117 protein-coding genes and 2 pseudogenes (2 of these 119 running past the window's edge) are annotated in these 115,343 nt (G+C 41.9%); 38 read left to right on the forward strand and 81 right to left on the reverse strand.

Annotation, left to right across the window (positions count from 1 at the left end; genetic code table 11):
* From GOP56_RS12665 to GOP56_RS12675, 4 genes are all read right to left on the reverse strand, one after another.
* Positions 1-519, reverse strand: partial view of a GNAT family N-acetyltransferase gene (locus GOP56_RS12665; RefSeq protein WP_163245764.1) — the 5' portion only. 378 nt of this gene lie to the left of the window's left edge; only the first 519 of its 897 coding nucleotides appear in the window; the start codon lies at positions 517-519; its stop codon lies off the left edge, out of view.
* A gap of 173 nt (positions 520-692) precedes the next feature.
* Positions 693-1,286, reverse strand: a complete 594-nt coding sequence (locus GOP56_RS12670) for a fatty acid metabolism transcriptional regulator FadR (RefSeq protein ID WP_003334729.1) — start codon at positions 1,284-1,286, stop codon at positions 693-695.
* Between the two features lie 265 nt (positions 1,287-1,551).
* On the reverse strand, positions 1,552-1,692 hold the full coding sequence (locus tag GOP56_RS23430; protein WP_003340726.1) for a hypothetical protein: 141 nt from the start codon (positions 1,690-1,692) through the stop codon (positions 1,552-1,554).
* An 83-nt stretch (positions 1,693-1,775) separates the two neighbouring features.
* Positions 1,776-3,398 carry a long-chain fatty acid--CoA ligase gene (locus tag GOP56_RS12675; RefSeq protein ID WP_068792681.1) on the reverse strand — a complete coding sequence of 541 codons (1,623 nt, stop codon included), beginning with the start codon at positions 3,396-3,398 and terminating at the stop codon, positions 1,776-1,778.
* Between the two features lie 191 nt (positions 3,399-3,589).
* Between GOP56_RS12675 and GOP56_RS12680 the strand changes: the two genes are divergently transcribed.
* From GOP56_RS12680 to GOP56_RS12695, 4 genes are all read left to right on the forward strand, one after another.
* Positions 3,590-3,937 carry a DUF952 domain-containing protein gene (locus tag GOP56_RS12680; protein WP_003334726.1) on the forward strand — a complete coding sequence of 116 codons (348 nt, stop codon included), beginning with the start codon at positions 3,590-3,592 and terminating at the stop codon, positions 3,935-3,937.
* Positions 3,938-3,970: 33 nt separating this feature from the next.
* Positions 3,971-4,432 carry a YiiD C-terminal domain-containing protein gene (locus GOP56_RS12685; RefSeq protein ID WP_163245765.1) on the forward strand — a complete coding sequence of 154 codons (462 nt, stop codon included), beginning with the start codon at positions 3,971-3,973 and terminating at the stop codon, positions 4,430-4,432.
* Positions 4,433-4,476: 44 nt separating this feature from the next.
* Positions 4,477-6,618 carry a PAS domain S-box protein gene (locus GOP56_RS12690; RefSeq protein WP_163245766.1) on the forward strand — a complete coding sequence of 714 codons (2,142 nt, stop codon included), beginning with the start codon at positions 4,477-4,479 and terminating at the stop codon, positions 6,616-6,618.
* Positions 6,619-6,887: 269 nt separating this feature from the next.
* Complete coding sequence (locus GOP56_RS12695) at positions 6,888-8,687, forward strand: PAS domain S-box protein (RefSeq protein ID WP_101669109.1); 1,800 nt, start codon at positions 6,888-6,890, stop codon at positions 8,685-8,687.
* Between the two features lie 137 nt (positions 8,688-8,824).
* Here the strand turns inward: GOP56_RS12695 and GOP56_RS12700 are convergent, their stop codons facing one another.
* From GOP56_RS12700 to GOP56_RS12730, 7 genes are all read right to left on the reverse strand, one after another.
* On the reverse strand, positions 8,825-9,454 hold the full coding sequence (locus tag GOP56_RS12700) for a SurA N-terminal domain-containing protein (protein ID WP_003334722.1): 630 nt from the start codon (positions 9,452-9,454) through the stop codon (positions 8,825-8,827).
* A 179-nt stretch (positions 9,455-9,633) separates the two neighbouring features.
* Positions 9,634-9,795, reverse strand: a complete 162-nt coding sequence (locus GOP56_RS12705) for an aspartyl-phosphate phosphatase Spo0E family protein (RefSeq protein WP_163245767.1) — start codon at positions 9,793-9,795, stop codon at positions 9,634-9,636.
* 253 nt (positions 9,796-10,048) lie between these two features.
* Positions 10,049-11,053, reverse strand: coding sequence for a phosphotransferase (locus tag GOP56_RS12710; RefSeq protein WP_254068723.1), 1,005 nt, complete (start codon positions 11,051-11,053; stop codon positions 10,049-10,051).
* 106 nt (positions 11,054-11,159) lie between these two features.
* Positions 11,160-11,936, reverse strand: coding sequence for a polysaccharide deacetylase family protein (locus GOP56_RS12715; RefSeq protein ID WP_121472899.1), 777 nt, complete (start codon positions 11,934-11,936; stop codon positions 11,160-11,162).
* 24 nt (positions 11,937-11,960) lie between these two features.
* Positions 11,961-12,980: an aromatic acid exporter family protein gene (locus GOP56_RS12720; RefSeq protein ID WP_003334718.1), complete on the reverse strand. Its 1,020-nt coding sequence runs from the start codon at positions 12,978-12,980 to the stop codon at positions 11,961-11,963.
* Between the two features lie 146 nt (positions 12,981-13,126).
* Positions 13,127-13,867: an SIMPL domain-containing protein gene (locus GOP56_RS12725; protein ID WP_022585748.1), complete on the reverse strand. Its 741-nt coding sequence runs from the start codon at positions 13,865-13,867 to the stop codon at positions 13,127-13,129.
* Between the two features lie 114 nt (positions 13,868-13,981).
* On the reverse strand, positions 13,982-14,980 hold the full coding sequence (locus tag GOP56_RS12730; protein ID WP_022585747.1) for a LacI family DNA-binding transcriptional regulator: 999 nt from the start codon (positions 14,978-14,980) through the stop codon (positions 13,982-13,984).
* 212 nt (positions 14,981-15,192) lie between these two features.
* Between GOP56_RS12730 and GOP56_RS12735 the strand changes: the two genes are divergently transcribed.
* A complete protein-coding gene (locus tag GOP56_RS12735) occupies positions 15,193-15,969 on the forward strand; it encodes a Cof-type HAD-IIB family hydrolase (RefSeq protein ID WP_163245768.1) in 777 nt (258 codons plus the stop codon).
* Positions 15,970-16,029: 60 nt separating this feature from the next.
* Here GOP56_RS12735 and GOP56_RS12740 read toward each other — a convergent pair whose 3' ends face one another.
* The gene (locus GOP56_RS12740) at positions 16,030-16,590 is read right to left on the reverse strand and encodes a hypothetical protein (RefSeq protein WP_163245769.1); all 561 of its coding nucleotides are present in this window, start codon (positions 16,588-16,590) and stop codon (positions 16,030-16,032) included.
* A gap of 80 nt (positions 16,591-16,670) precedes the next feature.
* Positions 16,671-17,462: a DeoR/GlpR family DNA-binding transcription regulator gene (locus GOP56_RS12745; RefSeq protein ID WP_163245770.1), complete on the reverse strand. Its 792-nt coding sequence runs from the start codon at positions 17,460-17,462 to the stop codon at positions 16,671-16,673.
* A 207-nt stretch (positions 17,463-17,669) separates the two neighbouring features.
* Here GOP56_RS12745 and GOP56_RS12750 point away from each other — a divergent pair, with 207 nt between their 5' ends.
* Positions 17,670-18,764: a carbohydrate kinase gene (locus GOP56_RS12750; protein ID WP_163245771.1), complete on the forward strand. Its 1,095-nt coding sequence runs from the start codon at positions 17,670-17,672 to the stop codon at positions 18,762-18,764.
* Complete coding sequence (locus GOP56_RS12755; RefSeq protein ID WP_003340739.1) at positions 18,761-19,681, forward strand: pseudouridine-5'-phosphate glycosidase; 921 nt, start codon at positions 18,761-18,763, stop codon at positions 19,679-19,681. The genes GOP56_RS12750 and GOP56_RS12755 overlap by 4 nt, the downstream gene beginning before the upstream one ends.
* Before the next feature lie 133 nt (positions 19,682-19,814).
* Here the strand turns inward: GOP56_RS12755 and GOP56_RS12760 are convergent, their stop codons facing one another.
* The 22 genes from GOP56_RS12760 to coaA all read right to left on the reverse strand — a co-directional run bounded on the left by GOP56_RS12760 (position 19,815) and on the right by coaA (position 43,781).
* Complete coding sequence (locus GOP56_RS12760) at positions 19,815-21,272, reverse strand: YfcC family protein (protein WP_163245772.1); 1,458 nt, start codon at positions 21,270-21,272, stop codon at positions 19,815-19,817.
* A gap of 100 nt (positions 21,273-21,372) precedes the next feature.
* On the reverse strand, positions 21,373-21,705 hold the full coding sequence (locus GOP56_RS12765; RefSeq protein WP_068792671.1) for a prenylated flavin chaperone LpdD: 333 nt from the start codon (positions 21,703-21,705) through the stop codon (positions 21,373-21,375).
* Positions 21,706-21,736: 31 nt separating this feature from the next.
* Entirely contained in the window at positions 21,737-22,423 is a 687-nt protein-coding gene (locus GOP56_RS12770; protein WP_163245773.1) for a copper homeostasis protein CutC, read from the reverse strand.
* 229 nt (positions 22,424-22,652) lie between these two features.
* Positions 22,653-24,098 (reverse strand): PTS transporter subunit EIIC, encoded by a 1,446-nt coding sequence (locus GOP56_RS12775; RefSeq protein ID WP_163245774.1) that lies wholly within the window; start codon positions 24,096-24,098, stop codon positions 22,653-22,655.
* Between the two features lie 86 nt (positions 24,099-24,184).
* Complete coding sequence (nagB, locus tag GOP56_RS12780; protein ID WP_163245775.1) at positions 24,185-24,949, reverse strand: glucosamine-6-phosphate deaminase; 765 nt, start codon at positions 24,947-24,949, stop codon at positions 24,185-24,187.
* Positions 24,950-24,994: 45 nt separating this feature from the next.
* Entirely contained in the window at positions 24,995-25,495 is a 501-nt protein-coding gene (locus GOP56_RS12785) for a PTS sugar transporter subunit IIA (protein ID WP_163245776.1), read from the reverse strand.
* Positions 25,496-25,648: 153 nt separating this feature from the next.
* Complete coding sequence (gene glcT / locus GOP56_RS12790; RefSeq protein WP_022585738.1) at positions 25,649-26,515, reverse strand: glucose PTS transporter transcription antiterminator GlcT; 867 nt, start codon at positions 26,513-26,515, stop codon at positions 25,649-25,651.
* A gap of 265 nt (positions 26,516-26,780) precedes the next feature.
* Complete coding sequence (locus tag GOP56_RS12795) at positions 26,781-27,275, reverse strand: DoxX family membrane protein (RefSeq protein WP_003334702.1); 495 nt, start codon at positions 27,273-27,275, stop codon at positions 26,781-26,783.
* A gap of 241 nt (positions 27,276-27,516) precedes the next feature.
* Entirely contained in the window at positions 27,517-28,074 is a 558-nt protein-coding gene (locus GOP56_RS12800) for a hypothetical protein (protein ID WP_163245777.1), read from the reverse strand.
* A gap of 169 nt (positions 28,075-28,243) precedes the next feature.
* A complete protein-coding gene (gene rbsB, locus GOP56_RS12805) occupies positions 28,244-29,179 on the reverse strand; it encodes a ribose ABC transporter substrate-binding protein RbsB (RefSeq protein WP_101669121.1) in 936 nt (311 codons plus the stop codon).
* 28 nt (positions 29,180-29,207) lie between these two features.
* A complete protein-coding gene (gene rbsC / locus GOP56_RS12810; RefSeq protein ID WP_174250722.1) occupies positions 29,208-30,104 on the reverse strand; it encodes an ABC transporter permease subunit in 897 nt (298 codons plus the stop codon).
* Positions 30,105-30,123: 19 nt separating this feature from the next.
* Positions 30,124-31,656, reverse strand: a complete 1,533-nt coding sequence (locus tag GOP56_RS12815) for a sugar ABC transporter ATP-binding protein (RefSeq protein WP_163245778.1) — start codon at positions 31,654-31,656, stop codon at positions 30,124-30,126.
* A 15-nt stretch (positions 31,657-31,671) separates the two neighbouring features.
* Positions 31,672-32,067, reverse strand: coding sequence for a D-ribose pyranase (rbsD, locus tag GOP56_RS12820; protein WP_022585733.1), 396 nt, complete (start codon positions 32,065-32,067; stop codon positions 31,672-31,674).
* A gap of 84 nt (positions 32,068-32,151) precedes the next feature.
* The gene (rbsK, locus tag GOP56_RS12825; protein ID WP_163245779.1) at positions 32,152-33,087 is read right to left on the reverse strand and encodes a ribokinase; all 936 of its coding nucleotides are present in this window, start codon (positions 33,085-33,087) and stop codon (positions 32,152-32,154) included.
* Complete coding sequence (locus tag GOP56_RS12830) at positions 33,084-34,088, reverse strand: LacI family DNA-binding transcriptional regulator (RefSeq protein ID WP_096888019.1); 1,005 nt, start codon at positions 34,086-34,088, stop codon at positions 33,084-33,086. The genes rbsK and GOP56_RS12830 overlap by 4 nt, the downstream gene beginning before the upstream one ends.
* A gap of 326 nt (positions 34,089-34,414) precedes the next feature.
* On the reverse strand, positions 34,415-35,260 hold the full coding sequence (locus GOP56_RS12835; protein WP_163245780.1) for a DegV family protein: 846 nt from the start codon (positions 35,258-35,260) through the stop codon (positions 34,415-34,417).
* Positions 35,261-35,651: 391 nt separating this feature from the next.
* Positions 35,652-36,932, reverse strand: coding sequence for an imidazolonepropionase (gene hutI / locus GOP56_RS12840; RefSeq protein WP_163245781.1), 1,281 nt, complete (start codon positions 36,930-36,932; stop codon positions 35,652-35,654).
* A gap of 37 nt (positions 36,933-36,969) precedes the next feature.
* Positions 36,970-38,634, reverse strand: a complete 1,665-nt coding sequence (hutU, locus tag GOP56_RS12845) for a urocanate hydratase (protein ID WP_163245782.1) — start codon at positions 38,632-38,634, stop codon at positions 36,970-36,972.
* 292 nt (positions 38,635-38,926) lie between these two features.
* Positions 38,927-40,144: an AraC family transcriptional regulator gene (locus GOP56_RS12850; protein ID WP_163245783.1), complete on the reverse strand. Its 1,218-nt coding sequence runs from the start codon at positions 40,142-40,144 to the stop codon at positions 38,927-38,929.
* Positions 40,145-40,271: 127 nt separating this feature from the next.
* Positions 40,272-41,699 (reverse strand): aspartate ammonia-lyase, encoded by a 1,428-nt coding sequence (gene aspA, locus GOP56_RS12855; protein ID WP_003340776.1) that lies wholly within the window; start codon positions 41,697-41,699, stop codon positions 40,272-40,274.
* Between the two features lie 187 nt (positions 41,700-41,886).
* The gene (gene hemQ, locus GOP56_RS12860) at positions 41,887-42,639 is read right to left on the reverse strand and encodes a hydrogen peroxide-dependent heme synthase (RefSeq protein WP_101669127.1); all 753 of its coding nucleotides are present in this window, start codon (positions 42,637-42,639) and stop codon (positions 41,887-41,889) included.
* Positions 42,640-42,821: 182 nt separating this feature from the next.
* Positions 42,822-43,781, reverse strand: a complete 960-nt coding sequence (gene coaA, locus GOP56_RS12865) for a type I pantothenate kinase (RefSeq protein ID WP_003334684.1) — start codon at positions 43,779-43,781, stop codon at positions 42,822-42,824.
* Positions 43,782-43,960: 179 nt separating this feature from the next.
* Here coaA and GOP56_RS12870 point away from each other — a divergent pair, with 179 nt between their 5' ends.
* The gene (locus GOP56_RS12870; RefSeq protein WP_003340785.1) at positions 43,961-44,308 is read left to right on the forward strand and encodes a hypothetical protein; all 348 of its coding nucleotides are present in this window, start codon (positions 43,961-43,963) and stop codon (positions 44,306-44,308) included.
* A 3-nt stretch (positions 44,309-44,311) separates the two neighbouring features.
* Here GOP56_RS12870 and GOP56_RS12875 read toward each other — a convergent pair whose 3' ends face one another.
* A complete protein-coding gene (locus GOP56_RS12875; RefSeq protein ID WP_163245784.1) occupies positions 44,312-46,150 on the reverse strand; it encodes an ABC transporter substrate-binding protein in 1,839 nt (612 codons plus the stop codon).
* Positions 46,151-46,333: 183 nt separating this feature from the next.
* Here GOP56_RS12875 and GOP56_RS12880 point away from each other — a divergent pair, with 183 nt between their 5' ends.
* The 3 genes from GOP56_RS12880 (at position 46,334) to GOP56_RS12890 (ending at position 49,460) form a co-directional block, all read left to right on the forward strand.
* Entirely contained in the window at positions 46,334-47,668 is a 1,335-nt protein-coding gene (locus tag GOP56_RS12880) for an MDR family MFS transporter (protein ID WP_163245785.1), read from the forward strand.
* Positions 47,669-47,747: 79 nt separating this feature from the next.
* On the forward strand, positions 47,748-48,038 hold the full coding sequence (locus GOP56_RS12885; protein WP_003340791.1) for a DUF3817 domain-containing protein: 291 nt from the start codon (positions 47,748-47,750) through the stop codon (positions 48,036-48,038).
* Between the two features lie 234 nt (positions 48,039-48,272).
* Positions 48,273-49,460: a CapA family protein gene (locus GOP56_RS12890; RefSeq protein ID WP_003340792.1), complete on the forward strand. Its 1,188-nt coding sequence runs from the start codon at positions 48,273-48,275 to the stop codon at positions 49,458-49,460.
* Between the two features lie 650 nt (positions 49,461-50,110).
* Here the strand turns inward: GOP56_RS12890 and GOP56_RS12895 are convergent.
* The 6 genes from GOP56_RS12895 to GOP56_RS12920 all read right to left on the reverse strand — a co-directional run bounded on the left by GOP56_RS12895 (position 50,111) and on the right by GOP56_RS12920 (position 57,506).
* Positions 50,111-51,691 carry a SagB family peptide dehydrogenase gene (locus tag GOP56_RS12895; RefSeq protein ID WP_163245786.1) on the reverse strand — a complete coding sequence of 527 codons (1,581 nt, stop codon included), beginning with the start codon at positions 51,689-51,691 and terminating at the stop codon, positions 50,111-50,113.
* Positions 51,692-51,713: 22 nt separating this feature from the next.
* Positions 51,714-53,657, reverse strand: a complete 1,944-nt coding sequence (locus tag GOP56_RS12900; RefSeq protein ID WP_163245787.1) for a TOMM precursor leader peptide-binding protein — start codon at positions 53,655-53,657, stop codon at positions 51,714-51,716.
* Positions 53,654-55,591, reverse strand: a complete 1,938-nt coding sequence (locus GOP56_RS12905) for a putative thiazole-containing bacteriocin maturation protein (RefSeq protein WP_163245788.1) — start codon at positions 55,589-55,591, stop codon at positions 53,654-53,656. Before GOP56_RS12905 ends, GOP56_RS12900 begins: the two co-directional genes overlap by 4 nt.
* 189 nt (positions 55,592-55,780) lie before the next feature.
* Positions 55,781-56,020: a heterocycloanthracin/sonorensin family bacteriocin gene (locus GOP56_RS24390; protein WP_163245789.1), complete on the reverse strand. Its 240-nt coding sequence runs from the start codon at positions 56,018-56,020 to the stop codon at positions 55,781-55,783.
* Between the two features lie 305 nt (positions 56,021-56,325).
* Positions 56,326-56,646, reverse strand: coding sequence for a site-specific integrase (locus GOP56_RS12915; protein WP_163245790.1), 321 nt, complete (start codon positions 56,644-56,646; stop codon positions 56,326-56,328).
* Between the two features lie 449 nt (positions 56,647-57,095).
* Complete coding sequence (locus tag GOP56_RS12920) at positions 57,096-57,506, reverse strand: NUDIX hydrolase (RefSeq protein ID WP_003334674.1); 411 nt, start codon at positions 57,504-57,506, stop codon at positions 57,096-57,098.
* 389 nt (positions 57,507-57,895) lie between these two features.
* Here GOP56_RS12920 and GOP56_RS12925 point away from each other — a divergent pair, with 389 nt between their 5' ends.
* Entirely contained in the window at positions 57,896-58,303 is a 408-nt protein-coding gene (locus tag GOP56_RS12925) for a helix-turn-helix domain-containing protein (RefSeq protein ID WP_003340806.1), read from the forward strand.
* 111 nt (positions 58,304-58,414) lie between these two features.
* Here GOP56_RS12925 and GOP56_RS24395 read toward each other — a convergent pair.
* Positions 58,415-58,693, reverse strand: a pseudogene (locus GOP56_RS24395) (YolD-like family protein).
* Between the two features lie 186 nt (positions 58,694-58,879).
* On the opposite strand from GOP56_RS24395, the gene GOP56_RS23970 reads away from it, so the two are divergent.
* From GOP56_RS23970 to GOP56_RS12935, 3 genes are all read left to right on the forward strand, one after another.
* Entirely contained in the window at positions 58,880-59,131 is a 252-nt protein-coding gene (locus GOP56_RS23970; protein WP_254068416.1) for a hypothetical protein, read from the forward strand.
* 312 nt (positions 59,132-59,443) lie between these two features.
* Entirely contained in the window at positions 59,444-59,692 is a 249-nt protein-coding gene (locus GOP56_RS23975; protein WP_254068418.1) for a hypothetical protein, read from the forward strand.
* A 20-nt stretch (positions 59,693-59,712) separates the two neighbouring features.
* Positions 59,713-60,036: a hypothetical protein gene (locus tag GOP56_RS12935; protein ID WP_163245791.1), complete on the forward strand. Its 324-nt coding sequence runs from the start codon at positions 59,713-59,715 to the stop codon at positions 60,034-60,036.
* A 7-nt stretch (positions 60,037-60,043) separates the two neighbouring features.
* On the opposite strand, the pseudogene GOP56_RS24400 reads toward GOP56_RS12935, so the two are convergent.
* Positions 60,044-60,312, reverse strand: a pseudogene (locus tag GOP56_RS24400) (YolD-like family protein).
* Between the two features lie 146 nt (positions 60,313-60,458).
* A complete protein-coding gene (locus tag GOP56_RS12945) occupies positions 60,459-61,505 on the reverse strand; it encodes a hypothetical protein (RefSeq protein WP_163245792.1) in 1,047 nt (348 codons plus the stop codon).
* 88 nt (positions 61,506-61,593) lie between these two features.
* Here GOP56_RS12945 and GOP56_RS12950 point away from each other — a divergent pair, with 88 nt between their 5' ends.
* Complete coding sequence (locus tag GOP56_RS12950; protein ID WP_163245793.1) at positions 61,594-61,800, forward strand: hypothetical protein; 207 nt, start codon at positions 61,594-61,596, stop codon at positions 61,798-61,800.
* A gap of 419 nt (positions 61,801-62,219) precedes the next feature.
* On the opposite strand, the gene GOP56_RS12955 is transcribed toward GOP56_RS12950, so the two are convergent.
* The 5 genes from GOP56_RS12955 to GOP56_RS12975 all read right to left on the reverse strand — a co-directional run bounded on the left by GOP56_RS12955 (position 62,220) and on the right by GOP56_RS12975 (position 65,572).
* On the reverse strand, positions 62,220-62,813 hold the full coding sequence (locus tag GOP56_RS12955) for a sulfite oxidase-like oxidoreductase (RefSeq protein ID WP_003334666.1): 594 nt from the start codon (positions 62,811-62,813) through the stop codon (positions 62,220-62,222).
* A gap of 14 nt (positions 62,814-62,827) precedes the next feature.
* The gene (locus GOP56_RS12960) at positions 62,828-63,259 is read right to left on the reverse strand and encodes a CoA-binding protein (RefSeq protein ID WP_003334665.1); all 432 of its coding nucleotides are present in this window, start codon (positions 63,257-63,259) and stop codon (positions 62,828-62,830) included.
* Positions 63,260-63,290: 31 nt separating this feature from the next.
* The gene (locus GOP56_RS12965) at positions 63,291-64,787 is read right to left on the reverse strand and encodes a leucyl aminopeptidase (RefSeq protein ID WP_068792650.1); all 1,497 of its coding nucleotides are present in this window, start codon (positions 64,785-64,787) and stop codon (positions 63,291-63,293) included.
* Between the two features lie 83 nt (positions 64,788-64,870).
* Entirely contained in the window at positions 64,871-65,269 is a 399-nt protein-coding gene (locus GOP56_RS12970; RefSeq protein ID WP_003340821.1) for a DUF309 domain-containing protein, read from the reverse strand.
* Positions 65,270-65,431: 162 nt separating this feature from the next.
* A complete protein-coding gene (locus GOP56_RS12975) occupies positions 65,432-65,572 on the reverse strand; it encodes a hypothetical protein (RefSeq protein ID WP_018673480.1) in 141 nt (46 codons plus the stop codon).
* Between GOP56_RS12975 and GOP56_RS12980 the strand changes: the two genes are divergently transcribed.
* Both GOP56_RS12980 and GOP56_RS12985 read left to right on the forward strand, forming a co-directional pair.
* Positions 65,508-65,981, forward strand: coding sequence for a divergent PAP2 family protein (locus GOP56_RS12980; RefSeq protein ID WP_031309465.1), 474 nt, complete (start codon positions 65,508-65,510; stop codon positions 65,979-65,981). The genes GOP56_RS12975 and GOP56_RS12980 overlap by 65 nt on opposite strands.
* A 27-nt stretch (positions 65,982-66,008) precedes the next feature.
* Positions 66,009-66,833 (forward strand): ABC transporter substrate-binding protein, encoded by an 825-nt coding sequence (locus GOP56_RS12985; RefSeq protein WP_068792649.1) that lies wholly within the window; start codon positions 66,009-66,011, stop codon positions 66,831-66,833.
* Between the two features lie 90 nt (positions 66,834-66,923).
* Here the strand turns inward: GOP56_RS12985 and GOP56_RS12990 are convergent, their stop codons facing one another.
* From GOP56_RS12990 to GOP56_RS13015, 6 genes are all read right to left on the reverse strand, one after another.
* A complete protein-coding gene (locus tag GOP56_RS12990; RefSeq protein ID WP_003334659.1) occupies positions 66,924-67,601 on the reverse strand; it encodes a 3D domain-containing protein in 678 nt (225 codons plus the stop codon).
* Positions 67,602-67,711: 110 nt separating this feature from the next.
* Positions 67,712-67,993 (reverse strand): YuiB family protein, encoded by a 282-nt coding sequence (locus GOP56_RS12995; protein ID WP_003334658.1) that lies wholly within the window; start codon positions 67,991-67,993, stop codon positions 67,712-67,714.
* A gap of 263 nt (positions 67,994-68,256) precedes the next feature.
* Positions 68,257-68,406: a YuiA family protein gene (locus GOP56_RS13000; protein WP_003340833.1), complete on the reverse strand. Its 150-nt coding sequence runs from the start codon at positions 68,404-68,406 to the stop codon at positions 68,257-68,259.
* A 193-nt stretch (positions 68,407-68,599) separates the two neighbouring features.
* Positions 68,600-69,076: an NUDIX domain-containing protein gene (locus GOP56_RS13005; protein WP_003334656.1), complete on the reverse strand. Its 477-nt coding sequence runs from the start codon at positions 69,074-69,076 to the stop codon at positions 68,600-68,602.
* A 124-nt stretch (positions 69,077-69,200) separates the two neighbouring features.
* Positions 69,201-69,455: a hypothetical protein gene (locus GOP56_RS13010; RefSeq protein ID WP_003334655.1), complete on the reverse strand. Its 255-nt coding sequence runs from the start codon at positions 69,453-69,455 to the stop codon at positions 69,201-69,203.
* Positions 69,456-69,466: 11 nt separating this feature from the next.
* The gene (locus GOP56_RS13015) at positions 69,467-70,666 is read right to left on the reverse strand and encodes an NAD(P)/FAD-dependent oxidoreductase (protein WP_003334654.1); all 1,200 of its coding nucleotides are present in this window, start codon (positions 70,664-70,666) and stop codon (positions 69,467-69,469) included.
* A gap of 369 nt (positions 70,667-71,035) precedes the next feature.
* Here GOP56_RS13015 and GOP56_RS13020 point away from each other — a divergent pair, with 369 nt between their 5' ends.
* From GOP56_RS13020 to GOP56_RS13045, 6 genes are all read left to right on the forward strand, one after another.
* Positions 71,036-72,058 (forward strand): NAD(P)/FAD-dependent oxidoreductase, encoded by a 1,023-nt coding sequence (locus GOP56_RS13020; RefSeq protein WP_174250723.1) that lies wholly within the window; start codon positions 71,036-71,038, stop codon positions 72,056-72,058.
* Between the two features lie 145 nt (positions 72,059-72,203).
* Positions 72,204-72,476 carry a hypothetical protein gene (locus GOP56_RS13025; protein ID WP_003334652.1) on the forward strand — a complete coding sequence of 91 codons (273 nt, stop codon included), beginning with the start codon at positions 72,204-72,206 and terminating at the stop codon, positions 72,474-72,476.
* A 260-nt stretch (positions 72,477-72,736) separates the two neighbouring features.
* Positions 72,737-73,402 carry a PspA/IM30 family protein gene (locus tag GOP56_RS13030; RefSeq protein ID WP_003334651.1) on the forward strand — a complete coding sequence of 222 codons (666 nt, stop codon included), beginning with the start codon at positions 72,737-72,739 and terminating at the stop codon, positions 73,400-73,402.
* 102 nt (positions 73,403-73,504) lie between these two features.
* Positions 73,505-73,915 carry a DUF350 domain-containing protein gene (locus GOP56_RS13035; protein WP_022585707.1) on the forward strand — a complete coding sequence of 137 codons (411 nt, stop codon included), beginning with the start codon at positions 73,505-73,507 and terminating at the stop codon, positions 73,913-73,915.
* 12 nt (positions 73,916-73,927) lie between these two features.
* Entirely contained in the window at positions 73,928-74,434 is a 507-nt protein-coding gene (locus GOP56_RS13040; protein ID WP_003340842.1) for a DUF4178 domain-containing protein, read from the forward strand.
* Positions 74,435-74,446: 12 nt separating this feature from the next.
* Complete coding sequence (locus GOP56_RS13045) at positions 74,447-75,241, forward strand: DUF4247 domain-containing protein (RefSeq protein ID WP_096888038.1); 795 nt, start codon at positions 74,447-74,449, stop codon at positions 75,239-75,241.
* Between the two features lie 72 nt (positions 75,242-75,313).
* Here GOP56_RS13045 and GOP56_RS13050 read toward each other — a convergent pair whose 3' ends face one another.
* The 3 genes from GOP56_RS13050 to GOP56_RS13060 all read right to left on the reverse strand — a co-directional run bounded on the left by GOP56_RS13050 (position 75,314) and on the right by GOP56_RS13060 (position 76,982).
* Positions 75,314-76,057: a metallophosphoesterase family protein gene (locus tag GOP56_RS13050; protein WP_174250674.1), complete on the reverse strand. Its 744-nt coding sequence runs from the start codon at positions 76,055-76,057 to the stop codon at positions 75,314-75,316.
* A 160-nt stretch (positions 76,058-76,217) separates the two neighbouring features.
* Complete coding sequence (locus GOP56_RS13055; protein ID WP_003334645.1) at positions 76,218-76,574, reverse strand: HesB/IscA family protein; 357 nt, start codon at positions 76,572-76,574, stop codon at positions 76,218-76,220.
* Positions 76,575-76,766: 192 nt separating this feature from the next.
* Positions 76,767-76,982, reverse strand: coding sequence for an aspartyl-phosphate phosphatase Spo0E family protein (locus tag GOP56_RS13060; protein ID WP_096888040.1), 216 nt, complete (start codon positions 76,980-76,982; stop codon positions 76,767-76,769).
* Between the two features lie 245 nt (positions 76,983-77,227).
* On the opposite strand from GOP56_RS13060, the gene mqnE reads away from it, so the two are divergent.
* Positions 77,228-78,331 (forward strand): aminofutalosine synthase MqnE, encoded by a 1,104-nt coding sequence (gene mqnE / locus GOP56_RS13065; protein ID WP_003334643.1) that lies wholly within the window; start codon positions 77,228-77,230, stop codon positions 78,329-78,331.
* Positions 78,332-78,416: 85 nt separating this feature from the next.
* Here the strand turns inward: mqnE and GOP56_RS13070 are convergent, their stop codons facing one another.
* Complete coding sequence (locus GOP56_RS13070; RefSeq protein WP_003334642.1) at positions 78,417-78,665, reverse strand: YuzB family protein; 249 nt, start codon at positions 78,663-78,665, stop codon at positions 78,417-78,419.
* A 193-nt stretch (positions 78,666-78,858) separates the two neighbouring features.
* On the opposite strand from GOP56_RS13070, the gene GOP56_RS13075 reads away from it, so the two are divergent.
* A complete protein-coding gene (locus GOP56_RS13075; protein WP_163245796.1) occupies positions 78,859-79,926 on the forward strand; it encodes an NAD(P)/FAD-dependent oxidoreductase in 1,068 nt (355 codons plus the stop codon).
* A gap of 205 nt (positions 79,927-80,131) precedes the next feature.
* Here GOP56_RS13075 and GOP56_RS13080 read toward each other — a convergent pair whose 3' ends face one another.
* The 6 genes from GOP56_RS13080 to cysK form a co-directional block, all read right to left on the reverse strand.
* On the reverse strand, positions 80,132-83,152 hold the full coding sequence (locus GOP56_RS13080; protein ID WP_163245797.1) for a sensor domain-containing protein: 3,021 nt from the start codon (positions 83,150-83,152) through the stop codon (positions 80,132-80,134).
* A 487-nt stretch (positions 83,153-83,639) separates the two neighbouring features.
* Positions 83,640-84,737: a YheC/YheD family endospore coat-associated protein gene (locus GOP56_RS13085; RefSeq protein ID WP_163245798.1), complete on the reverse strand. Its 1,098-nt coding sequence runs from the start codon at positions 84,735-84,737 to the stop codon at positions 83,640-83,642.
* Positions 84,738-84,919: 182 nt separating this feature from the next.
* The gene (locus tag GOP56_RS13090) at positions 84,920-85,561 is read right to left on the reverse strand and encodes a hypothetical protein (protein ID WP_163245799.1); all 642 of its coding nucleotides are present in this window, start codon (positions 85,559-85,561) and stop codon (positions 84,920-84,922) included.
* Between the two features lie 98 nt (positions 85,562-85,659).
* Positions 85,660-85,983 carry a YuzD family protein gene (locus GOP56_RS13095; RefSeq protein ID WP_163245800.1) on the reverse strand — a complete coding sequence of 108 codons (324 nt, stop codon included), beginning with the start codon at positions 85,981-85,983 and terminating at the stop codon, positions 85,660-85,662.
* Between the two features lie 300 nt (positions 85,984-86,283).
* Positions 86,284-87,417: a bifunctional cystathionine gamma-lyase/homocysteine desulfhydrase gene (locus GOP56_RS13100; protein WP_035318430.1), complete on the reverse strand. Its 1,134-nt coding sequence runs from the start codon at positions 87,415-87,417 to the stop codon at positions 86,284-86,286.
* A 1-nt stretch (position 87,418) separates the two neighbouring features.
* Positions 87,419-88,342: a cysteine synthase A gene (gene cysK, locus GOP56_RS13105; RefSeq protein ID WP_003340857.1), complete on the reverse strand. Its 924-nt coding sequence runs from the start codon at positions 88,340-88,342 to the stop codon at positions 87,419-87,421.
* 260 nt (positions 88,343-88,602) lie between these two features.
* On the opposite strand from cysK, the gene GOP56_RS13110 reads away from it, so the two are divergent.
* Complete coding sequence (locus tag GOP56_RS13110) at positions 88,603-88,824, forward strand: NifU family protein (RefSeq protein ID WP_003334633.1); 222 nt, start codon at positions 88,603-88,605, stop codon at positions 88,822-88,824.
* Between the two features lie 91 nt (positions 88,825-88,915).
* Here the strand turns inward: GOP56_RS13110 and GOP56_RS13115 are convergent, their stop codons facing one another.
* Genes GOP56_RS13115 through GOP56_RS13125 form a run of 3 tightly spaced genes read right to left on the reverse strand, consistent with a single transcriptional unit; the run spans position 88,916 to position 91,909 of the window.
* Positions 88,916-89,908: an alpha/beta hydrolase gene (locus tag GOP56_RS13115; protein WP_163245801.1), complete on the reverse strand. Its 993-nt coding sequence runs from the start codon at positions 89,906-89,908 to the stop codon at positions 88,916-88,918.
* On the reverse strand, positions 89,905-90,867 hold the full coding sequence (locus GOP56_RS13120) for a 2-hydroxyacid dehydrogenase (protein ID WP_035318434.1): 963 nt from the start codon (positions 90,865-90,867) through the stop codon (positions 89,905-89,907). Before GOP56_RS13120 ends, GOP56_RS13115 begins: the two co-directional genes overlap by 4 nt.
* A complete protein-coding gene (locus tag GOP56_RS13125; protein ID WP_163245802.1) occupies positions 90,785-91,909 on the reverse strand; it encodes a protein kinase family protein in 1,125 nt (374 codons plus the stop codon). The genes GOP56_RS13120 and GOP56_RS13125 overlap by 83 nt, the downstream gene beginning before the upstream one ends.
* Positions 91,910-92,033: 124 nt before the next feature.
* On the opposite strand from GOP56_RS13125, the gene GOP56_RS13130 reads away from it, so the two are divergent.
* On the forward strand, positions 92,034-92,582 hold the full coding sequence (locus GOP56_RS13130; RefSeq protein ID WP_022585695.1) for a phosphatidylglycerophosphatase A family protein: 549 nt from the start codon (positions 92,034-92,036) through the stop codon (positions 92,580-92,582).
* Here the strand turns inward: GOP56_RS13130 and GOP56_RS13135 are convergent.
* The 3 genes from GOP56_RS13135 to GOP56_RS13145 all read right to left on the reverse strand — a co-directional run bounded on the left by GOP56_RS13135 (position 92,554) and on the right by GOP56_RS13145 (position 94,631).
* Positions 92,554-93,333 (reverse strand): TIGR01457 family HAD-type hydrolase, encoded by a 780-nt coding sequence (locus tag GOP56_RS13135; RefSeq protein ID WP_163245803.1) that lies wholly within the window; start codon positions 93,331-93,333, stop codon positions 92,554-92,556. The two genes, GOP56_RS13130 and GOP56_RS13135, sit on opposite strands and share 29 nt — an antisense overlap.
* Before the next feature lie 117 nt (positions 93,334-93,450).
* The gene (locus GOP56_RS13140) at positions 93,451-94,083 is read right to left on the reverse strand and encodes a helix-turn-helix transcriptional regulator (RefSeq protein WP_003340871.1); all 633 of its coding nucleotides are present in this window, start codon (positions 94,081-94,083) and stop codon (positions 93,451-93,453) included.
* A gap of 116 nt (positions 94,084-94,199) precedes the next feature.
* On the reverse strand, positions 94,200-94,631 hold the full coding sequence (locus GOP56_RS13145; protein WP_003334626.1) for a DUF86 domain-containing protein: 432 nt from the start codon (positions 94,629-94,631) through the stop codon (positions 94,200-94,202).
* A 353-nt stretch (positions 94,632-94,984) separates the two neighbouring features.
* Between GOP56_RS13145 and glpX the strand changes: the two genes are divergently transcribed.
* The 3 genes from glpX to GOP56_RS13160 all read left to right on the forward strand — a co-directional run bounded on the left by glpX (position 94,985) and on the right by GOP56_RS13160 (position 96,773).
* The gene (gene glpX, locus GOP56_RS13150; RefSeq protein ID WP_003334623.1) at positions 94,985-95,962 is read left to right on the forward strand and encodes a class II fructose-bisphosphatase; all 978 of its coding nucleotides are present in this window, start codon (positions 94,985-94,987) and stop codon (positions 95,960-95,962) included.
* Between the two features lie 10 nt (positions 95,963-95,972).
* A complete protein-coding gene (locus GOP56_RS13155; RefSeq protein ID WP_003334622.1) occupies positions 95,973-96,245 on the forward strand; it encodes a DUF3055 domain-containing protein in 273 nt (90 codons plus the stop codon).
* Between the two features lie 147 nt (positions 96,246-96,392).
* Positions 96,393-96,773, forward strand: coding sequence for a hypothetical protein (locus tag GOP56_RS13160; protein WP_162988296.1), 381 nt, complete (start codon positions 96,393-96,395; stop codon positions 96,771-96,773).
* A gap of 58 nt (positions 96,774-96,831) precedes the next feature.
* Here the strand turns inward: GOP56_RS13160 and GOP56_RS13165 are convergent, their stop codons facing one another.
* Positions 96,832-97,485, reverse strand: a complete 654-nt coding sequence (locus tag GOP56_RS13165; protein ID WP_003334621.1) for a YutD family protein — start codon at positions 97,483-97,485, stop codon at positions 96,832-96,834.
* A gap of 83 nt (positions 97,486-97,568) precedes the next feature.
* On the opposite strand from GOP56_RS13165, the gene GOP56_RS13170 reads away from it, so the two are divergent.
* Positions 97,569-98,567, forward strand: coding sequence for a YhcN/YlaJ family sporulation lipoprotein (locus GOP56_RS13170; protein WP_163245804.1), 999 nt, complete (start codon positions 97,569-97,571; stop codon positions 98,565-98,567).
* 108 nt (positions 98,568-98,675) lie between these two features.
* Here the strand turns inward: GOP56_RS13170 and lipA are convergent, their stop codons facing one another.
* The 4 genes from lipA to larC all read right to left on the reverse strand — a co-directional run bounded on the left by lipA (position 98,676) and on the right by larC (position 104,641).
* Positions 98,676-99,566, reverse strand: coding sequence for a lipoyl synthase (gene lipA, locus GOP56_RS13175; protein WP_003340879.1), 891 nt, complete (start codon positions 99,564-99,566; stop codon positions 98,676-98,678).
* Between the two features lie 68 nt (positions 99,567-99,634).
* Positions 99,635-102,469: an AAA family ATPase gene (locus GOP56_RS13180; RefSeq protein ID WP_163245805.1), complete on the reverse strand. Its 2,835-nt coding sequence runs from the start codon at positions 102,467-102,469 to the stop codon at positions 99,635-99,637.
* Positions 102,466-103,590 (reverse strand): metallophosphoesterase family protein, encoded by a 1,125-nt coding sequence (locus GOP56_RS13185; RefSeq protein ID WP_163245806.1) that lies wholly within the window; start codon positions 103,588-103,590, stop codon positions 102,466-102,468. Before GOP56_RS13185 ends, GOP56_RS13180 begins: the two co-directional genes overlap by 4 nt.
* A gap of 106 nt (positions 103,591-103,696) precedes the next feature.
* Positions 103,697-104,641 carry a nickel pincer cofactor biosynthesis protein LarC2 gene (gene larC / locus GOP56_RS13190; RefSeq protein ID WP_163245807.1) on the reverse strand — a complete coding sequence of 315 codons (945 nt, stop codon included), beginning with the start codon at positions 104,639-104,641 and terminating at the stop codon, positions 103,697-103,699.
* Between the two features lie 132 nt (positions 104,642-104,773).
* Between larC and GOP56_RS13195 the strand changes: the two genes are divergently transcribed.
* The 4 genes from GOP56_RS13195 to GOP56_RS13210 all read left to right on the forward strand — a co-directional run bounded on the left by GOP56_RS13195 (position 104,774) and on the right by GOP56_RS13210 (position 110,165).
* Positions 104,774-105,808 carry a M23 family metallopeptidase gene (locus tag GOP56_RS13195; protein ID WP_163245808.1) on the forward strand — a complete coding sequence of 345 codons (1,035 nt, stop codon included), beginning with the start codon at positions 104,774-104,776 and terminating at the stop codon, positions 105,806-105,808.
* Positions 105,809-106,368: 560 nt separating this feature from the next.
* Positions 106,369-107,304 (forward strand): magnesium/cobalt transporter CorA, encoded by a 936-nt coding sequence (corA, locus tag GOP56_RS13200; protein WP_022585601.1) that lies wholly within the window; start codon positions 106,369-106,371, stop codon positions 107,302-107,304.
* 162 nt (positions 107,305-107,466) lie between these two features.
* Positions 107,467-108,666, forward strand: coding sequence for an FAD/NAD(P)-binding oxidoreductase (locus GOP56_RS13205; protein ID WP_163245809.1), 1,200 nt, complete (start codon positions 107,467-107,469; stop codon positions 108,664-108,666).
* A gap of 53 nt (positions 108,667-108,719) precedes the next feature.
* Positions 108,720-110,165 carry an MBL fold metallo-hydrolase gene (locus tag GOP56_RS13210; protein WP_163245810.1) on the forward strand — a complete coding sequence of 482 codons (1,446 nt, stop codon included), beginning with the start codon at positions 108,720-108,722 and terminating at the stop codon, positions 110,163-110,165.
* 26 nt (positions 110,166-110,191) lie between these two features.
* Here GOP56_RS13210 and GOP56_RS13215 read toward each other — a convergent pair whose 3' ends face one another.
* The 4 genes from GOP56_RS13215 to GOP56_RS13230 all read right to left on the reverse strand — a co-directional run bounded on the left by GOP56_RS13215 (position 110,192) and on the right by GOP56_RS13230 (position 113,576).
* The gene (locus GOP56_RS13215; RefSeq protein WP_022585598.1) at positions 110,192-111,283 is read right to left on the reverse strand and encodes an HD-GYP domain-containing protein; all 1,092 of its coding nucleotides are present in this window, start codon (positions 111,281-111,283) and stop codon (positions 110,192-110,194) included.
* Between the two features lie 174 nt (positions 111,284-111,457).
* Positions 111,458-111,778, reverse strand: a complete 321-nt coding sequence (locus GOP56_RS13220) for a YunC family protein (protein ID WP_003340905.1) — start codon at positions 111,776-111,778, stop codon at positions 111,458-111,460.
* 74 nt (positions 111,779-111,852) lie between these two features.
* Positions 111,853-112,680: a sulfite exporter TauE/SafE family protein gene (locus tag GOP56_RS13225; protein ID WP_003340906.1), complete on the reverse strand. Its 828-nt coding sequence runs from the start codon at positions 112,678-112,680 to the stop codon at positions 111,853-111,855.
* A gap of 38 nt (positions 112,681-112,718) precedes the next feature.
* A complete protein-coding gene (locus GOP56_RS13230; protein WP_163245811.1) occupies positions 112,719-113,576 on the reverse strand; it encodes a DUF72 domain-containing protein in 858 nt (285 codons plus the stop codon).
* Between the two features lie 45 nt (positions 113,577-113,621).
* On the opposite strand from GOP56_RS13230, the gene GOP56_RS13235 reads away from it, so the two are divergent.
* Together GOP56_RS13235 and GOP56_RS13240 are read left to right on the forward strand one after the other, a co-directional pair.
* Positions 113,622-114,062 carry a M67 family metallopeptidase gene (locus tag GOP56_RS13235; protein ID WP_068792626.1) on the forward strand — a complete coding sequence of 147 codons (441 nt, stop codon included), beginning with the start codon at positions 113,622-113,624 and terminating at the stop codon, positions 114,060-114,062.
* Positions 114,063-114,371: 309 nt separating this feature from the next.
* A protein-coding gene (locus GOP56_RS13240; protein ID WP_163245812.1) for a BMP family lipoprotein crosses the window boundary here: on the forward strand, positions 114,372-115,343 show its 5' portion. It continues 54 nt past the right edge of the window; the window shows 972 of its 1,026 coding nt (coding positions 1-972); the start codon lies at positions 114,372-114,374; its stop codon lies off the right edge, out of view.

A 115,343-nucleotide genomic window follows, 5' to 3' on the forward strand; every position in this document is an offset into this window, starting at 1 on the left:
CGTTAACGCCTCAGCAGCCATACCATGTTTCAAGATATATGAATGGGAAGGCTTATCTGGAATGATCCCCTTCTGTAGTGCGCCGCGTTGTTTCACCAAGACAATTCTGCCTGCAATCTGATACCCCATTTTTTCATAAAGAGATATCGCACTTCTATTCTCAGCAATCGCTTCTAAGGTAGCAATGTCTATATTTAGTTCCTCGTAGATGCTGAGCAATTCTTTCATCATCAGCTTCCCTATTCCACGTCCACGCCACTCTGGTTTGACTGCCGTTCCGCCATTCCAGGCCACCTTTTTCCCTTTGATCATACGCCAGCTGGTTAGAATAAACCCGATAGGCTCCTCGTCCTTACACGCTACAATAGATAAATCAGGAGAAAGCTCATCCTTACCTAAACGTTTCAAAAAAGAATCAGTATCAACCTGAATATCAACGAAATATTCAGAAAACCCTGCGTTCCAAAGCCGCACCGCTTCGTCAAAAGTCAGATGAGTCAGTCGTTTAAAAGTAATCATCTTCATCCCCCTTTAATCAATCATAAGCTACTTCAAAAGAAACGATGCTTCTAAATTTGTAACTCTTGCACAAAACAAGTTTATTCTCTCATTAGATTCTTCTTCATTCAATAAAAGCCGAATAAAGAAACTTATTTATCAAAAAAATCAAAATAAAATTCACCCGCTTCGCTTCATGCCTGCTGAACTACTCCACAGCCTCGGCTTACAAATTGATACACACTATCGGTAAGCTCCATAAGATCGTAATTTTGATCGTTCATGACCCAATTCGTCATCAAATCATCGACAACGCCAAAGACCATTCTACGAGTTACTTTAATATCCAAGAGTGGGTCGAATTCTCCATTCTCAATTCCCAGCTTTAATATCTTATCAATCATGGACAGATAATCCTTTAGAATCTTGTTGATTGTGCGCCGTACCTCTTTATCAGAATGCCTTAATTCTAATTGCGTTACCATCGCAAAATGAGGATTATTCGAGAATCGCGAAAAATGACCTTCTACAAATACTCGCAGCTTATCGGTCGCTTTGCTCGCCCGATCTATATCAGGAGACATTTCTTCTAAAAACTCTGTAATTTTATCTTCAAATAACGACAACAAAATGTCTTCCTTATTTTTAAAATATAAATAAACAGTACCGTCAGCAACACCAGCTCTTTTAGCAATCTTTGAAACATGAGCCTGTTGAAACCCGTTTTCGGCAATAACGACAGTGGCAGCTTCTATAATCTTTTTATATTTCGGTTTTAATTTCCGCACGTTAACCCCTCACCTATTGATCCTGCTATTTATCAATCTCCCATTATTTTAGCCTATCATAACAGGCCTATCCCAACAATGCTTATTACATGCAATGCCAAGGGACCAATATCCCCTAGAACCATCCTATCTTTATACCCCTATGCAGCAAATCCTTGAAAGCAGACAAAGCTCTATAAAGGTACGTTGCCCGATATGTAAGGAAAAGCCAGAAATACAATAAGTAAAAAGTCTTCTCCTGAATGCAGAGAAGACTTTTATACAACTATAGTAAAATGACATAAATAACCCCAAACAAACTGACTATACCTAATCCAAATAGTAGAGCTATTCCTTGAACGTCCAAATTCTGTTCCTTCCACCAAAGCTGCGCATATCGCTGACACTGACAGCGAATCCACTCCATAGACAGTCCCCCTTTCTCTCAACATATTCATTAGAGAAAAAGAAGGGCTAGACGTTTATCTGATAACGTACACCTATCTTTCCTTATGCTTGCGGTTCCTTCGCATAATGGTCAACTATTTGCTCACGTAATGCTCGTTTTAAGAATTTGCCTACAGATGTTTTTGGAATCTCTTTTACAAATAGGACATCATCTGGTAGCCACCACTTGGCAAATTTAGGTTTCAAATAGGCAAGCAGCTCTTCCTTTGAAACGCTTTGTCCTTCTTTTAATACAACGCACGCGATTGGTCGTTCTCCCCATTGCGGATGAGGTACACCCACGCAGGATGCCTCCGCTATAGCCTCATGACCCATCAGCGCATTTTCCACATCCACAGAAGAAATCCATTCTCCCCCACTCTTAATTAAATCCTTCGTGCGGTCAACTAGCTTCACAAATCCCTCTGCATCTACAGTCGCTACGTCTCCCGTATGTAGCCAGCCATCTTGGAATGTTTCTTCACTCCGCTCATCTTTATAATAGCTATCCGCAATCCATGGGCCACGAATTAACAGCTCGCCCATCTCTTTACCATCCGCCTTCACTTCTCCATTCGCCCCCACTATCTTCATCTGAAGGCCAGGAACCAATGTTCCCTGTTTGCAGAGGAAATCTAATTTTTCTTCCTCCGATAGATTTTCTTCCTGATAGCTTTTTAGCTTAGAGCAAGTAACTAACGGGCTGGTTTCCGTCATCCCATAGGCAACATAGAAGGGGATATTAAATTTTTTACGATACCGCTCTACTAAACTGCGAGGAGAGGCAGATCCACCGCAAACAACGGCTCGCAAACTAGAGGTTTCATATCGGCCATTCTCCAATTCCTGTAAAAGACCTAACCAAATCGTTGGCACTCCGGCTGTAATGCTGACTTTTTCTGTTTCAATCAAATCAGCTAAAATCTGAGGCGTAAAGCGCGGTCCTGGCATCACTTGCGTACAACCAAACCAGGTGGCTGCAAAAGGGAAGCCCCACGCATTTACGTGAAACATTGGAACTACTGGCATTGCGATATCTTTTTCAGCTAATCCTAGTGTATCTGCTAGCCCTATAGACATAGAGTGTAATACAATTCCGCGATGAGAATAGATAACGCCCTTTGGGTTCCCTGTAGTAGCGGACGTGTAACACATGCCTGCTGGATCTCTCTCTTGGATGTCAGTTGGATATTGATAGGAAGGGTCTGCTTCTTTTAATAGCTGTTCATAGGAATAAAGAGGTTGTAGATTTGAGGCAGGCAATTGATCGTGATCAGTCATCAGTACATATGCCTTTACAGTGTGTAAGTGATCTTTTATCTGCTCGATTAAGGGAAGAATGTCATCGTCTATCAACAGAACCTGATCTTCTGCGTGATTAATGATATAGATGATATGCTCAGGAGATAAGCGGATATTAATGGTATGCAATACCGCCCCCATACTAGGAATAGCGAAGTAGGCTTCTAAATGTCGGTGATGATTCCACGCTAGAGTTCCTACTCGTTCTCCGCGTTTAATACCAAGTGTTTCAAGCGCACTGGCCAAACGTCTTGTTCTTTCTCCAATCTCCGTGTAGGTAAATCGATAGATACCAGTAGATGTACGTGATATTACCTGTTTTTTGCCAAACATTTTTTCTGCTCTTTCCATCATAGGCGCAAGTGTTAATTGTGCATTCATCATCGCAAACTCCCCCTATTCTATTTACTTTTTGGGACCGGAGCTCTTCTAGTTGCACGAACCGCCTGCAAATGTTTGCTTCTGAATATTCATTCTTGCTCATTCTTGTTTTTCCTTTCCCAAGCCTTAAAGAAAGTTGTAGAATGGTACAGATAAACAATTGTATATTTCTACCACAAAGGAGAATGTCAGCTATGGATATGATCGTTAAAATCTCTACAGAACAGCAATGGAATACTGCCCAAGAGCAAGGTACATACCTACATCCATCCTTAGATACGGAAGGATTTATTCACTGCTCTACTCCGGAGCAATTCGAAGGTGTTGCTAATCGAATCTACAAAGGACAACAGCATCTGCTGCTCTTAGTGATTGATCCTACTCGGCTTAGCTCGGAATTAAAATATGATCTAGCGAAAGACGGACAATTGTATCCACATATTTACGGTCCTCTTAACCTAGATGCCGTCATTCGAGTAATATCGTTTTCATCTGACAAAAAAGGATATTTTTCCCTACCTGCCGAACTCTCTTCCTTGTAATGAAAGTAAAGTTATAAGAAGGGAAGTGTCAAGATGAACCGCGTTCAAAAATTTTTTGTCAAGCAAGTACCATTTGCCCAAACAATTGGAGTTACCATCACACAATCATCACCCGGTGAAGCATGTGCTAGGCTCCCCTTTTCACCTTCTAATGTAAATCATGTCGGCACCATACATGCTGGTGCCCTCTTTACATTAGCTGAATCAGCCGCTGCTGCTTCCATTTTGTCCACCTTTTCTGACTTAGTTCCTCATATTCTGCTACTGGTAACCAAAAGCTCTGTCGAATACTCTGCACCAGCTCAAGGTGATATTGTAGCGATAGCTTCTATTTCCAAGGAGACAGAACAACTGGTTCGTAACACACTTAATCAGCCCGGCGATCGGATACGTTTTACAGTACACACAGAAATCAAGCGAGAAGGAGCCGATGAAATAAGTGCATTGGCTCAATTTGAGATGTATATGAAACGTAACGAAGTCGATAGACAATAGGCTATCAACGTTACTAACACTGGATGAGACAGGTCGTGAATGATATGAATTTATTTTCTTCCGGTAACGATACGTTATTTCAGTCACTTATTGCCGAATCTCCGTTAGGCATCATTAGCGTAGCGGATACTGGTCACATCCTTAGCTGCAACCATGCAGCCAGTAGCACGTTTGGCTACCGGGAAGAAGAGATCATCGGCAAATCTTTTCCTATTTTATTTCCAACCATTCATGGATCTACCTTTCATTCTTTATTTCAGCAGGAAAACCAATCTATTCCCACGTACAATCAGGAATGGATTGGTCTACACAAGAATGGAGCTAGCTTTTCCATAGATGTACACACAACAATCATCACAAATAATACTCCACGAATTCTTGCTATCTATATTAAACAAAATCAGGCCCAGAAGTCTGACCTTTATCAATCTCTGTTTGAGCAGAATCCTTTCCTTGTATACTCTACAGATTTGCAAGGCAGAATTTTCAGTTTAAATCATGCGAGCGAACAGATTTTAGGCTACTCCGCACATGAATTAATCGGCCGTTCTTATCAGGATTTAATGATGTTTGAGGAAGATCGCACCGCTGAGAGTATCCGATTCCGGCGGGTTCTCCAAGGCGGACATTACAAACTAGAAATCCCCTTTTGCAATAAACAAGGACATCTTGTCTACATTTGCCTGATCAGTTTTCCTAAAGTATTTGAGTCACAGGTAGTAGGTGTCTATTTTATGGGATTCGATATTACCGCTAGAAAACAAACAGAACGCGCTCTCATGATGGCTCAGGAAGACTTAAAAAATACGCTTCAGATGCAAAAAGGCATGACCTTTAAATTCATTAAGTCTGGCAAGGAATTTATTTATACAATGGCAGATGGCGAATTGCTGTATCGTCTAGGTCTAACACCAGAATATGTAGTAGGTCGTCGTATGCAGGACGTCCTCCCTTATTTGCAAAGTAAGCGAAGCTACTACGAAAGGGCTTGGCAGGGAGAGAGTGTTACCTACGAAGAAAATGTAGTAGGTGTCTGCTATGTAGCCTCCTTGCGTCCAATTGTCCGCAATGATCGTGTAGTCGAGGTAATCGCTTCATGCATTGATATAACGGAACGAAAAAAAGCAGAGGAAGAGCTACGTTCAACTAAGGATTTACTGGAATCTCTGTTTACCAACTCAACGGATGCGATCTATGTCTTAGATTTAGATGGTACTGTGCTACGAATTAATCGAGCTTTTGAAAAAATGTATGGTTGGAGTAGTGAAGAGGTAATTGGTCGACCTTTGCATGAATTTTTGCCAAATGATTCTCAGCAAATGATCTTTGTTTGCCGTGATAAGGAAGAAAATAATTACATTACCAGTTATGAAACACATCAGGAGCGAAAAGATGGTAGTAAGCTCTATGTCAGCCTGAGCTTATCTCCTATCCATGATGTAACTGGAAAAATTGTGGGAACAGCAGCTATTTCCCGAGATATAACAGAACGAAAAGCAACCGAGCAACTCCTGCTTAACTCTGAAAAATTGTCTGCTATCGGTGAACTAGCTGCTGGGGTAGCCCATGAAATTCGCAACCCTTTGGCAGCGTTACGCGGTTTCGTACAATTGCTCCGTTCATCCGTAAAGGATTATCAGCCTTATTTTCAAATCATGCTGACGGAATTAGATCGTATTAATATGATTGTTAGCGAACTATTAGTTCTTTCAAAGCCACAGGTATTACGTTTACAACGGAAGAGCCTACAGCAACTGTTAACCAGCGTTGTTTTGCTGTTACAAACACAAGCCATTATTAGCAACGTCCAGGTGCTATTGGATTTTGGTGATGATGATCCTTATGTAGAATGTGAGGAAAATCAATTAAAACAAGTTTTTATCAATTTACTTAAAAACTCATTAGAAGCAATGGATAATGGTGGCATTATTCAAATTACGGTAAGTACAAAAGAAGAAAGTACTTATATTCAAGTAGTTGATCAAGGCTGTGGAATTCCCGACGAGCTTATCTCTCAGTTAGGTCAACCGTTCATCTCCACAAAAGAAAAAGGCACTGGGTTAGGATTAATGATTACACAAAAAATCATTAAAGAGCATCGTGGTAATTTGTCGATTAGTAGTGAAGTGGGCAAAGGTACAACCATTACAATCCGATTACCGCTCGCTCACTCCTCCAGCCTCTAAGAAAATAGCGGTCAAACTAACTCGCTTTTATGCCAGAATTACAAGCTTTTTTGGTGTTTCCTCTATGATCAATGAATTAGAGCCGATTTCGCCAATCTTGTAAGAGTAAGAGGAACGGCTCTTATTTTTAACATCCTTCTAATAATTAATCAAGAACAAGTATTGAACAAAAGGCTTCCATGACTTAAAGTAAAGATAACGTTTTCCTTTTTTATACTCAAATGGAAGAGTGTGCTCCAGTTTTTTAGAAGGTAGGGTGGTTTTTTTACATGAGTAACTTGAAAGCTCTCCCGTTCTTTTCCTCTGTATCGCATCAGGATATTCTTGATCATCTACCAACAGGAGTCATTCAGATCGATAGTAGAGGAATCATCGTTTATACGAACCATGTTTTACTCCAATGGATAGGGTATGCTGAAACCGAATTGATTGGTAGGCCGTTGCAAGAGTTTTTTCCTGACTTTACATTAAGAGACTGCGAAGAAGAGGCATCTCCTGTTGAACAGCATTATGAAATCAACACGATAGATAACGGCTCTCTTTATGTCAAAGCACTCATTCAATCCTACAGAAAGCAGGGCCAAACGACTCATCTCCTCCTAATTAGAAAGTTGGGCAAAAAAACGAAGTGGCGTGGAATTTTCGAAAAGTTCAAACAAAGCAACTCGCATCTTTCACCTGATGATGCTTACATGACCCTAGATATTACAGGAGCTTTTCGGGATGTCAACGAGAAATGCAGTGTAATAACCGGATACACGGAATCTGAATTATTACAAAAAAACGTCTATGACCTACTACATCCAGATTATTGGACTGAAGCAAATCATATCTATGAACACCTTCAAACAGGGACTCCGTTTGCAACTACTCTTTCCATCCGGCATAAAAAGGGACACCCCGTGTGGCTACAGGTTATGTTTCTTCCCTTGCTTGCCTTTGATCAAATCGTTGGGATGCACGGAATCGCAAAAGAGTTTTCACACGAGCATATGTTAGAAGAAGCGTTATGGGAAAGCCAGCTTAAGTATCAAATTCTAGCAGATTATACTTCTGATCTCATCACTTTTCTAGATTCACGCGGTAAAGTAGTCTTTGTTTCCCCCTCTCATGAAACGATATTCGGACATCCTCTGCAAGACTACTATCAACAACACCCATTTGACTATCTGCATCCTGATGATATCCCTCATTTGCGCAAATGGTTTCATCATATATATGAAACAAAGCAAGTAGATGCTGATCCTATAGAATTACGGGTCAGGAATCATGACGGACATTTTCTCTTCATTCGTAATTCCTGTATTCCTATGCTTAGTAAAGACGGAGACATTCTGGGCTTTGCCCTCATCGGAGAGAACATTCATCATCAAAAACAAACCGAGAACCTTTTACAACAATCAGAAAAGCTTTCTCTGATTGGCGAATTGGCTGCGGGCATAGCTCATGAAATTCGTAATCCGCTTACGGCACTGCGCGGATTCACTCAGCTTTTGCAGACCCATCCTGAAGACAGCAATAAATATACAGACATCATGCTAAAAGAATTAGATCGCATTCATTTTATTGCAAACGAATTATTACTGTTAGCTAAACCACAGGGATATCAATTAGCGCCAAATGATATCTGCTCCTTATTGCAGGATGTAATTACATTATTAGAATCCCAAGCTATATTAGCTAATGTCACGATCTCTACTCACTGGGAACCGGATATCCCCTCTCTTCTCTGTGAACCCCGTCAGTTAAAACAAGTATTTATCAATATCATCAAAAACAGTGTAGAAGCCATGCCCGCTGGAGGTTGTATTCATATTGAAGTAACAAAGCTAGAGCATCATGTAGTAATCCGCTTTTCTGATGAAGGCTGTGGTATACCTCTGTCTACATTAGAAAAAGTAGGCAAACCATTCTATACAACCAAAGAAACCGGAACTGGGCTTGGTCTCATGGTTAGTTCCAAAATTATACGTGAGCACAATGGTACTCTTCAGCTACGAAGTGAAATGAATCAAGGAACTACCATTGAAATTACTTTACCCTACATGCCAGAAGTAACAAAGGAATGATAGAAAACGTGGGTTCTCTCCTTTTCGAAGACAGGAGCCTGATCCTAGCCCTGCCCTTGTATCGTGTTATGATAAAAAAATCACTCCCTAGTCCATATAAATTAGGGGAGTGATTTTGCTTGCGTCGAAACGCCGTTTTACTTCTTCGCGTCTTCCTCGAAGACAGGTTGTTCAATTTTACTGATGTATTTAATATCTGCATTTTTCACTAAAGTATGAATCCATTGATCAAAAAACTCTTTTTTGTGCTCGCTCATTGCCTTCTCTTTTACTTTATCTTTTACATTCTCATAAACAGCGTTATCACCAAATTCGGATTTATGCTGTTCAAAATATTTTTTTATTTCTTCGTCTTTCAATGGAATAGATGTAGCAAAGGCCTTCTCAGAAAGCTCGCTCATCTCCAAATCCTTACGCATGTCTGCTTCTGTAATTTTCTTGCGTTTTAAGAACTCTTCAAATTCTTCTTTCGTTCCCCAGCTTTTCTTAATCTGTTCTACTTCAGCATCTATTGCTTTTTGGTCAACTTGTACCCCAAGCTTTTCCGCTTCTTGTCTTATAACAATTTCTTTGATTGCATTTTCCATAACCTTTTGCTGACCTTTAGGGGTAAAGCCATTAATGACACGATCTTTTGTTATTGCCTCTCCGTTAACAGTAGCTACTGCTGGTTCTTGTGTTTCCTGCTTACCTGTCACACCTAGTATAACTAAACCTACTACTAGAATTGCAATAGTAAGCATGGTTACGTCAAATTTTTTCATCATTCTACTCCTTTTGCCATTCTATACTTTCCTTCCTAGTCTTCACCTAGTGTAACATAAAAGAAATAAGAACTTGTGTAAAAAATATGGAATCCTTGTAAGAAACTCAAACAAAAAACAACCTAACCGTGTCAGGTTGCGTAAACTTCTCCTGTTATGTTTTCTTAGGAAATACCGTAATCCTACGAATGACGACGTAGCAGTTGAAGTTGAACAATGTAGGTATCTAGCTGCTGGCTGATATGTACTACCCGCGAATCGACAAAATTACCTTTTTCTTTATAAGCTTGAATCATATTCGATCTTAAAATTTCGATTGTTGACTCTAACGTTACTTCTTCCATAACACCCTCCACACTTATACTTTCCTTACTAAGTATAGGTATGTTTCCAATTCTTTACTAGTAAAACCTTTCGACTTTCCATGTAAAAACATGCGAGAGCTTGTCATAATTACTCGTATTTCACTAATCAAAAAAAGTTTATCGATTGTTCCTTACCTATTTTCGAGAGAAAGCGCCAGCATTTCCTAATAAACAGACACTTTCGACACTTTCCCTCTCGTTGCTTATATTATCCCAATATATTCTAAATAAATCAATCTATTAATTGTTTTAAATGCTCGCTTCGATCCCACTCTTTTTGTAAAAGTTCCTCTAGATCACTAACAGACCCCTTTTTATACAGATCGTGTTTAACCATTCTTCTGACTCCATGCGGAAAAGCTAAGTCATGATACATGATCCACTGATCCGCTTGGGATAAAGCATTATTAGATAAATATTGGTCTATTAAAGTAGTAAAAGCTTTTCTGCTCCATCTAGCCTGTTTTTTTACAAGCAAATTAACCAAACGTTCCAAATCCTTAGAAGGAAAATCATGACGTGTAAATTCCCAATCAATCACCCAAAATTGCCCTTGACGCTTAAAAACATTTCCCCGATGAAAGTCCCCGTGACAAATCCACTGTTCGGCAACAGATCGGTATTTCAAATTAGCATAATAACTAGACCTCTGTAATGCTTGGTAAATCTCATAACCGACCATTTGAAAATATGGGAGATACTCGCACATCACCTGTTTTCGTTCCGAGGAGCTGTTCTTGTTTTTTTCATACCAGCGTTTCAAATAATACAGACCTGATTGATAGTGTTCATTCCAAGTATCCAATCCCATGTATTTTGGGCTCATGGGAGTGCTAAAACCATATGATGCACGATGCAACTGCCCTAATAAAACACCGCGCTCCCATATATTTTCTACGCTGGTTTCTCCCATGTCCGGATCAGTAGATGGATCACCATAAATGTATTGTTGCATTAAATAATATTGATTGTTCCAGATAAAATAGCGTTTTCCATCAACTGTAGGTAAAACATTTGGAATAGAAATACCCGTACTCCGAATTTGATCCTCTACTGCCAAGATAAACTGCAATCGTTCCTCATCCAGAATGATCCTCTTCAGGACGTAGTCTCCCTTTGACGTTTTCAAATGGATTACGATCGTTCTTCCCGTATCATGCAAAATATCCGTTTCTAGGATTTGCATACAATACGTATGTTCCACGGCTTTCCTTAACTCCGTGTTCAAAAGAATCACATCCCATCTGTTCATTCTCCTTCATCATACGCCGAGGGAATAGGAACGGATGGTAAAATGGACGAAAATAAGCACCCATTTTTCTTTTTAAAAAACTCTCCATCACTTAACGTGACAGAGAGCTTAAAAATGTAAGATGTGTAGTTGGCATTGGCTTGGGTTGAAGCAGAGCTTGAAGGGAAGCTTTAGGATGGATCTCCATGCGACGAAGAGTATACATTCCTTGCTTTGGAGTTGTCTTACTCGGAACAGTGGTAAATGCCATCTTATATCCCACTTCACGTACCGTTGGCAGCATGGCACGATTAAATCCTCCGTATGGATAAGCAAGAATGTCTATATTTTTATGTAGTTTAGCCTCAAGCATGGCCTTGGACAGAGCTAATTCCTGATAAACAACATCAGGCGGTAGCTTATCTAGGTGAGCATGCGTCATTGTATGTGATTGAAAATCAATTAAACCACTGTTGTGCATTTCCTTTATGTGGTCCCAAGTCATAAAGGAAGGTCTTCCTACTGATCCAGCTGTAACAAAAATTGTCGCTTTTTGCTTATATGCCTGAAAAATAGGATACGCAATCAGATAATTGTCGTCATATCCATCGTCAATTGTGATCACTACAGACTTGTCTGGCACCTGCTTACCTTCATTATAGTATTGAAGTAATTCAGTTGCTGTCAGAGTCTGATATCCTTCATCATGCAACCATTTCATTTGTTCCTCAAACTCTCTAGGAGGTACACAATAGGGATTATCCGGCTTATCCGCAATAGAATGGTAGATCAATACAGGAATACCCTTCATTGAATATACAGCTCCCACAGAAGCTGGAAGCATGATTATTAATGCAATTACTTGCAAAAATAAAATTGTTTTCTTCATCAAAACCTCTCCCATGGTTAAAAATTACTCTTTCTGTTTGGCTTTCGCTTTTGCTTTCCCCACTTTTAACCGTGCATGCATTCGTTCCAGTTCTCTCTCTGAACGAATGTAATTATGTTTGAGCAATAGATATTGTTCAATTTCACTTAACAAATAAAAGAGCGAGGCCCTCACTTCAAATTCTTCACGTGTAACAGGCAAAGGCTCTTGGCGTACACGTTCTCTAATTTCTCGAATGCCATCTAAATATACATATGACGTATTGCCTGGATGTATTTTTACACTCAGCTCATCGAGAAAATCAGCAATCTGTTTTCCCTGAGGAACCTGTAAAGAGAGGCCTGAAACAATAGGCAGCATTCTCTCTAAAATATCGAATTGCTTCTCCCGTATACCAAAATAACGATAAATGGTTGATTCAGGTCGCAACAAATTATTTTCAACAATCAGTAAGGAAAGCTCTTTTGCTTTTTTTATCAAGACAGGTGTTTCCACCATTTCTGACCCTGGCCATCCATCTTCCCCATGGCGTAAATAGCCTGCCAATTCCTTTAAAATCACAGAGAAGTTTTTTTCTACTTTTTGCTGAAGCTCCCATAATTCCTTATCTTTGTTAGGCATATATAAATTCATCAGGAGCCCCATTCCTATACCGATCGTAACCAATTGTAATTCATTCCATAAGAAGCTCCAGCTTAAATCCTGCTTCAAATAGATATGTAACATAATAACGCAGCTGGAAATAAACCCCTCAATTACACGTAAGCGTACTAATGTCGGAATAAAGATCAACATCATCATCGTGATTGTGAAAGCATGAAATCCAACCCATTTAAAAAACAGAAGGCTGAAAACCATGGCGACTAAGCATGCGATAAATCGATCAATGGAAACGCTAAGCGAACGCTTTCGCGTAATTTGAATGCATAGGATCGTTAATGTACCCGCTGACGCATAGAACTCTAGTCCAAGTAATTGAGCAAGAAAAATTGATAATCCAGCACCAATTGCTGTTTTCAGTGTTCGGTAACCAATATACGGCATCTATTGCCCCCTTTCTTCCTCTTCTCCTCACTATACTATAAGCTTTTTCCTTTATTTGAAAAAGGACAGAAAAATCTTTTTCGAGGAAATAAAAAAACGGAGTGACAGGTAACGTCTCCTCCGTTTGGCATTTCGATTCGATAATCCTACTCAATTTCAAACTGTACCGAAACAGTTGTTTCTACTTTAATTTGTCCAGGAGCGATTGAACTACCCTTAGCTGCTGAGTCCTGCATCGATAATTCATTTTTCGCTAGGATATAGGGACGTTCTACAACATTGCTCTCTGAAATGGTCAGTACTTTTTTCACTGTCACTCCAGATGCCTTGGCTAGCGCTTCTGCTTTAGCCTTTGCATTTTGAACAGCTAATGTTAAGGCTTGCCCTTCATATTTGGCTTGTTTATCTGTACTTAACTGAACGGAATCAATTCGATTAGCTCCGGCTGCTGACAGCTTATCCAACAAATTACCAATCTTATTGAGATTTCGATATGTTACTTTTACAATATGCTGGCTTTGGTAGCCTGTCAGGACAGGACCCGCTTTATCCTCGTAATTGTATTGTGGGCTAGTTGCAAATTGAATGGTTTGAATTTCTTTTTCAGATAAACCCTCCTGATTCAGCACCTTTTCCACTGCAGCAAAAATTTTTGCATTCTTTTCCTGTGCTTCCTTTGCTGTTTTCGCATTCGTCTCTACTCCTACTTGGAGATAAGCCACATCCGGGTCAATAGAGATACTACCTACTCCTGTCACATTAATGTTTCGAATAACCTGTGCCTCTTGAGCATGTGCGGCAGGTACAGCAGCCAAAAAACTTCCACCTGTTAACAATCCAAGTGTCAGAAATGACGCTACTACTTTATTCATTGCTTTTTTTCTCATGATTATTGCCACCTTTCACTCATGCGCTCACTATTTCAGCATTCTGCCAATATACGCATTATCTGAATACCTGCTTTGACGAACCTATTGTTGAATTCGTTTCAACAGAAAAGATCACGCACTGCCACGTATGATAAACTTCAACGGTAGCTCTACTTTTTTAGTGACAATTTTTCTCTCCTTTAGCTTGTTTCTCCGCTCAAGAATCTGGTCGATAAATAATTGAAAAGCGACCTTGCCTGCTTCAAAACTAGGTACATTCATCGTGGTTAAATCAAGAATGCTTGCCAACGGTAAATTATCAAAGCCAATAATAGCCAAGTCCTCAGGAACACGCCATCCTAGTTTTTTTGCTTCTGTTATCATACCTGCTGCTGGCAAATCACCTGCAACCATAATTGCTTGTGGACGTTCCTTTAGCCGGGCTAATTGCTGCACAACCTGCGAACCATCCTCCATCTGATAGCAATTTTCAAAAATCCATTCTGGTCGAACAGGTTCTTTCAAGTCGGCAATCCCTTCTAAATACGCTTGCATACGTTTTTTTCCGTTATGAGTGCCGCTTGTCCCAAGAGAAAAGCCAATTTGTCGATAGCCTTTTTCCACTAAATAACGAAAGCATTCCTGCGTTCCCCTGTACCGATCAACATGTACATAAGAGATGACTTCACTGTCTACTTTTTCGCAAGCAACGATCGGTCCGTAGGAAGCATACGACTCTACCATCTCCCATTTGCCTTTTCTGGAAACAATGATCACTCCATCTATTTGCTTGGATTTCAGCATATCCAATACGCGCTTCTCTTCATTTTGATCATAATTGGTCTGGCATAAAATTAATCGGTAATTATTCAGCAATGCTTGTTCGGCAATTCCCTCCAGCACCATTCCAGCAAAGGGATGATTGACAAACGGCAATAGAACCGCCACCATTCCTGTCCGCCCTTTTACTAGATGAACAGCGTTACTATTTGGCGAGTAATTAAGCTTATGTACAGCATCCCAGACTGCCTGACGCTTAGCTTCCTGCACATAGGGATGATTGTTAAGAACGCGTGAAACAGTTGTAATCGAAACACCTGCTAGCTCGGCTATCTGTTTTATATTAGCCATGTGTCATCCCCCCTCTCTCCATTTTAAAATAAGCTGAGAATAGTTTCTATGTTCACATAGCTTGAAGAGAATCTGAAGAATTCTCTTGACCTGAAATGCTTTTCATACTGTAAGGTTTATCTTGTTAGTACCATCTGGTGTCGGCGTGACCGTTGGGCGTTACGACACAGTGGTATCCCTTAGATCAACTAGAAAAAGCGGAGGAAATTTACGTGGAGAGAAAAATCGTATTTTTTGATGTAGACGGAACCTTACTTACTGAAGATAAGCAATTACTGACAAGCACTCGCGATGCGGTACGTCGATTGCGTGAAAATGGAATCTATACTGCTATCGCTTCTGGTCGTATGCCTAAGCAATTAGAAGACATATGTAGAGAATTAGACATTCATTCTTATGTTTCCATAAATGGTCAATATGTTGTATTTGAAGGCGAAGAAATTTATAGTAATCCAATAGCGATAGAGCAGCTAACAGATTTAACTGATCTTGCCAACAAACACGGTCATGTCCTTACTTATGTAAATCATGAAATGCTATGCGCCAACCATCTTAACGATCCTCTTTTGGACGTAATTTATGGTGAACTACAATTGGCTAAGCCTACTCTTGACCCTGATTTTTACAAGCAAAATCCAATTTATCAAAGCATTATCTTCTGCGCACCTGAGCTTGCTAAGGAGTATATGGAACGCTTCCCTCAATTTGGCTTTATTCATTGGCATGATTATGCCTTAGATATTATTCCATTGGGCAGCTCCAAAGCAGTCGGCATCCAAAAAATGCTGGAACACGGTCATTTTTCCCTTGAGCACACCTATGCCTTTGGTGATGGCTTAAACGATCTAGAAATGCTGGAAACCGTTGGACATGGTGTAGCCATGGGCAATGCCGTTTTGGAAGCAAAACAAAAAGCTCGTTATGTAACAGCAAGCTGCAATGAGGATGGGATTTCCAAAGGTCTCTCTATGTTAGGATTACTAGACTAATTGATTAAAAAGCTTCCTAAAAAAGCCGTTTTCTCTTTATACAGAAAACGGCTTTTTCTCCTATTGTCTTGTTACCTGTTTTATTTTATCCATCATCTGATTCGGTGTAAGTCCGTTTAATTCAGAAATTCCAGATCCCTCTAGAGCCACCGTTTTGCCCGAAAAAACAGGGTAGATTCCTTGCCATTTTTCTACGGTTGTGAAGGTATTGGAATCCATTTTTTTTAAGAATAAAAAATATTCACCATCCCCAAGTGCCCCTGGATACTGTAAATTTAAAGGGTCTCCTGCCTCAGGCTTAGGTTCCAATCCATAAAATACAAGCCGGACTTGTCTCCCTACGCTCCCCTTCAATGTTGCTTTTACTTGAAAGGTTTGTGTATATTTGACAACTTTTCTTCCTTGTACAGTTTGATTCGTCGCTTGTTCATGAACAGCCTCCAATGCTGTGGCACGAATGATTGCCTGAGAAGCATTGGTTAGTTCCTTGACAGAACTAAATTTTATTTCATTTTGGATCACCTGTACGTGCTGTGCCTCCTGAATAGATCTCCCCGTATCTGGGCCCCATTCTGTGTATCCGATCATTAATACCGTAAGCATCCAACTGCTGTACCACATGTTGTGCCTCCTGAACTTCATGTTTGCTGTTATTATGTGTTAGGACAGTATGAATATATACGATAGTTCTGTGTAACCGGTTACACCCTAGAAGCATTTACCCATTGAACCTGCCATTCTTGACATTTATCTGCCCATTCCTCAGGTATTTCGCTATCACAAATAACTGTCTGAATGTCTTTTATATCTGCAATCTTATAAAAAGTCTGTAATTCCAATTTAGCCTGATCACACAGCACAATGCATTCCTTTGAATTCTCCATAAATTTGCGAACCAAAAAAGCTCGTTCGGCATCATGATGGCTCATTCCTTTTTGTAAGGATAATCCATCTACACACAGGAAAGCCTTATCTGCATGGAAATATTCCATCATTTTTTCTGTCATCAAGCCGCATACACGTGCATGCTTTTGATGGACCTTTCCACCTAAAAAGTAGATATCTCCTGTAAATTCGTCCTTTTTCTCCTGAAGAAAAAAGGCTTGCAGTAATCGCACAGAGCAAGTAATGATCGTCACGTCTTGTTTTTCTAATAAGTAGGGCAACATATATAGTGAAATGATCCCATCATCTAGAGCTACACTTTCACCATGCTGCACCAAATTTGCTGCTGTCTGTGCAATATCTTTTACGCTGCTATACCAAACTTCTGAGTCGTCTTTATAAGAAAGCAGCTCGATGTCTCCGCTTACTTTGACGGCTCCCCCATACACCCGCCTGAGCCTCTGCTCTTGTTCTAGCTCTTCTAAATACCGACGTACGGATTCTGAAGAGACTTGTAGCTTTTCTACTAGCTCAGTTGTTTTTACTTTTCCTTCTTGTTGTAGTAGTTCTAAGATGAGCTCCTTTCTTTCCTCTCCCACTAATGACACACGAACCGCCCCTTTTTCGCCTCTTTTTGCTATTGTAACCCAACTTTTGTTTTTCAGATAGACTTTTGCTTAGATCATGGAGAAACTCTTACTAAAAATAGCCGACAAGCACTTTTGTAAATGTTTTCTCCTATCATACTTGATAAACAAATACTTTACAAACTTTTGTTTAAGTGATAAACTTTTGTTTGAAAGGAGGAGTGTCACATGGATAAAGAACAACAAATCTTGCACTATATCCGTTTGAATCCCTTCATCAGTCAACAAGAATTAGCCAATAAAATGGGAATTTCCCGCTCAGCCGTAGCAGGGTATATTGCCACTATGATGAAACAAGGCCAAATCAAAGGAAGAGCCTACATTTTAAAAGAAGAAGCTTCCATCACTTGCCTTGGGGGAGCCAATCTGGATCGCAAAGCTCGCAGCAAACAACAAGTCAAACTGCACTCTTCCAATCCAGTTAGCATCTCTCAATCATGTGGAGGGGTAGCCCGAAACATTGCTGAAAATTTGGGACGCCTTGGTTGCGTTACCTCTCTTATTACTAGCGTAGGCAATGACAAAGAGGGTGAATGGGTTCTTGCAGAAACCAAACAGCATGGGGTAGATGTTAGTCAATCCTGGATGCTCTCCTCTGAACAAACGGGTACCTACACAGCGCTACTAGATGTAGATGGTGAAATGTTCGTTTCCCTAGCAAACATGGATATTTATGAAAAAGTAACAACTGAGATGATCGCAGAGAGATGGGCTCATATCGTCGCTTCCGACATTGTGCTTCTAGATACGAACCTCCCTGAGGACGTGTTGGCATACATGATCAAACGCTGTCACGATGAGAACATTACTTTGTATATTGATCCAGTCTCTTCAGCGAAAGCAAAAAAATTACCCGAATCTCTCATCGGCGTCACAAGTATTTTGCCTAACCAGGAAGAAGCTGAGATTCTTTCTGGCATGAAGATTAACAATGTAGAGGATGTAAAAACAGCTTGCCAGTTCATTCGCAAACGCGGCGCTCTCAATGTCATCGTAACCATGGGTGAACAAGGTATTTTTGTTTCTTCCCCTGAACACGAGGTTTTACTTCCACCATATCCAGTGGATGTTGTAGATGTCACCGGTGCTGGTGATGCCTTTGCCTCAGGTCTGTTGCATGGTGTTCTACACGGTGAAGAGCTTTTAGACGCTTGTCGGTTAGGTCTTGCTGCATCAGCTCTGACATTGGTCACAGAACAATCTGTCTCTCCCGAATTACAGCCGGAAAAACTATATCAGTTCGTAAAGGAGAATGCACAATGAAAAACTACTTAACTTTTACTGAAGAGGTTGCACATGCTCTAGAAAATAAATTACCGATCGTCGCTTTAGAAACAACCATTATCTCTCATGGCATGCCGTATCCGCAGAACATGGAGATGGCGAAAAAGGTTGAGCAAATCATTCGCGATAACGGTGCTGTGCCAGCTACGATTGGTATCATGGATGGTAAAATTAAAATTGGTCTTACTGATCAAGAACTAGAAGAATTCGCTACTAACAAATCCGTCGAGAAAGTAAGCCGCCGTGATTTCCCTTATATCCTTGCATCAGGTAAAATCGGAGCGACCACTGTTGCCGGCACGATGATTGCTGCTGAACTAGCTGGAATTGAAATGTTTGCTACAGGTGGTATTGGTGGGGTTCACCGCGAAGGAGAGGTTACGTGGGACGTATCTGCTGACCTAACGGAATTGGCGAATACTAGCGTAGCTGTAGTATGCGCAGGTTGCAAATCAATCCTTGATATCGGACGTACATTAGAATACTTAGAAACCCAAGGGGTACCGGTTGTTGGTTACAAAACAGACGAATTCCCTTCCTTCTACTCCCGTAAGAGCGGCTACGGCGTTGACTTTACATTGGACACGCCTGATACAGTAGCTTCCGTGATGGATACAAAATGGAAGCTAGGTATGCAGGGCGGAATGGTCATCTCCAACCCTGTACCAGAAGAATCTGCTCTTCCATACGATCAGATTGAAGCAGCGATCCAACAAGCACTTGCTGAAGCGAAGGAAAATAATATCGCTGGCAAAAAAGTAACACCATTCCTACTTTCAAAAGTAAAAGAACTAACTGCTGGCAAAAGCTTAGAAACGAACATCGCACTTGTATATCACAACGCAGAGGTAGCAGCTAAGATTGCCGTTGAATACAAAAAGAAACAAAAGCAATAAGTTATCCACATCTAGTTAAATTTGTTGTAAACCATCTTGTTATAAACTCCTGACTATTTTAAAAAGGCAGTTCCAAAGTGATTTCTCTTTTGGAACTGCCTTCTTTTTATGTTAATAGCCTACCTATAATTCATTAGTAAGGACCATATCCAATGAACTGTGCAACAATGATAGCGATTCCCCCAACGACTATCTGCAAGCCAATTAGAGGCATAATCCATTTAAACCAGCGAATCCATGGAATTTTGGCTAAGGCTAGTCCAGCCATAAAATATCCAGAGGTAGGCGTCACAATATTAGTAAAGCCGTCTCCCAATTGAAAGGCTAATACGGCGGTTTGACGAGTGATACCCACCAAGTCAGCTAAAGGAGTCATAATGGGCATTGTTAGTGCCGCTTGCCCACTCCCCGACGGGACAATCACGTTTAACAAGCATTGCAGAATAAACATGCCCGTAGCTGTTAAAGAGGAGGGTACTTGCTGAATCGCTTGAGCTGAATAGAACAGAATCGTATCCATTACCTGCCCCTCTGTCAGAACCAGCAAGATCGCCCGGGCCATCCCAATGATTAATGCCCCTTCTAATAAATCTGCTGCTCCTCTCATAAAGCAAGTAACAAATTCATTTCCACTCATACGACAAATCAAACCAGATACCAACGCTAAGCATAAAAAGATGGTGGCAATCTCCGAAATAAACCACCCTTGCTTGATGACACCAAAGGCAATTGTACCTAATGTCAGCATAAAGCTAAGCAGAACAAGCTTGTGCTTCAAGAGAAATATTTTAGGCCCCTCGCCCTTTTGATTTTTTGCAACCTGCAAAGTAGAAGTCGCAAAATGACTATGCATCATCTCTTTACCAAAGCTATTCTCCACAAAGAAGCCTTTAGACGGATCTCTCTTCACTTTCATCGCATAACGATATACAAAGGTAACACTAACGATGTATAGAACCACGAATAGCCCAATTCGAAAGGTCATGCCAGAAAACAGTGGAAGCTCTGCTATCTTTTGAGCAACACCTATAGTAAAAGGATTAATAAGAGCGGTACTAAAACCGATTTGGGCCCCTACTAGTACAATCGCGGCACCTGTAATGACATCAAAGCCTAATGCCAAAGCCACCGGAATAAGCAATGCTAGATAGGGCAGGGTCTCCTCAGCCATCGCCATTAAAGAACCGCAGACGCCAAAGAATAGCATCATCAGTGGAACGAGCCACTTTTCCTGATTCCCCAATCTACGTGCCATGACTACTACCAAAGCTTCCATTGCGCCAGAATATGTAATAATTCCATATGTTCCTCCGACTATAAGGACAAAGAATATAATGTCGGCAGTCTCTACCATTCCTTTATGAATACTAATCAGCGTATCAAATGGATGGACAGGCTCAGATGGCAGAAAGTGAAAGCTAGCGGGATTGACCACGTTGCGCCCATCAACTTCAACGCGGGCATATTCTCCAGCAGGTACTATATACGTAAGTACAGTTGCTAATAATAAAATGCCTAGCAACAAGACGAAGACGTTTAATTCTCTAGGATGCTTGCTTCCTCTTTTCATCTTGAAAAATCGTGCATTCATGTAAAACAAAATCCCCCTTTCGCATCCGTCTATTATAACGTGAAAAAAGGAACTAACTTTTTTCAGTTCTATGACAGTTGGAAAAAGGGGGGACTACTACCTATTTTGTTTCTCCAAAAAGCTCTTCATGCATCGCTTCACGAGCTGTCTTTACTGCCAGCATGATTTCTTCCTTGCTGGCTTGATCTATATGAATGCCTACAATAGCGGTAACTGTGCATTTTTGGTGTTCACAAGCTAGACTTGCACATTCAATCGCCAATTGATCTTCCTTATGACCAGGTAATGTGATAAGCTCCACTTTTACCTGCTCATCCTGCCAATAAGCGGTCGCAACTGCACCAATATGTACCACTCCCCCACCTATCAGGTAGACGATATCATCCCCCATCATCTGTCGACGCACTTCTATGTTAAACGGTCGTTTCTTCATTATGTAAACCCTCCCTCTGTCTTTATAGCTTTTATCCGTTTCGTTTATTCTTTACTAACGCTACTAATTGGGTATCGACTGGTTTCAACGCTTGTCCATCCTGCCTTACTCCCGTGCCAAAATGAACCTCCCTAACACCTGTTTCTTTTACAAAATCAGACACAGTCTCAATGGTTAAGCCGGCGCCCGCTAGTATAGTTACGTGTGTAGAAGCAGTTCGCTCTACCAACGCTTTCATCTGATCTACTGCTTGCAGGGCGCTTGACTTGCCACCAGATGTTAGAATGCGATCAATCTGTTTATAATGCAGCAATTGTTCAAGCGCTGCTACTTGATCCTCTACCTCGTCAAATGCCCGATGGAATGTCACATGCATGTGTCCTGTTTCCGTTAATAAAGTCTCTAATGCTCGAAAATCAATGTGATGATCTGGCGTTAAAGCTCCCAGAACCACACCTGCTGCACCAAGTTCCCTGATAGTTTGAATATCTTTGAGCATCACATCTATATCGTTTGTCGTATAAACAAAGGATTGACTATGAGGACGCACCATCACACGTACGGGAATTTTCACCTGATTAACTACATTTTTTATGAGACCGTAGCTAGGAGTAAGTCCTCCTTCCCTAATGCCTGTGATCAACTCCAATCGATCCGCTCCGCCTGCTTCTGCTCGCTTCGCATCATCTAGCGTAGTTGCAATTACTTCGAGTATCATGCTACCTTCACTCCCTTTTGGTACGCTTATTGGTTTATTCCTTCTACTTTAGCATGGTAATTGACTACTATGCATCAAAAACGGCAAGAGTTTAACGACTTACCTTTTATCATTATGTAGGAGATGGCTTCGTTCAAACCATACATGCACCAGTGTATAAAGAGATAAAAAGAGAAGGCAGGACCCTTGTCGGATCATGCCCTCTTTATCGTGCTATTTTTTATGATGGTTATAGTTTTTTAATCTCATCTTTTAAAATCTCGGATTGTGTACCAAAAACAATTTGTACACTACCTTGACCTAAGCGCATCACACCTGCTGCACCTAGCTGCTTCAAGGCTGTATCATTTACCTTTTGGTCATCGTTTACTACTAAACGCAGACGAGTAATACATGCATCAATGTTCTTGATATTTTCTTTTCCACCGATATTTGATAATACTTTTTCTGCTTTATCTCTCATAGCATCATTGGTTTTAGCCGTATTCCCATCGGCCGCTGCTGCGAAATCATCTTCGCGGCCAGGCGTTTTCAGGTTCAGCTTCTTAATCATGATACGGAACAAGAAGTAGTAAAGCACGAAGGTAGCAAGACCAATCGGCCAAAGCAGAAGTGGTTTTTGCGACCATTTAAAGTTAACAACGTAATCGATCAAACCAGCAGAGAATCCAAATCCTAGTCGTACGCCTAATTCAACAATAATAAAGGCAATGGCTCCTGTTAAAACGGCATGGATACCATATAGTAATGGAGCAGCAAACATGAATGCAAATTCTACTGGCTCCGTGATACCTGTCAAGAACGCCGCGATTGCTGTACTTAAGAAGATAGAAGCCACCGTTTTGCGGTTTTCAGGCTTCGCCGTGTGAACGATTGCAAGTGCGATCGCCGGCATCGCAAACATCATGATTGGGAAGAAGCCTGTCATAAATAGTCCGGCAGATGGATCTCCCGCAAAGAAGCGATTCAAGTCACCTTTTACGATTTCACCAGCCGCACCTGTAAACGTTCCAATTTCAAACCAAGCGATCGTATTAATAACATGGTGCAAACCAAATGGAATTAGTACACGGTTCGCGATACCAAAGATACCACTACCTACAGCCCCCATACTTACAACCGTATTACCAAATGAATTAAGCGCCTCTTGGACAGGACCCCATACAAGACCAAGCAGCAAACCTAACACTACCATGGTAGAGGATGTAATGATTGGAACAAACCGTTTACCACTAAAGAAGCCTAACCAATCGGGAAGCTTGATATTGTGGTACTTGTTGTAGAAGTAAGCAGCCAAACCACCGGACATAATACCGCCTAGTACGCCCATGTCCAATTTCATTGCATCGTCAATGAAAGCGAATGCAGGTGGAACCGCTTTCAATACATTAAGTAAAACCAATTGTGCAATTACTGCTGCTAAAGCTGCAACTGCGTCTCCTGCCAAACCAATGGCTACCCCGACAGCAAAGATTAAAGGTAAGTTATCAAAAATAGCAGAACCGCCTGCTTTCAGGAATGGAGCGATGTAATGATTCAAAAATTCACCAGTGGTGCCCATGTTAAAGTCTTTAACATAGTCGATTGCTCCAAAACGTAGCAATAGAGCGGCAGCTGGCAAGGTTGCGACCGGAAGCATCAAAGCTTTACCAATCTTTTGAAGAAAAGCCAACATATCATTTCCTCCTTTTGAAGTTATATATGAGTAGTGAAACCTCATGGCGTCCATAAGGTTTCACATCATATCGCTTGTTGTATGCGTTAGCCTTGAAGAATAGCCTCTCTGGATTCGTCTTGCAAAGGCAATAGCTCAGCCGTTGCACGATCTACCAATACGGTCAAATTAGGATGCAACTGTAAAATGGATACAGGCACTTGTGGATCAACTATGCCTGTGAATAAATGACGGACAGCTTCCGCCTTACTCTTGTCATTTACTAGTAACAAGACGTGGCGAGCCTTCATAATCCCACCAATCCCCATCGTCACAGCTTGCTTAGGTACCTCGGATATATCAGAGAAGAAGCGAGAATTTGCTTCAATGGTCTCAGACGCAAGTTCTACTACATGAGTAGATAATGTGAACGCTTGAGCCGGTTCATTAAAGCCAATGTGTCCATTATGACCAATACCCAAGATTTGGATATCAACACCACCTGCTTCTTCCATTGCCTTCTCGTATCGGGAGCACTCTGCCTTCGCATCGGTAAATATACCTGATGGAATATTCGTCTGTTCTTTTTTAATATTTACATGTGAGAACAAGTTATCCCACATGAAATAGCTGTAGCTTTGATCGTGGTCAGCAGTCAGCCCCACATATTCATCTAGGTTAAACGTGGTGATTTGACTAAAATCAACGTTTCCTGCCTGCTGCATGCTGATTAATTCTTTATACATCCCTATTGGCGTGCTTCCTGTAGCCAAGCCAAGCACAGATGTAGGTTTGTTTTCTATTTGTTCTGCCATGATTTCAGCAGCTTTTTTGCTTAGTTCCTGATAATTCTCTGATACAATTACCCTCATTACTTATCCCTCACTATCTACAAGATGTATAGTTGTTTGAAAGGATTAAGCTTTTAGCGTTACTTCAAGAACTTTTTCCTGACCACGAGTCACAGAAGCACCTACAAATTGTGTCATGCTTTCTACAGCATCGCTATTTGTAATAATAATTGGCGTGATTACAGGGTATCCTGCGTTTTTAATGATATCTAAATCAAATTCAATCAGGGTCTGACCCGCTTTTACATCTTGACCGGTCGTTACTTTTGCGGAGAAACCTTCGCCGTTTAAGTTAACAGTATCAATACCGATATGCATCAAGATTTCAGCACCATTAGCTGTCTGCAATCCGATTGCATGTCCGGTGTTAAACAAATGAACGACCTTCGCATCAACAGGTGCTACCAGAACACCTTCTCTTGGGTCGATAGCTAAGCCATCACCAGCAATTTTTTGAGAAAAAACAGGATCTGGTACTTCTTCTAAATGAACTGCCTTACCAGTAAGGGGAGCTAGCAGTTGAGTTGGCTGAACTTCTTTTTTACGAGAAAATAATTTGCTAAACATATAGGGCCTCCTTAGGTGTTCACTGACTTTATCAAATAGAAAAGGCATGAGCATAGAAAAATGGGTATGCCTAAACAAATTGATATCATTTAGGATACTCCATCCTCCACTGCTCATGCCTAGTCGAACTAGTAACACGCTGTGAAAAGACAATTATTCTTTTTTGTCCTTTACGAGTTGAAACAAGCGGAACAAATGCATAGCCATGTATCCCACTTCGTCCTCAGGGACTTTAACATCTAACTTTCGCGAAATGAGCTCTCCTAATTGCAAAGCAAGCTCATATGCCTCAGGAAGCATCGTTTTCACGCGATCCAATAAGGGATTTTCTATTGTTTTGCCTTCCATCAATCGTTCTAGAACGAAGCGGAAATGCGTAATCATTCGAGTATAATGCAAGCTTTCCTTTGTTACCTTCAATGTTAAACGCTCTTCCACCATCTGAATCATCTGTAGGATGAGGTTCGTATGCTTCACTGTCTGGGCTACTGGAATGTAGCTAACAGCTGAGTGAATATGCAGAGCCAAGAATCCGATTTCACTTTCTGGAACCGTAGTCGTGAAGGTGTCTTCGATTAAGGCCGCCGCTCGTTCAGCAAGGATGAATTCCTGCGGATACAGCGCCTGAATTTCGAATAGGAAAGGGTTTACAATTTCCATACCGCTTGACAAGCGATGCACAGCAAACTGGATATGGTCAGGTAAAGCAACGTGAATTAATTCATTGATCTCAGGCGTCATTTCATCACAAATCCATGAAATGATTTCTTCTGCAATTTCAATCACCGACTGATCAATTTGGGTCAGAAGCGATTGGAACTGATTTAAGTGAAGCTCATTTTCCATTCGAAAGCGCTTCTCAATACGTTCATCATTCTTCGCAATCGGGTTGCCTGCTTTTTGCCCAAATCCAAGACCCTTACCAAGCAAGACCATTTCTGTATTCACAGTTGGATCGCTTACCAAGACGACGTTATTGCTTAAAATTCGACTTATGTTATAATCTTGGCTTTTGTACACGCAGACACCACCATAGATCAGAATTACGAACTTGCATTGAGAATCCCTACGTATCCTGCAACAGTCATAAAGTCAAAAAAGAGCCAACATCAGATTTTCTCCATGAAGAAACAAGAAAGAAAAATCCTTTGTGTGGCTCATGCCTGTCTGTAACAGTAACACGCCTGTAAACGCATTATTCGCTTCACATTCATTTTACTATAAAGTTGATAAAAGTCAATCATAACTTATCATCTTTATAGGACCTTCTAGCTAACGATATGCTTTAACGAAGCCTCATTTGCTCTCTGCCTCGTTTTTTATCCCAATATGGAAGTACTAGTCGATCTAAACCAAAGTATCCAGCATTGCGACCAGCAACTAAAATAAACGTGGTTAATAAAATCAAATATGGATTGATACTGACTGTACCACTAAATAAGAATGCGTAATTCATAGAAATGCCCATTAATCCAGCAAATGTGGTGAACAGCCCTAGTAATAACGCAAGTCCTACCAGGAATTCTCCCCAAGGAATTAAGAAATTGAAAAAGGAAGCTCCCGGCAATGCGAAATTTTCCAGAAAAGCAGCCCACCAGGCCTGAACAGAAGGATGATCACCAGTCGCTTTTTCAATCGCTCCTTTTAAGAAGCCCTCTGTCGCAAAGCCTCCCCCACTTAACTTGCCCCAACCAGAGGTAATCCAGGTATACCCCAAATAAAGACGAACCAATAATAAAACAACGGAAGCACTTTGAGATTGTCGTAGCCAAGCTACCATACACACCACTCCTTTTTTCTCTGTAAAAAGCTTTTTGGTTTCTCTACATTTCTCTCTCCCACTACGTAAACCAATTATATCCTTGCTATGTTAAACAGATCTTTCTGCCTTTATCATACCCATACTTCCTTATTTACACGGGACTCTTTTGGATATGTTGGCTGATTGACAAAGCTCCTTGAGCAACAAATGAACATTGTAAGATAGGGCTGTAATTCTTGTTTGTCATTACCGATAACCGCTATTTTATGTAGTCATTCAGACTTAAACCCTCGGCGCCTATCAGTTCTCTTTTCTTACTAGTATGCTTTGCTGCCAATTGACTTATTTCTATTATTTTTAGCAAGAAATTGGTTTTGGTGGTTATATTCTGCACAGCTAGAAATATTTCCTCTATTTCCCGATGTGCCTGTTGCAGCATTTCATATATTATTGTAGTCGTTACTCCATGTTGTAAAAATAGGTTCCTTGCTTCATTTTTCTTCGGTTCCATTGGTTCTACTAGAGTGCTATATGTTTGCATGTCTAGGTAAATCTTATTAACTGCTTCCTTGCATTCGTGCCAGATGACGGCAGACTTGTCCAGCAATTGCTTCACAGACTCTTTTATAGCCAAAGAAGCCTCATTGTCGTGATCATTTATTCGTTCACTATTCAACATAGTCTGTTTGGCCAAACGCTGTGTTTCTTTTGTTACTGTAGAAATGTCCAGCAGGATTTTTTCTAGTGCCTGAATATCACAATCACATTTTTGACTATTTGCAGCATGCAATGGATTATTCTTTGTTTGACACTCCATTCGTGTAATAGTGTCTCCCTTCCTAACTTCTTGTATATACGTTATTTATCGAAATTTCTGCTGAACAAAAATAGGGTCATTTTACACAAAAATAAAAACACCAGGCAAAATTTACGTTTCACCTGGTGTCCTATTCTATTAATCATCGAATGCTATGAGAGTGGGCCAGCTATTTTTTGATTAATTCCAAATCAACTGGAATAAATTCTTCTACCTTTTCACCCTTGGATACTTTAATGGCAGTCTCTACCGCTTTTTTACCGATCTCAGATGGTTTTTGCGCTACAGTTGCCGCCAGTTTTCCATCCTTAACAGCAGCAACCGCATCCTCAGTAGCGTCAAAACCTACTACCTTCACTTCTTTTAAACCCGCTGCCTCCAATGCTTGTAACGCGCCTAAAGCCATTTCATCATTGTGGGCAAACACAGCTTGGATGTTTTTATTTCCTTGTAAAATGTTTTCCATAACACTCATGCCTTTTGCACGATTGAAATCTGCTGGTTGAGTAGCTGTGACTTTTAGACCATCTTTATTGTCTACCGCGTTGTGGAAGCCTGTACCCCGATCACGCGCCGCCGAGGAACCAGGGATACCCTCCAGCTCAACCACGTTCCCTTTACCGCCTAGGGAATCTAGTATGAATTGACCAGCCATTTCTCCGCCCTTCACGTTGTCGGAAGCGATATGTGCGGTTACTTTCCCACCTTCTGCAGCACGGTCTACCGTAACTACCGGGATATTCGCTGTGTTGGCTGATTCAACTGCTGTGGAAATGGCTGCGCTATCGGTTGGATTAACCAAGATGACATCTACTTTTTTCTGGATTAAATCCTCTACTCCACTAATTTGCTTAGCAGTATCATCCTGAGAATCTACGACAATCAGATTTACCCCTGCCTCCTTGGCTGCCTTTTCTGCGCCCTCTTTTAATGTTACAAAAAATGGGTTATTTAAAGTAGAAATAGAGAGCCCGATGGTGACACCTTCTTTTTTCGCATCAGGAGCTGGTGCCTTGTTGTCCTCTAAGCTGGATTGGGTGGAACAGCCTGCTAGTACAGATAAAAGCATAGTGGATGCCAATGCTACTTTCACGTACTTCTTCATGTCGAAACCTCTCCTTTTTCTCATTCATTTATTTTTTAGAACGATCCAGCAAAACGGCAATCAAAATGACTGCCCCTTTGGCCACCAGTTGATAGAATGATGATACATTCAACAGGTTCAGACCGTTGTTTAGCACACCGATAATCATGGCCCCGATTAAGGTACCAACAATCCAGCCTTTACCACCAGACAGACTGGTTCCCCCTAGAACAACTGCCGCAATGGCGTCTAGCTCATAAGATGTTCCCGCCGTTGGTTGAGCAGAGTTAAGACGGGAGGTCAAAATAATACCCGCTAAGGATGCGAACAAGCCGCTGATAGAATATACCCAAATTTTAACCTTCGTGGTGGAAATCCCTGATAATCTAGTTGCCTCCTCATTGCTTCCTAAAGCATAGACATGTCGACCAAATGTTGTATGTTTTAAGATGAAATACAAGGCGACAAAGGAAAGTAACATCCAGATAACTGGCATCGGAATTTGTAAAAAGAAGCTTTTTCCTACCAATCCAAAGCTATCTGGCAGTCCTGTGATTGGTTTGCCCTCTGTATAAACTAGCGTTAATCCTCGAAAAACTGTCATGGTTGCCAATGTCGCGATAAAAGGAGCTACATTTCCCTTTGCGACCAAAATCCCATTGAATGCCCCCATTACCAAGCCTGCCAATAGTCCAACCACGATCGCTAGGAACGGATCGCCTCCACTAGCCATCAGCCCTGCTGACAATGCGCTGGATAAAGCTAGGGTAGAGCCTACGGACAGATCAATGCCTCCTGTTAAAATAACAAAGGTCATTCCAAATGCAATCAGCGCATTAATTGAAACCTGGCGTAGGACATTAAATATATTGCTTACCGTTAAAAAATCAGAGCTGACGATGGACAGGATAATCACTAACAGAAACAGTCCCAGTAACGGTCCCATTTGTTGCAAAAAGTTGCCTTTAAGCGTAAGCGTTGGTTTCGTTTGTGCTTGCAATGAAATGACCTCCTCCTGTTGCTGCGTGCATAATGCTTTCCTGAGTAGCTTCTTCTCTTAAGAATTCACCCGTTATTTTTCCTTCATGCATAACGATAATTCGATCGCTCATTCCTAAGACCTCAGGCAATTCTGAAGAGATCATGATGATCGCGACACCTTCCTGTGCCAAACGGTTCATCAAATCATAAATCTCTTTCTTGGCTCCAATGTCCACTCCGCGCGTTGGCTCATCTAAAATTAAAATCTTTGGAGCGGTAGCCAGCCATTTTCCAATCACAACCTTTTGCTGATTGCCCCCGCTTAACGAACCAACCCGTTGCTCACTGCTATGCGTTTTCACTACTAATTTATCGATTGTCTCTCTTGCTAGCTGCTGTTCCTTCTGCTTATGAAGGACCCCAAAGGATGAGAGACTGGACAGATTAGGCAACGCTATGTTTTCACGAACCGATAAGGACAGAACCAAGCCCTCTTCTTTTCGATCTTCCGTTACAAAGGCAATTCCTGCCGCAATAGCATCCTTGGGCTTGTTGATAGCTACAGACCTGCCCTCTACTTTTATGCTCCCTGCCTCCAGCCGTTCGAGTCCAAAAATAGCTTTAGCAACCTCCGAACGACCTGCTCCCATTAATCCGGCAAATCCCAATATTTCGCCAGCTTTTACTGCAAAGGAGATATCCGTCAGTTTGCCTTTAACAGATAGATGATCTACGCGCAGCTTCTCTTCGCCAAGGGACACCTTTACCTTTGGAAAGCGATCTGTGATTTCTCTACCTACCATCATTTTGACCAGCTCGTCCATGTTTGTCTCAGCCGTTACTTTCGTGCCAACATACTGACCGTCACGAAGAACTGTAATGCGATCGCTAACCTGAAAGATTTCCTCCATCCGATGCGAGATGTAAATCATGCCTACCCCTTTATTTTTAAGGGAGAAAATGACCTCAAACAAAGCATCGATTTCACGATTGGTAAGAGCTGCGGTTGGTTCATCTAGTACAAGGATGTCCGCCTGCAATGAAAGCGCTTTAGCAATTTCGATCATTTGTTGCTGACCAACCGATAAATCGCCCACCCTGGTATCGGGATCAACCTGAATGCCTAATTTGTCTAGATATACCTTTGCTTCCTGTCGTAGCTTTTTCCAATTCACAAATTTGGTTTTTCCATAGGTAAATTCGCGTCCCAAAAAAATATTTTCGGCTACAGATAAATGGGAAATCAGGTTCAATTCTTGATGAATGATTCCAATCCCCAGTTCAGCGGCTAACTTCGTGGTCATCTCCGGTACAGGCTGACCTTTAACCGTGATAGAACCGCTATCTTTGGTATAAATGCCACCTAGGATTTTCATAAGAGTAGATTTACCTGCACCATTCTCACCCATTAGCGCTACCAGCTCACCTGGACGCACTGTCAATTCAACCTGATCGAGCACCTTGACACCTGGAAACGACTTACAGATTCCCTTCATTTCTAACAATAGATCTGTCATACGTTCACACCGCCTTTAAAAAGTAACTCCAGCTTCTAAAATCACATTGGCATATGGCGTGCACTCTCCGGTACGTATGATTGCTTTCGCTTCATTCGTCCGTTTTTTAAATTCCTCATGACTGATGATGCTTTCTTCTACGTGAGGAAGCTCCTGTTTCATTTTTTCATAAAGAGCCGGGCTAACCTCGATCATCTCGTTCGCATAGTGGATACGCTCCACCTGCATTTCTTCTAATATTACTTGTAGCACATCCAGAAAGCTTGGCAAGCCTGCCTTGAGGGCCACATCAATTCGCTTCACCCCATCTGGGATCGGCAGGCCCGCATCGCAAATGACAATGCGGTCTGTATGTCCCAGCTTACTGATGATAGTTGATATTTCACTATTCATGATCCCGATTTTCTTCATGTTTCTCACCCTTTAGCTGTGTAAGAATTTCCCTAGCTGTAGCTATAGCTGTTGCGCCCCCAACCTGTCACGTCTAGCAAGAAGCTATTCCTTAGATTGAAACGCTAGGACTTCCTTCATTGTAGGCATTCCCTGCTGTGCTCCCAGCTTCGTTACAGCAAGTGCCGAGACAATGCTAGCAAACTCAACAGCTTCTGGAATGCTCTGTCCAGAGGCTAGTGCATAGGCGAGCCCTGCGTTATAAGAATCACCGGCCCCTGTGGTATCGACGACCTGCACTTTATGACTAGCAATCGTCCCAAAGGTCTCGCCATTCATTAAGTAGGCAGAACCCGTGGCTCCAAGTGTGGTAACCACATGCTTCACTCCTTTTGCATGGAGTGCCTTCATTGCAGCAGACAGTGTTGTTGCTTTGTCTGTCGCTTGATTTTGTTCCAGCCCTGTCAAAAGATACAATTCTGATTCATTAGGTGTCATGACATCGATATAGCCAAATAATTCATCTGGAAGCTTCTGCGCTGGCGCCGGATTTAAGATGACCGTTTTCCCGGCTTCTTTAGCTAGCTTTGCCGTGTGAACAACTGTCTCGATGGGGATTTCCAACTGTAGTAGCACGATGTCCGCCGCCTTTACCGTATCAGCATGCAGATCAACATCCGTCATAGAGGTATGCGCATTGGCCCCTGCCACTACAATAATTTGGTTATCTCCTTCAGCGAGTAAAATGGAGGCGATGCCGGTCTGAGCATTTTCAACACGTTTTATCGTACTTACCTGAATTCCTTCCTGCTTCATCGCTTGCTCCAAGGAATCTCCAAATGCATCTCTGCCTAAGGAACCAATCATGGATGTCTGGGCCCCTAGACGTGCGCAAGCAACCGCTTGATTCGCTCCTTTCCCCCCGGGGATAAAATGAACATGATCTCCGCTGATTGTCTCTCCCATTTTTGGCTGACGAGGTGCTTCTACTACAACATCCATGTTAAGACTGCCAATGACAGCTATGCGTGGTGGTTTCATGCTAATGGCTCCCTTCTGGTTGAACTGCGCTCAATAAAAATCGGCTCTAGTTCAAATACACTCGGTAATGGCTTTGTGCTCTCTATTTGCTGAGTTAACGTAAGTGCTGCTAGCTCCCCCATCTCGTAGATCGGTTGAGCTACCGTTGTTAATTCTGGAATCGTCATTGAGGCCAGAGCAATGCCATCAAATCCGCATACAGCTACATCATCTGGCACTCTTCTGCCAAGCTGATTCAAGCCTTTTAGCACCCCAATGGCCATTAAATCATTTCCGACAAAAATACCATCAATATCGGGATGCCTTCTCAGTAATTCCTTAACTGCTTCTTGGCCACCATTTAATTGAAAATATCCCGGTTCCATTAAGCTTGGCGAGTACCAGGAAAATCCTTGAACGCTTTCTTCATAGGCAAGCATTCTCTCCCTGGCAGTAATTAATTCCTGCGGGCCATAGATATGTCCAATCTTGCGACAGCCCTGCTCCACTAAATGAGCTACAGCTTCCTTTGCCCCCACGTAGTTGTTACATCTAATGACAGAACAATGTTGATTCTCGGGGGCACGGTCCATGACCACCAGGGGAATCTGATCCTGTTGCATCTTTTGAATGTCCTCGCTACTTAAGGTTTGGGAAGCGATAATGATGCCATCAATATATTTTTTCTTGAGAACTTCAATATATGTTTTTTCCTTGTGCCCCTGATCATCAGAGTTACATAAGATCACCGTATAGCCTAATTCTCTGGCTTTGTCCTCCACACCGCGCGCCATCTCTGAAAAAAATGGGTTCGTGATATCTGGCAAGATAAAAGCAATCGTACTTGTGCGCTTACCCGCCAGACCTCGCGCGACCGAGTTGGGCTCATACTGGAGCTGTTGAATTGCTTTTTCAACCTTGCGACCCGTCTCTACATTTACATAGCCTGTTTTGTTAAGCACACGAGAAACGGTTGCCACAGATACACCTGCCAGCTTTGCTACATCGCGAATCGTTGCCATCATCCGTCACTCCACATTCGTAACCATCTATATGTGTAACCGGTTTCATATAAACGATATAAGACCAAATAAATCCAAAAAATACATGCACAAAATCTCATAGTGTTCCGTTTTTTCATAAATGTAACCGGTTTCACAATCTTACAACACAAATATACCCGGTCACAGATAGGGTGTCAAGCGAAAGTGATCACTGGTAGAAACTGCTTTATAACGAAAATTCTGTCTCGTAAAATCAGAAGTAATAAAAGAAATTTCGCCTAAAATAAAAGAAAAAAGGAGCATATTCGCTCCCTTTTAATATTCATGAATATACTGTATTCAGACTATTCATTAATCCATGATAGCGCTATTGTTCCCTGCCCGGCATGCACACCAATCGTGGAACTAATAGGTCCAATCATCACTTCTACATCCTGATACTTCTCTTTTATTCGCTTTTTGAGAGCCTGAGCTTTTTCCATTACATTCCCGTGTAGAATTTGTACATTCTTAATTTGTTGTTTCTGCATTGCTTGATCAAGCTGTGCTAGCATGCGGACAATCGCTTTGTTTTCCGTTCTAATTTTTTCATAGACTTCAAAAATACCATCTCTAATACGCAGAATTGGTTTGATCTGAAGTAGATTACCCATGAAAAACTGTACTCCATTCATCCGTCCCCCGCGATAAAATTGATCAAGACTTCCGAGGAGGATGTAGCTCTCCGTTTTCTCAGCGATAAGACGCAACGAGCTTGCGATCTTCTCTGGTGAAGCTCCCGTTTTTGCCATTTTCATTCCTTGCAGAATCATATGTGTAATGGGATAGGACATCGTTTTAGAATCTACGACCTCTACTGGAAACTCCGCCAGCATGGCCGCGCTCTGGCTGGCATTAAGTGTTCCACTTAGCTTACTCGATACATGTACAGCAATCGCACAATCATATTTTTGTTTGAGGGTCTCATATAACTCCACAAAATTGCCCAGCGAGGGTTGAGAGGTCTTCGGAACTTCTTGCGTTTTCTCGATTTTTTCGTACAGTTGCTCAGGCTTCATATCGAGGCCATCTCGGTAGGTACCGTCGGAGAAAATAATTTCGAGTGGCACGACATAAATATCGTGCTTTTCCCGAAGGTCAGCAGGTATATAGGCCGTACTATCTGTTACCCAAGCAATTTGTTTTTTCACTGAAACGCTCCTTTATGTTAAAAAGATATAAGTAAAATTATATATCCTTCTCTATCTGTTTCCTATTGCCTATTTCATAAGAGGAGTGAACACTTTCTCTCCACATGTTCACAATTCGGGCCAAACCTTTCTGAAATAAAAAATATATTTCGGCAATTTTGTAACCTTTGCTGATATATGCCGACTATTACATAGAAAATAAGTAACCTTTTTAAAAGTAATATTGGAAGAGGATTTCACAAAAATAGAAAGCTAGCAAGAACTCAAAAGGATAATAGCTGGGACTCCGTTGCCTACACACGCTATGAAAGTGAAAGGAAGAACTACCAAAAGACGTCAATCCCTTTTCAAGAATTGACGTCTTTTTCCCAAACTTTATGTGTTTTCCGTTTTACTCATAAGCTACTTTCCCATCCTGCACCACAATCTGCCCATTTTTCACAACGGTTTTGACGTGATTGATGCCAAAATGATAAGGCAGATAAGCAAGATTATCCGCATCATAGATGACCAAATCCGCCTGTTTACCCACTTCAAGGCTTCCAACCTGTTCTGCACGTCCAATCGCATGAGCGGCATTGATCGTCATGGCCGTCAATACCTCCTCTGGTGTCAGCCCCAGATTTAGGCAGCCTAGCGTCATCACAAGCTGCAATGACTCTGTAGGTGAACTGCCTGGATTGTAATCAGTGGAAAGGGCAACAGGAACACCTAACTCGATCATTTTTCTAGCGCGAGCATGCTTACTCAGTCGAAGATTAAAGGAGGTTGCTGGCAAGCAGACTGCTACAACACCTGCTTCCTTCATCGCAAGTAATCCCTCATCGCTTGCCGCTAACAAATGCTCAGCAGAAATGCAGCCTAGCTCGGCGGCTAATTCTGCTCCCCCCAACGGTTCAATTTCATCTGCATGAAGCTTCAATCTAAAGCCAAGCTTACGAGCTGCCTGCATAATAGCCCTCGATTGCTCTACACTAAACACCCCATGCTCGCAAAATACGTCACAGAATTCAGCCAATCCAGAACGTTTTACCTCAGGTAGCATTTCGTTAATAACCAAAGCAACATATTCATCTGTTTGTCCCTTATATTCGGTGGGGACTGCATGCGCCCCCATAAAAGTAGAGACTAAGTCGACTGGATGCGCTTTTTGTAACGCACTGGTTACTCGAAGCTGTTTTAGTTCTTCTTTCACGCTAAGGCCATAGCCGCTTTTTGCTTCTACGGTAGTTGCACCGAATTGCAGCATTTGATCCAGGCTCTTCTTTGCCTTTACAAACAGTTCCTCTTCAGTAGCCGCACGCGTAGCTCGCACCGTGCTTAAGATTCCCCCGCCCTTTTCTAAAATTTCCAGATAGCTGGCCCCATTTAATTTAAGGGATAATTCATGCTCACGAGAGCCTCCATGCACCAAATGCGTATGCGGCTCGACTAATCCAGGTGTAACTAGCCTTCCCTTTGCATCCCATTCTGTAGAAATGTCAGCTCCTTGGATTTGTTTTTGCACGTCCTCTTCTCGTCCAACTGCCACAATTCGTCCATCTACCACGGCTACTGCCCCGTCTTGAATCAATCCAATCTCTTTCATCTCAGCCCCAGAACGTGCCCCGGCTGGCCCAGCCATTGTGACGAGTGCTTTGATATTATGAACAAGCAAATCGATTTGCGACATCACGCTTTCCTCCTATTCCCTTTTACTCCGTTGCTTTTTACATATCAAGCATCGGTACTCGAACCCCACGCTCTTTCGCTGTTTTAACGGCTAATTCATAGCCTGCGTCAGCGTGGCGAATAACTCCCATGCCCGGATCGGTTGTAAGTACACGTTTCAGTCGTTCTTCTGCTTCCAACGAACCATCTGCGACAACTACCATTCCTGCGTGCAAGGAATACCCCATTCCTACACCGCCGCCATGATGGACGGAGACCCAGCTTGCACCCGCAGAGGTATTGACCAGCGCATTTAAAATAGCCCAGTCTGCTACTGCATCACTGCCGTCCTTCATTGCTTCTGTCTCCCGATTTGGAGAAGCAACAGAACCACAATCTAAGTGATCTCGTCCAATGACGATTGGTGCTGAAATCTCACCGCTTCGTACCATTTCATTGATAGCAAGCCCCATTTTGACACGATCTCCGTACCCTAACCAGCAGATACGGGCGGGCAAGCCTTGGAATGCTACTCTTTCCTGGGCCATCGTAATCCAACGGCGGAGATGCTCGTTCTCTGGGAACAGCTTTAACACAAGCTCATCTGTCTTATAAATATCCTGTGGATCGCCTGACAAAGCAGCCCAACGAAACGGCCCCTTGCCCTCACAAAATAATGGGCGAATATAGGCTGGGACAAATCCGGGAAACTGAAAGGCATCCTCAACCCCTTCATCAAAAGCAACCTGACGAATGTTATTCCCGTAATCAAAGACGATCGACCCTGCCTTTTGCAAATCAAGCATGCCCTGTACTTGGGTAGCCATTGAACGTTTTGCTAATTGAATGTATTGATTTGAATCGCTCTCTCTTAATGATTTTGCCTCTTCTAATCCATAACCGATGGGTACATATCCATTCAAAGGATCATGTGCCGAGGTCTGGTCGGTGACGAATTCAGGCGTTAGCCCACGTGCAACCATCTCTGGAAAAATCTCTGCGGCATTACCGACCAAGCCAATGGCCAAGGCTCTGCCTTCGTTCTTCGCTTCTGTTGCTATCCGCCATGCTGTATCTAAATCATGCACCATCACATCGCAGTACCGAGTATCAATCCTGCGTTGGATGCGAGCAGCGTCAATATCAACTGCGATGACCACACCTTCATTCATCGTAACAGCTAATGGTTGAGCTCCCCCCATGCCGCCCATGCCTGCTGTTAGAGTGATGGTGCCTTTTAACGTGCCATGATTATGCTGGCGTGCAGCTTCTGCAAAGGTTTCATACGTACCTTGCAAAATTCCTTGTGTTCCAATATAAATCCAGCTACCTGCTGTCATTTGTCCGTACATCATCAGGCCTTTTTGATCTAATTCACGAAATGTCTCCCAATTTGCAAAAGCAGGAACCAACACCGAGTTCGATAACAGCACACGTGGGGCTTGGGAATGGGTACGGAATATTCCTACTGGTTTACCCGATTGAATTAACAATGTCTCGTCTGCTTCTAATTCTTTTAAGCATTCAACAATTTTGTCAAAACTAGCCCAGTTACGTGCAGCTTTACCAATCCCTCCATACACAACCAAATCCTCAGGGCATTCTGCAACCTCTGGGTCCAAGTTATTCATCAGCATGCGCAAAGCCGCTTCCTGTTCCCAGCCTTTCGCGTTTAATTCATTGCCGCGCGGAGCTCGCACTACTCTTTTATTGGTTGTTGTCATACTACATTCCCCTTTCGTATAGGCAAACATTGACTTACAAACACAACGGGCTCACTAGCTGTCGATTGGATGGGCACATTCCGCTCAGAAGGACATATTTTGATTTCGGAAAGCTCGTACCGTCACTTCCCATGAGCCTTTAAGTGGATCGAAGCAGATGATATCAAAGCCCTTTCCCTTAGGATGGTTGCCTAGCACCGTCTGTAATTATGCGACTTTTCCTAAAAAACTGTTTATTTCTTTCAGTTTACCGGAAAGCGCTTACGTTGCATCTAGCCTAATTTGCGAAAAACTAGCACAATTTTGCTGTACGATATTCACGCGGACTCATGTTCATTTGCTTTTTAAATAGGCGACTAAAGTAATTGGCATCCTCAAATCCTAGTTCAAAGGCAATCTCCTTAATAGATAAATCTGTTGTTTCCAAATAGATAACAGCCTTTTGCAGCTTCATGCGATGAACGTATTCAAGAAAGCTGTATCCCGTTTCTCGTTGAAAAAGATGGCTAAAATGATAGACACTCAAGCAGCAATTTTGTGCTACTTCTTTCAATCCTATCTTTTCACCCAGATGCTCCTTCAAATACGTAATAGCGCTTCTAATCACAGGGGAATATTTTTTCATTCCTAGCTGTTCTACTTGCCGAACCAAATGTATGCTGTACCGCTCGACTTTTTTCAGGAAAGTGTCATAGCGGATTGTTTGATAGAGATCCTGAATAAATCGCGCATTCTCCGCCAAAATAGTGGAAGCATCTGCCCCTAGCTCCAGAACCGTTCTCGACATAGCCGTTATTACCTCAACGACCTCCGATTGAAAGCTCTCCACATCCTGCTGATCGACCATCGTCCTATCTTGAAGCAACCTGTGCAAGGCTTCTAGCACAGCGTGTTCATCGCCAATTCTCACATTTGCGATAACATCTGCTCGATTTTTGCTAGGTATGGAGGAATTTCTTCTGCTTCTGCTATCCCGATCTTGCTTCGTTCTTATGGGCAAAATCAACTGATTTCCTTGAAAAAAACGATCCTTTAAAGCCATTTGTGCCTCTTCATAGGAATGCTGCATATACAGCGGATTTTCATAGAAGCCCCCCATGCCAATGGAGACGGATATCCTTTTCTCATCAGCATGCTGAACAATCTGAGAGGCAATCTGACGTGCCTTTTGATCAGCAAAAGTCTGTTGCCTATTCTTTGTCTCATCGAGTAGCTCCAGTAATACGACAATAACTCCTTCTGAGACCCAGCACCATACAAAAGGAACAGCTAAAGCCTGATGCAATACCCCAAGTAACTCTTGTCCAATTTCTTGGCGCCAGCCAGCAGGCTGATTCACTGCTAAATCAGGATAACGATCGAGTGATATCACCAATGCAAGCTCAGGACGAATTGTCATTTGAAGCTGTTGCTGTCGTATCGAAAACTCTGCCTCATGCACCATTGTTCCGGTTATCAGTTCGTGAGCAAATGTTGCCTGTATCGCTGCTGCTTGCTGTAAAGTAAGCATCTGGCCTCGCTCCTTGTCCTTTTATTCTAGGCAAGTACAAAAATAGACGATCATTTCCGTGTTTTTTATCGGAATTGACCGCCCATTCATTGTTGCGTTGTTACTTTTATTATATTGCTTTTTCGTTTTATTCGCGATCTAAAAGAGATGCCCCAGCTATTCCCGGATGCGTCATTTCATACGGGTCTAAAATAATGTCGAGCTCCTCTTCCGTCAATACATTGTAGTCTAGGCACAGCTCACGTACCGATCTACCAGTCAGGGTTGCCTCTCTGGCGATACGTGCTGCTGGTTCATAGCCTAAATGCGGATTAAGTGCAGTAATAATGCCCACGCTATTTTCTACGTACTGGCGGCACCGCTCTATATTTGCTTCAATACCTTCCAGACAGTTTTTCTGGAATACGGTAAATACATTATTCATAATGGTCAAGGATTGGATCAGATTAAATACAAGTACAGGCCCCATCACGTTCAGCTCTAATTGACCCGCTTCAGAAGCTAAGCAAATCGTATGATCATTCCCAATCACTTGGAATGCTACCTGATTCACTACCTCTGCCATTACTGGATTTACTTTCCCCGGCATAATGGAAGAGCCTGGTTGACGAGCAGGCAAACTAATCTCACCTAATCCAGCACGAGGACCGGAAGCCAGTAAGCGTAGATCGTTAGCAATTTTAGACATATTGATCATACAAACCTTCAGAGCCGCAGATACCTCTGTATAAGCATCAGTATTTTGCGTTGCATCGACTAAATTTTCTGCGCTTACCAATGGCAATTCGGTCAGCTCTGCAAGAATTTTAACGACCCGCTCAATATAGATTGGATCGGCATTTAGCCCTGTACCTACTGCTGTTGCCCCCATGTTTACTTCATACAGGTGCTGACGAGTCTGCCCAATTCGTTTAATATCTCGATCTAATACTCTGCTGTATGCTTCGAATTCCTGGCCCATCCGAATCGGAACAGCATCCTGTAAATGAGTGCGCCCCATTTTAATGATATGATCAAATTGCTTTGCCTTGTCTATGAATGCATCTCGCAACGCTTCCATAGTACCGAGTAGCTGATTAATCAAACGCAGAACCGCAATATGTACGGCTGTAGGAATCGCATCATTTGTAGATTGCGCTTTGTTTACATGCGTATTTGGGCTTAGGGAAAAATAGTCGCCTTTCACCGCACCCATGATTTCCAATGCACGGTTTGCTATTACTTCGTTAGCGTTCATATTGATAGAGGTGCCGGCACCACCCTGAATAGGATCAACGATAAATTGATCGTGCCATTTGCCATCAATCAATTCCTGAGAAGCTTGTACGATTGGATCACCTAATTTGGAAGAAAGCTGCTTTACTTCCATATTGGCTAGAGCCGCGGCTTTTTTTACATAGCCGAGTGCTTTAATTAGCTCCCCATCAATACGATAGCCTGTGATCGGAAAATTCTCTACAGCACGTAACGTTTGAATGCCATAATAAGCATGCAATGGTACCTCTTTTGTTCCCAGAAAATCTTTTTCCTGACGTGTTTCTTGACTGATACTCATGGTTAGTCCCCCGCCTATGATCGCTCTAGCTAGAGCCGTATTGATTGTCAGTTCACTTATGTATCTATCATATACCAGTTTGCCCCATTCCAACAGGTCTGACCACCTGATATTGTGCAAAAAGGTAAAAAAGCAAAAAACCGATAAGCCTTTGCTCACCGGTTTCTTTTAAAGGAACATTCATTATTTAAAGTGCAAACATTTTTCGTAGAGCTTCTTCATTTAGATAGTTACCGACCAAGAACGTCCCGAACTCACCATAACGAGCACTTACTTCATCGAATCTCATTTCATATACAATGTGTTTCAATTCAATTGGGTCATGAGCAAATAAGGTAACGCCCCATTCCCAATCGTCATAGCCCACAGAACCGCCAATGATTTGCTTGATTTTACCGGCATATTTACGGCCAGTCAAACCGTGAGTCTGCATCAATTCACGACGCTCGTCCATTGTCATGGAATACCAATTGTCTTTTTCTCCACGTTTTTTGTTCATCGGATAGAAGCAGAAGTGATTCCATTTTGGCAGAATTGGATACAAACGCTCACGTACATGCGGATTCGCTTTAGGGTCTTGACCAGGATTGTTTACATAGTTGCTTAACTCTACCACGGAGATGTAGGAGTAATCCGTCTCTGTATAATCTGCAAAGCGAGTTTTATTGATCGCTGTTTTTAACTCATCAAGCTCACCCATTGTAGGGCGTAAGAAGATAAAGCATAGATCGGCTTTATGTCCAAGTACAGAATAAACAGCCGTGCTACCACCAGTCTCGGATTCTGCATCATTCCATACACGCATGAGGGAAGTTAGTTCGTCAAGAGCCGCTTGGCGATCTTCGCTAGATGCTTTTTTCCATTTTTCCCAGTTCATTTTACGGAAGTCATGATAGGTAAACCATCCTTCCAACGTGAGCAATGCTTCATTGGCTGACATGTGACACAACTCCTTCTTATGGTTTAGCGTGAGCCTTTGCTCCGCCTATGTACATACACAAAAAGTCCCTGTTTCTTGTAAGAGACCTGTCCTCTTTTATCTTACTGATAACTTTTGGAAAAGACAATGATTGTAAGGTCATGTCATACAGTTGTATATTCTGTGACAAAACCTGCGTCAGCTCACAGCTTTCGTAGCATTACCTGTTTAATAGCATGTTGTTTTCCCTTCGTCAAAATCAAATCAGCGCGATAACGAGTAGGTAAAATATTTTTATGTAAATTAACTGCATTGATTTCCCGCCAGATGTTATTTGCTACATCCAGCGCCTCTTCATCCGATAGCTGCGCATATCGATGGAAATAAGAAGCCGGCTTCTGAAAGGCCGTCTGTCTTAGCAATAAAAAGCGATTCAAGTACCACTCGCGTATGTCTTTTTCATCGGCATCCACATAGATGGAGAAGTCAAAGAAATCAGAGACAAACACCTGAGGCATATTTTCATTATCCATCGTACGTCCTACCTGCAAGACATTTAATCCTTCCACAATCAAGATATCGGGCTGCGAAACGATTTGCTCCTGATCATGCAAAATATTGTAGGTCAAGTGGGAGTAAAGTGGACAACTCACTTCTTTTACGCCAGATTTTACGTCTGCTAAAAAATTGATCAGCTTTGTTGTATCATAGCTTTCCGGAAAGCCCTTACGTTTCATCAGCCCGCGTTCTTCCAAAATCTCATTTGGATAAAGGAAGCCATCCGTAGTAACCAGCTCCACCTTTGGATGATTAGGCCAGCGTTTCAACAAGGATAACAACACCCGTGCTGCTGTGCTTTTTCCAACGGCGACACTACCAGCGATTCCAATGATAAACGGTACCTTTTCTGAACGATTCCCCAGAAAAGTATCGGCAGCCTTGTACAACTCTTGTGATGCTGCTACATATAAATTTAACAGCCTGGAGAGAGGCAGATAGATTTCACTGATTTCCTCTAGTGATAGTTTCTCATTAAGCCCTTCTAGATCAGCTAAATCTTCTTCACAGATGGATAAGGGCGTTTCATTTCGCAGGCCCCTCCACTCTTCCCTTGAAAAAATCATATAAGGGGAATAAATTCGTCTGTCGGCATAATTCGCCACGGTAAGTCCTCCTTCTCAGGCACTGCCTCAAAAACAATGTCCACTCCATAATACATTCCTAGCCTCGATGCTTCCACTTCGAATTCTACAAAAAACGATCTTTTTCGCATTTTCCTATGAATCCCAAGGAAAAAACTGTTAAAATAGTCAGAGATACAATGAGACTAGGAGGTTCCCTCATGGAAGATAAATTAGTCAAAAGTGCAACATATGGCTTTCTTGTTGGCTTAGCTATCATGATTCTCTTGGTGCCCGAAAAGCGCGAAATCACGCTATATTCTGGTCGGATGACTACTCAAGATCTGACTTGGATGGAATACATCCTTCGTGTGGTGAGATATACCATTATCTTTACCAGTGCTGTCGTTCTCATGACATTTTTCCGAGAGAAAAAAGGCTGCCAAAACTCTGGTTTGCCTTGGGTGGTAGAAAAAATATTATATATTGTGTTAGGCTTCTTAGTTGTCACAGCAGTTGGTATTATGCTGTCACTTTTCATTCCTTTTCTGTATCACCTATTCTCTTAACTCCTATGCCTTGTACCACAATGTACGATAATCCACATGTCCTTGGCGATTAATTCTGATTCCGTGCAGACGCGGGTCAACCATTAACCCTATCCGATTGCGGTAAAGGGGTAGATAAGCTATCTGTTGCTGTAGTATTCGCTCTATTTTGGCGATCGCCTTCTGTTGATCTATCCCCGATTGAAGGCTTTGTAGGTGAGTAATCGCCCTGTCAATGCTGTGCCGATCCTCATCCTTCATATGAGAATAAATAAAACTGTTATATGATAAAAAAACTTCTAATAAAGACAGCTCGGTATCATCGCCCACTGTGGCGCTATCATGAATCAAATCAGCCTGCTCAATAGTGATAGGCTGCAGTAACTCACTCACCGCATAATAATGAACTTCGATGCTTATGCCATACATCGCACACTGCTCTTTAATCCATTCGCAATCTTCCACATGATCTCGATCGGTAAAAGTATGTAAACGAAGAGATTCTCCTTGATAATTGCTTTGTTGTAGTAACAAACGCACATACTCAAAAAGACACAGCTCAGATTCTCGTTGGCTCTCTTCTTTCGGTAAGCTATCTCTTTTCCAAGAAGCAAAGCACGTAGCTACTTCATGGCGTGCCCCTCCCAGTTCGTGCAACATCTGTTTGGGGGATAAAATCAGTTGCAGCGCCTGTCGAAAGGAGAGATTTGCCGTAGGTCCTGTTTTTCGCTGATTGCAGCTTAGATACTGAACACACCAATCATCGCTCGTTGCCCTTTGCCACTCGCCGTTGTTCCCCTCTCCTGTTTGCTCTACATTAACTACTTCATCCATTTCATACCGCATACCATACGTTGTTATCTGTTCGTTTTCATCAGTCTTTTTTTGCAACGCAATAAACTGCACACGATCCAGATGGGGTCTAAAACCGAAATAGCTTTCAAAGGCTTCAAGTATGACCAGGCCATCATCGTTGCGAATCAGTTTAAACGGCCCCGTTCCTACCGGCATCCTAGCAAAATCGGTACCTACCTGCTCTACATAATCCCTTGGAACAATGGCAAGATGCTCATTTCCTAGATAACGATCAAACAAATGATTAGGACCTGTAAGCCTTATTTCAATCACTCGATCGTCGCGCTCGATCATCTCACTTATTTCTCGCGTAAGCCATTGATAAGGAGAATTCTCCCTTGCTAATCGCTGAAAGCTATAAATGACATCGCTTGCTAGTAGTTCCCGCCCATGGTGAAACAAGATTCCTTTGCGCAAAAAAATCGTCCAGCGATCCCCAGATTCATTCTTTTCGATATGGTAGGCTAGGTGAGATTCCATTCTTCCAGATGTCTTATTATAGCGAAGCAATGTCTCACAAATATGCTGACTGATATGGCACTCGGAGCGTAAATAAGCGTGGATAGGGTCAACTACAGATAATGGTTCACCTAGAGGAAGACGCAGTGTCTCGATCCGTTTGCCTTGCTCCCGTTCCCACTGTAATCCAAATTGTCCTCGAAACCATCGCTGGAATCGTTCATTAGCCCTTGGCAGAGTAACCGTATATTTTTGCATAAGGGTCAGTGTTTCTGCTACCTGTCCTGAATAAATCATCTGTTGCGCATGGCTGACTACTATTTCATCTGGCTCAACTAGAAAGGAAAGCTGTGAACGATTTCCCCTTCCTTTGCCAGGTATCCATGCAATCCATTGAAGAGCAATCCATTTCTGCAAAATAAACCTACTATTCCGGGTAGTGCAGCACAACAGAGTAGCAATTTGCTCAAGAGAAATCGAAATAGGCTCTTTTAATGGAACATGAATCAATTCCGTTCGAAATCGAATAAAATCATCTATGATATACATATCGACTCTTCCTTTTCCCTTGTTCAACTACCACTACAACCTCTATTTCTCATCATTGACTCCTGATATAAATGATTCGGGGTCTCCCCCTTACGAAAAGAGGAAAAAGTAGAGCTTTCTCTTCTTCTCTTTTTCTTGTCTCCCTTATGCCATACAATCAGCAAAACAAAGGGGGATCAAGTTATGAAATTACGTCATCCATTGAAAAAAAATTGGACTCACCGCTATCATATCACCATCTGGATCAGAATGTTTGGAGCATTCATAACCAGCCTATCTGGCTCAATGCTTGCCCCATTTTTATTATTATATCTGCATGATAAATTAAATGGTGCTGTGCTAGTACCTATGCTTATAGTCGGATTACAGCCGTTAACCGACATCATGGTTACACTGCTCGGAGGCGGCATTACCGATCGATTAGGCCGTAAACCCGTGATGTTACTTGCTCTGATTATGCAAAGTATAGCAATGGCAGGTTTTATGTTTGCTGACTCGGTACTTAGCTTTGCCCTGCTGTACATGCTGCATGGAGCGGGACAATCATTGTTTGTTCCTGCCCAACGTGCCCAAATTGCTGATGTAACAACAGAGAGTCAACGCGTGGAAGTGTTTGGATTACTCAATACCATTAGCTATACTGGTCTTGCTTTAGGTCCTGTTGGGGGAATGCTGCTGTACCAGTATGATCCTACCTGGCTATTTGGTATAGAAGCGTTATCCATATTTATCTACATGCTTGTATGCTGGTGGAAATTGCCTGAAACAGCTCCTGTCTCAGCTACTGCTCCCTCTTCCTCGTCTGATCAGGTAGAGGTGTCGGAAACAGCGGAGAAAGAAACCAGATCTTCCGAGCGCATTGGAGTAAGCCATGCTTCTAAAGGAACGGGTAAGCATCGTTACTTCTCATTCCATCGAATGACTGCACTGATCACGAGATACAAACATGTACTCAAGCTGATGATCTACACTCTACCAATCAGTTTTTTCTATGCTCAAACGGAAACTAGCTTCCGTATCTATTTGCAAGAAAGCTTTGTTAACTATGTATCTATTATTGCAACTCTCTCAACCATTAAAGCCATTTTAGCTGTGATATTACAGCTCCCATTAGTCAAGCTTACAGAACGATTATCCTTTCAGCGTGTGATGATGTTATCCTGCTCATGCTTTATGGTAACCGCGGCCGCCTACGGATTTTCTAAAAGCATACTCGTCCTTATCCTCGTTCAACTATCTTGGACTGTGGGAGAAACCATCGGACTAACACGCTTGCATACGTACATTTCCGATATTGCTCCTCCAGAGGAACGCGGCCGTTATTTCTCTTTACACGGCATTCACTGGGATATTTCACGCACATTTGGTCCTTTTTTAGGCGGAGTTGTGTTGCTTACCTTTGGTGGCGAAATCTTATTTAGCATTTGCCTTATCCTGTTGCTCTTATCGGGAATCTTATTCTTCCGATCACCAAATTTTCACAAATTGACCAGACAAGACGTGGACTTTCGAAAGTAAACTGTAATAAAATAGTGTTAATTATCGAAAGTCATAGCTATATTCTTTATATTTTAGAAAGAGAGGGTCGAATCCATCTATGCTAAAAACCGTTTTGGGACGTGTTCGTGTGGTTGGCTTTTTAGAAGGTCTTTCCTTCTTACTTCTGCTGTTTATCGCGATGCCACTAAAGTATTATGCTGATCTGCCAATTGGTGTACAAGTGATCGGGCCCTTGCATGGTGTTCTGTTTGTTCTTTATCTATTCGTTATTGCTCATGCTACTTTTGCGTTAAGATGGTCATTCATTCGTGCGATAGGTGCTGTGCTAGCATCGGTTATCCCATTTGGAACCTTTGTTTTAGATGCCCGATTAAAAAAGGATGCTTAGCTAAAAAAATACTAGTAGGAATACATGATTTAGCATGCTTGAGAAGAGGCTACCGATAAGCCTCTTCTTTTCGTTTTGAGAGAAGGATTTTGTAAGATATTTGTAACCCTTCCGGATAAATATTTTCTTAGAATAAGGGTTTAGTGACCCAAATCTATTCTCCATCCTACATTTGTCACTTTTTCTTAGCTGTACCGTCTTATAAATTGATAAATCTAGTTTTTGAGGTGAATAATGGTTCAACAAAAACCGAGTCGTCTTCAAATCAGACGTAACAAAAAGAAGCAAGAACAGCGTAAGCGACTCCGCCTGCTTATTTTGGCAAACACTGTTCTGTTAACAGTAGGCCTCCTAATCGTCGCTTGTATCTATCTTCCCGAAAAAATTGACAACTTCTTCTCCTCTCAAAATGGCGCATCTTCAGACTCAACAAAACCTACACCTGACAATGTTCGTCTTACGTTTGCAGGCGATATCATGATGTCTGGACATGTGGAGACTTTATTAAAGGATAAAGGATATGATCATGCCTTTACGCATGTAAAAGATATATTCCTAGCCGACGATTACACAATCGGCAACTTGGAGACTCCTATCACCGAAAAAGGGTCTCCGGCCGCAAACAAGCAGTTTGTCTATAAATCATCGCCTGAAGCAGTCACGGCTATGAAGAAATCAGGGATTGATCTCGTGAATTTAGCCAACAACCACTCGATGGATCAGGGAGAAGACGGATTATTAGATACGATGTACACGTTAGACAAGGAGAAGATCGCGTATGTAGGAGCTGGTGTTAATGCTGATCGTGCCTATTCCCCTGTTTTTGTAGAACGTAATGGGATTAAAATGGCATTCTTCGGCTTTAGTCGTGTCGTTCCGGAAATTAGCTGGTATGCCGGCAAAAATAAGACAGGCCTAGCGGTAATGTATGATCCTAAACGGGCAGTGGAGGCCGTACAAGCTGCCAAAAAGGAAGCTGATCTAGTCATTGTCATCGCTCATTGGGGAAAGGAAAAGGTAGATTTTCCTGTAGAGCACCAAAAGGAATTGGCTAAAGCTCTTGTGAGCGCAGGGGCTGATCTTATTGTTGGTGGTCATCCTCATGTTCTCCAAGGCTTTGAGCAGCTTGATGGAAAATGGGTTGCATACAGCATGGGAAATTTCATCTTTACCCGCGCCACACAGCCGAAAACCTGGGAAACCATGTTGCTACAAGCTACCCTGACGAAGGAAGGCGTTAAGGAACTGAAAATGATCCCATACCACGCAGAGCTTGGTCAGGCTGTTCCGATGAATGAAGAAAATTCTCGTCAATTGATCAAGCGGATCGAGTCAATCTCTTCAGGTGTTACCATTGCAGAGGATGGTACCATTACAGCTTCAGAGAAACGGGCAAACACCATGAATAATCAGAGGGAATAGTCTGTTCAGGGAATTTATACATTACAGGCAGAAACATTCCAGCTTGACACAGGAATGAAGGCAACAATACAGATTTCATCATTCATCAAGACTAATTTAAAATAACTTACATGTATCCAACGCTTTAAACGTTGGATACATGTATATAAAGTATAAAATGCGTACTTTAAAAAGGAAAAGGCTCCTCACAGAGCCTATTTTATTCCTAAAACCTTCAATGACCGCAACGGCGGACTAAGAAGAGAAAATAAAGTCCTAGACTGCCTCTGTTGTGTCTGCCACTTTTCAACTATCGAACCCGTAGTTGAACATGAAACATACTTTTTAGGTGTAGTTCGTATGTTCCAATGTTGTGAAAAAACAATTCCTCATTTATATGTTTACAATTTAAAGAAAATATTATAAAGATTACCTTTCAAGATCTCATAAACCCTTAAAAAATTTCCTTGCAATCCTCATAATATAGAACAAGTGACGGTCGGACACTGGGTCTTTTTTTTATTGTCTCTGCATAAATCGCTTTCTTTTCTGCCAAGTAACCCGAATAATTTCAAAATTCTCTTCTTTATATCGGCTCCATATATTATCGGTCGTAGAAAAAAGGTTGCCGAGTGATGTCTCGACAACCTTTTGCTTCTTCTCATTCACCCCTAGCCATGCAACCCCCCCTCCAATCGGGACCTCGGACGATAGGGACCAACCGGAATCTGGATCAAGCTGGTTTTTCCATGCGAATCCATCCGATTGAGATTATCACAAGACTCCACGTCATAGCCAAGCAGTGGGTGCCCGCCCATGCCGAGAGCAGTAGCCGCCAAAAGTAGACGTTGCACAAGCATGCCCGCCTCCATCTGCTGGATGCGATACCCTCTGTACCCCAGTGCTGCTTTGAGGTGATCTTTATCCCCTGCCACATGAAAGCAGAGCGGTACCTGAAACAGATTTACATTGTCCAGATTCATGCCTTGTTGCAGGTAAAGCCGATGATCGCCAAGACGTATCTGCCGCAACGCATGAGCTTCACTGTCATAGCGGTAGGCACCATCCGGAATGTCTTCTACGTTGTACAAACAGCAATACAGGAAGACACGGGGTTGGCGATTCTCCTGGTCCTCATCCAAATCGTTTCGATATTGGAAGGAAGCAGTCGCCTCTTGTAATAAAGTAGCCAATTGCTGTTGGCTTACCTTGCCTAAAACAAAACCCATTTCTGGCGAAACCCGTTTTCTGCAGACCGAGCCCAGATCATAAAAGAACCGTCCTACTTGAGGGAGTGCCACTGTGTTACCCTCATAGGTAATGTTCTTTGCTCCTTCAAACCGCCGAAACGATTGTAGAGATTCCAGTTGGGACGCTTCGGTCATTTGGATCAGCATCGGGTATGGCAAAACCCGTTTCGACCGTACGTAGTGATTATGCTCTACCGTTAGCAACTCCCGACACAATTCAGCGGCCGTGACGCTTTCATTTGCGCCATTCCCTTTCCCAAACCACGTACTTCCCGGCTCCACTGACAGCGGGATGACCGCATAGACGCTCTCCTCCTGTTCTGACAGCCCCAGCAGATGGTTAAGCGCACGATCGAGAAACTGGAAATATACCCCCGATTCATAGCCAAACCGTTTCGAAACTTCGAGTAATTGCCCTATCAGCACGCCAGCATCCAGGCCTTGCAGGCGATAGGCGAAGTTATTGTATTTAAAGAAATTTTTCCAAAACATGGTCGTCACAAAAACGGTCGCAAAACAAGTCGATAGATCACAGCGATTGCCGAGAGCACGAGCCATATAATCATCGAAATTTCCTTTACGCAATAAAACCAATCGCTGGTGAGCGACATCATAATGGTAGATACCGGTATGGGCACCTTCCAGCTTCAGATATACGTATATTTCGTTTGGATACCTCGCACCGCCAGACGGAACAAACCGTCGGTACGATTGTATCGGTCCAAAAGCTTGTTCCATCGTATTCAGATCAAAGACAGACCCGCTGAATTGAGTCAGACCGTATACGTACCAGAGAAAATGACTTATTTCTCGCAGATCTGGTTTCGTGATCGCTTGTCGCTCCTCCAGCATAAGCGGTATTTCCGCAGACAACGGGATGACAGGCAAGCCACGGTAGAGCTTAAATGGCAAGGGTGCGTCTTCCCAGTCCACCTCGAAGTCAAGTGGTATTGCCTTTTCTATGTCGAAATGAAGAGTGTGCAGAAACGTATCCGGCCTCATCCTTTTCCCTCCCTATCACGATTTATGGAAACGGATGCGGATGTGGATTGAGCTGTTCATACGTTAACGGCTGTTTCGTATACCCAAGCTCCATGGGCACTTGTAGTACCCGATTCAGTCCTTTAACGCGGGTCAGGTGATGTCCGAAAGTCATCGGCAACATCCCCGGAATCAGTACTTTTACGCAATGCAGTCCGTTCCGCAAGATTTCAGGTGTCGTCTGATCCACCACGATCACATCGAGATTCAATCGGCGGAACGTCTGGAGAAGGGACTTCAAATCATCCGTTAAGTCGCCATACTTTGGCTTCGGTATGAATTCCTCTTCAAACGTTCGCAATGGACGATGATCATTCAGCAAAAATTGCAGGCGCTCTTCCGCTTCCGTCAAAGCGTACAGCATAGAATGATGCTCCATCTTTTTCACCAGAAACGGATCGTGGAACATACGCACATACTCTTCACGGTTAGCCTCAAACTTCTCGTTCAATGTCAGTAGCATAGCGGCCAATTCGTGGATTGAGCTTTTCAACGCCCGCACAGGGTCCGGATGAGCGCCGCCCGCACAGATCAGATTGACTCCCTTTTCTTTTCTGTTTTTCGCCAGTGTCCAAACGCTGGGAATCCCATTCTCCATCGTCGCGTTAAACACATAGACATCATAACCGGCCATCGCCTGCAAACGGTAGAGCATCAAGTGCAATTCCTGATCGTGAATCGAAAAGGGGTCAATACGAGGAAGAGGAAGCTCCCCATACCAGGTCATCAGGAATGAATCACGCTCCACCACTTCCAAAATGGCGTAGAAAATCGCCTCTTCCAGACTGCCACCCAACGCGCATCCGTTGGAAGTTTCAAACACAAAGCAATCCTTATCACCCATCCCGTAATAGGCAAGCATCTCCGGAACCAAAATCGAGCGCTCTTGCAAGAACGAGTAGCCCCATACCCAATACATTGGTCGGTCAGGATCAAACCGTACGAACGGAAAATCAGGTCTCTCATGCTGTTCCTCGGTGTGTAGCCCTACCTTGACGGGATCGAGCGCTTGATCCGCAAGATTGTGGAAACTGTCGCGGATCACGGTCCGCTTGCCGCGAGGTGCAATTCCGCAGTACCGCTCCAAGCCCTCCAATATGGCTGTCATCTCGCTATCCTCATACGAATGCGTCCGCCCTGCTGTCCCCTCGTCCCCAGTGAACAACGGCAGACTTACACTTACATCGGCAAACGGCGACACCAGATCACGCAGTTTTTTATTCAAAAAGCCTGTTCGGTAATCCAGATACTCTTTACCCAAAACCTTCTTGAGATCGTCCATGGAGCGAGAGCGGTAACTGTCAGCGCTGATCTTCGGATTAGGTTTTAGTGATATGCGAGCTGCAAGCGCCGAATCTTCGGGCATCTGACCGCAAACCTCACATGACGGGTCAGGCAGAATGAAGTGGCGAGAACTCTTTAACATTTTCAGGTTGATCAAAAATAACCGACCTTCCAAGTGGGCTTGCTCGCCTGTTAGCACCCGCTGTACCTCTGCCACGAGCACGTGAGTCATCTGCAAAAGCCCCGTGTGCGATGCCCATGCATCACGTGAGATATTCCCTTGCTCGCCCAGCCGTTGTTGCAGCTCCCATATCTCTTGACGCTCACGTCCCGCCATCAGATATCGCAGATCAGTACACTGCGAACACCCCGGCGTACCAGGACGCACCAGCGGCCCAACCACTCCTTCACCAAATGAAACGAAACCGCGCAGCCAAGGGATGCCAGATGTTTGCAACACCGCTTCCGCCTCGCGATGTACGAAAGGATTCCAAGCATCGTGCAACACCAGAGCTATTTCCGCTGTTTTCGGTATTTTGGCCTTCAAATCCGTCTGACGAACGACCTCGTATGGACCAGACAATTCTTTGCACACGAGATCCGCCAAGAGCCCTTCTCCGACAACCAAAACAACTGAACTCACCGGGACTCCTCCTCCCGCAGCAAAACCCCATATACTCCTGCCAGTTCCTTTTTCAAAAAGGACTCCTGCGCCAAATCCAAGAGGAAGAGCCGCTTCTGATTCCGTTTCAAAACCTGTAGAGCGGACTGCAATATCTCTGTTTGCGCTTTTTCGTCTAGTCCGGGAATCGCAAGACTGTTTTGCTCCTGTTCTTCCAAAAAAACGGATGCACGGGACAACGCAAACGGCATGCGAAATTCCGCCTGATTTTGTGCCACTAGCAAGGCATACTGCAACGAATTACGCAACGCCATGGTCACATTTAAACCTACACTGCCATACCAGCGTTCACCTGTACCGACCCACACCGCAGGGAAACCGAACACTTCTGCTCCCACTCCGATCCTCGGTGTTCCTTGCATGGTGATCAATGCTTGCAAATAAAACCGGCAATACTCATCTTCTACCGTACTCAATTGCACCTGATTAACAGAAGGTTTTTGATCCATATGCTGCGTGCTCAGTTCTTGGAACAAACACTTTTGCAACCCGCGGCTGACACCCTCCACTGCGGTCTCCCCCGCTCCGACTCCGACAAAATCATGTGGCTCTAACATTTGTCCCGTCAAGAACGTGGGAACCATACGCGATACATACGCTTCTATTCCGGTCAGCCCCGCATCCTTCCGAGCCTCCTCATGCGTCATCCCTGTGCACACCATCTCCGGCAACAGCTCGGCCGGTCCCTCCGACAGCGGGTCAGTTGCCTGAATTCGGCACTGGGCCAATGGAAGCTGCTTTAAGTTCCCCTCCTCCCAGATGTGGAAAATCCCTGATTCTGCTGATGTCAATGTGCTGAAATAAGGGATCAGACCATCCGAATCACTTGAGTCCTTTTTTTGTTCGAGGTGTTCATCAATATCTTCTATCCATTTGACTTTCGTTTTTCCTGTCACCAACGGGTGAGACATGAACGAATGCCAGTTTCCTTCCAACGTCTCCAGATCAAGAAGGTAGACCTTATTCTTCGGTTCCGATTCGTTCACCGCCGTAATGGTCTTGAACAATTCAAACACGATTACATTTGCCAGCATCGCTCCCGCTGTAGAGGAAAACGTGTGCAGCTTTTCGTCTTTGCAGAGCACGGATTGGTGTATACGGCGCCACGCCGACTCCCAACATTCCTCGGAGTCTGGATGCACAATCGGTCCCGCTACCCCCACCTGCTGAAGACATATCGCTGGCAGCAGCATCTTGCCCTCTTCCCTGCAAACGGCTTGGAGAACCCGCAGTTCCTCTACATTGCCCTCCTGAGAAACGTACAAAATCGCATCAAACGGCTGCACAGCCTCGCGCCAAGTATTTACTACCTCCGCCTGCAACGCAAGCTCCTCTATGGCTACCTCGGGGTCCGTTTTGCGGGCATGAGACGCCAGCTCCACTATCCGTTGTCGATCCGTCGGCATCGAACGATTGACCAGCATATGGAACCTGGACAAGCCGGAATCAAGCAACGCCACAATCAATGAGACAAAGATCGGACCGGAGCCGATCGCTAGCACTTTAGCCTGACGATAAGACATGAAACGATAAGCACCAGAATCAGCCAGATTACTTAAAAATTCAATTTGTGAAGCATACCTTTTGCAAATCTTGTCCGTAAGCTGATGCGGACGATCTTGGCTCACATTCTGAACAAAACCATTTTGGAATAAATTTTCTGCGATTTCAAACACACGATCCCGATATTCCTTCGGCAATTTGTCCGTCAGCTCGCCCAACGTGTTCTCCCCGTTAAACACCGGCAACAGTTTTTCAATCCACTGGTAAATTCCATTTCCTTCCATACGAAATGAGCCTACATTATTCCGAAAATACACATTTCCCTTTGCATCAGGGAGAAAAAAAGTATCCTTTTTCACTTTCAGACGCATAGAAGAGTCTAATCGTGTCATGTCACTCCTCCTTACCGTTAGCCGTTCCCAAAATGACGCGTAAGCACCCTTCACCGTAATCTTATGTATGGCTATTTGTCCCTTATACCTCAACTTTTAGAGAGATAAGATAACCCCTGCAAGCCAAATACCTTGACTATGCAGGGGCTATCTCTTTTTCTCAGGTAGCTTGAAGTTGCCTTTAGGACCCTAGAAGCAACGGGAACATCGGAAGCAATTGATGAAAAGGCAAACGCAGCTACAGGAACAACTGCACGAACAGCTGCATGAGCAGCTACAGGAACAACTGCACGAGCAGCGGTGACACCGTCCGCATCTTCTCTGAACTAGCATTGCATCTTGCTGACTTTCATTTTCCCAAGGCGATACATCCCCACCCTGGAATTTGTCAACTTTCAACTTTTTAAGTTCGTTTTGGAAATCATCCATAATTACTACCTCCAGTATCCAAATATGCTACTTAGTAAACTTTTGCCGAACGGGTGAAGCTATCCAATACACGAATACCCTTCAGCGAATATACTCTACATGTATGAAAGATCATCCTTAATTGGCTCCTCCTGCATAAGCCTATTTTTTGGGGCCCTTAAAAAACGCAAGAAAAGAGCCACCTTCCGAGTGGAAAGTGGCCCTTCATTTAAACTGCTCACCGATGTGGAAATCTCCATACCCAGCTAACGTGTGTGGGGATTTGTTTTTACGCCTGTATGTGTCGTTCGCTTTTATCTACAAATTTATCCATCAGTTGCTCGAGCAAATAAAGCCGCCCTCGCAAGGTGCCAATCCTCTTGGGCATGCCTCAACCAACCAATGAAATCACTTAATAAATCAAGACTTACATCTTCATAAACCTTCCCTTCCTCATCAAGGAATTTGAAATACAGCATCAGATGATAGCAATAGGATTTTAAGGTATTCTCAGCTTTGCTAAGCTTGTCTAGGTATTTTAAATATTTTACGACAGGTACGATGGGTTGGTTATCTAAATTAAGGGGTATATATCGACTTTTTGTAACACCAAAATGATCTTCTAGCCTAACTTCCTGGACCTTCATTATATCCCCCCTGAAAATTGTTTTCGTCGATTCGATAGTATGTCTTTAGCGCTGGTATTTACAAATTGATACAGAGGGTCTATTCAATGTTACCTATAAATTCGGTAAACCTTTCGTTTAGATAAAGAGTTTTTTAGCAAAAAAATAGGCAGATTACAAACGTAGAATACGTTGTAATCTCCTTCAAATTATAGTCTATATAACACAGCTATTATCATTACATCTTTTCTATTAGAAAAAGGGCTGCTCCTCAAATAAACAATCTTAGCGAGCAAGGCCCCTTTTTTTATTGAATGATATAAAAAATTATGCTTGTTCCAGATTAGATGCATGCTCTGCTAAGATATGTAACGCGATCATTATCTGAAAAACGCTCAACTGACATCACCTTTCCTTATGTACAAGTTCTTGATGATATCATATTCGGAGTGAAAACATGTGAAAAGTCTTTAGCGATTTTTTAACTGATCAATAGCATACGTGGTAGTTATCGTAATGTTATCCGGCAATTCGTCGATAGGGAACCACTCTACTTTCTCTAAAGCGTGCGGCTCCAGATTTTGAACCTCGCCGCTGCTGATATGGGCGATAAAAGTTGGGGCAATCCAATGGACATTTTCTGCTTGAACAATATGATTGGTCACACACAATAGGCTGTCAATGACGATATCTATATTAAGCTCCTCTTTTATTTCACGTATCACGGCATCTTCAATGGTTTCCATGTAGTCCACCTTACCTCCAGGTAGACTCCAGCACCCGGCTTCTGGTGCTTTTTTGCGCAAGACAAGCAGAATTCGTCTATTGTCATCTATGATTGCGGCTCCTACACCCACTCTGGGAATATTGTTATTTATCATAAAAGAACCTCCTTTAGTTGAAATATTCTTTATTTTTCATAATGAAGAGGGGGCTATTTAGCCTCCCGCTTTATATATTAGTCCCACGCGTATTTTTGCTCTTTGAAGGGGTCTCCGTACATTCATATAAGTAATGATTATAATCTATTATATACGAATCCCTACTACATCTTCTACAGGTATCCATCAGAATCCTCATTACGTTATTACGTGTCGGCTTTATCAATGCTTTGACGAGTAAATGGAGGTTTTGACGAAAAAAAAACCCGCTTGGTCGATACTGGCAGGATTTGCTGATGTAAACCACTAGTTTACATGCATTGTTACCAATGGTTTCTTTACTAATTATTTCTTTATATGCAATGATGATACAAAAAAGGATGAATGAAATGAGTTTAGGTCAGCAATTGAAAAAGTTCCGTGAATTAAAGTCTCTTTCACAAGAAGATATAGCTCAAAAAATTGGTGTGACTAGGCAAGCTGTCTATAAATGGGAAAATGACAAAAGCTATCCTGACATTGATAATTTGATTTTACTTAGCGAGTTATACAATGTAACACTAGATGAGTTAATAAAAGGAAACGAGAGCTTCAAAAAAAAGATAATCATCGCCGATCACAAAGATACTGGTTTGTACGTTGGATTTGTTATTATGTTTATAGGGTTGTTTATTAATGCTGGATCAATTTCAGCATTAATAACAATATTAGGAGTTCTGACAATGGTTTTTTATGATGACTTTAATAAAATAATAAAATCCATTTTTAGTTGGTGGGATAGCCAGAAACTTAGTTAAGGCTACTCGACAATAACATAAACACCCCATCATAAATCTTATTCGATGGGGTGTTTGCTGTATCCCTGTTCCCGCAGGTAATATATTCTATGTAGCTGTAAGAGGCACTGCTTAGGCTTCTACACTAATCACATCTTCTACAGATATCCACCAAAAATCCTCATCGTTTTTTAGCTTGATCTGTTTAAACGTTGAATCAAACTTATCTACCCATCCCCAAGCGGATTCAATTGCTCTCCTACCTTTCTTTTGTTTCTTTCTACCAGCTAATTGTAAGAGCATAATCATACTGACATGGGTCAGAAATCCTGTAACTAAACCCGGCTAGCTCGTCCTCTTCCATGATCGGTTTCTCGATTAGTTTCTTATCCCGTGAAGCTGACGTACCATTTCTACGTATTAAGGTAAAAGTGAATCCAAGAATTTAGTAAGCTATCACCTTTTTATATATGCATTTTTTTACTAAAAAAATATATTTTTTATTAAATTCTAAATATTCCCATGTAATCTTTCGATATATTATTTGGGTATATTTGTATATCCACTATTATTTTAAAAAATATTAGGAGGATGACCATGGTATCAGTTTCTAGTGCTTCAAATTCTTACAGGCAAAATATGAACGGCGCAAGAGAAGTAATAGCCTTGAGAAATCAACAAGAGCAACGTAACAATGATCATCTGCAAGGTAATATTCAAAGCGATAGGGTACAAATATCAAAAGAAGGTAAACAATTGTATCTAGCTAGCGCTTCAGCTCGTTCAAATTCATGGTGGGATGATTTAAAAGATACGGCCTCTGATTGGATTGACTCTAGTAAGAGATAGCTAGTTGATGCTGGTAATTTTTTATTAGACGCTGCCAAAGCAGGACTGGACTTCTTAATTTTAGATGATGTAAAAACAATTTTTGATCCAAAAGCTAGTGATGCAGAGAAAGGATTCGCAATTCTCTCTCTATTCCCTGCAGGAAAAGGTGCAAAGGCCGGTAAGAAAGCATATAATCTTTTAAAAGAGCATGGTGATGATATAGCTAGTTTTGCTAATAAGGTTTTAAATGGCCGAAAGAAAATTGGAAAATATTATGTTAATTCGAGAATCGATGAAGATTCTTTTCTTATACGCGAAACTGAAAAAGCAATGAAAGATAAAAAGCTTCAAGCTGAAGCAAATCATTTACTCAATGAGTATTTAAAAGGAAATAGTAATCCCGGTTCAGGGAACAACTATCTTTTTAATGGGGTTTTTGAGCTTCGTTCAAAAAATGGAGCTAGAGTATATCTAAGAACTGAAGGAGATACCGTTGAAATACTGGCAAAGTCAGATAAAAAAAATCAAGCTAAAGTTATTGAACGTCTAGAAGAAATATACGGAAAAAAAAGAAAATAACACAATCATAAGGAGAAAATATGAAACATGTAGTAAAAGAAATATGGATCAATGTAGAGCAGTCAGAAGATAGAAATTACGACATTTACGATAACAATGTTGATATAATGGTAACGTTATCAGACAACTCAAAGTGGGTCGCAACATTCTTCACCTATGAAAATATAAAGACACTCCAACAAAAAAACAAAAAAACTGGTGAGAATTTAAAAGGTGCTTACCTATGGGCAAGTGATATGGTTTTGGTTGATAACGTTAGTAGAAAAAGAATAGAGGAAATAATAAACCATTTAATAAACGAGGATGACTTTAAATATATATTTGTCCATTGTGAAGATGATTGATTAAAAATCAGGCGTGAAACCAAGTGAGAGTAGATTTATTCTCTACTCTCACTACATCCTCAATAATATCCACCAAAAATCCTCGTCATTCCTTAACTTAAATCTGTTTAAACGTTGAATCAAACTTCTCTACCCATCCCCAAGCAGATTCAATTAGTCCTCTTCCATGATTGGTTTCTCGATTAGTTTCTTATCCTCGTGATACTGACGTACCATTTCTGCATGTTCTGGCAAGATGAATTTCGTTACAAGTGGATCAAGGATTTTGCTAGCCATCAAAACATCTCCTTAAATAAGAATGTATGTTCTTATTTAAGGAGATGATGAGGAGATTAGGCAATGGGTAAAATTACATGTTTATCAACAAAAACCCGCCAATTTAAAGCTGGCGGGGAATTGTATCTTTCATCATGGTTTTTTTATTAATCTTTAAAATCTAAATCATCTTTGCGTTCGTCATAGATAATGTTATCATCCCAATATTCATCATAGTCAATTCCAATGTACGGCTCGTTATGCCATATTTTATAGTATACTTTCATGTCAAATCCGTTATTTGACTTAGGAGACTCTATCTCCACTCCTTTGGTGAAACCAAAATCCTTCATCACATAGAAATCCTGCCAAAGAAATGAGGCGTTAACTACGTCCCAAGTAACAGTATTTTTAGAAGGGCTGAAATTAGTTTCAATATCTATACTGCCGCCTGTGTCTACTTCCCATGAAACTCCCCCAGGTATTCCAATATCTATACTGGTTTTATTGTCTGAGGTTTGTGGCTTCGGATTCAAAATTTCTATATTGTCTGATTTTCTTGTCGGATTCCAAGTGCTTTTAAATTTATAAAGTCTAGGATCCCAAGTACCTTTAAGCATATGCTCATGATCAGCTCTTAGGTAATATTGATGTATCTTACTTGTAGAGCCTCCGTAATATGCCCTGTACTCCGTATACCAAAATTTTCCCAGTTTGCTATTTGAAACGGTTATCCCTAAAGCTCTATCTCTTAACTTGTAACTCGGTGTCGTACTTAAGGTGTTGTATTCAACATCCTTCTCTGATTTTTCTTCGAATTTTTTTAGCGCAGATTCCATTATCTCCATAAGGTTATCGTCAGAAATCTCATCCTTGGATTTAATATATACCGGCGACTTATCCCCATCGACGTTAATTACACCAAAATACTTAAGATTGCCCGGCCCATCTTCTTTCAAAGAAAATTTTGACTTTTCATCCATTATATCAACGGATACTTTCTCAGCGTTAGCAACAGTAGCTGTGGCTCTAGTGCTCTCTTGACTCAACTTATTACTGTTACTATTTTTAAGCATTCTTAGGAACTCTTTTTCATCATTTGCAATTTGTACGTTTAAAGGTTTTTCAGCAGCTAATGAAATTCCATTTGGTACAGAAACCAACCCTACTAACAGTAAAGACATTATCAATGCGCTAAGCCTATTCTTTTTCATCCTTTCATCTCCTTGTTAAATGTTTTATAATCTTCAATAATAGTTACCATTATTTCTAATAAATGTAAATAGAAAAGGGTGTGTTTTATTGAATAAATTAGTAGGATTTTTACTTTTAGGACTTTCGTCTTTAACAGTAGCTATTGTATATTCTTTACATGAGATAGCGAACTCAATAAAAGAAGCTGCTTCAGGTAATTTTTCACGTGGAGGCCTCCCTGATTTTATTTTCATATTAGTTGGTTTATCTGTATTTATTAGTATCTTGTGCTTCGTCTCAAAAGATAAAGAATGATCCATTTATATCAAAAATAGCCCTCCACATATGTGGAGGGGGTTTCTCATGTTTTTTAAAAATCTATTGTTTAAATCATCAATGTTTGATTGCAAGATTTCATAAAAATAAGCAAAATGGTTGCAGAGTTGGTTGTCCAAGAAAAAGAATGAAAAACCTCACGATTAATGAAGGGTTTAATAGTTATTTATTCTGCGAATCCTGCCCACTTAATCCTTACCCGATCGTCAAGCTCCTAAAGGTTATCGACCTTTATTATGATTAGCCCACCGTATACAAACATCCATAAAATCTACCATGATGCAGTTAAAACTTCTAATAGGTGAAGCCTTAGGTGAGCCTGGTCGGCGGACTCCAATAAAAATAACATCATTTAAAGTAAATTAAAGAGGCGGTTTTCCGCCTCTTTTTTATCCTAATTAATCCCATTCATATCTTTGTTGAAGCCACGGGTCCCCGTACATATGATAGCCATTCTTCTCCCAAAACCCTGGCTTATCCTTATCCAAAAACTCAATCCCACGAACCCATTTTGCGCTTTTCCAAAAGTAAAGATGCGGGATAACAAATCGAAGCGGATATCCGTGGTCAGGTGTCAAATCCTCACCATTATGCTTAAACGCAAATAAGTTCCCTTTTGCCATAAAATCCTCCAATGGCATATTGGTTGTCCAGCCTTCTTCTGCATGGAGCATCACGTATTTGGCTTCTGGCTTAATGGTAACCAACTTCACTACTTCCTCTACCGGAACACCCTCCCAGACATTATCTAGCTTAGACCAGCCTGTCACGCAGTGGATGTCATTGCGTACTTCTCCGACTGACAGCCCTTTAAACTCAGAGAAACTTAGCGTCTTCTCCTCCTCTACTGCTCCAAAAATTCGAAAATCCCACTGACTCAAGTCTTTGTACTCTGGCACATTACCATAATGAAGCACAGGAAAGCCTGTCGTTACCTTTTGATTAGGTGGAACGCGATCATCTTTTGATCCGCGGCTTAATCCATAAAACACATCTCATCGCTCCTTTATTTGCGTACCAAAATGGCATGGTCTACCTTGATGCAATGGTCCATAACCGCCGTTATCCCTTGCTCTTCTACTAGCTGAGCTGCTTCTTCGTTATAAATTCCTTGCTGTAGCCAAAAGACCTTAGGCTTATGAGCCATCTTGATGGTATCTTCTGCAACAGGCAGAGTATCTTCACTGCGACGGAACACATTTACAATGTCAACCGGAGTTTTAATATCAGCAAGGGACGCAATCACTTTCTCACCCAATACCGTTTCCCCTGCAATAATCGGGTTAACGGGGATTACGTGATATCCTGCATGCTGTAAAGCCTCGGCAATCATATAGCTCGTGCGATCTGGCCGATTAGAGCAGCCTACTACTGCAATCGTTTTTGCCTCTTCTAAAATTGTTCTGCGCTCGTCATTGGTTGGATTTGTAAATGCCATCTTTTTTCACCTCGTTTATATTATGAACACCTTAATTGGCGCGTTGTAACAAAAATTGAGCAATAGAGCGAACCATTGCACCCGTAGCACCTATTGGGCCTAACGGAGTCGTTTTACTCTGAGAAGCAGTCCCAGCAATATCTACATGCACCCATGGAGTCTCTTCAGCGAACTCTTGTAAAAATACGCCAGCGATAATTGCATGACCATATCTTCCACCCGAATTTTTTAGATCAGCAACATGGCTTTTATTTAATTCACGATACTCTGGGAATGTTGGTAATTGCCACAAACGCTCTCCGCAGTACTGAGCAGCTTGGAGCATTTCATTAGCTAATTGCTGATTATTCGTCATCAAACCTGTCGCAACGTGCCCTAGCGCCACTACAATTCCACCTGTTAACGTAGCGCAATCCACTAGGCAGGATACCCCTTGCTGCTTAGCATACGTGATACAATCTGCTAATACTAAACGTCCTTCAGCATCCGTGGTGATAATCTCTACAGTTTTACCGCTCATCGTGGTTATGACATCGCCAGGCTTATATGCCGTTCCAGATGGCATATTTTCCACGCAGCCAATGACCATCATGATATTAACGGCTGGTTGCAAGCGACCGATTGCTTCCATAGCACCAATCATCGCTGCGCTTCCACCCATATCTGTTTTCATTTCTTCCATTCCAGCTACCGGTTTTATCGAAATACCACCTGTGTCAAAGGTTACCCCTTTTCCAATTAAACCAATGACATCTTCCCACTGCTCTTTCCCTTGGTATTTGATGACAACCACATACGGCAATTCGGCACTGCCCTGCGCGACAGATAAGACACCGCCCATATTTAGCTCTTCCAGCTTATCTTTTGCCAGAAGCTCATAGCTCATTCCATAACGTTTTGCTACCTCAATCGCTCTATTTGCTAATTCATGTGGAGGCAAATAATTTCCAGGCTCATTCACTAACGTACGCGCTAGATTCGTTCCTGTACTAAATGCTTGAGCCAGCTGTAATCCTGTTTCTGCTTTCGCTTCTTGCTCTTGATGGACTACAATTTCCACTGTTTGAAAAGAAGGCTTGTGTTTCGGAATCGCTCGATAGCCCTCATATGCATAGGTTCCAAGTAAAAAGGCCTCACCTACAGCTTGGGTCAAGCGCTCTGGGCCTAGATTGGTTTGTTCTGTCAAGAGAATGGCAAGGCTTTTCTCAGATGCTTCCGTTTTGAGCTGTTGCACGGCTTTGGCAAACGCATCTCTTGCGGAGATAAAATCTAATTCAGCCATTTCTCCCATCCCGAGAAATACTAGTCGAGTGGCTGTCAATTGTCCTAGTGTATGCAGGATGGTTACTTTGCCCTTCTGATCACTAATCTCACCTGTTTGTAGCATCTGTGACAGTTGCTGATGGAAGGTTGCATCTAGCTCGCTCCATTCCTGGGTATGTAGAGTCTGATTCCGATATACGGGCAGGATGAAATAATCTATTCGTTTTTCTAAATAAGAAGGATTTTTTGCTTCAATATGTATCAATGCTGTTCCCTCGTTTCTTGAATGTACACCCTATATCTTCTTATCACTTATACTTGATATACGTGCCATTTTATTTACTAATTCTACTGTCCCTCGTCTGTATTCCCCTCCGTAATCAATTGAAATGTCTGATAGGGGAAGTCCAGTTTTTCTACTTCATCATACGGAATCTTTTCAGAAGATGGCAAGGCTTGCAGACACTTCTCTAAATAGCGAAGCACCTCATCCACCGACAAATCCCAATATTGTGGTGAATATGCTCTTAGATATTTGTGGGCATTTGTAAACATCCACCGTGCCCCTTTTATATTTCCACATTCCAAATGATACAAGCCTACAGCCATTTGGAGCAAACCCTGTAAAAACTTATTGGTTTTTTGCTCCATCCAAATGTCCTCCAGCAGATCATGACAATCGTAAAATTCTCGTTGATTAAATTTCTTAAGGAATTGAAGATATTGCTCGGGATATCGCTCTTGCATCGTGCTCCCTCCCGTACCTTTTCCTTAAATCATATCATATATCGAGATATCCACATTGGCCCCTCCCTGATTGAGCAAGAATCTTCCTCTAGTTAGAGGTTATGAAGTTGTAAATAATATTTACAGGATAGATGCGCAATCTTTATCATCTATAAGAAAAAGTTAAGGAAGTATATATTCAGTTTCTGTTACAATAACATGTAGGATTAAGTCTATACGAAAGGAACGGAATATCTGCATGACCATCTTAGACAATTTCCCTTTGTGGTCGGCGCTTTTGGCGATTGGGTTGGCCCAATTCATCAAAATCCCCCTGAATTATCTGGCGACCCGCGAATGGAGTTGGCCACTGATGTTCAGCACGGGGGGCATGCCCAGTTCCCATTCCGCCGCCGTCACCGCACTTTCTACTGCTGTAGCCCTTGAAGAGGGTTTATCCAGCAATGCCTTTGCTATCTCAGCAATCATCGGCGTCATCGTGATGTTTGATGCAACTGGTGTTCGTCGCCATGCTGGTATGCAAGCTGTTGTGTTAAATAAGCTCGTAGAGGAATTTAACCATTTGCTTGAGGGTATGAAAACCTTCAAAGTACATCCGCGCACAGAAAAAACGAAAAAGCTAAAAGAGCTTCTGGGTCATCAGCCAATCGAAGTGTTTATGGGTGGCTGGTTAGGTATTATTGTCTCACTGTGCCTACATCCATTCTGGTAAACATACTCACATGGGGAGGAAGTAGATGTGAGAATTATCTCGATTTGCCCAAGTAATACTGAAATTTTGTATGCTTTGGATGCAGGTGAACACGTTATCGCACTTGATGATCATTCCGATTGGCCTTTGGAATGGCAACACCTTCCGAAAGTTGGTCCAGACCTGAGCATTGATATGGATAAAGTCGAAGCTCTGCAACCTGATCTGGTAATAGCATCACTCAGTGTCCCTGGTATGGAGAAGAATATCGAAGAGTTAAAGAAACGCAATCTTCCTTATATTATCCTTAATCCTGCTCACATCTTTGATATCGCAGATAATATTCGTGAGGTGGGTAGATCAATTCATCGGGTAGAAAAAGCAGAACAGGTAGCTACACATTTTATGAAACGTATCGAGCAAATCCGCTTGCTAACCCAAAATATAAGCGAGCGCCCCAGACTTTATTGGGAATGGTGGCCCAATCCAATTTATACACCTGGTCGTACAAACTGGCTAACCGATGTAAGTGAATTAGCAGGAGCCACAAATGTGTTTGCTGATTACAATACTGATAATGTAAAATCCACCCATGAGCAAGTAGCAGAGAGAAACCCTGATCATGTCATGGTGGTATGGTGTGGAATTGAAATCAAAAGAATTAAGACTTCTATGATTACAGATCGTCCAGAGTGGCAACAGATGACAGCCATCCGTAATAATAACGTACATATTTTAGAAGAAGGACTATATTGTCGCCCCTCTCCGCGATTATTGGAAGGATTGGAACAGCTAGTAAACATCCTCTATCCTTCTCTAGGCGCTTCATTAGACTCGCAGATAACTACACCTTCTGCTCCACCAAAGCTATAGCTATCCTAATACGAACTTTTTAACATGAAACAACCTTTATTACATGAGAAAAAGACCTGGCACAATGAACTGCCTCAGGTCTTTTTCTTGTTAATTCGTAATTCTTGCAAAGGCTTCTACACCATCTTTATTCAAGGCCTTCATCATTTCCTCGTTTACAAAACCTTTTCCACGATGGATAACAAAGACCTCCACTTCACGCTTACCCCACTGGCTGTATACGTCATTTTTTGTATCGAAATACAAATCGAGCTTCTTACCACGGATCGCTCCACCCTTATCTGCAACTACGCCATACCCATAGCCGGGAACGTACAATACCGTCCCAAGCGGGAAAACTTGCAGATCAGCAGCAATCGTGGAGTATGTCCCGCGATGTACCTTTATACCAGAATACGTGATGCCATACGAGGGATGTCCCGGGCTTTTTCCAGTTGATTCTACACCTGCATAATAACCAGTAGCCACCACCCGTACCTTAGGATATTGGTTTAAAATAGCTGTTTCATCTGATTTATTTATTCTATTTCCTAATTTTCTGTTCTGCGGTTGATCGTTTTTTTGAGTGTCCATATTTGTTTCTGTCATGGAGCTAGAAAGCACATATCTTTTTTTAATCATTTTGTAGCCTTCTTTTTTCTCGTGCAAACCAAGTGAACTGGTGGTGCCTCCTGCATCAATGATGGTAGAAGAATAACCGTATGACGTAAAATTAAGCAGGAATGCCATACTAATCGTGAGTGAACTCACAAAACGTACCCATTTCATCTTCTATTTGCCTCCTCTCATCATCTAGTCATTTCCAATAGTGAGAGAGGATATACATTATTTACTAGGACACAAAAACACCCCCTGATTACTCAAGGGGTGCTAACCAATTAAAACATCCGATATCCTTTTCTACGTAAGGTCTGAATCGTCCAGCCACTGGCAAAAGTCCCTACGATTCCAGCATACAATACAACATAATCCCAAATAGATGGGGGTGTATCTTTTACAATAAGGGAAATGACTACATAACCAATTAGTCCAATCGTAAGAGCAAAAGGAAGCCATGTCGTTCTTAAAAGCATATTTAAAATAAAACCGATGCCAAAGCCTAAAATACTAAATAACACAATAGAGATGATAAGTGTTATTGGATTTAATGCCATAAACATAGCAGGAGATACCTCCGAATTTGGTTTATATTCTGACTTTAGTGTATCCAAAAGTGCTTTAGCGGTCAATTGAACAACTTCCAAAGAAAATGCTTATCAAGGCTCCCAGCTTCTTATGTCCCGAAAAGGAGTAAATAGAAATGATAGAAACGAAAAAAGTAGCCCTGCATCCTCTGATGTAGTGGGCTACTTCAAAATATGTTCCATTCAAATTCCATTCATACTCTCTTCCATTCTATCTCCTATTTTTTACTCTAATGCTCTTATGATTGGAGCGGTTGAAGTTCCTTATACAATTCGCTATTCATCCCATTGCCCTTGCAGCTTGGACAATTTTCTGTTCCGCCAACCGCTACATGAAAGTAGCCCTGACCGTTACAATATGGACATGCTTCTTCAGTATGTTTCCTCATTGTTCCTCTCTCCATTTCGTATTCTTTTATTTTCAGATAATTTAGTTTTTAAAATAATAACAGCATTTCTACGTAATTTCCACCTTTATTTCCTTGGAAAAAGAATCAAAAAACCTGATGTAAGCGGAATCATCAGGTTTTTTCTGATTATTTCAGAGCGTATTTCAATAAAGCTCGGCATCTTGTACAGCATTTAGGTAAAAATTTTATAACTTGAGTAACCAAATATAGGATCAGGTACATATGATTCTCCCACGAGATAGGATGACATCGTAGGAATATGAGGCAAGATAATCTGAATATACTCTGTCGCAAGCGGATCTGTAAGCAAGTCATTAATGGGCATAAAGGTAGCGATTTCAATCTCACCTTCCTGAGGCTGTGGATCACCTTCAACATAATCCATCAGAAATACAATCATGTTATCGCTAATCTCCTTACGAATTACGCCTGTGCGCAAGGCTGCAACCTGACGTACACGTGCAACTATACCTGTCTCCTCCAACACTTCTCGCACCGCTGCTTCGTCAACTGTTTCATTCGGTTCTACAAAACCAGCAGGAAAAGACCACTTCCCCTTTAATCCACCATATGTTTTCTTTACAACCAAAACTTCATTACCTTTAACTACGATGCCGCCAGCAGCAAGCCATACCTTAGATTCTCGCATTGTATCCTCCTATCTGCTTCTTTCATGTAGTATACGCTATCCATACAGCACAAAAAAACCCTCCTATCTCTAACAAATCCCTAGAGACAGGAGGGCTTACCGTCTTTCCTATTACGAGCTAAGGTTATTCTTCCTCATGAATATCCAATAAACCATGGTCAATCATGTACCGCAAATTCTCCTGATCACGCTCTCGACCTTTTTCTTTTAAGCGTTCAATGGCCGGCATTATCAGACGATCCACTTCACTTTGAATGTGGTAGGACAAATCATAACGTTCTTGTTGCTCCAGATATGCCCCAATTTCCATAAGCGCATTATATCGGTCTAACTCTTCGCGTGTAAGAAGTCCTCTTACCTGTACACTAGCATGGCGCATTCGCTACTCTCCTAGAGACGAATTTTTTTCATGACCATTCCAATACCACCGATTTTGTAAAGGTAACGAACATCACTACCTTTTTTCATCAATGCGGCAGATAAACCAAATAATTTTTTCTTATTAAAGATGATACCCATTCCCTCACCTTTACCCAGTGAAGCAAGAGTACCTTGTAAATTCGGTACAAAAGGTGCCATTGTTAGTTTTTCGCCACGAACCAAAGCTTTTAGGTTGCGAGCTACGTTCTCGCCCTCTTGAATTGAAATTTGAGCTGTTGGAGGATATGGACGACCTTCAGCATTAAATATCAATGCGCAGTCACCCACGACAAATACATTTTCATAACCAGGAGCACGCATGAATTCATCTACTTTAACACGTCCGCGCATTACTTCAAAACCAGATTGTTCAACTACAGCATTTCCGCGAACTCCACCTGTCCAAATGACAGTTTTCGATTTAATTTCTTCACCCGTAGCCAAGATTACACCGTCTGGCGTGCATTGTTTGATAGGTGTATTGATCTTGAATTCTACACCTTTGCTGCTCAATAGATTCATTGCATAGTCAACTAGATCCTTATCAAATCCAGGCAATGCGGTTGGAGCTGCTTCAATGCTATATACTTTCACCAATGATGGGTCAATGTTATATTCACGGCAAAGCTCAGGGATGCGGTTTACCAATTCACCTGAGAACTCAATTCCAGTGAACCCTGCTCCGCCAACTACAAATGTCAAGTAATCTGTACGTTCCGGTTCACTATTATAAGAAGCAAACATATATTCAATGTGTTCTTTAATCTTTTGAACCGCATTGATGCTGCGGATTGTAAGTGCATTTTCTTTAAGACCTTCGATACCAAATGTTTCTGGATCGCTACCAAGACCAATAACCAAATAGTCGTATTCTAGCTCTGTTCCGTCTTCAAGCGTTACTTTTTGTTGTTCGCCAGAAATGTTAGAAACGGTACCTTTAATTACATTTACTTTATTTTTATCAATGATTTCATTTAAGAAAATTTGAGCTCGACTAGCTGGCATTGTACCTGCTGCCGGCTCATGAAGCCATGTAGTTAAATAGTGATAGTCATGCTTGCTGACTAGAGTCACTTCTGCTTCATTATGATTTAATTTTTTTTGCAATTCACAAGCGGTGGTAACCCCGCCATAACCTGCCCCCAGGATTAGAATCTTTGGTGTGCTCATGGATAAACTCCTTCCATCTCTCGTTACAAATTTTAAAAAATCATCTTACATCATGTGTTTTTTTTCACGATAAAAGATAGTATTTATACTGTTCCCTGCATCATAAAAAATAATTGCAATAGTGGTTATCTAAAATAATTACAGTGAAAATTAAGCATGTCACAGTGAAAAAGATCAAATATCTGTGAAAAATTGCACATATTTCACCAACACAAACTAATAATAGAGACATTTTTCATGGTTTGCAAGTAGTTTTTGACACAAAATTGCCGAATTTGGCTCTAAATTGTTGTTGATTCATACTTCCTCTTTTTTTTCAGGTGTTCGGCTGTATATAATAGAAAGTGGTTTAGCATTTTTATAGTGAATATGGAGGTGTATGGGACTTTGAGTTCATTAAAAAGAGATGAGCAGGTATACGATCTAACAATTATTGGTGGAGGTCCCGCTGGTTTGTTTACGGCTTTTTACGGCGGTATGCGTCAAGCGAGCGTGAAAATCATCGAAAGCATGCCACAATTAGGCGGACAATTAAGTGCGTTATACCCCGAGAAGTATATTTATGATGTAGCAGGATTTCCAAAAGTGCGGGCGCAAGAATTGGTAGATGGCCTTAAGCAACAAATCTCTCATTTTACCCCTACCATTTGCTTAGAGGAAAAGGTTGAAGATGTAGCAAAGCAAGCAGAAGGAAGCTTACAAATTACTACAGACAAAGGGATGCATTACTCAAAAGCTGTTATTATTACGGCTGGAGTCGGTGCGTTTGAACCTCGTCGTCTGGAGCATCCCGACTCCATGAGCTTTGAAAAAACAAATCTGCATTATTTTGTTACTGATTTAAACACCTTTAAAGATAAACGTGTTGTTCTATTTGGTGGTGGAGATTCCGCTGTTGACTGGGCAATGATGCTGGAGCCGATTGCGAAAGAAGTACATATCGTTCATCGTCGCGATAAATTCCGCGCACATGAGCATAGTGTAGAGAAAATGATGGCTTCTCGGGTGAATGTACTCACTCCTTATGAACTATCCTCCATTAAATCAGACCAAGGCAGAATCACGAGCCTTACGATTGAGCATAACATCAGCAAAGAGTTAACTGAAATCGAAGTAGATGATGTCATTGTGAACTTCGGCTTCATTTCATCCCTAGGACCTATTAAAAATTGGGGAATTCAGCTAGAGAAAAATTCCATTGTTGTTAACTCAAAAATGGAGACTAGTGTTCCAGGCATTTATGCGGCAGGCGATATTGCTACCTACCCAGGCAAAGTTAAGCTGATTGCAGTTGGGTTTGGTGAGGCTCCTACGGCTGTTAACAATGCGATTGCCTATATCAATCCAAATGCCAAGCTACAACCGGGCCACTCCTCCAGCATGAATTTATAAAACAGCTTCAAAAACCGCTTACCGATATAGACAGAACATTGTCAATTCACAAACTTCTTTTCACCCCCCTTCCCTTTTCATTAAGAAGGGGGTTTTTTGCATAACGTTTCTTCAGCTCGCACACTCTATTTCTAGGAGGTGCGATATGAATAGTTCCATATGCCCCATTTGCAATGGATTTCGGGAATTATTAGAACGCTGTCCCAATTGCCGTAGCTATTTTCAAGACAAAGGAAAACTCTCCGATTATCAAGGCGATTATAGTCCGTATGTCTCCATTGACGGTAGTAAGAGATCAAACGGCTATGCCGATTTAATTCCTCAGCTCTGTTTACATATATGTAGCTGTACAGAGTGTGGATGCTCGAAAATAGTACCCGTGCAGGAGCAAAGCTTAGCTTCCATTCACTTAGAGTAGGCACACTCATATTGAGTTTGTGCCTTTTTTTATGTTCTGCACTTCTTTTTTACCTTCCATTTCGAGTAAAATAAGAAAGGAACAGCGTGTAAGGGGCTTTTTGTAAACGTCTCATCAGGCTTTGAGCAAATGAGAAACAATTTCTTGTTTCCTAAATGAAACTTCTCTCGACTACAGACGTAATACAGAGTATAAGCGCTAAAATGCTAGGGCCTATGGGCCTAACTAATATGTTTGCTACTAACAAGGAGGAATGCTTTGTGTCATTCTTTAAACGTCTACGTGATTTAACCATGTCTAACTTGTATGCTCTAATTGAAAAAGCAGAAGATCCAATTAAAATGACTGACCAATATCTACGTGATATGCAGCAGGATTTAGAGGATGCTGAGAAAGCTGTAGCTGCTCAAATCGCTCTTGAAAAAAAATTCAAGCTGCTGTATGAGGAACAAGAAGCATTGGTTCAAAAGCGTGAGGAGCAAGCACACATTGCCGCTCAAGCTCAAAACATTGATCTTGCTCGTCGTGCATTAGAAGAGAAAAAATCAGCTACTGCAAAAATGGAAGAATACAAAGCGAGCTATGCAAAAAATAAAGAAGCCGCCGACAACCTGCGCTTGAAGCTAGAAGAAATGCGTAAGCAAGTGGTGGAATTGAAAAATAAACGTGAAACACTAGTGGCTCGCGTGAATGCAGCAAATGCGCAAAAAAATATCAACAAAAGCATGGCTGGATTTAACAGTGATACAGCGATGGCTGGCCTTAAACGTATGGAAGATCGTGCCCTTCAACTAGAAGCTGAAGCAGAGGCAAGCGGTGAAATTTACAAAAAACAAACCTCGCTAGATGATGAAATTGCCCAATTGCATAAAGATAAAGTAGTAGAGGATGAACTAGCTGCGCTACTAAAAAAATATCAGGGGTAAACCGCTTTATGCGGCCCCCCTTTCTTCTTTCTGTTACTTATTCCACGTTTTTTCACTGGATATTACACGCATCATGCGTCAAAATGATAAAGGAGGTTTCGTATGCTCGGAGATTTGAATATTTTACGAATGATCGTCTGGACTGCCTCAGGCGCTCTCTTGCTATGCCTCTTGATGTGGATCGACACTCTATTCACCAAGTATAAGGACATGGAAGAGATTAAGCGAGGAAATGTAGCCGTCTCCACTCGCTTTATTATGAAACTGCTTGCTCAAGGCTATATATTATCGCAATCATTATCTTTATCTAACGATTTAATTCAGGGACTACTCGTTTCAGTCGTATCTTTCGTGTTATTATTTGTTCTCGAAAAAATCGTTCAATTTAGCGTATACCAGATAGCAGGTCTTGACTTGAATAAAGGAACACAGGAAGGAAAAGTAGCCCATGCGCTCTTTTCTGGCTCTCTTCATGTTACCGGCGCCTTTATTATTACCGCTTGCCTGCTGTAGGAGGAAATGCATATGAGTTTTTTTCAACGTGTTAAAAATATCCTAAAAAAGCCTGAGCCTCCCCTTGTTGAAAAAAGTATCCTGACTGTAGGATCAGGCGATATTGTGGAAGTCTCGTTCGTTACCTACCAAGTTGTAGGGCGCACTCGTAATCCGAAACGAAACGCAATTATGCTAACCTTACAGGATGGTAACACCCTGCGTTATTTAAAAATTGAAGAACGCGAGAAAACCAGCTATGAATTGTATACCCCAATTGACGGTCGACTTGACTCTCCTGATGAGGTTCCTACTATTATCGAGTTAGATGACATTGAGTATCATTTGGAAGAGCAATACGATGGAAGAATGACGGCACAAGGGAAAACCCCATTTTCTTCGGATGGTGAACAATATGTCTGGGAATTCCAATCCGATAACCGCAAGCTATTGCGCATTGAATGGCAAGACGGACGCTTTATGTTGTATGAAGGAGAATTTATCATCCCCGCTGATGTAAAAGTACTCCGGGGAGTGTAGGAGGGAGGCCTCATGTGGCAAGCATTGTCAAAATTCTTAAAGACAACCCTCGTCCTCTCTCTGGTCGCCGGACTCTTAACTGGTTGCGCCGATCAGTCGGTTGGATCATCTTATCCACTAGAGAAGATTACGAAAAACGGGGCCGAATCATCGCGCATTTATCGCGCGACAGACAAAACGGTTCCTGAGGTTGCCAAGGAGCTGGCTGAAAAGCGACAGCCCAAGGAAATTTCCAAGGAAGATCTAGACCACATGTTTCTTATCTATTCCGATGAATGGTATCATCTGCAAAAGGATGAAGCTAATCCGAGCGATACCATCATTGAAGTAGATAGTAAGGAATTCGTTCAAAAAAATTATAATATGTCTTTCCTAGAAGGTTACTTCTTTGCCTCTGTTTTAGGTGATCTGTTTGATTCGATGAAATCCAAGGGTCAAGGTAACTATCGTGGCTATTCTAGTCGAGATATCTATAAATCAGGGACCGATTACCAAACCCCCACAAAAGAGGACAAAAAGACATTTGCTCCTATTACTACAGAAGGCAAGGGCTCTATTCTGCGCCGTTCCTCTGATAATAGTGGAAAATCGTCTTCCTCTGACGGTAGTATTTTTAAGAAATCTGATGCTGACACAACGAAATCTAAGGGTAAAATCATCCGAGATTCTCAAAGCGACAGCGGAGGCAGTTCATGGTTTGGCAGCTCTTCGTCCTCCAAAAAGGACTCCTCCATGTTTGACCGCCCACGCACCAATTCTCCACCAAAGGTTAAAAAGGGATTTGGCAGCATTAAGCGGCGTCGATGATTTGTCATCGCGGACAATAGATAGCTATAGCTTAAAAGGACCCAAAGAGACATCCTCTCCTGGGTCCTTTTGTTATTCATCTGGTAATCCTCTGTAACGTGCCGTGCGCAATTCTTTTTTGTAAGCCGCTAGTTCATCTGCTGGAAGCCCCTCATCAATCGCTACTTGAATAGCGATTTCTACATCATACGGAACACGTACAATTGACATTGAGAAACTACTTGGTTGTCGCTTATGTAGTTCGCCCTCCAATATCATATAAGAAGGCTGTGTCATATCCAATGGATTTCCAACACTTCCCGTATTACATAACGATTTTGCTTTTAATCCTTGAATAAATGCATGATGCACATCTCCGTAGATGACTACATCAGGTGTATGTTCTCCTTTTCCCGTTGCTTCCGTGTTATCAAACATAGCCAGACGCTCCTCCAACGGGGCAGTGAAGCGAACACGATGGAAGACACTATCTGCAGAAGCGTGAAACAATCGAATCAATCTGCCACTCATCCAAAAATCATATGAAAAAGGCAGGGTATTCAGATAACGAATTCGCTCTTCTCCTAAGCGTTGTTGTTGCCAGACAAACGCCTCATCCTCTGTAGGATTTCCGATGAAGTCATCCCAGTTACCACGCACTGTAACGGAACACTTTTCTCTTATCATGTCGACCGCTTTTTCTGGTTCAGGTCCTTTTCCAGCCAAATCTCCTAAGCAATAAATCTCTTTAATTCCGCGCTTCTCTATGTCGTTTAGCACAGCTTCCAATGCTGGTATGTTTCCATGAATATCAGAGATTACGGCTATCCTTTCCACGTATTCTCCTCCCTCTCTCACTCAAGTAACAGCTTCTTGATTCCATTCTCTCGTGTAGTAAAAAAATAAAGAGAAGCCTCTTGCTCATGTATGAATTCCCCTACACAAGGCAAGAAGGCCTTCTCTCTGATTGTGGAGCTCGCTTGTTAGTACAAAGCACTTACTCGCATTTTTCAGCTTTTCCCTCGTAATCACGCGTACGGAATGAAGCACCACATCCACAAGAAGCAACGGCATTCGGATTCTCCATCGTAAATCCGCCGCCCATCATGGATTCCTTATAATCAATTACGAGTCCTTCAATATATTTATAGCTCTCGGCATCAACCGCTACTTTAAAACCCTCATACGTAAAAATCTGATCGCTCTCGCTCGTTGATTCATCCGTTCCCATGCCATACGAGAAGCCGCTGCATCCACCTTCTCTTACGCCAACGCGCAAAAGGATATTGGGATTATTCTCCGCTTCCAGCAATTCACGAATTTTAGCACTTGCTTGAGGTGTGAAGTTGATCATGCTATTCCCTCCTCGATCAACAATTATAAAATCCTGTTTTTTTATTATAAAACAGCTTCCCTTAAGTATACAAAGAATTATATAGTGCAACAAGGTAACGATGCACTTCTCTAAGTAAGAATTTTCGAAAACAAAGTGAAATAAAAAGACAACGCCTGTAAGACGCCGTCCATAAAGTGTATAGTGCAAACCTCAAGCGAAATGGGTTCGATTCTCAAATATATGAAGGTGGAAAGGCTTATCATTGCAGAAGGTTACTTCTTTTTCCATTTGTAAAAGCTGATTGTGTAACAAATCAATTTCCCGGCTACAACGTAATACCTCTGGGTGATGTAACCCATACCGGGTCCCAATTTCTACCATCTGTTGGCGAAGGAGTTCCATTTTCTCGAGTAATTGTTCCCGCATTTTCTCTCCCCCCTCATGTAGCTATATCTCATATTTTACTTTAGAATAAAACCCTCTGCAAACAAAAGTCACTATTTGTTCTGTATATTTTGTACAATTTTGTGTGTTGTTGTCAAGTTTTTAACTTGTCACAGTAAAAACTTAGAAGGTTGTTGCATTTATCAAAGAAGCTTATAATAGAGATACTTTAATTGATGGAACGATCATTGGATTGTGTATTATATAACTATTCAGGAGTTGAAAATATGTCCTTGCTTACAATAGCTTCGCAAGATAAAACGCTGGCATCGATTGCTGAAAAAGTCTTACATCGCGAGCGTCTAACCATAGAAGATGGGCTAGCCCTTTATGAATCAGACGATGTGTTTAGTATTGCTCAACTAGCTAATTTAGTGAACGAGCGTATAAATGGAAATAGAGTTTACTTTGTTCAAAATATGTATATTAATCCGACCAATGTATGTGAAGCTAAATGCCGCTTTTGTGGTTTCCGCCGCGATCAGGATCAAGAGGGCGCTTACACGATGAGTTCAGAAGAATTGCTTCACTATGTAGGGACTCGTTTTAACGATGGCATTCGTGAGTTCCACATCGTTGGCGGTCATAACAATCATGTTCCTTTTGACTACTATGTCGACACCCTTCGCACCTTAAAGAAGGCTTATCCAGATGTAGCACTCAAAGCTTACACCGGAGCAGAAATCGAATTTTTTAGCCGTATAGCTGGCATCAGCATGGAAGAAGTGCTAAAAGAATTGATGAATGCAGGTCTTGAGAGTTTGACAGGTGGCGGTGCCGAAATTTTAACGGAACGATACCGTCTTAAAATGAGTCCTGAAAAAGCAAGCACAGACGATTGGTTGCTTGCACACCGTACAGCTCACGGACTGGGTATGCTGACCCCATGTACAATGCTATACGGCTCCATCGAAACGAAAGAAGAGCGTTTAATTCATATGTCGCGTATCCGTGAATTACAGGACGAGACAAATGGATTCCAGGTCTTCATTCCTTTAGCTGTCCAGCCAATGAAAGCTACAGCAGGTATTAGACGCCGTACTTCTGCGATGGACGACATCAAAACGATTGCGATTAGCCGCCTCATGGTCGATAATGTAGATCATATTAAAGCCTACTTTATTAATATCGGTACACAATTAACCCAGCTAGCTTTACGTGCTGGTGCATCAGACGCCCACGGTACCCTAGTAGAAGAACGTATCAGTCATGCTGCTGGTGCTTTATCTGACCAAGGGATCACCAAGGAAGACCTGATCTGGTTAATAAAAGGTGCAGGTAAAATTGCTGTAGAACGCGACACGCACTATAACGTGATTAAAGAGTACTAATAACAAAGAACGCTTGATTGAAGATGACCACTGAAGTGGACTTTTCAACAAGCGTTCTTCTTTTTAATGAACATTCCTCGGCCGATTATTGCCATTCCTGAACAAATTCCTGTATTTTTTCTTTAATTAATGTCAAAAGCGAATCCGTCGTTTCCGCTGTGATGAAATCTCCATTAACTAGCGCAAATGGTTGCATGTAGCATTCGCCACAGTGTCCTAAACAGCCATATTCCACTACATCCACATCCAAGTCAGGATCATTTTCTAGTGCATCCATGACTGTTTTGGTATAAGAAATGACATTGCTTGAACAAAATTCCACTAAAGCTTTCATGGGCCCCTCCTATTCAAAAATTATTGCAGTTATGTGAATATTGGAACTCGACCTAAACAGACGGTAGAGTTATAATGATTGGGGACGACTTCAAATTATATCATTTTCCTTATGCGTTTAAAAGTTTCTGTTGCACTTCCATTGTTTAAAATGGAACCGTTTTAAATATGGCATAGAAAGGATAAGACTTCCTATGAGACGACTAGTTATCTTAGGTGGTGGCTATGGGGGCCTACGCATCATCGAACACATACTTACCCCAGACTTGCCGGCAGATGTTTCGGTGACGCTAGTAGATCGTATGCCTTTTCACGGTTTAAAAACCGAATACTACGCGTTAGCAGCCGGAACAGAACCAGAAAGTAAAGTGCGAGTGCCCTTTCCAAGCGACCCACGCTTACAGATTAAACACGGAGAAGTTATTGACATCAACCTAACTGAGCGCTTGATCCATTTTGAAAATGAAGAAGAATTAGAATACGATTGGCTCATTCTTGGATTGGGCTGTGAGGATCGTTATCATAATATTCCGGGAGCCGATCTATACACACACTCTATTCAAACATTGGGCTCTACTCGTCGCGCTTATGCAGCGATCAATAATATTAACCCCTATGGTTCAGTTACTGTTGTCGGCGGTGGTTTGAGCGGTGTAGAAATAGCTGCTGAATTACGTGAGAGCCGTCCAGATCTGACCATTCGTTTATTGGATCGTGGGCCAAGCATTTTAAGCCCTTTTCCGAAAAAATTGCAGGATTATGCTTCTGAATGGTTTATTAAAAATGACGTTGAACTCATTAATATGGCTAATGTAACCTGTGTTGAGGATGGTGTGGTTTATAACAACAATCAACCTATAGAAAGCAATGTCATCGTCTGGACAGCAGGTATTCAAGCCAACCGCATTGTACGTAATCTGCCTATTGAGCATGATAATAGCGGACGAGCAATCCTCAATCCTTATCACCAGATACCTGATTATACCAATGTGTACGTCGTAGGTGACAGTGCCAGCTTACCGTATGCCCCAAGCGCCCAGCTTGCTGAGATGCAAGGAGAACAAATCGCCATGGTATTAAAAAGTGAGATGAAGGGCGAGGGTTATCCTAGCGCAATGCCTGCTATTAAGCTTAAAGGGACACTAGGCTCTCTTGGCAAAAAAGAAGGTTTTGGCGTAATGGGCAAAATGTCGCTTGTAGGTCAAATGCCGCGTGTAATGAAAAGCGGTGTCCTTTGGATGTATAAAAACCATTTAGGTTAACTTAATTGAATGAATTTTGATACAACGACCGTTCTGACTTTTTAAAGGAGCGGTTGTTTGTTTCTCTGCTCAGCTATAACTCCATATTATAATATCAAAATATTTATACTATTACATTATATTAAATCGGCAAATTGCATCTTGAGGAAGTGAAAAAAGAAAACCCGGATTATATACCGGGTTTTTTGTCTATTATGATGCCTTGTTATTTGCTTACATTCTCCAATAAATTAGCAAATTCATTTGTATGAAGCGGAGGACTAAAATAAAACCCCTGCATCTCATAGCATTGCTTTTCCGTTAAGAAGCTCTTCTGTTCTTCTGTCTCTACTCCTTCCGCAATTACATTCAGCTTTAAACTCCTAGCTAAGGCAATGATATAGGAAACAATCTCTGCATCATCAGGATCAACTGTAATGTCACGAATAAAGGAACGATCTATTTTAAGAGTATCCACGGGAAATTTCTTCAGATAGCTAAGGGAGGAATACCCCGTCCCAAAATCATCAATAGATAAATGAATGCCTAATTCCTTGAGCTCATGCAAGGTAGTAATGGCTGTCTCTACCTTATGCATAGTGACACCCTCTGTAATCTCCACCTCTAAATATTCCGGAGCAAGATTGGTTTCTTGCAAAACTTTGGCAATGGTTGCAACGAGGTTACGCTGTTGAAACTCAACAGGAGAAATATTAACAGCTACGCGTACTGGCTTTAATCCAGCTTGCTGCCATTTTTTATTCTGAATACATGCTGCTTTGAGAACATATTCATCCAACGTGACGATGAATCCCATCTCTTCGGCTAATGGAATAAAATCACCTGGTGAGATCAATCCTAGCTTAGGATGCTGCCATCGCACTAATGCCTCCATCCCAATTAACTCTCCTGAGCTTAAATCAAAACGGGGCTGGTATTGTAAAAAAAGCTCATTACGATCGATTGCATAACGTAAATCCTGCATGAGAGTCAGCTTCTGAAAAGCACTTTGCGTCATAGCAGGCGTATATAATTGATAAATATTTCCGCCCTTTTCTTTTGATCGGTATAAAGCCGCCTTGGCATTTTTCACTAATTCTAGCTGTGTGGTTCCGTCATTTGGGTACAAGCTAATGCCAATGCTGCAAGTCATTGTTAAACTTTGACCCTCCATCTCAAAAGGGAGCGCAATCTTATCTAGTAGCTCTTGTGAGAGTTGAGCGACATCCTGAAGGCTAGATATTTCCGGGAAAATGAATTGGAACTCGTCTCCTACCAAGCGGCAAAGGGTATCCCCCTCACGCATATGATCAGCCAAACGTGCGGCGACTAATTGCAGTAGACGATCTCCTGCCGCATGCCCCAATGTATCATTAAATACCTTAAAGCAATCCAAATCTAAAATGACCACAGCTAGCATACTCTCCGTGCGCTTTGCCTGAGAAATAGCTAGGAGTAGACGATCATCAAACAATACCCGATTTGGCAACCCTGTCAGCGAGTCGTAAAAAAGCTTTTGGCTCATCATCTCTTCGTGTTTTTTCCGATCTGTTAAATCCTTGAATATCCAAATTCTCCCGTAATCATGCTGTTGAGATGAATCAATCGGTCCTGAGTAGACCTCGTAGACTCGTCCATCATAAAAGCTTATCTCCACTGTGTCAGGTTGTAGCCTGTTCACCTGAGCAAGATCAAAAAGGGCTGTTGCCTGATGATTATTCTTAATTTGCGACAACATGTACATGAGCCAATGATTGGCATTATTTTGTTGCTCCACATGTTCAGGTATCTTCCACATTTCCCTACATTTTCGATTGTAATGTACAATTTGATCCCATTCATTAACAATCAGCATACCGTCCATCATCGATTCGTGTGTCGCTCGCAAAATAGCATTATTTTTAATGAGCTGCTCTTCTGCCAATTTGCGTTCTAGCTCAGCAGTGGCTCTGGACGTAAATAAATGTAACATGGAATCAATTAATCCTGGATTGGTGATTGGCTTGCGGCTCATAACAGCAAGAATCCCCATTGGACTGCCATTAGAATCATATAAAAGCTGTCCCATTAGGGCTTCCGCTTTAAAGAAACGAAGCGATTGATCGAGCGGATATATCTGCTGTACACCTTCTACCACACAGATTTCCCCAGATTTGATCACCTCTTCAGTAGGAGAATGAGCAATATCGTACTCGATGTTCTCTAAATAAGCTTGGTTATCACTTATGGATATCGTAACTGCACGACCTGGTTTACCCTTATGTAATGCTGCAATAAATGCGTAATCCACTTCCAAAACATCTATCAATGAGCGACTTAGATAGTGAAAAAACTCTTCCCCCATCTTATTTGTAATCCCCTGAGTCACTACGTGTAGCATTTCTTCAACTTGCTTTTGCTCAGTCACATCGGTTAAAAAACCAACAATTTCTGTTATTTTTCGATTATTTGTATCACAATTCTGAATGATTACGGGTTTTAGATGTCCATAATACAGCCTGTTATCAAGTAAAATTTGAAAATCTACTGTTTCTTGCAAAAAGGCACGCTCTACATGACTTTTTATTATTTTTACCATGTTCGGTAGCATTACATCTTCAAGGGACCCCTCTTTTATGCCCACTCCAAAACGCTTAGTAAGTGCTCCCTCAAATAATGTAACGGTAATTTGGTTATCTTCTCGTTTTTCAAAGGAAAACAGGACGTGAGGCAGAATCGATAAACTAGTTTTACATTTTTGTGCATACAGTTTCTTTTTCTGCTCCACACGCTTTGACTGCGTAATATCTAACACTGTACCGACAATCTCGGTTACTTTATCGCCTTCCAAAAGGGGGGAGATTTGCGTAATATAAAAGCGTTCATTCTGCTCAAATTCAAACCACACACAGCATCCAGAGAATGCTTCTTCAAATTTTTGCTGAACAAAGGGAGCTATATCAGGACGGAAGATTTCAATAACAGTTTTCCCCTCTACATCCTTTGTTGTAACTCCTAAATCCTCTGCAACCTTACCTTCCGAAAAGGTGAGAACAAAAGAGCCATCCTCTTGTCGTTTACCTGCAAAAATTTGAGTTTGTAGTGTTTCAAAGATTCTTCTATGCTGCTGTGTTAGTTCCAGTAGCTTATTTTCCATTTGAGCTATACTTCTTTGTAAATTAGCAATTTGACTCTCCTGCTCTCCAATGGTGTGAAGACGCTCGTAGTTCCTCAATTGTTGCGGGGAATCATAATCTCTGTCAGACATGAGCTACCTCCTACCCTTACACCTTTTCCTATGAATGTGGATGTTATTCTATCCACTCAAATACTCCTCATTACCATTCAAACTATCTGTTTGATCTAGAGTAGACTTGCTTTATACATGCTGAAGGCTAGTAAAGATCGCATCAATAGCACTTTGATATTCGACTTTTTTCATATTAATTCCTGCCTTGTGTCCCAAAAAAACGGGTTTTTCTTCCTATATATTTATAAGGAAATGATATATTCTTTATTACGTATATATTTCATTATAATGTTCTTTTTCGAAATATTTTACCCTTATGCCCACTTATCTAGCAAAGGCAAGATTTTTGTTATCTCTGTCATCTTTACAACGTAAACAAAGCTACAGATGCCATCTACTGTTCTCACAATAAGTAGACTCCTGTAGCTAAATGACTCTTGAGCAGTTAACCGTTCATTTTGCATTCTGGCTTCTTCGTTCGTTTTGCTTCCGGTAACCTAATTTTTTACTTATCATTTCTCAGATTTTTTTCCTTGTCAGCAAGCCACATGGCATAGGCTAAGGGATTACGAACTGCCTTTTTATACAGCTTAGCTTTTCCCATTCCTAAAAAGATATCGCGGCCCGGTTTTGGATTCACCTCTATTAGCCAAATTTGCCCTGCCGTATCTATCCCGATATCCAAACCAAATTCTAACATTCGACCATACTTTTCCTCTAATTTCTGGACTGTGTAATAAGCTAACTCATGACATTCCTGTAAGATTTTTTTACCTTTATCTTCACCAAATCTGTTGTTCATGAAGCTGGTAAAGTCAGTGCCCTTACCACCGTTATGCAGATTAGAGGTAGCACTGTTTAATAATCCAACCCTTACTCCTAAACCCGTAACACTCCACTGTCCCTGTTGATTTTTCTGAATTAATAAGCGCGTATCACTTGGCCTGTTGGGCAGTAATTCTAAATCTAGACCTTGTTGAACCATAAAATGACCGTTACGAATTCGTTCCTGATCCACCCAAAGATTGACCCGCTCGACCAAAGCATCTCTAGATGTTACCTGCCATGTTTTACGTTGCAAATTCCGATTCCTGCCAACTAGTAAAAAACCACCGTTTCCTTTAGAAATTTTAAGAACACTGCGGCCACCTGTACCGTTACCCGGTTTTACATAAACAATCGCAAAATTCTCTACATATTCCTGTAAGGCCTCTTTTGAATACATTTCGGTTTGCGGCATCCATTTTCTCATGGTTTTGTCTGTCCATAGATATTTTGTTATATTCCATTTGTTAGAGAAAATGCTATTTGCATATAAAAAATGCTGCTTACGGCGAAAGGATAAGTATCCGGGTTGCCTAGTCCGGCAACGATCTATGACTGCGTCTGGCCATCTAAACCACTTACTTCTCCAGCCACCATGTTTATCCGGTACATATCCCCTGACTCGTTGTTTTTTGACCAATACATCACGATGGGAAAATAGAAATACTGATGCTCCTAGCTTTTTCCCCTGATGGATCAAATTCCGAAAGTATTTGGGTTCCTTAAACGTCGTTCCTTCTCTGCTTGTTAAAATTCCAATCAGTTTTTTATTAGCCATTCTCATCCACCTTTTTTATCCTTGCTATCTCCAGATTATGAATAGGCCGACACTGAAGTGAATTGAAACATAACACGATTTTGTCTACTAACAAAAGCTCCGTGAATAGAAAAAAACCTACCTTGTTCCCAAAAGTAGACGGGAAAGGTAGGTTTACTGTTGCTCATTCATTGATCAATTCTTTACCGGGTGGGAAAGATGTAAATCTCCGTATAAGTGTCAAAATACTGTAGGTCAAATGTTGCCGTTTCTGTTTTCCAATGAGCAGAGTACGAGGAAGGAGCGCCTATTTCTTTACGTTGTTCTCCCTCGCCAAGGAGACTTGATATCTGTTTAATTAGATCATGCACCTTTGTACTTTTCTCATAGGTTAAGGTAATTTGCATTACTTTGTTATTATTGATAATATATTGAGCTCTCGCTGGCTCTTTCCATTGAAACCACGTTTCCTTGTATTCAATAGCCGATAGGAATTTTCCATCCGCATTATAACCATAATCCTTTTTCCCTTCACCTTTTTCTGCAAATAATTGCTGTATTGTCATTCCAATTACTTTACTAGGATCAATTGGCATTATATCTTTTTCCCATTGTTTTTCGATTCCTTCTTGTTTCAAAATAGGTGAGGGATTGCTTATGGATTGCGGTTTATCAGGCTGCTCTGGCTTTGCAGGTTCATTTGGCATTTGGTTCGACATCTCTAAAGTTGTATTCTCTGCACCAGCATTTGATAGCAACGCGGGATTGGTTAACTCCCGATCACTACATCCGGCGACAAGCAAAAGGCCGAGGGTTAAAAGCCCTATCCATTTATGGTTTTTCATTCATCATCTTCTCTTTCTGTTATGATTGCATCTTCATCATAACGTTTTCCCTGTAAGGAAGTCTTTACAAAAAGGTTACACCTTATTTTTTCCATTTCCTAAACGTTTTCGATCGGTTGAACGCCTGCTTTTTCTAAAGCTTCATACACCTGTTTTAGCTTTGGATTTCCTTCTCCGACAATTTCCCCGGAAATTACGACAAGTGGATACCACAAATCTTCCTCTTCAATTCTTTTTGCCCATAATTTATCCACTTCTGTCGTTGGGTGTAAGAAATCACAGTAGCGTACGACAAATTGATCCTGTACAAACTTTCTTCCAGCAGCCGCTTCTAGCCATACTGCTGTTTCTTTAGCTGAAGGTAGATTCACACAGCTTGCGCATAATTGCTCCGTTCCATATACCAGGATTTCTACGTTCATTTGAACCCCTCCGCTTCCCTGTTTGTCTTCATTATATTGTTTTTGGTTTACAGCCGTCTATGTCGATTGAACATTCAAATCTTTCTCAAAAAATAACATTTCTAGGTTAATACAAGCATGTACGACAGAGTGTATTATTTACATACTTATATTTTTGCAGCATCTCTTAGAGTTTACTCGAACAAATACGATACCATGCATCTAGCCAAAGTAAGCGTGCTGTATATGCGAAAAAGCCAACCCAACATTTTTCGCTGTTTGGGTTGGCTTCTTGATTTTATCACTAACAACTATATTTTTTTATGATAAAGCTTGTTCCAGATCTTCCATTAAATCTTCTACATCCTCAATACCTACAGAGATACGAAGCAATCCATCTGTTATCCCTAGCTCTGCACGTCGTTCGGCAGGAATCGAGGCATGCGTCATACGAGCAGGTAATCCGATTAAGCTTTCAACTGCTCCTAAGGATTCAGCAAGAGTGAAGTACTTTAATTTAGATAATACTTCTTCTGCACGTTTATCGCTGCCTACATCAAATGAAATCATGCCGCCAAAGCCTCGTGCTTGTTTTTTCATTTGCTCATGGCCTGGGTGAGATGCAAGGCCTGGATAAAGCACACGGCTGATCGAAGCTTGTTCTTGGAGCCACTTCGCTAATTGATTTGCGTTCTTCTCATGCTCCTCCATGCGAAGTCCCAGAGTCTTAGCTCCACGTAGCAACAACCATGAATCCTGAGGACCTAAAATCGCCCCAATGGCATTTTGCTGGAAGTGCAATTGTTCACCAAGCTCGGCTTCCTTCGTAACAACAATACCAGCTACTACATCACTATGCCCACCTAAATATTTTGTTGCGCTATGGAAGACAATATCGGCACCCAAATCCAATGGGTTCTGCCAATAAGGAGTCATAAAGGTATTGTCTACTACAAGTAAAACTCCTTTAGATTTTGCAATAGCGGCTACCGCTCTTACGTCTGTTACGTTTAACAAAGGATTGGTAGGTGTTTCCATAATAATCATTCGAGTATTAGGACGTAATGCCTTTTCGACAGCAGCGAGGTCAGTCGTATCGACGTAGGTAGCCTCCAAGCCCAATTTTGAGAAAACGCGAGTAATTACGCGATAAGTACCACCGTAAACATCATCTCCTACAACAAGATGATCCCCTTGACTGCATAGGGACAGAATAGTAGATAGAGCTGCCATTCCCGAACCAAACGCTAATCCGCGTGCTCCACCTTCTATATCAGCCATGTAGGTTTCTAGTGCGTGGCGTGTCGGATTACCTGTACGAGAATATTCATAGCCTTTATGAACGCCAATTCCTTCTTGTTTATAGGTACTCACCTGATAAATCGGTGTAGATACTGCTCCTGTATGAATATCTCCCTCAATACCACCGTGAATTAATCGAGTTTTCATTCTCATGTCATAGACCCCCCTGATAGATTTGTTTCGATAAATATCGCTCACTACTATCTGCAAATAGTACAACAATATTCGTTCCTGGAACAGATTTTTCTGCTTCCTGCAAAGCCGCATGTAAAGCTGCACCCGCTGAGCTACCAGCCAAAATACCTTCTTTACGCGCTAATTCTTTTACAAGAGAGAAAGCTTCCTCGTCCAAAACGGTATATATGGCATCAAAATAAGAAGTATCCATAAAATCTGGGATAAACTCCATCCCAATTCCCTCTGTTTTATGTGGACCAGATTCTCCACCGTTTAAGATAGATCCCTCTGGTTCAACTATAACAGTTCTGATCGATGCACGCTGTTCTTTTAAATAACGTGCCACTCCCATAAAGGTACCACCAGATCCTGCACCAGCCACAAAGGTATGCACTTGGCCATCCATTTGATCCCAAATCTCAGGACCTGTTGTTTTATAGTGAGCCTCTGGGTTTGCTGGGTTGGCAAATTGCTGCGGCACAAATGCTCCTGGAATGGACTCAGCTAATTCCTTTGCCTTAGCTATTGCTCCCTTGATTCCTAATTCCGTTGGTGTATTTATCACTTCCGCCCCCAAGGCGCGCATAAGCTCTTGCTTTTCCATTGAAAATTTTTCAGGTACACAAAAGATTACACGATAAGAGGTATTAACTGCGGCCAGCGCTACACCAACCCCTGTGTTCCCTGCTGTTGGTTCAATAATAGTCCCGCCAGGCTGCAAGAGACCGCGTTCTTCTGCATCTCGTATTAATTCTACTCCGAGACGATCTTTTACACTACCCCCTGGATTATAGGACTCCAATTTAGCAAACAGACGAACTCCTTCTGGTAAAGCAAATTGCGTCAGTTCAACAATAGGTGTATTTCCGATTAATTCCTTTATGTTGCGATAAACCTTCACGTAGATCTTCCTCCGATCCAATGTTTATATGCAGGAATATATAAGTACAAGTAGGAACGCCATTAGTATACCATGCTTTCAACAAACTTTTTGCATTTATCTTAATATTGTCCGCTCAGGAAGGACTTTCTCATGAACCAGCAACACTTGTGCATTTCTCCCCTATTTTTGATAAAGGAATGATAATAAGTATAGAAACTCATGGATTTTCGTAAGTAGGGGGATTATAATAGAATGGAGTTGAAAAGGAGTGATTATCCATGAAAGAACAAGTACAAGAAGTACTAGAAAAGCTTCGTCCGTACCTTCAACGCGATGGCGGTGACGTTGAGCTTGTTGACGTTGAAGATGGCATCGTTAAACTACGTTTGATGGGTGCTTGCGGTAGCTGCCCTTCTTCTACCATCACCCTAAAAGCCGGTATTGAACGCGCATTAGTTGAAGAAGTACCTGGTGTTGTAGAAGTTCAACAAGTATTTTAAGCTTATTATACGATTGAAAGCATTCATGTGCCTATGCCTTGAATGCTTTTTTTGTGTAAAAACCGATGCACCATATAGGAAAAGTCCGATTTTACTTATTCGGACTTTTCCCCACAAAGCGATCAAAAAACTGAATTACTCGACGAGAATATAATGCTCTATCTCTTGTATAACACCGCACATGATCGGCTTCTGGAACTAGCCATAATTCTGCTTCGGGGTGCATGGCTGCTTCATATAATTTTTCGCTTTCCTTATAAGGAATCGTCTTATCCTCTCTGCCATGAATAAGAAGCAACGGTCTAGAGCCGTATCGTTTGACTGCCTCTATAGGCTTCACCTGCTTTGGGCTTGCCCCCACCAAGATCGGTATGACAGTTAGGATAATCGATGTAAACGGAAAGGAAGGGAGTCTTGTCCACACTGGCAAATTGTTAGAAAGATAATCAGATAGCAAAGCAAAGGGACAATCTGCAACCACCGCATTCACGCGTTTATCTTCTCCTGCAACCAGCAGAGCGGTAGCCGCCCCCATAGAAAAACCAATCAAACCAATAGAATGATCTGGAGCGTAGTTTGTAGCAAAATCAATTGCTCCTAACAAATCCTTCTGCTCTTCTAATCCAATTGTAGTCAAATTCCCTTCTGATTCCCCAGCATTTCGAAAATCAAAAAGGAGTGTATCATACCCAGCTTCTACAAAGGATTTAGCAAGCGTTAACGCCGGTAAATGCTGTTCTAAGCGATTTTGGCTATAGCCATGGGCAACAATAATCGTAGCGTTTCTAAGTGGTTGTACAGAATTGTTTTCCTGTTTAGCCTCTGCTGTTCCTTTATCTATTTGATTCAAAAGTGCTTCTCGGTGCTTCGCAGCAGAAAAATACCAGCCCTTCATCTGCAACTGATCACGACTTGGAAATGTAATACAGTCATATGCAGGTAAACCGTAATCCTCAGGATGAACATTAATCGGCTTACGTCTTGGATGCAGTAATTTATGGCCAACATACATGCTAATTACCACTAGCAACACTATCACTAAGAAGACGAAACAGACCAAAGACATCAAAAAGGTTGGGTTCATACAGGAGTAATCGCCTCGCCTTTCGAAAGTACAGCCACTAGATTTTCAGAGACAAGCATCGCCATACGATCTCGCGTTTCATAAGTAGCACTACCGATATGTGGAAGAGCCACCACATTTGGAAGGGATAGGAGGGGATGATTTGTTGGGATCGGCTCCTGTCCGAAAACATCTAAACCAGCCGCCCAAATCGTTCCCTGTTTCAAAGCTTGGTATAGAGCCTCTTCATCTACCGTAGCTCCACGCGAGGCATTAATGAAGACTGCCGTAGACTTCATCATTGCAAATTCCTCTGCACCCATTAGACCTTTCGTTGCCTCCGTTAATGGTGTTAATAGCACGACATAATCAGATTCACACAATAAATCAGGTAATGAGCAATATGTAGCCCCATAGGTCTGTTCTGCCTCTACTCTGCGGCTCCGATTATGGTATAAGATACGCATATCAAAGCCAGTTGCTCTTTTGGCAACAGCTTCACCAATCCGCCCCATCCCTATGATTCCAATCGTTGCACCATGAATGCGCTGGCCCGCCATGAAATAAGGACTCCATGTTTTCCATTCTCCATTCATCAGCACTCTGTTTGCTTCTATAAAACGTCTCCCCGCCGCCATTAACAATCCAAAAGTCAGATCAGCAGTAGCATCCGTTAGCACATCTGGTGTATTCGTTACAACAATACCTTTCTCTTTGCAAGCTTCTAAATCAATATTGTCATATCCAACAGCGAGGGTAGAAATTACTTTTAAATGAGGGGCAGCATCAATGATTTCACGATCGATCCGGTCGGACAGCATAACATATAAGCCGTCCGAGCGTTTCGCTTTTTCTAATAAAATATCACGGGGGACAGGGTATTCCTGATCCCATACCTCAACAGTCGCTATAGTCGCTAAAAGATTCATAGCTTCCTCCGCTACTTTCCGTGTCACATATACAAATGGTTTTGTTGTCATCTTCAGGTAACCTCCATAGCCAATGTATCTCGGGAATTTCAACGCCGAAGTACTGACGAATTGCTTCTGGATATTGCCCAAGCACTTGTTCCATGGTAGCAAGCTCTTCATCAAGCGGGGTTTGCCAATCCTCTCCCACTAATGCGCGCTCCTCATCGCCCATGAGGCTATAAATCTCCACTGTTTTTAAAAAGCGAGAGGGGTACAGCAGCATTGCAAAAATAAAGCAATATTCCTCAGGGTAGAGCTGTGCTATACATTGATAACCCACTAAAAATTCTATTACTTTATCTTCTTGCCATCCATTTTTGCGAACAATCCATTTAATACCTTGCCCAATATCACGCGTACGCATATCCAGTACCCAGCTATATTGTCCCGCGATGTATCTTTTTCCACTTTCATGAAACAAAATATGACCATCTTGAAAATTCTGAAAAGCTATCTTTCCTTGCTTACTTATCGCATTGGTTAATCGTTTATAACCACTACCTTTTAAATAATCAATAGCGGTGGATGAAGATACTTGTATATACGTAAACATTGTAAATAAATAAACCTCAAAGGGGTTGAATGCTTTCGATCTTTCCAAACTATCGAGTAAACTTTCATAGGTTTTACATTTCTTTTCCCACATCTCTGGCCATGTACCTATGGAGCGGTATGGTAAATAGAGCTTATCCCATGAAAGCGTGCGAGTCGCTTGGTGAAACTCCGCCAGTGACCTACCCAGATTAAAATAATGACGCTCCCACGTTGTCTCCCTCATGCCCTCTTGCAGATAGTACAGAACTTCTCCATCTTTCATATGATAATTATCATCATTAGCTTTACAAATGGGTAAGACTTTTAGATCACAATTTTTATGGATCACATCCATTGCCTTCTCAACTAAAAAGCCCTTTGCCCGGTACGATGCGGGACAAGTGTGGATGTAGTGTAATCCTCGATCCGTATACAGCAGCTTGCGTCCATTCTCCTCTTTCCACTCTACATCTACAAAAGAGTACTCCTCACAAAACCTGCCCAATAGTTCTTCCATTACCTAGACCTCCTGCCCTGAATCTGTTGAAATAGCTTATGACATTTCATGGGCATAGGTGAGTGCATAGCCTACCTAAAAAAGACAAATGCTATCTGTATCTAGGCTAGAAAGAGGCGATTATTTGTTGAATCAACAGCAGCATATTTGGAGTGAACAAGTTTACTCTAAAGCAATTGAACTTTTGCATGAGCGAGGGGTACGCCTTGAAGATATTGGAGAAATCGTAATGTTTCTTCAAGAAAAATATATTCCCAATCTACAAATGGAACAATGTATAGAAAGCGTAAATGCCGTCCTACAAAAGCGTGAGGTACAAAATGCACTCTTAACAGGCATTCAGTTAGACATACTATCTGAACAGAATAAGCTACTATCCCCTTTGCAAGAGATGCTTGCGACTGATGAATCTCTCTTTGGAGTAGACGAGGTTCTGGCGCTCGCAATTGTCAATATTTACGGAAGTATTGGATTTACCAATTATGGGTATGCCGACAAGCTAAAATACGGTGTGCTAGAAAAATTAAACGATAAAAAGTACGGTGTACATACCTTTTTAGACGACCTGGTAGGCGCAATTGCAGCCGCAGCATCCAGCCGATTGGCCCACCGGCGGCGGCGTCAGGAAGAAGAAGAGCTTAAAGCTAAGAGCGTATCTTATCCATCCAAGTAAGCAGACTGTGTTCTACATACGTAGGTGGTTCATCATGTTTATCTGCATCCTCCAGCGTGGAATATCCTGAGAGCACAAGCAGGGTGTCAATGCCGCTATTGATGCCCGCTTGAATATCTGTGTGTAGGTTATCCCCCACAATGATGGTCTCCTCTGGTTTGGTTCCCAGCTTTTCTAATGCGTACGTAATAATAATGGATTCTGGTTTTCCAATAATAGTAGGACGCTCGGCTGATGCAGTCGCTACAGCAGCTACTAATGCTCCATTTCCAGGCATGAGACCGTGTTCTGTTGGTAGAGCAGGATCTGCATTGGTAGCAATAAAGGTGGCTCCATTTCGAATGGCACGCATAGCTGTTGTTAATTTTTCATAGGTAATGTCTCGATCAATACCGATGATGACATAGGAGGGATTTTCTTCTGTAAATGAAAATCCTGCCTCCTCCATGGCTGTCTGTAGCCCCTCTTCCCCTAAAGCAAAATACGTTTTGGGCCGTTCTTTTTGTTCTGCTAAATATTTTGCTGTAGCCATGCTAGTTGTATAAACCTGATCGGGCGTGGTAGGTAAGCCCATGTTGCTTAGACGTTCTGCCACCTTTTCAGGCGTGGTTGATGAATTGTTTGTAACATATAGATAGGGAGTATTTGTTTCCTGAAGATATGTTATAAAAGTGACAGCTTCAGGTATAACACGGTTCCCATGATAGATGGTACCATCTAAATCAAGCAGATATCCTTTATATGTTTTCATGTAGTCTCTCCCTTCACCTAGCCTTACTCTATTGTACTTGCTTGATTTGAGCCTGACAAATGACATCCTCTTGTACAAAACAAAAAACCACCCGCAGATGAGTGGTTTGTTAGCTCTTTATTCAGCCTTTTGTTTAATTTTGTACAGGCATTTGTCTCCACCTTTGGCCATACAGGAGGCCTGTTCTACCTCTGTACCTAATACGCGTTTAAATAATGACAATTCACAACTACATGCCTGATTAAACTGGCGAGCTACCTGAGAGATTGGACAGTTAAACTCTTTAATAAAATAGTCCCCTGTCTCCTCGTCTCTACCCCATTCCACCATGTAGCCCTTCTGATTTTGTATATCCGCTAATGCAGCTACCTTTTCTTCCAATTCGCCTTGAATATAGGGACGATACGTTTCTTCGAGTCGATCTTCTCGTCTACGAAACAAGGTTGCTACCTTGTCCGCTCCGTCTATATCAACTAAATCTTGAAGGAAGTCTAGCGTAAGATCATGATAGTTACGCGGAAATAATTCATCCGCTTGCTGTGATAAGGAGTATACATTAGTCGGACGACCCATCGCTTGACGTACCAGCGAGGACTTGATCAGATTGTCACGCTCCAACGTGTTCAAATGGCGACGTACTGCCATCTCCGTGATGCCCAAATCCAATGCAATATCGCTAACTGAAAGGGAACCTTTAACTTTTAACATATGCAGAATTTGATCACGTGTGGAAGTCTGTTCCTTTGACATAACAATCACCGTCCTTTCTCTCCTATTCTACAGGAAGGAATAACATTAGTAAACTAATGAAAGGTTTTTGTTTAAAAAATCCACTTTTGTTACTAGCCTATTTGCCTTGTTTATTCCTAAAATAATTCCTTTTGAATGTATGTCCGAACAGAGGGTGCAAATGTTGTTAATATTGGTAGAGCTTCTCTAACTAATGCACTCATATCCAAGACAGAAATCTCTGAATAGGTAACAAGTGGTTTGCGAAATTCCATAACCCGATGTAGAACTGTAGCCTGCTCGTCTGTCAGAACAGTTTCGTCACGAAGGATTTCTACAATATCGGTATAGCTACCAGGGTCACGCATGATAAATCCATCTATAAGAGCGTTTCCTACATCAGCAATTCCTTCTATACATATATGCAAAGCGCGTTCGATTGCTAATTGTTTGATTTGGTCACAAGCCAGTTCTTCATCAGAATAAGTAATATTTTGAGATAAAAGCGTTAGCATGCGTTCCATATAAGTAAGAACCTGCTCGACTTTTGCTGTATTTACATCGTACATGTTGTCTTCCCCCGCTTAATCATCTATTTTTTGCGTTTTTTAGAAGCAAGCCTTGCCCAAAGTACAGTTCCAAAAAACGTGAATACAACCATCAGCAATACAAGTAAGCTCATCCCAAGGTCTTCCGTCAACAAACTCACCTCATTTCCTTGTCCCATTATAACAAAAATACTGAATGAAATAACTTATCTAACAGCTCAGAGGTGATTTCCGTACATTATCTTCCCTATCCAAACATTTCTTTCGCTTTTCATCAGGAGAACACCTGTTGTTTTTCAGATGATATGATAAAATGAAGTCGATAAAGCACGTTTTAGAGAAAACGATAACAACGATTGTTACAGGAGGATCAGATGGAAAGAGAATTAGCGTTAGAGGTTGTTCGTGTTACAGAGGCAGCAGCGCTCTCTTCTGCACGCTGGATGGGGCGTGGCAAAAAAAATGAAGCTGACGACGCTGCGACATCAGCAATGCGCGCCGTATTTGACACAATTTCCATTCGCGGTACGGTTGTCATCGGTGAAGGAGAGCTTGATGAAGCACCGATGCTGTATATTGGAGAAAAACTAGGTAATCAATCAGAGGATTCTCCAGAGGTTGACGTTGCCGTAGATCCTTTGGAAGGAACAACGATTCTTGCGAAGGGCCACAATAACGCCATGGCAGTTCTTGCAATTGGAGATCGTGGCACTATGCTGCATGCACCAGATATGTACATGCAAAAATTAGTAGTAGGACCTGCCGCAGCCGGTTTAATCAATCTAGATGATCCAATCGAAAAAATGATAGAAACAGTTGCAAAAGCAAATCAAAAACGCATAGAAGACGTCACTGTGATTGTTCAGGAACGGGAGCGCCATCAGGATATCATTAACGCGATTCTAGAAGCTGGGGCTCGTGTCAAGCTATTTGGGGATGGTGACGTAGGTGCTGCTATTGCTGCTTCTATGCCAGAAGAATCGGGAATTGATTTGTTTGTAGGCATTGGCGGTGCTCCTGAGGGCGTCATTAGTGCTGCTGCTATCAAATGCTTAGGCGGAGATATGCAGGCACGATTAAAGCCACAAAACGATGAAGAACGCGAACGCTGCCGCCAAATGGGACTCGATGACCCTGAGCAGCTCTTGACAATTAATGATTTGGTTTCTGGTGATGATGCCATTTTTGCCGCAACTGGAGTTTCAGACGGTGAACTATTGCAAGGGGTTAAGTTTCTAAGCAATAATATAGCTAAGACTCATTCCCTAGTCATGAGAGCAAAAACGAGAACGATTCGTTTCGTAGAGGCTAGACACAGTCTAGATCATAAACCAAACTTAGTATGGAAGTAGGGTAATATAAATGTCCCACGAGCCTTTCTATCTGTATGATGAAACGGAAGAAACAACTACTCGATTTGTCAGTTTTATGGGCGATTCCACACGTTTTGATCTGGCAATTATCAAAACAAGTCGTTTTTATGGCAAAAAGCTGGTTGTCAATATTCAGAACGGTCGTAGTGCGATTATCGGCCCAGATGATTTAGAAGAAGAAGGATACCTAGAGTATGCCTATCAAATCACTGAGGCAGAAGCGGAAGAATTAAAAGAGTTTTTAGTTCGAGTCATTGGGTAATAACACTGAGTCCTCTGCAATGCCAGAGGGCTTTTTTCTTTGCCTTTAGTGCCCATTTTACATATGGACATACGCCAAATGCCTATTTTCCTCGTATACTGCTCCCATAAATAGAAAATAGAAAATGTGAGGAGTGTATCGTTGATTATGGAAAGTCAATTCGAAAGCCAACCAATCCAAGGTCATTGTCCCCAACAGCCTGAGCCCAGAGATCAGATTCAACATTCAGAGTACAATGTAGGAAATACTTGCAACTATGCAGGTAGTTATCCTCATTATTATTCCCCAGCCAACACACCCTATATGATTCCTGAGTATTCGCCTTATCAATACGTTCCTGTACAAAGACACGATTGGCATCACGCTAGTTCACATCATCATCATAGACATCACCACCACCCGCATTATTTCAGCCCATATCCACCCTTTTATCCGTCCTTTTACCAACCCCTTTATTCACCGTTTACCTACAGTAATGTCGATGGACCAGTGTATGGAGAAGAAGGATTTGGATATGAGTCCGTATAACTAACCAAAAAAACACCTGCTGAGAATCCTTTTATCTCATCAGGTGTTTTTTGTATCGTTATTTTTCCGTTTGAATGACTTTTTTAGTAGGTGGAGCCGCTGGTTTGACCCGTGGTCCTTTTGGAGCTTGATTGTTAGCACGCTTCTCTTTGCTTATTTGTTCGGTTCGATTGGCTTTCGAATTCCCTCGATCCTTCCCATCTTTCCCCTCTTTATTCGGACGCTCCCGATCTTGTCGAGGAAAACGAGACGGCTTATCATTCTTGTCCGATCGACGTTTAAAGGGACGTTCATAATTTCGAGGTCGGGTAGGAGTTTGGGTCGCTTGAGAAGATGATTCTTTATCTAGGCTTTCCAGATCAATCAGGGTTTGGTCTGTTTCGTCTTCTAGCTCAGATTCATTCAAACGTTTGGTGCGCTTTAGAACAAAATAAGCACAGCCGAAATTGCAATATTCCTGAAGATACTCATCTAAGGCAGCAATTTTCTGCTCAAAAGGCACTTTACGATTTGTATTTTCAAAGAATCCGCGTAAACGAAGCTGGCCATAGCCCCAGTCACCTACGATGTAATCGTATTTATCCAATACATCGCTGTAGCGTTCTTTGCAGACCTCTAGATTCCAGCCATCACGATTTTCTTCCAATAATTCATACACACCTGCTTGCAAGCGAATCAAGAGTACTTCCTCCTCTTCTAAAACCTCAAACATGACCATCTTCTCCAATCTTACCACATTTTTTACGGAAAAACATATCCTTAAGAGGGCAATCTATTCTCAGGAGGTGTCCATCTATGCAAAAGAAATGGATTTTTGCTACTGTAGCCAGCTTAGCATTACTTACATCTGCTTGTGGAACCACCCCTGGTGGCGGAACAGCTAAAACAAAATCCTATACCAGCTCCGCTTACACAAACCGTAATTATGGTACAAGCATCAATAACTATGATTACGATGGGTTTGGTTACCGTAACAATGTTGGACGTCCATCTTTTTTCTATGGCAGCCAGCCTAATTACAATGATTACCTAAGACATGGTGGAACCTCTGCGTATCGAACAACCCCTGATGGTACAGCTACTCCGAATTCTATGTATAGAGCAAACACCTACAACAGGAGTGGTTACCCCTATTCTGGACGAACTTTGACTAAAGGAGCCAGCCTATACTCCAATGAAAGCTATGGACAAAGCTATCGGATGAATGGGGTAGGAATCTACAATGCATATGGCAGACCTAACAGTACGCATTCTTATCCGTATTACAATGCAATGAGTGGGACAGGTGCACCAAGCATATATAGCACCTATAACACCTCCTATGGCCAAAATGCAAATACAACAGGATATGCTGTTGTACATCGCAATCAATTGCGCGGGTACGTAAAAACATCGCGCGTCTATATTGACCGTGATGCATTGGCACAAGCAGTAGGTCAAGTTGTTTGTAGTGTTCCTGGAATTGATAATGCTACCGTTCTAGTAACGGATGAAGAAATTTTTGTCGGTGTCAAAACATCTGATAAAGATGATCGCTCTGCTACCGTAAAGGCTCGGAACAGCGCTTTGTCCATTGCACCACGGTATTACAAGGTGTATTTGACCGATGATCCAAATATGACTAAGGAATTGTCTCATGTAGCGAATTCCTCGGCAAAAACAGCAAGTACACAAAGCACAACGGGGACAGCTCATGTTCAAACAGTCGATCGTCTTGTGAAAAGCTTTGGGGGTATGACCGATTCCGAAAAAACCAAAAGCATGATGAACAAGACACCAAGCATGACGCGCTAAACGACAACAAAGCACCCTTTGCCATAAAGCTTATGGTATGAGGGTGCTTTTCCATTAAAATGATAGGTTTGTAGGAAACGTATTATTGCTTATCTAATCTATTGTCAATTACGCGTTAGCAGCCGCAATGGTATCCTTTGCTGCATTCGCTTGCTCGTGCGCGTGATAAGAGCTTCGTACCAACGGACCTGATTCTACGTGACTAAAACCACGCTTCATTCCTTCTTCTTTCATCATACGGAATTCGTCCGGATGGTAATACTTGGTTACAGCAATGTGTTTTTTCGTTGGTTGCAGGTATTGTCCTATCGTCATGATATTAACGTCAACCGCGCGCAAGTCATCCATGGTTTCCAAAATATCCTCAATTTCTTCACCCACACCAATCATCAGACTTGATTTGGTTGGAATGGTTGGTTGCATCTCTTTTGCACGACGTAATAACTCCAACGTACGATCATATTTAGCACGAGCACGTACACGATCGGATAAGCGGCGCACTGCTTCAATATTATGATTCAATACATCAGGGCGGGCATCCATAACTAATTTCAATGCATCCCAGTTCCCCATAAAGTCAGGGATAAGAACCTCGATCGTAGCAAGAGGAAGTCGTTTGCGAATAGCCTTGATCGTAGCTGCAAAGATACTTGCTCCCCCATCAGCTAAATCGTCACGTGCTACAGAAGTTACAACAACATGCTTCAAGCCCATTTGTTCAGATGCTTCTGCTACACGTTCTGGCTCTGCCAAATCCAACTCGGTTGGAAGACCTGTTTTTATTGCACAAAAACGACAAGCACGTGTGCAAATATCGCCTAAAATCATAAAAGTGGCGGTTCGATTCACCCAGCATTCATGTATATTGGGACATTTTGCTTCCTCGCAAACCGTATGCAGGGTTTTCCCACGCATCATCTGCTTAATTTCACGGAAGTTGTCCAAATCTTGTCCAGATGCGAGATTTATTTTTAGCCAATCTGGTTTGCGTTGTGCCATCTACCGTCACACTCCTAACATTTTTCAGTGTCTCAATTATAATTAGAATGATTATTATCTGCAACCTATTAGGTGTTACTGTTTGCTTCTTTATTGTACCAGTTATGAAGCTGATGACGTGGATGATTTTTAATTTGTTCACTTAATAATAACATTTCTCTCTGTTGACAAGAAAATAAAAAAATTTGATGGGTCTGGGCTAATGTAAGTAAGTATGCTAATGTGCTCTGTAAACGTTGTTCGTCGTAATGGACAAAATGATCGTCTAAAAAAATGGGAAGCGGCTCTTTGGCCTTACTAATTTGTAAAATGAAGGCGATTCGTTGGGCAAAGTATAACTGATCCTGCATGCCATTAGACAGCTTCTCCTGAGGAAGAACCCTGTGCAAATTAGGTTCTATTACTTTTATCGAAAATTGATTGGTAGGATCAATTCGCACATCTTGATATCGCCCCTCAGTTATCTGACGGGTCACTTCTGAAGCAATCTGACTAACATCTGGGGAAACCTCTCTATGCCATACCTTCATGGCTTCCTGAAGCGTATCCCTCGCAAGCTGTAAGCTATCTCGTCGTACTTGCACCTCTTCTAATGCTAGCTCAGCCTCCTCAAAAGCCGTCTTGGCTCTGGCCAAAGAGCTTTGATCTTGCTGTCCAAGCTCTCCCCTTGCCCTCGCAATACGTTCCCTTACATGGGTAAGCTGCTGCTCCAGCTTCTTTGCCTCCTCCAGACTTGTAGCCTGTTCAAGCTCCTTTTTCTCTTTAGAGCTAAGCATTGCCTCTCGTGTTTTTTCCGCCCAATTCAACAGAAGTGCTTGTCGGTCCTTTTCTTTTTGTTCTATGAATGCTGACTGTTCTGCTCGTAATCTTTCCGCCTGCAATTCTTCCTCTAATCGTTCGATCGCTTGTAATTGTCCTTGATTAGCGGATAACACATGAAGCTCTACCAATAAGGCTTCCCGTTTATCGGTAAATTCTTCCCAATTATCTACCTGATGGACAGAAAAAATAGCTGCGAGCCGCTCACTTTGAATCTGCTCCTGCTCAATTAGCTGCTGTAGTGTTTGTTGCGCTTGCTCGATTTCTTGCTGTAGCTCGCTTATTTCTACATGTAGCTTACTTATTAGGGTAGCTTGGTCCTCATTCTCCTGCGTAAAAGTCTCCAGCTCCTGCTTGCAATGCTGTAATCTGACGTATTTCTCGCGTAACGTCCGCACTTGCTCTGCCGAGTCAATATTCATCCGAGAAATCCACTGCGAAACAGACTCAGGAATCTGTGACACTTGTGCTGCCTGAATGCTCGCTTCTTTTCTTTTTCTGCTTAGCTTGTTCTTATAGAGAAAATAAAAAATGAAGCTGAGTAAGCCTGCAATCAAGGTTATTCCACTGCCAATTCTCACTAAATCCCAGCGCTGTTCAATCATCATCCACATACTCCAAATGGCGGTTACCAGTGCGATCTCACCACTTATCCAGATATGCAGGGGAATTTTGGAAGAGGCTCGTGCTGTCTCTTGCTTCCATTGTTCCAGCTTTTGCTTTCTGCTCTTGGCTCTTCGATTACTCATTGAGGCAAACAGCTCTACCTCATCCACCTTATTTTGCCGAAGATAATTTTCTGCTTGCCTAGCCACAGCCTCATCATAATAAGCCAGTTGAGGTGCTTCTTGTAAAAGATGAGTAAGCTCCTTATTTGCCGCATAAACACTTTTCTTATTTTGTAGCGCGGCCTTTCGTTGAGCCAGCAAGACCTCCTGCTGATAGCGTTGTTGACGTGCATCCTCTAGATTCTTATTCATCGTACGTGCTATTTGGTAATCATGGTTTACTTGCTCTAGCTGAGTATCCTTGTGTAACTCATTTTGTTTGTTCCATTCTGCAAGAGGATTTGTTGCTTCCACTGACTCTTCCTGAACCCCTGCTTCTTTAGGAGATTGTCCAATTACATCGCCAGCCTCCGTATACTGTCCTATCTCCAGCTCTAGCCGAGCAAGCTGCTGCTGGGTCGATTGGTGGCATTCGATCAGCTCTGGCGCCTCACTGTATATGATAGGCAGTGTATGTATAGATTCGGTTAACCAGCGAGCAACATGGTCACTACGAGTGGTTTCATACGTGTAATTCCACCAGTGTTGCCAAACCTCCATAAATTGCTGATGCTCGGTAAACAGTTTAGCTAGCATGTCATATCTTTTCTGGATTTGTTCTTCTTCCTTTTGCCATTCTGTCAAAGATTGGTGGAGATGCTTGTTTACCAGCCAGATTTCTTCTGCTTGTTGAAGAGCCTGACGAGCCTGCTGCCATTGTCGGTTAACTCTGCCCCACCGTGTGTTCTCAGCATTATCTTTTTTCCCTATCGCACTATACTCTTGTTCCAACGCAGCTAATACACCCTGAACAGCAGGGTCAATCACACCTTCTTGGGTAAGGTTTGGTAATAAATGCTCTGGGGCCAGTAACCCCTCTCTCTTGATCCAAGTTATATCGGTAAATAAACTGCGGTTTAGACCCAGATGCTTCTCGATAAAATTGTATTCCCGCCGACGATCCTCTTTATATAAGGCTAAAGCCTCTGTCAGCTCTGGCTCTAAAAACAACTTCATTTGCTCACGCTCTTTATCAAGAACCCGATGTAAGCGAAATTGTTGATCTGCCAATGTATACCGTACGATGGTTTCATAGGAGGAATGGTGCCAAGGATAATAGCGATCGTATTCGTCTACATAACGGGATACTTTGATAAAATCCTTCTTCATCCCATACAAGCTAGCCACTAGTGCCTGTAATAAGGTAGACTTTCCAGCCTCATTTGGGGCATAAAATAGGTTTAATCCCGGCGCAAAGGTAAAGGTTCTTTCCTGCCATTTACCAAACCCTTTAATATGTATATCCTCAATGATCAACGAAATACACTCCCAATCTGCTGTAAAGCCTCTCGTTTCGCAAGTTGGATTACTGCCTTCTCTCGTTCATTTGTTGCGGCCTGTTCCAGATCATCTAGCTTTTCCAGCCATTTTCCTAAAACGCCGCCCTTTTCCTTCACCTGCTGCTCATCTATGTCTGGATAGGTTTGATCTGTAAATTGAATAAAGAAATACTTCTTGCAACGTGATTTGATTATCTCTACGGGAACCTGCAAATAGCTAGCTCGTTCTCCCTCAAACGTCACATAGAGCAGATCCTCCTTATTTACCTGAGATAGCTCCTGCTCGACTCGCTCTACGATTGCATCAATTGTCTCCAGGCCTTTCAATGAGATCGTTAGTTTTCTGCTGATTCTGCTTTGTACAGAAATAGGCTCTACTGTTACGTCTCCATTGCCAGAAATAGTTCCTAGAATGGCATACCGCTCTCCATTTTCCTTCATTGACAGCCCTTCAGGAGAACCTGGATATACTGCGAAAACCTGTTGAGTCTGTGGATGCAGAAATTGCATCGGCTTATGGATATGTCCGAGTGCCACATAATTTACCCCTGTATCTGCAAGTCCGCCAATCGTCATCGGTGCATAGACAGAATGCTCGGTATGCTCACCAGTAATCACTGAACCATGAATCACCATGATATGATAACGATAATCAGGTAATGTTCCTGGAAAGGAATCTAGTGGAGATGTAGTAACATGCGCTTGAGGGAACCCCCATCCATATAACACACACGATTTTTCCGGATATTCATAAACGCCCCATTCATCTGTGAAAATATGAACATGCGCAGGCCATTCCATTGTTTGATAAAAGGAACCTTCTTGCCAAGGATCATGATTGCCTGGCGAGATAAATATAGGTATGGGCGCTATGCTATCAAATAACTCTCGTAAAAATAAAGCAGTAGCCCTTGTGCCTCCATGGTATTCTAATAAATCACCTGCGATCAGCCAAAAGTCGACTTGATTATTTATTGCTACATCGCGTATTCGGCGCATTGTACGTCGGAAATCTTCCTGTCTGATTTCATAGATGGAAGATAGGTTCGTCAAAGGTGCGTCCAGATGGACATCCGCAGTATGAATAAATCTGATCATGTTCACCCTCCCCGTCTATGGCTAATTTCTTCATATTACCGCTATGTTCCTGCTAAGATTACGAACATATCTTCCCTTTGTGAGCATCCATATAAAAAAGCACGCCTTATAAGCGTGCCTTAGCCAGCATCATTGCCTTTTGATAAATTTTCCGCAAAGGAACATCATGATCTTCCGCTAGCCTGGAGCATATCTCAAAATCAGGAGCAATCTGCACGCAATCCCCATGATAAAATCCCAGCTTTACTTGTACTTCTCCCCACTTTGTTTTTACATCCAAAATTTGTTCTGTTAAACGATGACAAGCAACGGGAAAATACCGTATGCCAAAGGTAGTCGTCTCCTGAAACATGATGCTTTTCATGATCTCCTGTTGGCTTTCGTAGCACATCACCTGTAGCATGAGACCCGGCCGATTCTTCTTCATCGTAAGTGAAAAATAGGAAACATCTTTGGCCCCAGCCGCATACAAGCTTTGCATGGTATATCCCAGCCATTCTTGAGGGGTATCTTCTAAAGTGGCTTGTAAAAGAATCATCGGCTCATTTATATAAGAAGCATGCTTATTTTCCACAGTGTAGTCTTGAGGTTCTTTTACACCTTCCTTTTTAGGGGTGATAAAAGCTATATATATGCCCTTGCCACTCCACACCCTTTGGATTTTACCAGGAGGTGGGCTTGCTGCCGAAAGCACCCCCATCTTTTGCAGCCAGCTAAGAAATGAGGTGCTACAAGCTCCCCCTTCCTCTTTTTTCCTCCATTTTTTAATATATTGACCTACTGCTAGTTGAAGAAGAAAGTCCTTCATCATCTCCTCCTCAGGAAGAATCAAATGACTCACCATAATCTGACAATTCTCAGGCATTCCTATTTCAAGCAGAGAATCCCAGGCCCCTGCTTCCTCTATACTCCATTCACTCGTATCAATGGACGAATCAACTACCTGTGAAAAAAACAGACCTTCCTCTCTGTGAAGCTGCTGCCAAAGTGGCAATAACGTCGTCAATTGATAAGCTCCTTCTCCCCCGATAAAAACGTATTGTTTGGTCATATATAACACCTCCTCTCCTTTTATTTCTACAGGCTCTAAAGCCATTTTATTTTTCATCCAAAATTTGTAAGAATAGTTTATAAGCGTATCGGTCATTCTACTATAAGGAGACTAATGGCTGGAGGGAGACGTATGCGTTTTCTACGCCTTTATTCATGTTTGATTATCGCTATTATCCTAATGGTTCCATCTCAAGGATTAGCGACATCAATATCAACTAAGGCACCATCAACTTCCCCTGCTAAGTCAGAGTGGGATGAGCGTATGGAATTATTCATTGAATACGAAGCATTATATGGAATTCCATGGAAATATGTAGCAGCTATTGATCAGTACGAACGAACCATTAAAAAGAAATCAAAAAACAAGGAAGCAGAGTCTGCGAACAAACGACTCACTGCTATCAAGGTTCCTACTGAATTGTGGTGCGGCGTTTTTAATCCTGATTCGGAAGACAATCATCTAACATCCATTACCTTCTTTCATGGAATTGGATTAGATGGTTCAGGAGATGGTGTTGCCGATCAGGATAATGATCGTGACGTATTAACTAGTCTTGTTCGTTTTTTAGGTACCTATGGTTTTAATTCCGATGATTTCAAGATTGGTCTATGGAACTATTATAAGCGTGATTCAGCCGTAAGAACCATCATGCACTTCTCACGAATCTATGAGAAATTCCAAACACTTGCATTAAATGAGCATGCTTTTCCTATTCCCAAACGCTTCTCTTATAGCTATCGCAGTACGTGGGGAGACCCACGTGGCTGGGGAGGACGGCGCATTCATGAAGGAGTCGATATTTTTGCCGGATACTCTACCCCGGTGATGAGCACCGGCTATGGCGTAGTTGAGGTATTAGGCTGGAACCGCTATGGTGGATGGCGCGTAGGTATCCGTGATATCGACAACATTTATCATTACTTTGCTCATCTGTCCTCTTTTAAAAAGGGATTAAAAGAGGGGGATATCGTCGTCCCTGGTGAAGTGATCGGTTATGTAGGCAGTTCTGGCTATGGAAAGCCTGGTACCTCAGGCAAGTTTCCGCCTCATCTTCATTACGGAACATATCGGGACACCGGAAATAATGAATGGGCATTTGATCCTTATCCACTGTTAAAACGCTGGGAAAATCAGAAAAAGCAGCCTAAGCCTATTTACAAATAACCTTTTGTAACATCTTACGTAAAAAGAAAAGCTCCTGCTTCTTGTAACATAAGCAGGAGCTTTGTTATGGCTATTTCTTTTTCGAATTTCGTCCTAATCGAGTCAGACTTTGACCATTTTTTCCTGTCATATCAGTCCCTTGCTTCTGATCCATGTTTTCCAATCGACGTTTTCTTTTGCAGTATCGATTCGTGGAAGAGGATTTCATTGTCTGGATCTATCCACGGACAGGTCATAACATTGTGAATAGTAGTGTAGATGATTTACGCATCATGGAGGCAATGCTAGATATGCCCCTTCGTTTCATCCGAGCTCACTAAATAATTGGTATAGATTCCGCCTTCTGGACTTGCCATATGCTTTTGGGTGAAGGAAAACAATTTTTGTTCTGCTACACTGCTGAAAGTCGTGGGCTCGGCAAGTGTGATCGGCACGCTAGGCTCGTCTTTCTATTTAATTAAGAGTAAATGTTGGTAATAAATTTAGTAAATCAAGGTTATTTAACATACGGGATATACTAGTGGTATCTGTGAGAATAGAAGATCGAGGAGGGGTATACATTGAAAATCTATTTAATTGAGAATGGAACCATGACACCAGTTGAAGACATAGAAATAACAATACGCCCACCTGCTAACGGTTTCTATTGGATACAAGCACGTTTATTTGATTTGGACATCTTGCAGCATTTGTTTCATTTGCATCCATTAGCTATTGAGGATTGCATTGATGAGGAGGAACAGCGCCCTAAACTTGAGGTCTACCATGACCATTACTTTATCGTAAGCAATAGCATTCAGTTTCAGAATGAGGATATATTTCTGCGAGAAGTGAATATCTTTCTCGGAGGGCATTATGTCATTACGGTCAGTAAATTTGATATAGATGAGATTCGTATTTTTCCCTCCATTATCCGTGAAGAAGAAATTCATTCGTCCGACTTCTTCCTGTATTTTTTTATGGATCAGCTCATTGAAAGCTACTTTGATGTAATGGAAGAAATTCAAGACCTGATTGAAAATTTAGAGGAGCAGGTGTTACTCAAAGCAAAAAACACTCATCTTTCTCAAATTGTTGGGTTACGCCGAGAAATTCTATATGCCAAAAAGATGATGGCGCCACAGCGCGATCTCATTCATGCGCTCCAAACGAAGGAGCTATCTCTGATATCTCTTAACCTACGTAAATATTTCGTTGATATTCATGAGAATGCCGTAAAGATTGTGGAGAATTTTGAAACATTTCGAGAGCTAATTGGCAACGTCCGCGAAGCTTATCAGTCTTCGGTTTCCAATCGAACCAATGAGATTATGCGCATTTTTACAGCACTGACCACCATTTTCATGCCTTTAACGGTTGTGACAGGCATTTATGGAATGAACTTTGATGTAATGCCAGAACTACATACCAACTACGGCTATTTTATTGTCTTGACTATCATGTTCACATTGGCAACTACAATGTATGTTATTTTTAAAAAAAGGGATTGGTTATGAATGGAAAAAGGTCTATAATTTAGAATAAGAGGTATCTTTAACAAAAGATCCTACTTACATATCTCCTAGTAAATGAAAGGGTTTTCCTTTCTTTTTGACATTTTTTCTTTCTTCATCTTACTTGCGATTGATAGTTTTTATATGTCTGAAAGGGGAATGGAGATGTCAAATATCCGCAAGTTTTGTGTTGTCATTGTAGGCGGCGGTAGCGCTGGCATTATGGTTGCAGCCCGATTATTGCGCGCACGCCCCTCTCTTCGCGGAAGTATTGCAATCATTGACCCTGCTGATAAACACTACTATCAGCCCTTGTGGACGCTGGTAGGAGCAGGTGTTGTATCAAAGGAAAAGACAGAACGTGAGGAAGCCTCCCTAATTCCCAAGGGAGCGACTTGGATCAAGGAATCTATCGAATCCTTTTTTCCAGAAATGAATCAAGTCTGTACAGCACAAGGTGAAAAGATTCAATATGACTATTTGGTTGTATCCGCCGGGATTGAGATAGGCTGGGACAAAATTAAAGGGCTCCCAGAGGCAATTGGAAAAGGCGGAGTATGTAGTAATTATTCTTATGAGCATGTTTCGTATACGTGGGAATGTCTGCGTACTTTTTCAGGAGGAACTGCTATTTTTACTCACCCAAATACACCGATTAAATGCGGGGGTGCTCCCCAAAAAATCATGTATTTAGCGGATGATCATATGCGGAAGGCAAAGGTGCGCTCCCATTCGCAGATCATTTTTGCTTCAGCTAATGCGAGTATTTTTGCCGTCAAAAAATATGCAGATTCCTTACAGAATGTTATTAACAGAAAAAATATTCACACCAATTTCAGATGGAACTTGATAGAGATTCTTTCAGAAAAGAAAGAAGCTTTATTTGTTCATCTAGATACAAAAGAGTTACATACCCTTTCCTATGACATGCTGCACGTGGTGCCCCCTATGTTTCCCCCCCGTTTTATTCGAGAAAGCCCTTTAGCAGACGAAGCTGGATGGGTAGAAATTGATGCAGCTACACTACAGCATAGACGCTACCCAAACATTTTTTCTCTAGGAGATTGTAGTAACCTTCCTACTTCTAAGACTGGGGCTGCTATTCGAAAACAAGCGCCTGTGCTCGTGGCCAATCTATTGGCTGTCATGGATCAGCAAACCTTATCCGCTCGATATGATGGATATACGTCTTGCCCATTAGTAACAGGCTATAATCGCTTGATCCTAGCAGAATTTGATTACAAGCTAGAACCCCGCGAAACGTTTCCCTTTGATCAAGCAAAGGAAAGATATAGCATGTATCGAGTAAAAAAGGATTTGCTTCCTCTCCTTTACTGGCGAGCTATGATGAAAGGGCGAATGTAACCCTTGTTCCATCCATATTTCATATTAAAAAATAGAAGGAGGAACGATCATTCATGTTATTACGTTACTTTTATCATGAACCATTAGCTCAAGCTTCCTATCTTGTAGGCTGTCAACGAACTGGTGAAGCCGTCGTCATTGATCCGCAAAGGGACATTACAGCTTATTTGCGTATTGCCCAGCAGGAGGGTCTACGTATCGTAGGTGCATTGGAAACTCATATCCATGCCGACTTTGTATCCGGAGCAAGAGAGCTTGCCCATCGGACCCAGGCTACTCTTTATCTTTCAGGAGAAGGGGGACCTGACTGGCAATATGCGGGACTCGATGGTGTTGCCCATCAAATTATCCATGAGGGAGATACCTTGTCCGTAGGCAATCTCCGTTTAGAAGTTATGCACACGCCAGGACATACACCGGAGAGTCTGTCCTTTTTATTAAAGGACTATGGTTTAGCCGGGTCACAGCCCATCGGAGTATTCACAGGAGATTTTGTGTTTGTTGGTGACGTAGGACGTCCTGACCTGCTCGAAAAGGCCGCTGGTCAAATAGGTACTGCTGAGGTCGGAGCACGTCAAATGTATCAATCTCTTCAACGTTTTAAAGAATGGGAGGACTATCTGCAAATCTGGCCGGGTCATGGAGCGGGAAGTGCCTGCGGAAAGGCATTAGGTGCCGTCCCCTCTTCTACGGTAGGCTATGAAAAGCGCTATAACCCTACCTTATCCTTCACAGAAGAAGAAAAATTCGTTACATGGCTGTTAGCCGGTCAGCCAGAGCCCCCCCGCTACTTCTCTCGAATGAAACAGGTTAATAAACAAGGAGCAGCCTTGATAGCTGATATCCCTCTCCCCAAAGAAATACAGATGAATCAGGAAGTGCTACAGGATATTCTAGCTAGTGACGCAATCCTGCTCGATACACGTCTTGCCTCAGTATTTGCCCAAAGCCATTTGAGTGGCTCTCTATCTATCCCCCATCAGCGCAGCTTCTGTACCTGGGCTGGTTGGTTAATTGATGAACAAAGTCCTTTATATGTCCTTGGAAATAAAGAAGATCACCAACAAATATTATCCGATTTAAGAGCGGTTGGAATTGACCATATCGTAGCGATGGGTGATAGTAATGAAATTCAAAAAAACATCGATCTGTCCCCCCTGCTTAAAGACATGAAGGAAATGGATGTCATGACAGCCACTTCCCTTGTCTATCAGCAGGACGTCACCTTGATCGATGTTCGCAATTCATCTGAATGGCTTGAGGGCCATCTTCCACATGCTGTTCATATTCCGCTCGGCTCTCTACACAAGCGACTGGATGAGATTCCTAAAGATAAACCGATACTTGTCCAATGTCGTTCAGGCGCTCGCTCTGCCATAGCAGTCAGCCTTTTAGAATCGAAAGGCTTTGAGAATTTGATTAATTTAGAAGGTGGTATCCTCGCTTGGAATCAGGCTGGACTCGAAACAATAAACAATCCAGCTAATGTCACCATCTAAGGCTTGCTTTCTCAAAAATAAACCTATTAGCTAAGCGGTTCACAATCAGAAATCACTAAACTTAACTCGGTAGTTAGATCAATTTCAAATGGCTTTACCTTTTCATGAGCCTCATTTTCTAAAATTCGTACAACCGGTCTGGAGGGAAATCCCGGATTATTTTTAATAATAACGCCGGAGATACCAGAGCTTAAGGTGACCCCCAAACCAACTGGATAAATAGAGATCGCATTTCGAAATTGTTCCAAAACATTATTACAAAATTGCGTACCCGATCCTGCAAACAAAAGCTCCGTAGCATCATGCGGTAGCATCGGCTTACGATAAACCCGATGACTTGTTAAAGCATCAAACACATCACATACGGCTAAAATTTTCGCATATGGATGAATTTCCGCTTCTTTTAATTGACGGGGGTAGCCACTCCCGTCAATTCTTTCATGATGCTGAAATGCGCAATGTGCAGCTAGTAACGGAACTCCTATTTGTTTTCGTAATAATTCAAATCCGATTACGGTATGCTGCTTGACAATTTCATACTCCTCATCAGTCAAACGCCCCGGCTTATTCAATATTTCAGGCGGTATCATCATTTTACCTACATCATGTAAAATAGCCCCTATGGCTAAATCAGCAATTTCCTTATCATTTAACCCCATTTTTAATCCGACTGATACAGTATAAATTGTTACGTTAAAGGAATGGACAAACACGTAGGAATCGATACCACACACCGTTCCTAGTAAATTCATTGCTGAATGATTGTTTTTTAATTCATGAATAAGATTCATGAGCACGCCTCGAACACGCAGTCCCATTTTTTCTGCCGCAAACACTTGTCTAAATTTTTTAGGATCTTCACGAAAGGTTTCAAACGACTTGTGGATAAATCCCATCGCTTCCCGTCGCGTCTCATCGGATATAATATCATCTATAAGAATGTCAGCGGTATCCTCATCCTCAATATAAATGGAATGAATATTCATTACTGCTAAACGTGCGATCATTCTCTGGGTGAGTGTAACGCCGTTTCCCACTAAGATTGTACCATTACTATTGTAGATACTTCGTGCAAGCTTCATGCCCGTTTCACAGCGGGTGATGGACAATAATCGCATTAATTTTTCCAAGCCTTTCCTAGTACTAGTACCATTATACCTACTAGTAATTTCGTCAAAAAGAAGGATTGATTTTACTATTGTTATCTAATAAAGAGAAGTTTGGCTAAGGCTGTTGAGCTTGTCCACCATCGCAAACCTCCTATTCCGTGAGGTATTAGGAGGCTTTTACGCTTATGTTCGTTGTTCGTGAGAGAGCATGAATTCAATAGCATCGCTACCTTTTGTACCTGTCTCTATCCCCAAAGCCTCCGAGCCATAAGTCACTGATTCTAAAGGAGCATCCAGCAGTTCTTGTATCGTTTTTACACCTGTTGCCCGACCTGCAATAATTTCTCGATGAGCTAACTTCTCATTTAATAATCCAACATCAAGTGCACCACACATGATATATCCGATTTCCGTGGCCACCACCAGCAGCGTAGTTTTCGGCAAATGCACGGTAATGGCCTGTGCTACACCCGCGTTAAAATAAAGCGGCTTCATTTCAATCATCTGTACCCCTCCTTTCTTTTTACGATATGAGCAAAAGAGAGAAGGGGTGTTTTTTCGAATGAAAATACGGCATGCTAAGCTACAAAAGCTTTACAAATCATTTGAACGGCAATCGCTAAGATCATGATTCTCAGCAGGAGTATTAAGGTCTTACCTTTTAATTTATTAGACACAATAGCTCCTATTGCTCCACCAATCCATGCCCCTGGCGCTAGACCAAGCACATAGAACCAGTGGATATGTTCGTTTATAATATTCGTTGTGGAACCGACAACAGCCGACAAAAAGATAATGCACATGGAGGTAGCCGTAGCCATATGGGCAGGGAAGCGATATAAGACGATCAGTGCCGGCACCATCAGAATTCCTCCACCAACTCCAAACAAAGAAGAAATGATACCGACAAAAAACGCAATGATGATAGCAGAAGTGCGGTTATAGCCATAAACTTGCTGCTCCCCCTGCTCATCCACATAGGTTTTAACAATCTTCCATTGGTTCGTTCTTGGCTTGAATTTATCTTTAATCATTAGCAAGATAAACATGGAGATTTGAAATAAACCAAACAAAAGATAAAATGAGTCACTATTTAACCATTTATTTACATAAACTCCAACGATTGCTCCCGGAGCACTACCAATAAAAAATAGGACAGCCGCTTGCACTTCTACTTTTTTCTGTTTCCAAAAGCTAATACTTGAGGAGAGAGCTGTTATCGCAATGACCAATAAAGAGGTACCGCTCGCTATTTGCGGGGTAATGCTACCTGGCTCATACATATTCCCGAAATAAAGTAAGGCAGGAACGAAAAACATTCCTCCGCCAATACCAACCAGACTGCCCATTACACCTGCGAATAGTCCAATAAACATAAACAATAAAATAAAGAGTGCAATTACCATGATCAGCCTCTTCCTGGGCGTACAACGCCAAAATGTTGTTAGAAAAGCTCAAGTTGCCGAGGATTCAATCCATCCGGATCAATATCCAATAGTTGCATCATTCGCTTGGCGTTTGCTACAGCATCGCCCCCTGAATTATTATTGAATAGCACAATAACACGTTCCGTTTGCTGACTTAATTCGAGCAGTCTATGCTTCCATTCTTGTAACTCTTCTTCACTATATCTGTACAAATACCTAACATCTCGCCAATTTGGGGCGCCAGTGTCACGCCATCCCGCCCTATTTCTCCCATGAAAGCGAACCAATGCCTGTTTCACAGAACTAACCGCCGTAACAATGGGGACAGAGCCAGACCCTACCTGCGGCTCATCACAGACAACATGAACAGCGCCCAGCTTTTGCAGAAAAGCTAGTGTCTTTTCTCTCCAAGAAGACTCAAACCAGCTTTGGTGTCGAAATTCGACAGAGACAGAGTAATGGGAAAAATATTGTACACAGTACTGAACGTATTGAACATGCTCTCGCTTACAGTCAAACCAAGGTGGGAATTGAAACAATAATGTCTCCAATTTCCCTGCGTCAACAAGTGGCTGAATGCTCTCTTCAAAACTCTTAAATAATTCTAGCTTTTCATCGCGTTCCATGTTACGTTGATGACCGGTCAGCCCTTGATGCGGTTTGACAATAAAACGGAAAGCATCAGGGGTTTCCTTTGCCCACGTCACATAATTTTTTTGTGGTAAAATAGCGTAAAAAGAGCTGTCCAGCTCTACAATAGGAAAATGACTGGCATAAACAGACAACTTATCTTTGGCTTTCACACCCTGCGTGTATAAATCATCATGATCTCCCCAGCCGCATACGCCAATTTGAATGTTTTGGTTTTTGCTCAAGAGAAAACCTTCTTTCACTTTAAACTCAAAGGAGAAATAGTAGCTATGAACCACACCCTATTGGGTTCTCCCTTTTCTCATGCGGATCAGTCGATCCTTATCTCAAAAACACTAGTGTCTCAACTACTCGTAGCAGCAAAACAGCAATTGCCTTACGAATTTACTGCATTACTAGGTGGTCATCAAAACATGATTACTTCATCCTATCCTGCTTCTTCGGAAGTTGCCTCAACAGACACTTTTTTGATAAGTCCATCTATTTTTTTTCAAAGCATAGCCCAGATGAAAAAACAACAAGAAAGCTGGCTTGGCGTTTTGCACACTCACCCGCTCTCTCCTGCCGTTCCCTCTTCCCTAGATATACAGGGATGGCATTATCCTCAGCTTTGCTACTGGATTTTGTCATTTGCAACTGAGATACCTGATTTAGCTTTGTATCAAATTAGCCAAGGACATGTACAACGGCATTCATACGAGATAATCTAACCGCTTCTGACCTGCCGCCAAGCTTTTTCCTTTTGTATAAACTTGTTTCATTGTCCCCGATATTCTTTCTCATTAGAAATCAACAGAAAATCTTTCCATAATTAGTTTACTCCTTTTTTCGACAATCCTCAAATGCTGGGACATTACATAACCCTGCTTGTAAATGAGCAGAATATCATTAGAATTTTGAAGCTGGATTCATTACGTAAATAATCTGACAATTGACGTTTGTTTATTTGTCTGATAGAATTTCATCGTTTGCCCAATTTAAACAAAACGTAGCAGAGACAAAAGGGAGGATTTTTCATCATGAAAAAGCTTTATTCAATCCTCGGTGCTAGTCTTTTGACCTTCTCACTCGCTCTAAGCGGCTGTGGAACAAAAGCTCCTGAAACCGGGAACGCATCTGGAGAAGCAAAAAAACACGTAAAAGTAGGAATGGTTACTGCTACTGGTACAGTTAACGATAATTCCTTTAACCAGATGACATGGGAAAGCTTGCAAAAGTTTGGAAAAGACACTGGTGCAGAGACTCAATACCTGCAATCTGCAAGTGATAGTGATATCATTCCAAACTTGAATCAATTTATTAAAGAGAAATGGGATCTAACTTTTGGTGTCGGCTTCTTAATGTCCGAACATGTACAAAAAGTAGCGAAAGAAAATCCAGAAGCTAAAATTGCTATCATTGACTCTGTTGTTGACGCACCAAACGTAACATCCATCGTGTTCAAAGAGCATGAAGGGGCTTACCTTGCTGGTGTAGCGGCTGCACTAAGTAGTAAAACGGGCAAAATTGGTTTCCTTGGCGGTATTGAAATGCCTGTAATCAAACGTTTTGAAGCAGGCTTCACAGCAGGTGCAAAGGCAGCTAAACCAGATATTACAATCGTTCCCCTCTACACTGGGGCATTTGACAAACCTGATCTTGGTAAATCTACTGCTTCCTCTATGTTTAACCGCGGTGTTGACATTGTGTTCCATGCAGCAAGCTCTACAGGTGATGGTTTGTTTAACGAAGCAAAAGACCGTCGCGCTAAAGGCGAAAACGTATGGGTTATCGGCGTAGATATGGATCAATCCAAAGTATTTGGCGAAGATATCACAATGACATCTATGATCAAACGTGTTGATGAAGCTGCATATCGAGTATCTACTGATCTTTTAAATGGTAAATTTGAAGGTGGTAAATCGGTATCTCTTGGTTTGAAAGAGAACGGTGTTGGACTAGCTGAATCCACAAAGAAAAACATCTCCGAGGATGTTTGGAAAAAGATCGAA

It is taken from the genome of Brevibacillus sp. 7WMA2, assembly GCF_010748895.1.
Taxonomy (GTDB): domain Bacteria; phylum Bacillota; class Bacilli; order Brevibacillales; family Brevibacillaceae; genus Brevibacillus_B; species Brevibacillus_B halotolerans.

Excerpts from the sequence above, each read along its gene's own strand:
- GOP56_RS23430 (WP_003340726.1), bottom strand. The coding sequence starts at position 1,692 with ATGGAGTGGATTCGCTGTCAGTGTCAGCGATATGCGCAGCTTTGGTGG.
- GOP56_RS12675 (WP_068792681.1), bottom strand. The coding sequence starts at position 3,398 with ATGATGAATGCACAATTAACACTTGCGCCTATGATGGAAAGAGCAGAA.
- GOP56_RS12680 (WP_003334726.1), top strand. The coding sequence starts at position 3,590 with ATGGATATGATCGTTAAAATCTCTACAGAACAGCAATGGAATACTGCC.
- GOP56_RS12685 (WP_163245765.1), top strand. The coding sequence starts at position 3,971 with ATGAACCGCGTTCAAAAATTTTTTGTCAAGCAAGTACCATTTGCCCAA.
- GOP56_RS12690 (WP_163245766.1), top strand. The coding sequence starts at position 4,477 with ATGAATTTATTTTCTTCCGGTAACGATACGTTATTTCAGTCACTTATT.
- GOP56_RS12695 (WP_101669109.1), top strand. The coding sequence starts at position 6,888 with ATGAGTAACTTGAAAGCTCTCCCGTTCTTTTCCTCTGTATCGCATCAG.
- GOP56_RS12700 (WP_003334722.1), bottom strand. The coding sequence starts at position 9,454 with ATGATGAAAAAATTTGACGTAACCATGCTTACTATTGCAATTCTAGTA.
- GOP56_RS12705 (WP_163245767.1), bottom strand. The coding sequence starts at position 9,795 with ATGGAAGAAGTAACGTTAGAGTCAACAATCGAAATTTTAAGATCGAAT.
- GOP56_RS12715 (WP_121472899.1), bottom strand. The coding sequence starts at position 11,936 with ATGAAGAAAACAATTTTATTTTTGCAAGTAATTGCATTAATAATCATG.
- GOP56_RS12720 (WP_003334718.1), bottom strand. The coding sequence starts at position 12,980 with ATGCCGTATATTGGTTACCGAACACTGAAAACAGCAATTGGTGCTGGA.
- GOP56_RS12725 (WP_022585748.1), bottom strand. The coding sequence starts at position 13,867 with ATGAGAAAAAAAGCAATGAATAAAGTAGTAGCGTCATTTCTGACACTT.
- GOP56_RS12730 (WP_022585747.1), bottom strand. The coding sequence starts at position 14,980 with ATGGCTAATATAAAACAGATAGCCGAGCTAGCAGGTGTTTCGATTACA.
- GOP56_RS12740 (WP_163245769.1), bottom strand. The coding sequence starts at position 16,590 with ATGTGGTACAGCAGTTGGATGCTTACGGTATTAATGATCGGATACACA.
- GOP56_RS12750 (WP_163245771.1), top strand. The coding sequence starts at position 17,670 with ATGGATAAAGAACAACAAATCTTGCACTATATCCGTTTGAATCCCTTC.
- GOP56_RS12755 (WP_003340739.1), top strand. The coding sequence starts at position 18,761 with ATGAAAAACTACTTAACTTTTACTGAAGAGGTTGCACATGCTCTAGAA.
- GOP56_RS12760 (WP_163245772.1), bottom strand. The coding sequence starts at position 21,272 with ATGAATGCACGATTTTTCAAGATGAAAAGAGGAAGCAAGCATCCTAGA.
- GOP56_RS12765 (WP_068792671.1), bottom strand. The coding sequence starts at position 21,705 with ATGAAGAAACGACCGTTTAACATAGAAGTGCGTCGACAGATGATGGGG.
- GOP56_RS12770 (WP_163245773.1), bottom strand. The coding sequence starts at position 22,423 with ATGATACTCGAAGTAATTGCAACTACGCTAGATGATGCGAAGCGAGCA.
- GOP56_RS12775 (WP_163245774.1), bottom strand. The coding sequence starts at position 24,098 with ATGTTGGCTTTTCTTCAAAAGATTGGTAAAGCTTTGATGCTTCCGGTC.
- nagB (WP_163245775.1), bottom strand. The coding sequence starts at position 24,949 with ATGAGGGTAATTGTATCAGAGAATTATCAGGAACTAAGCAAAAAAGCT.
- GOP56_RS12785 (WP_163245776.1), bottom strand. The coding sequence starts at position 25,495 with ATGTTTAGCAAATTATTTTCTCGTAAAAAAGAAGTTCAGCCAACTCAA.
- GOP56_RS12795 (WP_003334702.1), bottom strand. The coding sequence starts at position 27,275 with ATGGTAGCTTGGCTACGACAATCTCAAAGTGCTTCCGTTGTTTTATTA.
- GOP56_RS12800 (WP_163245777.1), bottom strand. The coding sequence starts at position 28,074 with ATGGAGTGTCAAACAAAGAATAATCCATTGCATGCTGCAAATAGTCAA.
- rbsB (WP_101669121.1), bottom strand. The coding sequence starts at position 29,179 with ATGAAGAAGTACGTGAAAGTAGCATTGGCATCCACTATGCTTTTATCT.
- rbsC (WP_174250722.1), bottom strand. The coding sequence starts at position 30,104 with ATGGGACCGTTACTGGGACTGTTTCTGTTAGTGATTATCCTGTCCATC.
- GOP56_RS12815 (WP_163245778.1), bottom strand. The coding sequence starts at position 31,656 with ATGACAGATCTATTGTTAGAAATGAAGGGAATCTGTAAGTCGTTTCCA.
- rbsD (WP_022585733.1), bottom strand. The coding sequence starts at position 32,067 with ATGAAGAAAATCGGGATCATGAATAGTGAAATATCAACTATCATCAGT.
- rbsK (WP_163245779.1), bottom strand. The coding sequence starts at position 33,087 with ATGAAACCACCACGCATAGCTGTCATTGGCAGTCTTAACATGGATGTT.
- GOP56_RS12830 (WP_096888019.1), bottom strand. The coding sequence starts at position 34,088 with ATGGCAACGATTCGCGATGTAGCAAAGCTGGCAGGTGTATCTGTGGCA.
- hutI (WP_163245781.1), bottom strand. The coding sequence starts at position 36,932 with ATGTCGCAAATCGATTTGCTTGTTCATAATATCAAAGCACTCGTCACA.
- hutU (WP_163245782.1), bottom strand. The coding sequence starts at position 38,634 with ATGACAACAACCAATAAAAGAGTAGTGCGAGCTCCGCGCGGCAATGAA.
- GOP56_RS12850 (WP_163245783.1), bottom strand. The coding sequence starts at position 40,144 with ATGCTTACTTTACAGCAAGCAGCAGCGATACAGGCAACATTTGCTCAC.
- aspA (WP_003340776.1), bottom strand. The coding sequence starts at position 41,699 with ATGAGTATCAGTCAAGAAACACGTCAGGAAAAAGATTTTCTGGGAACA.
- hemQ (WP_101669127.1), bottom strand. The coding sequence starts at position 42,639 with ATGTCAGCCAATGAAGCATTGCTCACGTTGGAAGGATGGTTTACCTAT.
- GOP56_RS12870 (WP_003340785.1), top strand. The coding sequence starts at position 43,961 with ATGGAAGATAAATTAGTCAAAAGTGCAACATATGGCTTTCTTGTTGGC.
- GOP56_RS12875 (WP_163245784.1), bottom strand. The coding sequence starts at position 46,150 with ATGTATATCATAGATGATTTTATTCGATTTCGAACGGAATTGATTCAT.
- GOP56_RS12880 (WP_163245785.1), top strand. The coding sequence starts at position 46,334 with ATGAAATTACGTCATCCATTGAAAAAAAATTGGACTCACCGCTATCAT.
- GOP56_RS12885 (WP_003340791.1), top strand. The coding sequence starts at position 47,748 with ATGCTAAAAACCGTTTTGGGACGTGTTCGTGTGGTTGGCTTTTTAGAA.
- GOP56_RS12890 (WP_003340792.1), top strand. The coding sequence starts at position 48,273 with ATGGTTCAACAAAAACCGAGTCGTCTTCAAATCAGACGTAACAAAAAG.
- GOP56_RS12895 (WP_163245786.1), bottom strand. The coding sequence starts at position 51,691 with ATGAGGCCGGATACGTTTCTGCACACTCTTCATTTCGACATAGAAAAG.
- GOP56_RS12905 (WP_163245788.1), bottom strand. The coding sequence starts at position 55,591 with ATGACACGATTAGACTCTTCTATGCGTCTGAAAGTGAAAAAGGATACT.
- GOP56_RS24390 (WP_163245789.1), bottom strand. The coding sequence starts at position 56,020 with ATGGATGATTTCCAAAACGAACTTAAAAAGTTGAAAGTTGACAAATTC.
- GOP56_RS12915 (WP_163245790.1), bottom strand. The coding sequence starts at position 56,646 with ATGAAGGTCCAGGAAGTTAGGCTAGAAGATCATTTTGGTGTTACAAAA.
- GOP56_RS12920 (WP_003334674.1), bottom strand. The coding sequence starts at position 57,506 with ATGATAAATAACAATATTCCCAGAGTGGGTGTAGGAGCCGCAATCATA.
- GOP56_RS12925 (WP_003340806.1), top strand. The coding sequence starts at position 57,896 with ATGAGTTTAGGTCAGCAATTGAAAAAGTTCCGTGAATTAAAGTCTCTT.
- GOP56_RS23970 (WP_254068416.1), top strand. The coding sequence starts at position 58,880 with ATGGTATCAGTTTCTAGTGCTTCAAATTCTTACAGGCAAAATATGAAC.
- GOP56_RS23975 (WP_254068418.1), top strand. The coding sequence starts at position 59,444 with ATGAAAGATAAAAAGCTTCAAGCTGAAGCAAATCATTTACTCAATGAG.
- GOP56_RS12935 (WP_163245791.1), top strand. The coding sequence starts at position 59,713 with ATGAAACATGTAGTAAAAGAAATATGGATCAATGTAGAGCAGTCAGAA.
- GOP56_RS12945 (WP_163245792.1), bottom strand. The coding sequence starts at position 61,505 with ATGAAAAAGAATAGGCTTAGCGCATTGATAATGTCTTTACTGTTAGTA.
- GOP56_RS12960 (WP_003334665.1), bottom strand. The coding sequence starts at position 63,259 with ATGGCATTTACAAATCCAACCAATGACGAGCGCAGAACAATTTTAGAA.
- GOP56_RS12970 (WP_003340821.1), bottom strand. The coding sequence starts at position 65,269 with ATGCAAGAGCGATATCCCGAGCAATATCTTCAATTCCTTAAGAAATTT.
- GOP56_RS12980 (WP_031309465.1), top strand. The coding sequence starts at position 65,508 with ATGACCATCTTAGACAATTTCCCTTTGTGGTCGGCGCTTTTGGCGATT.
- GOP56_RS12975 (WP_018673480.1), bottom strand. The coding sequence starts at position 65,572 with ATGAATTGGGCCAACCCAATCGCCAAAAGCGCCGACCACAAAGGGAAA.
- GOP56_RS12990 (WP_003334659.1), bottom strand. The coding sequence starts at position 67,601 with ATGAAATGGGTACGTTTTGTGAGTTCACTCACGATTAGTATGGCATTC.
- GOP56_RS12995 (WP_003334658.1), bottom strand. The coding sequence starts at position 67,993 with ATGTTTATGGCATTAAATCCAATAACACTTATCATCTCTATTGTGTTA.
- GOP56_RS13000 (WP_003340833.1), bottom strand. The coding sequence starts at position 68,406 with ATGAGGAAACATACTGAAGAAGCATGTCCATATTGTAACGGTCAGGGC.
- GOP56_RS13005 (WP_003334656.1), bottom strand. The coding sequence starts at position 69,076 with ATGCGAGAATCTAAGGTATGGCTTGCTGCTGGCGGCATCGTAGTTAAA.
- GOP56_RS13010 (WP_003334655.1), bottom strand. The coding sequence starts at position 69,455 with ATGCGCCATGCTAGTGTACAGGTAAGAGGACTTCTTACACGCGAAGAG.
- GOP56_RS13015 (WP_003334654.1), bottom strand. The coding sequence starts at position 70,666 with ATGAGCACACCAAAGATTCTAATCCTGGGGGCAGGTTATGGCGGGGTT.
- GOP56_RS13020 (WP_174250723.1), top strand. The coding sequence starts at position 71,036 with ATGGAGGTGTATGGGACTTTGAGTTCATTAAAAAGAGATGAGCAGGTA.
- GOP56_RS13025 (WP_003334652.1), top strand. The coding sequence starts at position 72,204 with ATGAATAGTTCCATATGCCCCATTTGCAATGGATTTCGGGAATTATTA.
- GOP56_RS13035 (WP_022585707.1), top strand. The coding sequence starts at position 73,505 with ATGCTCGGAGATTTGAATATTTTACGAATGATCGTCTGGACTGCCTCA.
- GOP56_RS13040 (WP_003340842.1), top strand. The coding sequence starts at position 73,928 with ATGAGTTTTTTTCAACGTGTTAAAAATATCCTAAAAAAGCCTGAGCCT.
- GOP56_RS13045 (WP_096888038.1), top strand. The coding sequence starts at position 74,447 with ATGTGGCAAGCATTGTCAAAATTCTTAAAGACAACCCTCGTCCTCTCT.
- GOP56_RS13055 (WP_003334645.1), bottom strand. The coding sequence starts at position 76,574 with ATGATCAACTTCACACCTCAAGCAAGTGCTAAAATTCGTGAATTGCTG.
- GOP56_RS13060 (WP_096888040.1), bottom strand. The coding sequence starts at position 76,982 with ATGCGGGAACAATTACTCGAGAAAATGGAACTCCTTCGCCAACAGATG.
- mqnE (WP_003334643.1), top strand. The coding sequence starts at position 77,228 with ATGTCCTTGCTTACAATAGCTTCGCAAGATAAAACGCTGGCATCGATT.
- GOP56_RS13070 (WP_003334642.1), bottom strand. The coding sequence starts at position 78,665 with ATGAAAGCTTTAGTGGAATTTTGTTCAAGCAATGTCATTTCTTATACC.
- GOP56_RS13075 (WP_163245796.1), top strand. The coding sequence starts at position 78,859 with ATGAGACGACTAGTTATCTTAGGTGGTGGCTATGGGGGCCTACGCATC.
- GOP56_RS13080 (WP_163245797.1), bottom strand. The coding sequence starts at position 83,152 with ATGTCTGACAGAGATTATGATTCCCCGCAACAATTGAGGAACTACGAG.
- GOP56_RS13085 (WP_163245798.1), bottom strand. The coding sequence starts at position 84,737 with ATGGCTAATAAAAAACTGATTGGAATTTTAACAAGCAGAGAAGGAACG.
- GOP56_RS13090 (WP_163245799.1), bottom strand. The coding sequence starts at position 85,561 with ATGAAAAACCATAAATGGATAGGGCTTTTAACCCTCGGCCTTTTGCTT.
- GOP56_RS13095 (WP_163245800.1), bottom strand. The coding sequence starts at position 85,983 with ATGAACGTAGAAATCCTGGTATATGGAACGGAGCAATTATGCGCAAGC.
- GOP56_RS13100 (WP_035318430.1), bottom strand. The coding sequence starts at position 87,417 with ATGAGAATGAAAACTCGATTAATTCACGGTGGTATTGAGGGAGATATT.
- GOP56_RS13110 (WP_003334633.1), top strand. The coding sequence starts at position 88,603 with ATGAAAGAACAAGTACAAGAAGTACTAGAAAAGCTTCGTCCGTACCTT.
- GOP56_RS13115 (WP_163245801.1), bottom strand. The coding sequence starts at position 89,908 with ATGAACCCAACCTTTTTGATGTCTTTGGTCTGTTTCGTCTTCTTAGTG.
- GOP56_RS13120 (WP_035318434.1), bottom strand. The coding sequence starts at position 90,867 with ATGACAACAAAACCATTTGTATATGTGACACGGAAAGTAGCGGAGGAA.
- GOP56_RS13125 (WP_163245802.1), bottom strand. The coding sequence starts at position 91,909 with ATGGAAGAACTATTGGGCAGGTTTTGTGAGGAGTACTCTTTTGTAGAT.
- GOP56_RS13135 (WP_163245803.1), bottom strand. The coding sequence starts at position 93,333 with ATGAAAACATATAAAGGATATCTGCTTGATTTAGATGGTACCATCTAT.
- GOP56_RS13140 (WP_003340871.1), bottom strand. The coding sequence starts at position 94,083 with ATGTCAAAGGAACAGACTTCCACACGTGATCAAATTCTGCATATGTTA.
- GOP56_RS13145 (WP_003334626.1), bottom strand. The coding sequence starts at position 94,631 with ATGTACGATGTAAATACAGCAAAAGTCGAGCAGGTTCTTACTTATATG.
- glpX (WP_003334623.1), top strand. The coding sequence starts at position 94,985 with ATGGAAAGAGAATTAGCGTTAGAGGTTGTTCGTGTTACAGAGGCAGCA.
- GOP56_RS13155 (WP_003334622.1), top strand. The coding sequence starts at position 95,973 with ATGTCCCACGAGCCTTTCTATCTGTATGATGAAACGGAAGAAACAACT.
- GOP56_RS13160 (WP_162988296.1), top strand. The coding sequence starts at position 96,393 with ATGGAAAGTCAATTCGAAAGCCAACCAATCCAAGGTCATTGTCCCCAA.
- GOP56_RS13165 (WP_003334621.1), bottom strand. The coding sequence starts at position 97,485 with ATGTTTGAGGTTTTAGAAGAGGAGGAAGTACTCTTGATTCGCTTGCAA.
- GOP56_RS13170 (WP_163245804.1), top strand. The coding sequence starts at position 97,569 with ATGCAAAAGAAATGGATTTTTGCTACTGTAGCCAGCTTAGCATTACTT.
- lipA (WP_003340879.1), bottom strand. The coding sequence starts at position 99,566 with ATGGCACAACGCAAACCAGATTGGCTAAAAATAAATCTCGCATCTGGA.
- GOP56_RS13185 (WP_163245806.1), bottom strand. The coding sequence starts at position 103,590 with ATGATCAGATTTATTCATACTGCGGATGTCCATCTGGACGCACCTTTG.
- larC (WP_163245807.1), bottom strand. The coding sequence starts at position 104,641 with ATGACCAAACAATACGTTTTTATCGGGGGAGAAGGAGCTTATCAATTG.
- GOP56_RS13195 (WP_163245808.1), top strand. The coding sequence starts at position 104,774 with ATGCGTTTTCTACGCCTTTATTCATGTTTGATTATCGCTATTATCCTA.
- GOP56_RS13205 (WP_163245809.1), top strand. The coding sequence starts at position 107,467 with ATGTCAAATATCCGCAAGTTTTGTGTTGTCATTGTAGGCGGCGGTAGC.
- GOP56_RS13210 (WP_163245810.1), top strand. The coding sequence starts at position 108,720 with ATGTTATTACGTTACTTTTATCATGAACCATTAGCTCAAGCTTCCTAT.
- GOP56_RS13215 (WP_022585598.1), bottom strand. The coding sequence starts at position 111,283 with ATGCGATTATTGTCCATCACCCGCTGTGAAACGGGCATGAAGCTTGCA.
- GOP56_RS13220 (WP_003340905.1), bottom strand. The coding sequence starts at position 111,778 with ATGATTGAAATGAAGCCGCTTTATTTTAACGCGGGTGTAGCACAGGCC.
- GOP56_RS13225 (WP_003340906.1), bottom strand. The coding sequence starts at position 112,680 with ATGGTAATTGCACTCTTTATTTTATTGTTTATGTTTATTGGACTATTC.
- GOP56_RS13235 (WP_068792626.1), top strand. The coding sequence starts at position 113,622 with ATGAACCACACCCTATTGGGTTCTCCCTTTTCTCATGCGGATCAGTCG.